Source organism: Pseudomonas sp. FSL W5-0203 (assembly GCF_001896155.1).
In the GTDB taxonomy this organism is placed as follows: Bacteria; Pseudomonadota; Gammaproteobacteria; order Pseudomonadales; family Pseudomonadaceae; genus Aquipseudomonas; species Aquipseudomonas paracarnis.
In genome coordinates this window covers 1-113,645 of record NZ_MPOR01000015.1, presented here as the reverse complement: position 1 = coordinate 113,645, position 113,645 = coordinate 1, and the positions used below count along the sequence as shown (strand labels likewise).

Below are 113,645 nucleotides of genomic sequence, written 5' to 3'. Positions count from 1 at the left end.
GCCAATGAGATCAGTGCGGAGAAGGTGGATCGGTTGAGTGATTTGATGGCTGAACTGGAGGGGTTCTAAGGCGCAAAGGGCGCTGTCCATTGGTCGGGCAGCGCGGTTTTTTCAGCGCGAACTGTCAATTCTGACAGTAGGAAAAAAGGCGTTTTTTCGATGTGATAGCGCGGTGTCGATCAGGACTTACACCTGTACCTCGGCATTTCCTGCCAATTGAAAAAGGACCTCTCCCCATGCCCAAATTATTGCTGGATCTGCCCGAGCCAACGCTAGTTGAGGCTGAAAATGGCCGTGTCGATTCACTCACTCTGATAGACGGAGGCAATGTCAGCGCCTGCTACGACGACATGCAGGCAACTGACCGTATCACGCTGAATTGGCCACTGGCTGGCAGCGCTTATCCGCCGATACCACCCCAGAATGGCAGCGACGCAGGCTGTATCAACATTTATATCCCTGCCGAATACATAGCACTATGGTTGGACAATTACGTGTTGTTCACTTACACCGTTACCCGAAACGGGGATGATCAAACGTCCTTACAAGGTCAAGTATGGATCAGCCTGCCCTCGAACCTGCCTCAGGTGCAAATTCTCAAAGCAACCGATGGCAAACTGGATCTTTCTTTGTTGTGCTGTAAAGATCCGATTCTTTACCTTCCACCCTGGGTATTTGCCGACACAATCCAGACGGTCGAGTGCTATATAGGCGGTATCTATCCCGATGGGTCCAAGGCCAGACTCTACCCATTCAAGGATGAACCGGTTACCGACGAAGACATACGCCTGGGCTGGCGTCGAGCAATCCCTCGGGAGTTGTTCCAACAACTTAAACATGACAGCGAACTGTTTATTTTGGCCTCCGTGCGCTTCAGCCGGGCTACTCCCTATAGATCGTTCCCCTCTCTACTGTTGACATTGCTCACCGAACCTCACCTGGAACTGTCGCCACCTGACCTCAAGGAAGCAGTACACACCGAGTTCGACGGTTGGGTGATCAATCCCATAAACACGGTTGACGGTGCGCATATCACTGTGGGGTATGAGGGCATGTGCAGCGGTGACACGGTATGCCCGAAGTTTTTCGGGACGCCGGGGCCTGGAACGCCGGTGCTGGAGTGCCGCCAACCGGATGAAGGTGAAACCAGCCTGGTATTTGCGGTACCGCCTTCTGCGATTCGCGCCAACTTTAAGCAAACCATTACCTTGATGTACGACGTCACGCGCTGCGATGGCAGCCAATGGCCGTCACCCGAACGCAGGGTAAAAGTGCTGGGTATAACGGGGTTGCCGAAGTCGGATATTGAACAGTCCACGGGTAATAGGCTGGACCTCAATACTTTTCGCGGCGACGCAACGGGCGTGGTGCCCATTTGGAGTTATGCCATTGAGCAGGACTGCTGCTGGATGTGGGTGACCGGTACGCTTGAGGATGGTAGCGACTATTGTTTTTATGTGTTGGAAGGCGTGCCGCTTGAAGCCGCCTGGTTACACGATGGGGTCGATACACCGATCTCCCGGGCCAAGTTGCAAAAGCTGGAGGATTGTAAAGAGTTTGAACTGCATTTTGCGGTGAACTTCGACGGTCAGTGTGCGTGGGAGACTGCCGTCGAGTTCCCAGTTCGGACTTTCAGCATCGAGCAAGAGGCTTTGACACTACCCCCTCCAAGGGTGTGCCAAGCGGTGGATGATCAACTGACCATCTGGAATGGGCGGAACGGTGTGACGGTGCGGGTGGAGTATGAGCGGATTAGCTCCCTTCATACGATCGGGGTGAAGTGGGTCAAACCGGACGGTACGAGCCTGCCGTTGGAATCAAAACCGGGCAACAGCGATCCGGGCTATGTGGATTTCGCGATCCCGCGTGAAGCGGTGATCCAGGGTGCAGGTAAAACCATCCTGATCCATTACATAGTGACCAGTACTTGTAAGCTGGCGCCGTCGAAGACGCTTGCGTTGAAGATCAGTGTGCCGACCCGGTTGCCGACACCCGTTGTGCCAGAGGCTACGTCACCTGCTGCCCAAGGTGGGGTCCTGGATCTACGGACGTTCCCCGCAGATGCACATATAGCCGTCAATGACGAAAACTTCGATAGGGCTTGGTGGTTCGCGCTGGAAGGACAGAAAGGCTGGTTGGAATGTACCGGCACTAAGGAGGACGGTTCTTCACACACCGTTCACGTGATGACGGATGAGTTGATTACGCTGTCTGATGTGAACAACGGCCTGAAGCGTGTGTTAGCGCGTTCCGATCTGGAAGGGTTTCGCGATAAGACACCTTTGACCATTGTCTTCAAGGTGAACACTGATGGCAGTACCAGTGTGTCTGATGCGATCGAGTTTCCGGCACTGCTATTGACGCTACGCAAACGATTCAGCGATATAACTGATTTTGACCCTAGTAAAAAAGGCTGGAATGGATGGCAAAAAGGAGCGGGTGCCGCAGACCCCAGGGACATGGTTCCAAAACAAGTGGGCGGTCAACATTATTTGTTTGATTGGGGTTATACCAACACTCGAGACTTGGCTACTCAGAGAGAGAAGTTGTTCAAAGTATTCAGCGACCTGGAGATTGGCCGTACCTACACGTTCAGTGTCGACGTTCGTGATAACAGTGGCGCGCGTCCGTTGCCGATAATTGCTCTAGTCGCTTCGGGAAAAGAAATTGTCACCCCGACGCTATTGGATACACGGATCTGGAGAACGTTAAAAGGTGTGTTTACTCCGTCATCGTCTGTAGTAAGGCTCAGTATTGATAATGTGCAATTGGGGATGGGGGGTAATGATTTTGATGTGACATTGCTGGTTGTTGAGGAAGTTTAATCGGGGCCATGACGAGAATGCCTGCGTTAACACAGGCATTCTTGTTCACGAACTTAGGGCTGATTACTTCGGCCCAAGAATCTTCACCAACTTCTCCGGCGACGGCGCCCCTTGCTGCTGCTGCAACCCCCCCTTGTCATCCAGATAGAAAATCGCCGGCGTCGCCGACAACTCCAGTTCATCCATCAGCTTCATATTGGCATCAAGCTTGGCCTCAACCTCGGCCGGGATCTTTTCCAGCGCCTTGAGCTTGCTGCCCTTGCCGGCGGCTTCGTGTTCTTGCAGGGCTTTTTGCGGGTCTTTGGCGGCGAGCAGGGCGGCGGATTTGCCTGGGCTGTCTTCGCGGATGATGCCGACCATGATGTGGCGCAACTGCACCTTGCCGGCCTTCACCCACGGGCGGGCCTGTTCCCAGAACATGTTGCAGTACGGGCAGTTGGGGTCGCTGAACAGGTAGACGGTGCGCGGGGCGTTTTTATCGCCGTCCTGGATCCAGCTGCTGTTTTCCATCTTGGCCCAGACTTCCTTTGCCATCGGCGCGTACACCAGTTTTTCCAGGGGCGCGGTGCTCAGGTCATTGCCTTGGGCGTCGTACAGGTTGCCGGCGATCACATGCTTGCCGTCGGCGGTCAGGTACAGGGCCATGCCACGGTTCTGGTACTGGGCGGCGTAGCCGGTGAGGCCACTGGGCGCATCGAATTTGCCGATGATCTTGGCACCCTTGGCTTCGATCTGTTTGATCGGGGCCGGCAGGTCTTCGGCCTGGGCCAGCGTAGCGGCTAGCGTCAAAGGCAGCAGGGTCAGCAGGTGGCGGAGGCGAGGCATGTCGGTTTCCTTGTCGTGGTGTTGTCGAAGGGTTCCATGGCACGAGCCAGGCTGGCTTCGGAGAGTTCGCCCAGGTGGCTGTTGATCAGGCGCCCATCGGCTTGGTAGAACAGCGTAGTCGGCAAGGCCATGGAACCCACGGCCTGGCCGAGGCGGCCGCTGGCGTCGAACAGCACGTTGTCCAGGGTCAGGCCCTGGGTGGCCAGGTAGGTGCTGACGCTTTGCATGCTTTCGGCCTGGTTGACGAACAGGAAGGTCACGTCGGGGCGCATGCGCTGGGCGTTTTCCAGTACGGGCATTTCGCGCCGGCACGGCGGGCACCAGGTGGCCCAGAGGTTGATCACCAACGGGCCGCCTTGATAATCCGCCAGTTGCACCACCTCGCCATTGGCATTGCGCAGGGTGATATCCGGCAGGCGTGTGCCTTTTTCGTACAGGCTCAGGGACAGGCTGGTCATGCCCCAGAACAACAGGCCGGTGATCACCCCGGCGCTGAGCGGCTTGCGAAGGGTCGGGCGACGCCAGCCGTACGCCAGCGCGCCGAGGATCAGCGCGATGATCCCGGGCCAGGCGAGAAAGCCGCCGTCACGCAGGTCGACCATTTTCACCCAGTCGTTGCTGTAATAACTCCAGTACATCAGCACAAAGCTGACCCGGGCGGCGAGCAGGCCCAGCAGAAACAGGCTGAACAGCACCGACTCCGGGTTTTCGCCGCCGCGCTTGGCCACGCGCCAGCCCACCAGGGTGGCGAGAATCAGCGCGCTGATCAGCAGCAGGTGATTCAGGGCGATGGCGAAGGTGCCGATGGTAAGGGTCAGCATCAGAGAGCGTCCCGCGTCTGGGTCCAGCGTTGCAGGAAGGCGGCGGCGTCTACTTCCCCGGTGATGCGTTGGGCGCGGCGTTCTTCACCGTCCGGGCCGATCCACACGAAGCTCGGTGGCCCTGGCACTTTGTAGCGGCCCAGCAGCTCGCGGCTGGCGGCGTTGTCGGCGGTGACGTCCAGGCGTAACAGGCGCACGTCTCTGAGCGCGTCCATCACCTCGGGTTTGCCGAACACCTGTTTCTCCATGATCTTGCACGACACGCACCAGTCGGCGTAGTAGTCCAGCAGCACCCATTGGCCCTGGGCCTTGGCGCTGTCGAGCTGGCTTTGCAGCACGGCCGGGTCGTTGATCGTGGTGAAGGCATCGTGGGCGCTCGGTGCACCGGCGACCTTTGAGCCGCTGTAGACCTTCAAGGGTTGCCACAGCTCATCGCTGCCACCGGCCGCCCCCACCACCAGCACCGCGCCCCACAGACCCAGCACCAGGGAACCAGCTCCGAATACCTTGGCCGCCAGGCCGGACTCACGGGCCAGCGCCCAGCCACAGTACGCCATCACCAGCGCCAAGGCGCCCCACAGGCCGATCCACAGGCTGTCGCCGACCACCGGGCGAATCATCAGCACCGCGGTGCCCAGGAACAGGAAGCCGAAGATGCCCTTGAGCACGTTCATCCAGGTGCCCGGCTTGGGCAGGAAGCGGTTGCCCACAGTGACCAACAGCAACAACGGAATGCCGATACCGATGCCCATGGCGAACAGGATCAGGCCGCCGTGCAGCGCATTGCCGCTTTGAGCGATATACAACAGGGCGCCGGCCAGGGGCGCGGTCATGCACGGCCCCACCAGCAGGCCGGACAATGCGCCGAGCACACCGGCACCCACCAGGCTGCCACCGCTTTGCTGGCGGCTGACGTTATCGAGGCGGTCGCGCAGGAAGGCGGGCAGTTGCAGTTCAAAGAAGCCGAACATCGGCAGGGCGAGCAGCACGAACAACGCGGCAAAGCTGCCAAGGATCCACGGGGTTTGCAGCAACGCCGCCAGGTTGGCGCCGAGCAACGCGGCCATCACCCCCAGGGCGGCATACACCAGCGCCATGCACACCACGTAACTGCCGGCCAGGGCAAAGCCACGGCGCGGGCTGGCGCCACTGCCCACCACCAGGCCGGCGAGGATCGGCAGCATCGGCAACGAGCAGGGCGCAAACGCCAACAGCAGGCCCAGGCCGAAGAACACCAGCAGGCTCCACCCCAGGCTGCGCTGTTGCAGGCCGCTGGCCAGGCTTTGGTCCTGGGCTTGCGCGGTCGCGGCGACGGCCGGGTTGCCGCCCAGGTCCACGGTGATCGACTGCGGCGGATAGCACAGACCCGCATCGGCGCAGCCCTGCCAGCCGAGCTTGACCTGGCCGGTGGTGCCGGCGGGGATCTTCACTTCCAGGCCCTGGCGATAGACTTGCTGCTCGCCAAAGAACTCGTCGCTATGGGCTTCACCCTCGGGCAGCACGGGTTTTTCGGCCAGGCCGTCGAACTTCATGCGTTGCTGGTAAAGGTAATAACCGTCGGCAATCTGCCAAAACAGCTGGGTTTCGCCGCTCTCAAGACGTTCGGAGGTAAAGGCGAAGGCTTTGCCCACCGGGAGGAAGTCGGGTTTGGTTTCGAAGGGGCTGCCCGGCGCTGCCTGGGCGAATCCCGCGAACAACACCAGCAGAAAGGTAAACAGATGCCGCATGGTCAAGCCTTAGTTCGATGCAAGTGAGGCACACAATGTGTGGCGTTGATTAACCGATGATTAACCGCCGCTATTCTAGAGCGTAGGGATTATCCGGTGTTGCGAACTTTAGCGGCATAATGCGCGCTTAATCCGTGGCTTTTCTAATCGCGCCATCTTTTATGAAGGGTTAACCATGCACGTACTGGTCTGTGAAGACGACGAACTGATCGCCAGTGGCATCGTGGCCGGCCTGACCGCCCAGGGCTTTACCGTGGAGCGCGTGGCCACGGCCTCGGCGGCGCGGGCGATGCTCAAGGCCGCGGCCTTCGACATTATGGTGCTCGACCTTGGCCTGCCCGACGAAGACGGCCTCAAGCTGCTGCAACAACAGCGCAGCCAGGGGTTGGACATTCCGGTGCTGATCCTCACCGCGCGGGACTCGGTGACCAACCGCGTCGACGGCCTGCAAGCCGGCGCCGACGACTACCTGCTCAAGCCCTTCGACCTGCGTGAACTCGCTGCTCGCCTGCAAACCCTGCTGCGCCGTGTGGCGGGACGCAGCGTCAATCTGATCGAACATGGCCGCCTGGCCTACGACCCCAGCAGCCGCGAGACCTTCCTCGGCGGCCAGCCGGTAGATTTGTCCCGGCGTGAACAGGCGTTGTTGCAGGCGCTTTTGCACAACAAGGGCCGCGTACTGTCCAGTGAACAGCTCAAGGACAGCGTCTACGGCTTCAGCGACGAACTGGAAAGCAACGCCCTCAACGTGCATATCCACCACCTGCGGCGCAAGTTGGGCAATGGCATCGTCGAAACTGTCAGGGGGCTGGGCTATCGCCTGGGCACCGCTGATGGGGGAGAAAACACGCCGTGATGAGCTTGCGCCTGCGCCTGACGTTCAAGCTGGGCGCCGCTTTTGTACTGATCTGGGTGCTGGCGGCCGCCTGGATGCTCAACGATTTGCGCAACCAGATGATGTTTTCCCTCGACCAGCGCCTGGTGGCTTCGGCGCGCATGGTAGCCGGGCTCACCGAGCAGATGCCGGGCCTGGCCAGCGTCAGCGGTGGCGCGCATTTGCGTACCGAACAACTGAATGTGCCGGGCGGCATGGCCTGCCAGGTCAGTTCGTTGCGCGGCGAGATCCTGGCGCGCAGCCATACCACGCCGGAGGAAGGGCTGGAGTCGCGCCGCAGCGGTTTTCGCGACCAGATCATCGACGGCGTGGGCTGGCGCAGCTTTACCCTGTCCCGTGGCGACTTGCTGATCACCACCGCCGACCGCCAGGTGGAGCGTGAAGCCCTCAACCTGTCGATCCTGCTGGCGGCGTCGGTGCCGGTCGGTGTGGCATTGCTGGGCTGCCTGTGCCTGCTATGGCTGGGCATCGGCCAAAGCCTGGTGCCGCTCAACCGTATGCGGGATGCCTTGATGCGGCGCAGTGCCGATTCCCTGGAACCCTTGCAGATTCACCCGCTGCCCAGTGAACTCAAGCCGTTGCTCGACACCCAGAACCAACTGCTGCAGCGCATCGCCAAGACCATCGAGCGCGAACGTCGCCTGACCGGCGACGCCGCCCATGAGCTGCGCAGCCCGTTGACCGCGATCAAGACCCACCTGCAAGTCGCGCGCATGACCGAGGGCGCGGCCCGCGACCAGTCCCTGGCGCACGCCGAGGAGGGCGCCGACCGCTTGCATCGCACTCTGGAGCAACTGTTGTTGCTGGCGCGGGTGGAGGGCAGCCTGTCGTTTGACGATGGCCTGCAATCCAGTGCCGAGGAAGTCGCCCGGTTGGCGATCCAGGATGCCAACGCCGGCGACAATTCACGCATTGATCTGATCCTGGCGCCGGATCTTTCCCCTGTTCCAGTGGCAATGCCCGTTGGCCTTGCCGTCGCGGCCTTGCGTAACCTGCTGGACAACGCCTTGCGCCATACCCCCGCCGATACCCGCGTGGAACTGCAGGTGTTTTCTACCCCGGATAACGTGGTGTTCCGCGTGCGTGACCATGGCCAGCAGATCTCCAGCGAAGACCTGCAATACCTCACCCAACGCTTTTGGCGCAATGGCAGCAGCGAAGGTTGTGGCCTGGGCTTGGCGATTGTCCAGGCGATCGTGCAGCGTTGCTCCTGCTCGCTGCACTTCGACAGCCAGCCCGATGGTATGCGGGTCGACCTGGGCATGCCGTTGCGGCGCTGAGCTGCCCTTTTCACGTGGCAAATAATTACCGCCCGCCTGAGGCTCAAGTCTTCAGGATGGCGGTAATTTTTTTGTGCTTGAACGGGCCGAATGAGTCGGCCTGAATTGAAAAGGACTGTTCTTATGTTGGTGATCGACACCAGTTTCCCTGCCAGGGATTTCAACGACCGCCGCGGCGAATCCGTGCAGCAGGTGATTGTGCACTACACCGCAGCGCCCTTTGCTTCATCGCTACGCACCCTCACTCAAGATGGCGTCAGCGCCCACTACCTGCTGCCCGACCCCGATGAGCCCAGCTACTGTGCTGCCGGTTATGAAGAGCTGCGCGTGTTTCGCCTGGTGGACGAGGGCCAGCGCGCCTGGCACGCCGGCGTGAGTTATTGGGCGGGGAAGGCGGATCTCAACAGCCGCTCGGTGGGCATTGAAATCGTCAACCTGGCGCGGGATGACGCGGGCGTCTTTACCTTTACGCAATACGCACCCGCGCAGATTGACCTACTGATTGCATTGCTTCGCGACCTGCTGGAGCGCTATCCGCAGGTCGGCCCTACTGACTGGCTCGGGCATTCGGACGTGGCCTACTGGCGCAAGAGCGATCCGGGGCCTCGGCTGCCCTGGCGTCTGCTGCATGAAGCCGGCATTGGGGCTTGGTTTGATGAGCAGACGCGGGCGATGTACCAGCGCCGCTTTTGTGTCGGCTTGCCGCCGGAGGTCGAGGTGGAGAGGGCGTTTCAGCGTTATGGGTATAAGCCGGCGCAGAATCGCCGGGCCTTTGAGCAGCGCACCCGGGCGTTCCAGATGCACTTTCGGCCACGGGATTATTGTGGATTCCTGGATGCAGAGACGTGCGCGATTCTTTATGCGCTGAATGAAAAATACCGCGGGCTTCGGAGCTGAGCGCTGTTCAAATGTGGGAGCTGGCTTGCCTGCGAAAGCGGTAGTGCAGTAACCGATGCAGCGACTGACACACTGCCTTCGCGAGCAAGCCCGCTCCCACATTTTAATCTCCCCACAATCGGTAAATATCCGACCAACTTCCTAAATCCCCGTGCACCTGAAGCGTCTCCACAACAGGAAATCCGTGCGCATGCCCTTGGGCCAGACGCCAACGGATCGGCAGTTTGGTCACGATCAACAGCGTATTGAGGGATCCAGAGATGTCAGTCGCTACCAGCCGTATCGAAGACGCCCCGGTGCAGGCCGCGGAAACGCTCTATCAGTTTGACGAAAGTCCGCTGCTGGCCCGCCAGCGCCAGCAGGAATCCAACGCCCGCAGCTACCCTCGGCGCATCCCCTTGGCGCTCAAGCGCGCCAAGGGCATCTACGTGGAGGACGTCGAGGGGCGTCGGTTCATCGATTGCCTGGCCGGCGCCGGAACCCTGGCGCTGGGGCATAACCACCCGGTGGTGATCCAGGCCATCCAGCAAGTGCTGAGCGACGAACTGCCCCTGCATACTCTGGACCTGACTACGCCGGTCAAGGATCAATTCGTGCAGGACCTGTTCGGTTTGCTCCCATCGGAACTGGCGCGAGAAGCGAAAATCCAGTTCTGCGGTCCCACCGGCACCGATGCGGTGGAAGCCGCGTTGAAGCTGGTGCGCACTGCCACCGGGCGCAGCACCGTGCTGTCGTTCCAGGGCGGCTATCACGGCATGAGCCAGGGCGCGCTGAGTTTGATGGGCAGCCTGGGGCCGAAGAAACCCTTGGGCGCCTTGCTCGGCAATGGCGTGCAATTCCTGCCATTCCCGTATGACTACCGTTGCCCGTTTGGGTTGGGTGGCGCCGAAGGTGTGCGGGTCAACCTGCATTATCTGGAAAATCTGCTCAACGATCCGGAAGCCGGCGTGTTGCTGCCAGCGGCGGTGATTGTCGAAGTGGTCCAGGGCGAGGGTGGCGTGATCCCGGCGGACCTCGACTGGCTGCGTGGCCTGCGCCGTATCACCGCGCAAGCGGGGGTGGCGCTGATCGTCGATGAAATCCAGAGTGGTTTTGGGCGTACCGGCAAAATGTTTGCCTTCGAACACGCCGGCATCATCCCGGACGTGGTGGTCATGTCCAAGGCGATTGGCGGCAGCCTGCCCCTGGCGGTGGTGGTGTATCGCGACTGGCTCGACACCTGGCTGCCGGGCGCCCATGCCGGGACCTTCCGCGGCAACCAGATGGCGATGGCGGCGGGCTCGGCGGTGATGCGCTACCTCAAGGATCACGACCTGGCGGGCCATGCGGCGGCCATGGGCGAGCGCCTGGGCGAACACCTGCGCATCCTGCAGCGCGACTTCCCGCATCTGGGGGATATCCGTGGGCGTGGGCTGATGCTGGGGGTGGAGCTGGTAGACCCGACTGGCACGCCGGATAGTCAGGGCCACCCACCGGTGCATCGCCAGTTGGCGCCGCTGGTGCAGCGCGAATGCCTCAAGCGCGGGCTGATCCTGGAACTGGGCGGGCGCCATGGCAGTGTGGTGCGTTTTCTGCCACCGCTGGTGATCACCGCTGGCGAAGTCGACCAGGTGGCCGAGATTTTCGGGCGCGCCTTGGCGGCGGCCGTGGCCAGCGTCTAATTTTCCAGGCCCTTGGTACGTTTCTACAGATATCAGTGCTGCGCGTGGTGCGCAGCCAGCCTTTGAGCGACGGAGAACAGCAATGACCTCAGTATTTGACCGCGACGACATCCTCTTTCAGGTAGTGGTCAACCATGAAGAACAGTATTCGATCTGGCCCGACTACAAGGCCGTGCCGGAAGGCTGGCGCACCGTGGGCAAGAGCGGCATGAAGAAAGAATGCCTGGCCTACATCGAGGAAGTGTGGACCGATATGCGCCCGCTGAGCCTGCGCCAGAAAATGGACGGCGCGGCCCTCGCCAACTGATTCACCTGGGTTCAAATGTGGGAGGGGGCAAGCCCCCTCCCACATCAAGCATTACAGTGATGTGTGGGTGTAGAGGTAATCCGTCGCCAACGACGCCAGCGTCCTCACGCCCACCACCAACGCCGACTCATCCACAAAGAACCCTGGGTTGTGATTTGGCGCCGCCTTGCTCATGTCCTGATCCCTTGGGGTCACCCCCAGGAAGACAAACAGCCCCGGCGCCTCCTTGGCATAGAACGAGAAGTCTTCGGCGCCACCCACCAACGGGCCTTGCACCACATCATCCTGAGCCGCCCAGCGCAGGCTCGGCAGCATTTTCTCGGTCAGCGCCGGATTGTTGATGGTGGGGTCGTACTTCTCGATGATCGTCACTTCGGCCTTGGCGCCACCGCTTTCGGCGATTTTCTCTACGGTCTGGCGCACATCCCCATGCAGCTTCTGGCGAATGCCGTAGTCGTAGGAGCGAATGGTGCCGCTCATGTCCACCGACTCGGGGATGATGTTATAGCGGGTGCCACCGTTGATGGTGCCGATGCTCACCACAGAGGGGAATGACGAAATATCGGTACGGCGGCTGACTACGGTCTGCAAGCCGACAATGGTTTGCGCGCCGACGGTGATCGGGTCGATACCGTCCCAGGGGCGGCCGGCGTGGGTCTGTTTGCCGAGGATCCTGATGCGCAGGTCATCGGAGCTGGCCAGGGTCGGGCCCGGGCGATAGGCGATTTGCCCGGCAGGCACACCGGCCCATACGTGCAGGCCAAACACCGCGTCAGGCTTGGGCGCTTTCATTACGCCTTCCTGCACCATCATCTTCGCACCCCAGGTGTTCTTGCCGTCGGGGATAAAGTCGCTGGGGCCTTCTTCGGCCGGTTGGAAATAAAACACCACGGTGCCGGGCAGGCGCTCGCGCATCCCGGTAAGAATCTTCGCAGTGCTCAGCAGGATAGCGGTATGGGCGTCGTGGCCGCAGGCGTGCATCACGTCGACTTCTTTGCCCAGGTAGGTGCCCTTGGCTTTGGAGGCGAAGGGCAGGTCGGCGACTTCCTTGACCGGCAGCGCATCCATGTCGGCGCGCAGGGCCACGGTCGGGCCGGGCAGGGCACCTTTCAAGATGGCGACGACGCCAGTGCGGGCCACCCCGGTCTTTACTTCAAGGCCGAGTTCGCGCAACTGTTTGGCGACCAACTCGGCGGTGCGGGTTTCGGTATTGCCCAGTTCGGGATGGGCGTGGATATCGCGGCGGGTTTCCAACAGGCTGGGTTCGAGGATTTTTGCCTGGGCGGCAATGGTTTCCCGGGCACTGTCCTGGCCGCTGCTGGCGGCGATCACTGCACTGCTCGCGACCGCGCCGAGCAGACCCAAAACCCATTGGTGTGTCAGACCGTTCATTCGCATACCAACCTCTCCTTGCCTATTGTTGTGGATCTTTCTCCTGCACGCTGCCGGCAGTCTGCACCTGCACGCTCAAGCGCGGTGTCGCCAGGTCAAGCCCGGCTTCATCCAGGTGCCGCTTGAGCGACAGGTTGAATGCCCGCGACACTTCCCACTGCTTGATCGGCGCGGTCTTGAAGCGTGCGCGCAGGATCGCGCTGCCGGACTCGAAGCTTTCCACGCCCTGGATCTCCAGCGGCGACCAGATATTGCGGCGTTGCAGCGGGTCGTTGCGCATGGCATGGCCGACCTCGCGCATCAGTTTGATCGCGTCGTCGATTTCCATGTTGTAAGGGATCGCCACCCGGAAGATGGCGTAGCCGAACTCGCGGGAGTAGTTCTTGATGCTCTTGATTTCGCTGAACGGGATGGTGTGCACGATGCCGTCGATATCGCGCAGGCGCACGGTACGGATGGTCAGGCCCTCTACGGTACCGAGGTGGCCGCCGACGTCCACGTAGTCGTCGATGGCCAGGGAGTCTTCGATGATGATGAACAACCCGGTGATCAAGTCGGCTACCAGCGATTGCGCACCAAAACCGATGGCGATACCGATCACGCCCGCACCGGCCAGCAGTGGCGTAACGTTCATGCCCATGTTCGCCAGCGCCACGATGGCGGCGATGATGAAGATGGTCACGAACAGCACGTTGCGGATCAGCGGCATCATGGTTTGCGCGCGGGCGTTGGCCAGGCCTTTGCGCGAGCGGGTCAGGGCGTGGTGAATCGCGGTGTCGCTGAGGATCCAGATCAGCCAGGCAAACAGCAACGTGCCCCCGAGGCCGAACAGCTTCACGGCTATTTCATGGCCTTCACCTTCGGTAAAGCGAATCATCGACAGGCCCCAGACCCGCAGCCCCAGTTCGATAAATACCAGCCACACCACCAGGTGCACCAGGGTGTAGACAAAGCCTTTGAGGCGTTCGGAGTACAGCGCATGGCGCTTGTGCCCGCGGTGCGGCTTGAGGGCGTGGCGGCGCACCAGGCCGTTGATCACCATGCACAACACCAGCAACACCGTGCACAGCAGCGACTGGCGCAGGGCGGTGCTGGTGTCGCCGGCCGACAGGAAGGTGGCGAACAGTGAGATGCCCACCAGCAGAAGAGCCGGGATGTACCAGAAGGTGCCGATGATCGACAGGGTATCGGTGAGCGCTCGGCGGTTGAGGCGGCGCGACAGCGGTTGGTTGCGGATCAGGTGCGCAATCGGACGGCGGAACCGCAGGATAAACACCCCGGTGGACAACGCCGCCATGACATTGGCCACGGTCGCGGCAGTGTGGGCCAGATGCTGGCCGAGCGCGGCAACCAGGCGCGGGTCGCTCAAGGCTTCACCGAAGGCGGCAAAGCTGCCGATCCACCACAGCGGGCGGAACGCCTGATGGCGCAGGATATACAGGGCGCGGTGGCGGTGCGGGCCGTCGAGTACGGAGAAGGCAATCACGCAGATGGCCGAGAAACAGGTGCCGACCACCAAGGCATAGGCCAGCACCATGGCCAGGGATTTGCCCAGGGAGGAAGGCAGGGCGTAGCTCAGGTAAACCGTGATCACCAGGGCAATCAACCAGGGGCCCAGCTTGCGCAGGGCAAAGCGCAGCATGTCCCAAGTGCGCGGGTGCTGCGGCAGCTCTTCGGGCAGGCCGAAACGCTCGCGCACCCGATGGCTGAGCCAGATCAGCGCAGCGGCCAGCAGGCTCCACACAGCCAGGATCACAGCAAAACCGAAGATGATCGGCAGCCATTCGCTGGCCGGCAACATCAGGGCGGCGAGTTCATCCTTGGCCAGGTCGACTTCATTGGACCAGCGCCCCAACGGGCTGTCGGCGCCGGAAAACTGCTGCTCAAAGCCCGACAGCGTACTGCCGATCAACCCGAGTACGCCGAGTTCGGCGGCGGGCTGGGCCTTTTGTGTGGCGGCGCGCAGCTTCTTCAGGTCGCTGAGCAACTGGGTGCGTTGCTGATCGTTTTCCAGGGTCTTGATCACTTCGTCCAGCGACTGCCCCAAGGGCACTTCGGCCTGGGGTTGGGTCTTGCTGGAGCCGCCCAGCATCCCGGGCAAGCCCACGGCTTGGGCGGGCATCACTGGCAGCAGCGTGAGCAGGGCGATCAGCAGGTAGCAGGGCAGGGCAAACAGACGGGAAAGCACGAGGCGGTCAACCTTGAAAACGACGAATTGACCGAGTGTACGAGGCCGCTATGCCCAATGCGAGCGCATTTGTCACTGCGCCAGTTTGGCGAGGATCTTGTAGAGCACGGTGCCGAGGATCAACAGCATGCCGATCCACATGCCAAACACGCCCAGAGGCTTGTCGCGAAAGTTGAAGCCGACCGCGAGCATGATCATGCCGATCAGGATGGGGATCAGCATGGCGTGGAATGAGGACATTGAGATCATGGCGAGGGGCGGCCTTGTCGGACTGGAAGTTCTGACAAGTCTAGGCCGGATTGGCAGAAGTGCAGTTGATGTGAGTCAGATAGCCTTATATCTGTTTGGAAACCCATCGCGGGCAAGCCCGCTCCCACACTGAAATGCATTCACAGATCAATGTGGGAGCGGGCTTGCCCGCGATGGGCGCGCCTCGGTCTCAGGGTAAGTCGCGGCTGGCGTAGAACGCCCCCAGCACCTTGACCAGATGCGCCAGGTCATGGCTGCCGCACAGCTCGCGGATCGAGTGCATGGCAAAGGTCGGCAAGCCGATGTCCACCGTGCGCACGCCCAGGTGGCTGGCAGTGATGGGGCCGATGGTCGAACCACAGCCCATGTCGCTGCGCACCACGAAGCTTTGCACCGGCACTTCCTGGGCCATGCACAGGTGGCGGAAGAACCCGGCGGTTTCGCTGTTGGTGGCGTAGCGCTGGTTGCTGTTGACCTTGATCACCGGGCCGGCGTTGAGTTTCGGGCCGTGGTTGGCGTCGTGTTTGTCGGCGTAGTTGGGGTGCACGCCGTGGGCGTTGTCTGCCGACACCAGCAGGGATTTCTGAATGGTGCGTACGAATTCTTCACCTTCGGGCAGCAGGCGACGCAGGGTCTGTTCCAGCATCGGGCCATCGGCACCGCAGGCCGAGCAGGAGCCGACTTCTTCGTGGTCGTTGCACACCAGCACGCAGGTTTCATCGGTGTCGCTGGAGAGCAAGGCTTGCAAGCCGGCGTAGCACGACAGCAGGTTGTCCAGGCGTGCACCGGCAATGAAGTCGCCATTGAGGCCGATCACGGCAGCACTTTGGGTGTCGTAGAAACTCAGCTCGTAGTCGAGCACCACATCGGCATTCAACCCATGCTCGCGAGCCAACTGTTCGGTGAGCACGGCGCGAAAGTCCACGCGTTCGTCACCGGCAAACTGCGCCAGGATCGGCGGCAGCTCGGTCTGGGCATTGATCGCCCAGCCCTGGTTGGCTTCACGGTTGAGGTGAATGGCCAGGTTGGGAATGATAGCGATCGGCAGCTTGAAGTCGATCAGTTGGCTCTCGACCTTGCCATCGCGACGGAAGGTGACACGCCCGGCCAGGGACAGGTCGCGGTCGAACCAGGGCGCCAGCAGCGCGCCGCCGTAGACTTCCACACCCAGTTGCCAGAAGCCGTGGCGTTGCAGCTCCGGCTGGGGCTTGACCCGCAGGCATGGGCTGTCGGTGTGGGCGCCGACCATGCGGATACCGTCCTGCAGCGGCGATTGGCGGCCGAGCTTGAAGGCGATGATCGAGGAATCGTTGCGGGTCACGTAGTAGCGACCGTTGGCCTCGGTGGCCCAGGTGTCGCGCTCGTCGAGACGCTGGTAGCCGGCGGCTTCCAGGCGCTGGGCCAGGGCGGCAGTGGCATGAAAAGGAGTAGGGGAGGCCTTGAGGAAGTCGATCAGGCCTTGATTCAACGCTTCGCGCATAAATAGCTCCAGACAGCAGTGGCGAGAGTTTACCGTATTGGCCAGATATTTGGAGTGAGCGTGCATGGCCGAGAACCACATCAAACCCTGTGGGAGCTGGCTTGCCTGCGATAGCGGTCTTTCTGTGCCAGATGTATTGGCTGGCACGCCGATATCGCAGGCAAGCCAGCTCCCACATTTGATCGCATCAGCCCTTCAAAAAGGCGCAGGGCACTCGAAGCGCAGGCGCTCGCCGCTTTGCGGATGGGTGAAGCTGAGCATGCTTGCATGCAGGCACAGGCGCGGCCAGGCGGCCAGGGCTTGTTCATGGGCGTACAGACCATCGCCCAGCAACGGATGCCCGATGGACAACATATGCACGCGCAACTGGTGCGAGCGCCCGGTGATGGGTGTCAGCTCTACGCGGCACCAGTCGCCGCAACGCTCCAGGACTTTCCAGAAGGTCAGTGCATGTTTGCCGAACTCATGGTCGACCACATGGCGGGGCTTGGTCGGCGGGTCGTAGCGCAGGGGCAGGTCGATGCTGCCGCTGTCCAGTGCCGGTTGGCCCCAGGCCAGGGCGGTGTAGGCCTTTTCGGTCTCGCGGTCGTGAAACTGGCGGGACAGTTCGCGGTGGGTGTCGGCGTCCCGGGCCAGCAGGATGATCCCCGACGTTTCCCAGTCCAGGCGATGGACGATGCGGGCTTCGGGGTAGCCGTTTTCCTGCAGGCGAGTGATCAGGCAGTCCTTGTTGTCGTCGGCGCGGCCAGGCACCGAGAGCAGCAGGGTCGGCTTGTTCACCACCAGGACAGCGTCGTCCTGATGCAGGATGTGGATATTGGACAGCGGCATTAAACAGCCTCGTAACAAACGCCAACGGCGGCTCCACTGACGGCCCCCTCACCCTGTAGGAGCGAGGGGGCCGCCAGTGGAAGCCGCCGTGGCGACCGCCCGTTCGATCAACGATCGGGCAGGGTGATATTGAGTTCCAGAATCGAGCAGCTGCCGTCATTTTCCAGGGCGACATGCACGTCATCGTTGCCGATATTGACGTACTTGCGGATCACCTCGACCAGTTCCTTCTGCAAGGCTGGCAGGTAGTCCGGGGTGCTGCGTTGGCCGCGTTCGTGCGCCACGATGATCTGTAGACGCTCTTTCGCGACCGATGCGGTACTGGGTTTTTTGTTGGCGCGAAAGAAGTCGAGAAATTTCATTGTTTAGTTACCTCCAAAGATACGCTCGAAGAATCCCTTCTTCTTGACATCGAGGAAGCGGTGTTCCACGGTCTTGCCCAGCAAGCGATCGACGGCATCGCTGTACGCCTGGCCGGCGTCGCTCTGGTCGTCGAGAATCACCGGTACGCCCTGGTTGGATGCCTTCAGCACGGCCTGGGATTCCGGAATCACGCCCAGCAGGGTCACGGCGAGGATTTCCTTCACGTCTTCAACACCGAGCATTTCGCCGTTGTTGACGCGCTCCGGGTTGTAGCGGGTGAGCAGCAGGTGCTCCTTGATCGGGTCCTGGCCTTCTTCGGCGCGCTTGGACTTGCTGGCCAACAGGCCGAGCATGCGGTCCGAGTCACGTACCGAGGAGACTTCCGGGTTGGTCACCACGATGGCTTCGTCGGCGAAGTACATCGCCAGGTGAGCACCGGTTTCGATACCGGCCGGGGAATCGCAGACCACGTATTCGAAGGTTTCCTTGAGCTCGGCGAGGACTTTGCCGACGCCTTCTTTGGTCAGCGCGTCTTTGTCACGGGTCTGGCTGGCAGCCAGCACGTACAGGTTCTCAAGGCGCTTGTCCTTGATCAGGGCCTGTTGCAGGTTGGCTTCGCCGTTCACCACGTTGACGAAGTCATACACCACGCGACGCTCGCAGCCCATGATCAGGTCAAGGTTACGCAGACCGACGTCGAAGTCGACGATGACTGTCTTGTGGCCGCGCAGAGCGAGGCCGGTACCGATAGCGGCGCTGGTGGTGGTCTTACCCACACCACCCTTGCCGGATGTAACCACGAGAATCTTGGCCAAGGTGTTTCACCCCTAAGGAAAAAGGACTTTCGGTCCCTGAAAAACATCTCTTGGAACTCGCCGCAGGCGGACAGCCTTTGCAGGAAAAAGACGGGGTTTCCATGGGGAAACACCAACTTCCAAAAAGTCCTACACAAGTCTTGCCGGTTTCGCTTTGCTATCAGAGTCTAGAGATGCTTGGAAAATGCGGCAGTATCCGTTAAAGACGGATGATGTTCAACACATCGCCCGACAGGTTGACCTGTACCGAAGCGCCCCACAGTGGATCGCGGCGCAAATCTTCGGAAACCTTGTACTGACCCGCGATGGAAACCAGCTCAGCGGTCAACTGCTGGCAAAAAATACGGGCCTTGGTATCACCCTTGATGCCGGCCAGGGCGCGTCCGCGCATCGGGCCGTATACATGGATGTTGCCATCGGCAAGAAGTTCCGCCCCCGGGCTGACCGAGGAGACCACCACAAGGTCGCCGCCTTGGGCGTAAATCTGCTGCCCGCCGCGTACCGGCGAAGTGATGATCTTTGTAGGCCTGATCGCAGGCTCCGGTGGTTTTTCCGGTTTTTTCTTTTCTTCGCCGACCAATGGTTCCAGAGGGCGCTCACGGGCGCCCGACGGTGGCAGTACTGGCAGTTCAATGGCGATGGCGGCGGCAATGTCTTCGATCCGGCTGGCGCGAATCGCCAGGGTGCGCAGGCCATGGGAACGGCATACGCGCATCAGGCCGGGCAAATCAATCACGCCCTGGCCGGCCGGCAGCTTGTCCAGCGCCAGCACCAGCGGGGCGTTGTTGAAAAAGTTTGGCGCCAGGGCGACCTTGGCGGCCAGTTGGCGGTCCAGGGCGTCGAGGTCATTGCGGGCCAGTTCCAGCACGGTAATGGCGAGCATGCTGCCTTTTAGCTGGAACACGGGATCTTGGTCTAGCGGTTCGGTTTGGCTCATGGTCGGCGAAAGCGGCTTGTCACGAAAAGTGTCGAGACTTATAACGAGAACACTCACTCGCCGCAAGCCGAGTCGAACCGTTGTAGAATGCGCGGCCCTTGTCTTTACCGGAATCTGTAATGGATCGCCCGCGTTTTCGAGCTGTATTTCTTCACCCGCGTTTTTGGCTGCTATGGCTGGGGCTCGGCCTGCTGTGGCTGGTCACTCAATTGCCGTATCGGGCGCTGTTGAACATTGGTCGCCTGCTGGGCGCGGGCATGTACCGCGTGGCGGGCGATCGTCGCCGTATTGCGGCGCGCAACCTTGAGCTGTGCTTCCCGGAAAAATCCGCCAAGGAACGTAAACGCCTGCTCAAGGAAAACTTCGCTTCCACCGGCATCGCCTTCTTTGAAATGGCCATGAGCTGGTGGTGGCCCAAGCCGCGCCTGGCGCGCCTGGCCCATGTCGAAGGGTTGGAGCACCTCACGCAGGCGCAGTTGGACGGCAAGGGCGTGATCCTCATGGCGCTGCACTTCACCACCCTGGAAATCGGCGCGGCGCTGCTGGGGCAGAAGCACACCATTGACGGCATGTACCGCGAACACGGCAACCCGCTGTTCGACTTTATCCAGCGCCGTGGTCGTGAACGCCACAACCTCGATTCCCTGGCCGTGGAGCGTGACGACGTGCGCGGCATGCTCAAGCTGCTGCGCGCCGGCCGGGCCATCTGGTACGCGCCAGACCAGGACTACGGCGCCAAGCAAAGCATCTTCGTGCCGTTGTTTGGCATCCAGGCTGCTACCGTCACCGCCACCAGCAAGTTCGCACGCCTGGGCAAGGCGCTGGTGGTGCCGTTTACCCAGGAGCGCCTGGCTGACGGTAGCGGGTACCGCCTGGTGATCCATGCGCCGCTGACCGACTTCCCGGGTGAAACCGACGAAATCGACTGCCTGCGCATCAACCAGTGGGTCGAAGCCTCGGTACGCGCATGCCCCGAGCAATACCTGTGGACCCACCGCCGCTTCAAGAGCCGACCGCCGGGTGAGCCCAAGTTGTACGAAAAGCGCCGTCGATAAGCCCAACCCTTTCTCACATGGAGTGACGCAATGCGCCCAGCTGAACCGGTCACAGGCTTGATTCTTTCCGGCGGCGGGGCGCGAGCGGCGTATCAGGTGGGGGTGCTGGCGGCGGTTGCCGAATTGCTGCCTGCGGGGGCAGCGAATCCTTTTCCGGTGATCGTCGGCACCTCGGCTGGTGCGATCAATGCGGTGAGCCTGGCCAGCGGCGCCAGTGATTTTTCGGCAGCCATCCAACGGCTGACGGCCTTCTGGCAGGGCTTTCGCAGCCATCAGGTGCTGCGCAGTGACTGGCCGGGGGTGATGCGCCAGGCCAGTCGTTTCCTGATCCATAGCCTGTTGGGCCTGGGTAGCCAGGTGCCGGTGGCGTTGCTCAACAGTTCGCCACTGCGCGACTTGTTACAAGAGCGCTTGAACCTGGACGGCATCGACGAGGCTATCCGCCGCAAGCACTTGCAGGCTGTGGCGGTGACGGCCTTTGGCTATGAGTCCGGGCAAGCGGTGACCTTCTATCAGGGCGGCGGCACCATCGATGCCTGGTTGCGTCATCGGCGCATTGGGGTACCGACCCAACTGACGGTAGAGCACCTGTTGGCAAGCTCCGCAATTCCGCTGTTGTTCGCTCCGATCAAACTTGACGAAGAGTACTTCGGCGATGGCGCAGTGCGGCAGTCCGCGCCCATCAGCCCGGCCTTGCACCTGGGGGCCAGCCGCGTATTGGTCGTCGGTGTGAGCGGCAACCCAAGGGGCAATGAAGCCTCGACGCAACGCACCTACACCGGCCAGCAACCGACCCTGGCGCAAATCGGCGGGCACATGCTCAACAGCACCTTCATTGACAGCCTGGAAAGCGATATCGAACTGCTGGAGCGCTTGAACCAGTTCAGCCGCGTCGTGCCTGCGGATGCGGCGGTGCAGGGCCTGGCGCCGGTAGAGGTGCTGGTGATTGCCCCCAGCCAGCCCATCGATGAGATCGCCGCACGACATCGCCAGGAGTTGCCGGCGGCGTTGCGTGTGTTTTTGCGCGGGCCGGGGGCGACCAAGACCAGCGGGGCAGGAGTGTTGAGCTATCTGTTGTTCGAGGCGGGGTATTGCAGTGAGTTGATCGAACTGGGGCGCAAGGATGCGCTGGCCAAGCGCGAAGAAATCACTCGTTTCCTCGGCCTGACGTCAAACTGAATGTGGGAGCTGGCTTGCCTGCGATAGCGGTATGCCAGCCAACACTGCTGGCACAGACACATCGCGATCGCAGGCAAGCCAGCTCCCACAGGGAACCGCGGTCAACCTTTAGAAGTGGTATTTGACCAGGAAGCTTGCTGTGTCCTGGGTTGTCTTGAAGGCGCCGCTGTCTTCAATCCCGTACTTGTTCTTCCAGTAGTCGTATTCAAAACCCACATACAACTGCTTGTCGCCCCAATGCAGCGCCTTGCCCAAGTCGTATTTGACCTGCGGGTTGAAGTGCAGGTTGGCGTGATAAGTGCCGCGGGCGTTCTTGTCGTTATCCACCACCCAGTCCATGAAACCGTCGATCAGCACGTCGGAATTACCCACGGGAATGGTGTACGACCAGACCGGAGTGATCTGCCACACGCCGTCACCCGGGCGATTGCCCTCGGTCTGGCGCTGGTAGAAGTTCAACTGGAAGTAGTCGAAACCGGGGATGTTCAAGTCGAATGCCGGACCCAGCAGGTAGGACTCGTTATCGCCCTCGCCGAACTCATAGGTGAAGGCCAGCAGCACGTCCTTGATCGGGCCGAACGACAGGTCCTTGTCCAGGATCTTGCCGAACGACAAACGCGGGCTGAACTCGCCGTAGTAAGTATTCGGGCCGACATTGCCGTCTTCCTTGCCGTTGTAAAAGATACGGTCGAGGAAGAAGAAGTTGTCGCCGTACTTCCATGCGTCGGCATGTTCGAAGGTGACGGTTTGCTGGATCTGCGGGTTGACGGTAAAGCTCTTGCCCCACAGATAAGTCAGGCTGTTGTTTTGCCATTGCAACAAGTCACCGGCTACGGCCTGGCCACCGGCCAACAGTGATCCAGCCAGCATCAGGCCTTTGAACATAGGTTTCATTCGGTTGCTCCCGAGTTAAAATTTTATGGTTTTTCTTCTACGCAGGCGCTCTGGTGTGGCGCCTTTTGGTTCGCTGCAAAAATCGTCTGTTCGGTCAGCTTTGATGCTTTTAGCAAGAGCTGCGCCAAGGTGTTGAAAAAGCCAAAAAATCCCCGTCGGCTGCAGCGGATGCAGTCGAATTCAGGGGACTTTTGTGCACTTTGGCAGCAAACATCAGGCCGGGATAAGTTGGCCTTGAGGTCAGCTTTTACATTCGCTGTTTTTTTTTGAGTCGATTCGAGCGGGCGCGGAGAATACTGGCTCCCAGGCCTGGGCTCAAGTGCGCTGTAACAGAGCGCGAGGGGCAAGAATGGGGCGCGGCGTGTGGCCGGCCCCATGTCAAGGTTGTGCATGTGGGGGTTCCCTGTTTGTTGTTATTTTTGTACTAACAAAGGAATCAATGCGTATGTGCGACTTCGGGGCGCTCAGCGCCGCCGAGAATGTTGAACAGGATGTTCAGCGACAGCGCGCTGAGGGTGGCCATGGCGATGCCGCTGTGGGTAATCGGGCTCATCCACAACGGCAGTTGTGCGAAGAACTCCGGGCGTACCACGGGGATCAGGCCCATGCCGATACTCACCGCCACCAGCAACTGGTTACGGCGGTCGGCGATGTCGGCTTCCTGCAGAATCTTGATCCCGGTTGCCGCCACCATCCCGAACATCGCAATCGCCGCGCCGCCGAGTACCGCAGGTGGAATCGATGCCACCAGATAGGCCGCCTTGGGTAACAGGCTGAGCACGATCAAGAACGCGCCGGCCATGAGCGTGACCGAGCGGCAGCGCACGCCGGTCATCTGCACCAGGCCGATATTCTGCGCGAAGGAGGAGTGGGTAAAGGTGTTGAAGAAGCCGGCAAAGAACGACGCGCCGGCATCACACAACAGGCCGCGTCGCAGCATCTTCGGCGTGACCTCCTGGCCGGTGATCTTGCCCAGGGCGAGGAACATGCCGGTGGACTCGACAAAAATGATCACCACCACCAGGCACATCGACAGGATCGGTGCCAACTCGAACTTGGGCATGCCAAAGTGCAACGGCGTCACCACCTGCACCCACGGCGCCTGGGCCAGGCCACTGAGGTCGACCATGCCGATCACACCACACAGGGCGTAACCCAGGCCCATGCCGATCAGCACCGAGATGTTCACCCAGAAGCCGCGCATGAAGCGGTTGATCAGCAAGATAGTGCCCAGCACCAGGGCGGCAATCGCCAGGTAGACCGGCGAGCCAAACGTGGCGGCGGCGCTGCCCCCGCCGGCCCAGTTCACCGCCACGGGAAACAGCGAAAGGCCGATGGCGGTGATCACCGTGCCGGTCACCAGCGGCGGGAAAAAGCGCACTACCTTGGACATGAACGGTGCGATAAGCATGCCGAAGAACCCGGCGGCGATGGTCGCGCCGAAGATGCCCTGCAAACCGATGCCGGGCATGCCGGCCATGGCGACCATGCTGCCCACGGCGGCGAAACTGGCGCCCATCATCACCGGCATGCGGATGCCCATGGGGCCGATGCCGAACGACTGCACCATGGTGGCGATACCAGCCACCAGCAGGTCGGCGTTGATCAGAAAGGCGATTTCTTCACGGCTCAAGCCGGCGGCCTGGCCAATGATCAGGGGCACGGCGACGGCACCGCCGTACATCAGCAAGACGTGTTGCAGGCCTACCAGGATCAATTGCAAGAGGGGCAGCCGCACCATGGCGGGCGCGGCAGGAGTCTGCGTTTCTAACTGGGACATGCAACACCTCGAATCTTTTTATTTTTGTGTTGTTTGGCATTCAATTGCCGGATGAAACTTAATCTTCAAACCATCACTGATCTCCCTTGTGGGAGCTGGCTTGCCTGCGATGGCGGTGTGTCAGTCACCGAAAATGTTGGTGATCTGCCGCTATCGCAGGCAAGCCAGCTCCCACATTGGTCCTGTGTGAAACAGTCAGTTGGTGCGGGCCCCCTGATTGATCCAGGTGCCAATCAAATCCCTTTCCTGCTGGGTCATCTGGGTAATGTTGCCCAGCGGCATGATCTGGCTGGCCACGGCCTGCGCTTGAATGCGCGCCGCCTGCTGCTGGATCTGTGCCGATGTGTCGAACATCACCCCAGCCGGTGCGGTGCTGAACAGCGGGCTGGTGGGCTTGGCCGAGTGGCACACGGTGCAGCGTTGCTCGATCACGTGGTGCACCTGACCGAAGTCCGTGGTGGCCTGGGCTGGTGCCGGTTCAGCGGCGGGTGCGGCAGGCGCGGCGGGTTTCAAGCCACCGCCCAAGGCGGTTTCCGGCAGCGGCTGATACTCAATCGCCGCCGGTGCCTTGGCAATCGGTTCAGCCGGCTTGGGCCCGGTCACGTAGGCCAGACTGATCATTGCCAACGCGCCCACCGGCAAGGTCCACGCATACTTCTGGCTGTCATGCCGGGTGTTGAAGTAATGGCGCACCAACACTGCTGCCACCGCGATCCCGGCCAGGATCAGCCAGTTGTATTGGCTGCCATAGGTGCTCGGGAAGTGGTTGCTGATCATGATGAACAGCACCGGCAAGGTGAAGTAGTTGTTATGCCGTGAGCGCAGCAAACCCTTGGCCGGCAGCGCCGGGTCCGGTGTGCGGTTCTCGGCGATGGCCGCCACCAGCGCACGCTGGGCGGGCATGATGATGCGGAACACGTTACCGACCATGATCGTGCCGATCACCGCGCCCACATGCAGGTAGGCGCCACGGCCGCTGAACACCTTGCTGAAGCCGTAGGCCGCCGCAATCAACAGCACAAACAGGATCAAGCCGAGCAGGGCAGGGCGTTTGCCCAGGGCCGAATCGCACAGGAAGGAGTAGATAAACCAGCCGGCGAACAGTGAACCGATGCCCAGCAATACGCCTTCGGTGCCGCTGAGGCTGCTGCCGGGGGCGAGCAAGTACAGCGTCGGGTTGAGGTAGAACACCACGCACAGCAGCGCGACGCCTGACATCCAGGTGAAATAGGCTTCCCATTTGAACCAGTGCAGGTTGTCCGGCATGGTCGGCGGGGCCAGTTTGTATTTTTCCAGGTGGTAGATACCGCCACCGTGGATCGCCCACAAGTCACCGGCCAGGCCGTTCTTGGGGTTGACGCGATTAAGGTTGTTTTCCAGCCAGACGAAGTAGAAAGAAGCGCCGATCCAGGCGACGCCAGTGATCATGTGAACCCAGCGCACGCTCAGGTTCAGCCATTCCAACAGATGTGCTTCCACAGTCTTTACCTCTCGCCTGTCACCCTTGTTGTCGGGTGATCAGACCTTCTCTTATTGGTGGGGGGCGAGGATCAAACGCTCATCCTCTTTGAAAAAATGCTCATCGCAGTTATTGCCTGTGCCACTGCGATCAACCACCAGGAAGTCATCCCGCTTTTCGATCGTCAGCACCGGGTGGTGCCAGACGCCGCGATGGTAATTAATGCCCTGCCTGCCGTTGGTGACGAAGGCGCGGACCAAGCCCGATACAGGTTCATCGCCAAGTGGCGCGACCACGATCAGAAAGGGGTTGCCGAGCAGCGGAATGAAAGCCTGGCTGCCCAGCGGGTGTCTCTCCAGCATGCACACGGTCAGCGGCATGTCCTGCGCGTCGGCGCGGAAGATGCTGATGATGGCGTGGTCTTCCGGCTTCGCGGTTTCGACCGTGGCCAGTTTGTGAAAGCGCATGGTCGACCCGTTGTTGATCATGAAGTGATCGCTGCCATCGGTTTCGATAACGTCTCCGAAAGGGGCGAAGGCTTCTTTGGTCAGGGGTTCGATCATCAGTGTGCGCATGGCTGTCTTCTTATCTTGTCTATAGATCGTTCCCACGCTCTGCGTGGGAACGCTGCCCTGGACGCTCTGCGTCCGCTGTGTGACGCGGAGCGTCACGGGATGCGTCCCCACGCAGAGCGTGGGGACGATCGGGTGTTATTTCGAGACTTTGCCCAGGACACGCAGGCGACTCACACCACCATCCGGGAACACATTCAGGCGGATGTGGGTAATCGGCCCCAGCGCCTTGATCTGCTCGGCGAAGGTGTGTTCGGCGTGCATTTCCAGCTTCTGCGCCGGCAGCAGTTCGCGCCAGAACAGCGACTGGGTTTCGATCTGGCTGTCGGTGCCGCCTTTCACGAAAGCGCCCTGGATCGAGCAGGTATCCGGGTAGTTGCCCTTGAAGTGCAGGGTGTCGACCACGATTTTCTCGATCTCGCCCGGGTGGCCCAAGGCGACGATCACCCAGTCATTGCCCGGTGTACGACGACGCGCGGTTTCCCAGCCATCGCCCATGTTGATGCCACGGCCCGGGTTGAGGATGTTGCTCATGCGGCCGAAGTGTTCATCGGAGCAGGCCAGGGCACGGCCGCCATTGAGCGCGGCAGCCAGGTCGACCTGTTCGTTGTCGCCCACCGAAGACCAGTCACGGAACGGCACGCCGTACACACGCAGACGGGCCACGCCGCCATCCGGGTAGATGTTGAAGCGCAGGTGGCTGAACGCCTGGTCGTTGTTGATCTCGTGGTAGTGGTGGCTGTTGCCTTGCAGCTCGACGGCTGACAGCACTTCCACCCACTGAGTGTTGGCATCCGGCTCGCCCGAGGCCAGGAAGCAGGCTTCCAGAGAGGCCGATGGCGGGAAGTTGCCGGTGAAGAATGAAGTGTCGATGTCCACGCCTTTGATCGAACCCGGCACGCCCAGGCGGATCACCGCACTGTCGTAGCCTTCGAAGCGCTTGCGGCGTGACTCCCAGCCGTCCATCCACTTGCCGTTGTCATCGAAAACGCCCTCCTTCCACACGGCCGGGGTCGGCTGGAACAGGCGGTTGGCGTCAGCGAACCAGTCATCGGTCACCGAGATGATCTTGGTGCCCAGGCGGGCGTCGGCCAGGTTGACGAACTTTTCGAAAGGTACGGCGTAAGCTTTCATTCTTCTTGTCTGCCTTAGATAGAGTGGCTGGGGATGGACTGCTAGAGGGTCAGTAAACGGAACAACGCGATCTTGTTGATCTCGTCCAGCGCGCACTTGAACTCGGTGTCTGCCGAATTGTGGATGCGCGTTTCGAACGCGGCGAGGATCTGATGCCGGTTGCTGCCTTTTACCGCCATGATGAAGGGAAACTTGAACTTGGCTTTGTAGGCCTCATTCAGCTCGGTGAAGCGAGAAAACTCTTCGGCCGTGCATTGGTGAATACCCGCGCCCGCTTGTTCATCGGTGCTGGCTTGGGTCAGTTGGCCCTGGACGGCAGCTTTTCCGGCCAGGTCCGGGTGAGCATTGATCAGCGCCAGTTGCGAGGCGTGATCAGCACTCAACAGGATATCGCTCATGCGCTGGTGCAGGGTTTCGATCTGGTCGATCGACGCGTCCTGGCCCAGGTCGAAGGCCTTTTCGGCCACCCATGGCGAGTGTTCGTAGATATCGGCAAAGGCCTGGACGAAGGCGTCGCGGCTCAAGGTCGAAGGTTTCAGGGTCTGGAACGCAGTCATTTCGCCGCTCCCGGGAAAGGGTGGGTTTGGTGCCAGTGACGGGCGATGTCCACGCGGCGGGTGAACCACACCTGGTCATGGCCTTTGACGTATTCAATGAAGCGCTTGAGCGAGGCCAGGCGTGCCGGGCGGCCGATCAGGCGGCAATGCAGGCCGATGGACAGCATCTTTGGCGCTTCGGCACCTTCGGCATACAGCACGTCGAAGGCGTCCTTGAGGTATTCGAAAAAGTCGTCGCCCTTGTTGAAGCCCTGCACCTGGGTGAAGCGCATGTCGTTGGTGTCCAGGGTATAGGGGATCACCAGGTGCGGCTTGCCGTTGGGGGTGTTGGGTTCCCAGTAGGGCAGATCGTCGTCGTAGGTGTCGCAGTCGTACAGAAAGCCACCTTCCTCCATCACCAGCCGACGGGTGTTGGGGCCGGTGCGGCCGGTGTACCAGCCCAGTGGGCGTTCACCGGTGAGTTCGGTGAGGATGCGGATGGCTTCGAGCATGTGCTCGCGCTCCTGAGCCTCGTCCATGTACTGGTAGTCGATCCAGCGGTAGCCGTGGCTGCAAATCTCGTGGCCGGCGGCGACCATGGCGCGGATCACGTCCGGATGCCGCTGGGCGGCCATGGCCACGGCGAAGATGGTCAGCGGGATGTCGAACTCTTTGAACAACTTGAGGATGCGCCACACACCGGCACGGCTGCCGTACTCATACAGCGACTCCATGCTCATGTTGCGCTCGCCTTGCAGCGGTTGGGCCGAGACCATTTCCGAAAGGAAGGCTTCGGACTCTTTGTCGCCATGCAGGATATTGCGCTCGCCGCCTTCTTCGTAGTTGAGTACGAACGACAGCGCAATGCGTGCCTTGCCCGGCCAGTGGGGGTGAGGAGGGTTACTGCCGTAACCGATCAGGTCGCGTGGGTAGTCAGCGCTCACTGCAGTCTTCCTTCTTGTTCGTGGTAGCAGGTGTGTGTGGCGTCCGGGCAGTGGAATGACTGAGTGGCGTCACAGCGATGAGTGATTGTATACAACTTATCGCGAACTTTGTAAGCCTGCATTTCTGCATTTTTTCTGAACGGGCTCTCTACGGGTCTCTGCAAGAAACTTGCCTGAATGGTCAGATTAAAATGAAAAAGCCCACTGTAGGAGCGAGCTTGCTCGCGAAAAACCCGAGCGCGCCACTTTTCATCCTGGAAGCCCGCGTCATCGTTGACGTTTTTCGCGAGCAAGCTCGCTCCTACAGGGGATTGGAAGGCTGTGGAATTTATTGTGTACAATTTTTATAAAAAGTGTCTTAATCAGTCATCGCCGGCTTTTTCAACGCTCTGAAAAGGTGCGGGTTTCTCAATCACTGACTTCCGGAGGCGCATAGAAGCCATGGGACGTTTGACCACACACGTTTTGGACGCTGCACACGGCTGCCCTGGCAGCGCAATCAAGGTTGAGCTCTACCGTGTCGAAGGCACGCAGCTTGAGCTCGTCGCTACCGCCACTACCAACGGAGACGGTCGTTGCGACGCGCCGCTGCTGCAAGGCGACGACTACCGCAGCGGCGTGTACCAACTGCAGTTCAGCGCCGGTGATTACTACCGTGCCCGCGGTGTGCAATTGCCTGAACCTGCCTTCCTCGACGTGGTGGTGTTGCGCTTTGGTATCAGTGCCGAGCAAGACCACTACCACGTGCCTCTGCTGATTTCGCCTTACAGCTACTCCACTTATCGCGGTAGCTGAGTCGTCACCTCGCTTCACACCCCCAAATGCTCTTCGTTGGTTTCGCCCGCGCACACTGCGGGCTTTTTTTCGCTCAACTATCTAGCCCCTCTTGCTCATTGATGGGCCCTAGGCTGGTTTTTCCTCAGTGCATAGAGAAGAAAACACCATGACCTTGCCCCCTGATCAGCTCGGCGTTACAGCGCCCTCCAGTGACCCTGACGACACCCTTGAGGAGGACGCGCCGCCCTTTTTCGTCGATGCCGATTTACAGGCCCTACGCACTCCGTTGCGAGAACGGATCAACGCCTATCCCCATCCCAGCCGCCTGATCAATCAGATCGGGCTGGCCGACGCGAGATGCCGCGAGTCGACACGGGCGCTCACACGCCTGATAGGGCGCTCACCCAGGATCTTGAAGGTGATCCGCGCCCAGTTGCAGAAGGCGTTCGAGATTGACCCGGACAGTCTGCTCTTCACCGAACCCATGCCTCCGCGTTTACCGCAGAAAGTCGACACCTTGACTGATCGTGCGTTGTTGCTGCTGGTCCGCCCTTCGGTGCCTTTCAATATCAATCAATACACCCTCCTCAGCGTCAAGGGCGCGCCTGACCGTCGGTTGCCCTATACACCGCTGGAAGCGTTGCGGCGGGTTATCGCGTTGGGGCTGTTTGAGCGGTTGGGTCGCGCAGCCAATCAATATTGGGACGCGCTGGAGTACGGCTCCTGGCTCACACGCCGGGAGCGTTGGATCGAGCTGCACCAGGCGCTTTTTGCTGACCGGGCCTTTATTGCCAGGCAACTGAACGAGCTATCACGGGCTGGATTGGCCATGGTTCAGGCCGTGATCGATGCACCAACCGCTGAAGCACGCCTGCGTGCGGGCGGACAGTGGGCCGATGTGCGAGTAGGCCCGTTGATGTGGCCGGGTAACCCTGCGGTGGCTATTGCGGGCGCGTTGCATTTCTATCGTGAGGGCGATCCCGATGATGTGCCTCATGTTGTCTATTTACCGGGTGTGGCTCGCAATTTTTACGAGTACCCGTCTTTCGTCGCCCTGGCGTGCGGCGTGCAGGCGCTGGGCAGGACTCGTCTACACGAGCTATGGCAATGTTTGCCATTAAGTCGTCGCTCTGTGTTGCTTCCACCTGCAACGTTCTCCTCGGTATCCACTGTCTCTCGAGGCGTGGAGCTTATGGAGGATGCGCTGGCGTCAAGCGCGCAGGCGTTGTTGGAAGGGCAATGGGCCAATGAATTGGCGTGTACGGTAAAAAGCAACCACGCCCATGTGTTTGCCGCCGGAACGTCACAGCCTCTGAAGTCAGCAGTTGTTCTCGCACGAGTGGAGCGTAACCGGCAGCAGTTGATTGGCGGGGCCCGACTTGGCCCGCTTCGAGAGCAGTTGCTCAAATGGGACCAGCAACGACGACACGCCGAAATAATCTTTGGCAGCACTGCGCCAGGCTTGGCCGAATACACCGTAGAACACCGGATCAAACGCTACGAAAAAGGGCTGGTTGCGTTGCTCGATCCCGATGATTTGAGTAACGATACGCCCGCATACCAGGCATTTGTATCGCTGGTATCCCAGCTCAATGCCCATGCCCAAACGATGGACAGGTGGGTGCAGGATGCCCAGCAACGGCTGTTCGAGGTGGCATTTTGGGCTGAGCGCCCTGGTGGAAAGGGTACGCTCAGGCGCGGCACGTTGTTTCTTGACGCCCAGACTGAGGCGCTACGCTGTGAGGTGCAATTGCAGCATCGACTCAAGTTGATAAGCACCGCGCATCGGGACCTGATCATCGAAGTGCTCGATCAGCCTTTGCCGTCAAAACGTCCAGACAGTCAAACCCGAGTGCTGTCAATTGCGATTGGCAATGACCCTGATGCCTTCTATCCGCTCCATAACATGTGGGTGGTGACTACGGCGGCGGCGGTACGGGTGCCGCGGCGCCAGCATGCGGTAGTCCTGTGCGGTTTCGGAGCGGAAGGTGGGGTGCAGGGGTTTTCCGGACTGGACGCCCTGACCCGAAGTATCAAAGCCAGCCTTGATAGTTGGGATCGCAGCGCGCTGTGGGACTATGTCGAGCACGACAAGCGTAACGACTTGCGCTCACACGCGGCGCGTGGAACGCTGGCTGTGCGCTACGTACCGATTAATGGCAAGCCCGCACTGGCTGCGATCAAGACATTGCTTGGGTGTTATCAGCGCCTGCACAACAGCACAGAAGACATCACGCGCATATTCAACGGCGTGAAAGATGCGCAAATAAGTCGCGCCTTGCTGCTGGCAGAACTGCAAGAGCAGCTCAAGGCACCTGTCAGTGACGCCCAGAGCCGCGCCCAGGCCAATGTCGAGTTGTTGCGCAAAACCGCACTGCAAGCGAAGAAACTGCCAGCTTGGCTGGAGCACGCATCCCGTTACCAGCGTAAGAAGTTCAGGCGATCGCAGCGCTTTTACCTGAGCAGTACTTTTGCATTCAAGACAAGGCTTGAAGACCAGTTGCCCGGTCTGGAAACCTTCGCTCGCCGTGCCCTGATCGATCGCTTGCGGTTGGACGGCATACCTGCGCAGTTTGATATCGACCAGCCCTTCATTGATATGCCCGATGATGTTCAAGGCAGTTATTGTGGATGGACAAGCGGTTGTGCCATTGGCGACCGCGCCATAAAACTTACCCCGACCCTGAAGCGCACCACCTACAGCCTGTTACAACTGGCGCAGCATAACCTGGACCCACTGGCGCCCTGGACGCAGTGGCGACTCAATCGCGCCCGCTATTTGCAACCTGAATGGAAAAATCAACTGAATGCCGCTTACTTGATCCGTACGATTTCCTCGCTGGATGTCGGCGGTCAGTACGACGCGTTGATCAACCAGGTTTTTTACCCGCCTGGCGATACCCTCCACACGCTCAGCAAAGGGCGCATTCCCGAGTTACTGAACCGGACGTTGCTTGCCGGCACTGAGCAACATCTGTTGTTGGCCACGCAACAAGGCTTGACGGCAACCGCGCAAAGTATCTTCACCACGGCGATGGCCGCACGAACGCCGCAAGACTTGTTGAAAAACCAACATGAGCTGCAACTGCATGTGCTTCATTTAGTGGGCCACACGATGCAGCATGACCGCTATATCGCGGGCCTGGTGATCGTGCGAGACCTGCGGTCGGGGCATTGCGTGATCTATTGGCCGAATGCTTCGCCCGCGTTGGTTCTCACCGAGTACTGCAGTTTGCAACAAGCCCAGGATGCATTGAACCGCCTTGGCGCACGGCCTGAAAACACCCAGATGCTGGCGAGGCAGATCGCACCCGGCTGGGCATTTCAGGCAATTACCCATCACCCGGTCAGGGTCGATAGGCTCGGTGCTGCCGTCAGTTACCTGGACGCTATACCTGCGTTTGCCATGGTCAAAGGGATATGGCAAGCGGTTGAGTTTGTTCGCTCCTTCGGTATCAAGCACTTGGAGCCGACGGTGCTGCCGGATGAGGTTGAGCAGGTAATCCTTGAGCAGATTGCCAGTGAACCTGAGGCTTGGCTGGCAATTGTCCCCACGTCCCACAGTGATGCCCAGGCATTGCTTTACGACGCCCCGGTGCTGGAGTTGAAACGTCAGACCCAGGCAGCCAGCCATTCCGGCAAAGCGCTGGATGAGTATCGCACCCGTCGGCTGGGCGAGCAGGGCGAGACACGCAGGCGCCGGTTGATCGCTTTTTTCTCTCCGTTATTCGGGATGTTCAATGATGCCTACGAGTTGCTGCTTGTGGCGCGGCGCTTTCATCGCTATGGGGACCCTCATGATGCCGTTGACGTGGGTTTTATGAGTGCGTTTATGGCGGCTGACCTGCTGACAAACTTTATACCGGGGCCCAAGGGGCGCGGCAGTGCTGTGGCCAAGGTGACGCGTCCTGCGCCGAGGGCTTTACTGGCACGCATACACCGCATGCGCATGGCCGTGCGCGATAGCCTTTCGCGCGTGAAGGTGCCCGTTGTAACTCAGCTCAAGGTGTTCGACCGGTTCAAAATCAAGGCGATTGCTGACGACGCCGTGGCGCTGAAAGGCCCGGGCAAAAAGGGGATCCATGTCAAAAAGGGTGAGCTGTTTCTGACAGACGATACGCACCATTACCCGATTTACCAGCGCGAAAACGAACAGGTATTTCGACTCAAAAATACCCGGCAGCCGGGCCAAGACGAGTTGATCTTGCACATCGATCAGCCCGGTGAACGCTTGTTGGGCTCGGGCGACCCTCAACCGGGGCCCAGCTCGGGGGGGCTCAACCCCTGGCGCGTAGAAGTAGAGGCGCTACGGGATTGGTTCCCACCGACTGTGCGTTCTGCTACACAAAGCACCATTGTCCAGTCCTCAACGGTCGCCACCCACTGGTTCGATTGGCGTATCCGAGCCCAGGCCATTGAGCTGTCGGACTCATCGATACCTGGCGTTTTACGTGTGCAATCGACTCCTCAAGGAGCCTTCTACAATGCCATCTATATCGGCGCGAGGTATGACACACCGAGCGCTGGATCGGGAATCGGATATTACAGGCTACTGGACACGGGGGATCAGGCGCCATTGACCGACATTGCGTTTATTACCAGGGATACGCAGCAGGTTTCATTGGCTCGCACTGATATTGAGCGCTGGACAAGTACGGCAATCAACGATCAGCCCATTCCGGTATCACGCACTTCGGCGGGCGAGTGGCAGCTGCATGCGCCGCTGTTCGACAGGCCACTGGAGCGCTATGTGGGCAGTGCTTTTCCCACCCTCACAAATACAAGCCAAGCGCTGGCAGTCGCCAGGCTGATTGAGTTATCGGGGCCGCCACAACTGGCAACGGCCAGTCATTTACTGAATATTCGCGCCACGCTCGACAAGTGGTTGCTTGCTGTAAATGGCCGTGTTGGCCAGACGGATGATTTGCTACAGATGTTGCGGCCCAATGAGCGGCGCAAAGAAATGGTGTACATCGGTTACGATGGCAAGGCGCCAGGCTTCACGCGTGTTGACTTCACGCCGCCTCACCCGTTGGATCCGCGCCTTCAATTTGGTGTCACACCGGTCAGGACGCAGCGGCTCGAGGCAGAGCGCTCTGCCGTCAGAACCGTGCTGGAGCAGCAGGGCTTCGCCGTCCAGGATTTGTCTTTGCGGCGGCAGGGGACAACCGCTGGAGAATTCAGCCACGAATCAGTTGTGACGCATCGCCATTCGAACAAAATTTACTATGTCGCCTATCAATGGCTTGAGACGGGGCGAATGACATTGAGAACCAAGCTGACGGACAAGTGGATTCGGTTCGCAATTAAATTACACCCCGACTCTCTTCTATTGAAAGCGGTCGACAGCGCGCTGCAAGAACAGCGCTTGGTGCGGATCGTGGCGGGTATCCAATGGGCGACGAAGGGCAATCTGAACCCCAGCGTCTACTTCGTCAAATTGGCCCCCTAGCGTTGACGAGTGCCGCTGCTGCGGCGCCACCAAACAGTGCGGCACTGATCCGATTGAACCAGCTCTGGCCCGAGCCGCTGCGCAAATAGCGCGCAGCGCCATGGGCGCCCAAGCCGTAAGCCAACTTGCACAGCAGATCAAGCAGCGTCCAGGTGACGATCATGACCAGCAACTGCGGCAGGAACGGTTGCTGGCTGCTGAGAAATTGTGGCAGGAAGGCAGCGAAAAACAGGATGTCCTTGGGGTTGCTGGCGCCCAGTACAAAAGCCCGGCCAAACAATGCACGAAAGCGTGGTACTGGCGCAGCGTGCGGAACTTCAGCGCCAGCATTGGGCAGGCGCGATTGCTGCCAGCTCTGCCACGCCAGGTAGAACAGGTAGAGTGCGCCGACAATTTTGAGCGCGCTGAACAGTTGTTCGGACGCCAGTAACAGCGCGCCCAGGCCCAGGGCCGAGGCGCTCAACAGGCAGATCGAGGCAAACACACCACCGAGAAACGCCGGGTACGAGCGGCGCAGGCCATAGTTAAGGCTGTTGCTGATCATCAGCAATGAGAGCGGGCCGGGGATCAGGATCACCACCAGCGCAGCGCCGCTGAACAGCAGCCAGGTTTCCAAGGTCATTTACATTCCTCCCTTTCATGCAAAAGCCCCACCCGAAGGTGAGGCGGTTTTTCAGCCCTTCCCGAACTACAGAAAGATGAACTTGGCGATAAAGATCGCGCACAGCACCCAAAGGCTGATGGAAATCTCACGGTACTTGCCGGTGCCGGCTTTCAACGCCACGTAAGTGATAAAACCCAGGGCGATTCCGTCGGCGACCGAAAACGTCAACGGCATCATGATCGCGGTGACGATTGCCGGAATGCTGTCGGTGGCTTCATCCCAGTTGATATGGGCCATGCTCGCCATCATCAGCATCGCAACGTAAATCAACGCGCCCGCGGTGGCGTAGGCGGGAATCATGCCGGCCAGCGGCGCAAAAAACATCGCCGCCACGAACAATATGCCCACGGTCACCGCGGTCAAACCCGTACGGCCGCCAGCAGCCACACCGGCGGCACTTTCTACATAGCTGGTCACCGGCGGTACACCGACCATGGCGCCGAACACGCTGGACGCACTGTCAGCCTTCAAGGCGCGAGACAGGTTGTCGATCTTGCCATCGGCATTCACAAGTCCTGCGCGTTGCGCAACGCCCATCAGTGTACCGGCAGTGTCGAACATGTGTACAAAAAGAAAGGCAAATACCACGCTGATCATGCTCACATTGAACACACCCATCACGTCCATTGCCATCCAGGTCGGTGCCAGGCTCGGTGGGGTGGCGAGAATGCCGTTGTAGTGCACCAGGCCCAGGCCCCAGCCGGCCAGGGTCACGGCGATGATGCTGATGAGAATTGCGCCGAATACGCGGTGATAACTGAGGATAGCAATCAGCAGGAAGCACACCGCCGCCAGCAACGGCGCGGGCTCATGCAGGGAGCCGAGCTTGATCAGCGTAGCCGGGCTGTCGACAATGATGCCGGCGGTTTTCAGGCCGATCACCCCCAGGAACAAACCCACGCCGGCGCCCATGGCATGGCGCAGGCTAACCGGAATACTGTTGAGCAGCCATTCGCGGATGCGCGACAGCGTCAGGATCATGAACAGCACGCCGGAAATAAACACCGCGCCGAGGGCGGTTTCCCAGGTGTAACCCATGGTGCCGACCACGGTGTAGGTGAAAAACGCGTTCAAGCCCATGCCCGGCGCCAGGCCCACTGGCCAGTTGGCGTACAGGCCCATCAGCAGGCAACCCAGCGCCGCGGCGATGCAGGTGGCGACGAAAGCCGCGCCGTGATCGATACCGGCATCGGCCATGATGTTGGGGTTGACGAAGATGATGTAGGCCATGGTGATAAAGGTGGTGAGGCCGGCGATCAGCTCGGTCTTCACTGTGGTGCCATGCAAGCGCAGTTTGAACAGGCGTTCCAGCCAACCGCCTCGGGGCGCGGCCAGGTCCAACGTAGGGGCTTCGGTTTTGCGGCTATCCACAGCGAGTACTCCTCAATCGTTTTATTGTTATGTCCAGCGCCGGTCACATGAGTGGGCGACAGCGCTTTGAGGTACCGGCGGGTTTGTTGACCAAAAGGTCAGGAACTCGCACGAAGCGAATTATGCTTTTGTATACAAATAAAGCAAATAATGTTTTCGATTATCTCGGCGAAAAGGGATGAAAGGCCCAGGCCAAGGGATTTATTCTGCGCAACGTTTTGAAACAAGCCTTCGATACCCGCACCTTGTGGGCGCAAGCATTCGGTCAGCGCGGCGAAAAGGGGAGCCCCATGTACAAGGTTTATGGCGATTACAAGTCGGGCAATTGCTACAAGGTCAAATTGATGCTCAATCTGTTGGGCATCCCGTATGAATGGATCGATATCGATATCCTCAAAGGCGATACCCAGACCCCTGAGTTCCTGGCCAAGAACCCCAATGGCAAGGTCCCGGTATTGGAGCTTGAAGACGGCACCTGCCTGTGGGAGTCCAATGCGATTCTCAACTTCCTCGCCGATGGCAGTGAATTCCTGCCGACCGAACCGCGCCTGCGTACCCAGGTATTGCAGTGGCAGTTTTTCGAGCAGTACAGCCATGAGCCTTACATTGCGGTGGCGCGGTTTATTCAGTTCTACCTGAACATGCCCGAGGATCGGCTGGAAGAATACAAGACCACCCACAAAGGCGGTTACAAGGCCTTGAGAGTGATGGAGCGTCAGCTTCAAGCCACGCCTTATTTAGTGGGCGAGCAGTTTTCCATTGCCGATATTGCGTTGTATGCCTACACCCATGTGGCCCATGAAGGCGGCTTTGACCTGGCGCCGTATCCGGCGGTGCAGGCGTGGTTGCAGCGCGTGGCCAGTCATCCCAAGTACGTGGCGATGCTCGACTGACTCCCTCGGTCCAATGTGGGAGCTGGCTTGCCTGCGAGAGCGTCACCCTGGCGCCCCGGCTAAACCGAGGTGTCTGCATCGCATGCAAGCCAGCTCCCACATTTAGCGCGGCGGCGTGTCAGGCAGTGCTTTGTTGAGCAGTTCAAAGCAGCGCTGCGCCGCCGGGCTCAAGCCCATCCCGCTACGGCTGATCAACCCGATCTCTCGATTCACCCCGGGATGATCGATGCTGATCCGCTTCAAACCTTCCAGGCTATCGGCCGCTGACTCCGGCAACACACTGATGCCCAGGCCCTGGCGCACCAAGGCCAATACGGTCGACATGTAGTTGGCCTCCATGCCGGCGTTCAGCGTCAGCCGTGTCTCATCGAACAGCGTGTCCACTTGCTCGCGCACACTGCTGTCGCGGCCGGTCAGGATGATCGGCTGGTCCGCCAATTGTTCCAGAGTCAGTTGGCGATGGCGGGCGAGCGCATGGCCCGATGGCACAAATGCGCACAGCCGATCATTGAGCACCGGCACGAAGTCCAGCCCGTGGCTCAGGCGGGCGCGCACGCCGATGCCGAAATCCACTTCGCCGTTGCGAACCTTTGCATGAATGCGCTGGGCCACCAGGTCATGCAGGCGCACTTCGATGCCGGCGAAGCGTTGGCGAAACAGGCGCAAGGCCGGGGGCAGAGCGCCTGCGCAGACTGAGGGCAGGGCGGCAATGGTCACCACGCCGCGGCGCAAGGCGGCGAGGTCGCGGGAGCCGGTGACGATGTTGTCCAGGTCCAGCAGCAGTTTTTCCATGGGCCCGCGCGCCTCCTGGCCCGCAGCGGTAATGCTCACGTGGCGCGGGCTGCGGTCGAGCAGGGCGACGCCGAGCCAGTCTTCCAGTTGTTGCACCTGCACGGTGAGGGCCGACGGCGACAGATGCAGTTCGTTGGCCGCCTTGGTGAAGCTGCCTGTGCGGGCAACCGCAAGGAAAGCTTGAATATGCTGGATGCTGTTTTTCATGCGCGTCGCTTCATTTTGTTTTTCCGAACGCTGGTGGCTGAATATTGCAATTTACAAAGCCTAGCGCGATTCCAATACTCCAGGGAAAACAATAACCGGCCAACCAGGCCGCCCTGGAGTAACCCATGCTCGCAACCCTGGGTGTCATCACCATCCTGTGCCTGCTCGCTGCCGTCATGAGCAAACGTCTCTCGCCGCTGGTGGCCTTGATCGCCTTGCCGATCATTGCCGCGCTGATCGGTGGATTCGGCCTGCAAACCAGCGCCTTCATCATTACCGGTATCAAGAACGTCGCCCCTGTGGTGGGCATGTTTGTGTTCGCGATCCTGTTTTTCGGGATCATGACTGACGCGGGCATGCTCGATCCCATCATTGATCGCATCCTGCGCACGGTCGGGACGCGTCCTACACGAATTGTGGTGGGTACTGCGACCCTGGCGTTGCTGGTGCACCTGGACGGCTCTGGCGCGGTGACCTTTCTAGTGACGGTGCCGGCGATGCTGCCGTTGTATACGCGGCTGGGCATTGATAAACGCATCCTCGCCTGCGTGTGTGCGATGGCCGCAGGCGTCAACTTCCTGCCCTGGACCGGCCCGGTGCTGCGTTCGTCGGCGGCCTTGCATGTGCCGGTGGCCGACCTGTTCCAACCATTGATCCCGGTTCAGATCGTCGGGCTGATCTTTGTCTTCGCCTGCGCCTGGTGGCTGGGCCATCGCGAAGAAAAGCGCCTCGGCCTGGGCGCCGGTTCCAGCGTGGAGGCGGTGCCGCAACGAGTGCTCAGCGATGACGACATCACGCTGCGTCGTCCACGGTTGTTCTGGGTCAACCTGATGCTGACCGTGCTGGTGATGGTGGTGATGATCGCCGGCTGGGTGGACCCGGTGGTAATGTTCATGCTCGGCACCGTGGTTGCGTTGTGCATCAACTATCCCAACGTGGACGCCCAGCGTGCGCGCATCGACGCCCATGCGAAAACCGCCCTGACCATGGCCAGTATCCTGCTCGCCGCCGGGGTATTTACCGGCATCATGCAAGGCACCGGCATGCTCAAGGCCATCGCCGAAGTGGCGGTGGCGCAGATTCCGGCGGGCCACGGCAAATTGATCCCGGCCGTCGTGGGCTTCTTGTCCATGCCCCTGAGCATGTTGTTTGACCCCGATTCCTACTATTTCGGCGTGATGCCGGTGATCGCCGAAGTCGGCAAGGCTCTGGGCGTCGACCCGCTTCAGGTGGCCCAGGCTTCGCTGCTGGGCGTGCACACCACCGGCTTCCCGGTCAGCCCGCTGACGCCTGCGACCTTCCTGCTGGTGGGCCTGTGCAAGATCGAACTGGCCGATCACCAGCGCTTCACCATTCCTTTCCTGTTTGCCGCCTCGGTGTTGATGACCCTGACGGCGTTGCTCCTGGGAGTGATTTGAGATGAACACCTTGCGCATCGGCTCCGGCGCCGGCTACTCCGGCGACCGTATAGAACCTGCCGTCGAACTGGCCGAACACGGCGACCTGGATTACCTGGTCTTCGAATGCCTGGCCGAACGCACCATCGCCCTGGCGCAACAGGCGCGCATCAGCGACCCGCAGGGCGGTTATGACCCGCTGCTCGCTGAGCGCATGCGCCGTGTCTTGCCCTTTGTAGGGCAGGGGGCGGGGCGTCGTCGCCTGCGGGTGATCACCAACATGGGGGCGGCAAACCCGTTGGCGGCGGCCGGGGAAGTGCGGCGCATTGCCGGCGAGCTGGGCCTGGGCCTCAAGGTTGTGGCGGTGGTCGGGGATGACGTGCTGCATACCTTGTCTGCCGAGCAGTTGCTGGATAATGGCCAGACCGTAGGCGCATTGGGCGAGCGGCTGATTTCCGCGAATGCCTACTTGGGTGTGGAGGGCATTCTTAACGCGTTACACGCCGACGCCGATGTGGTGATCACCGGGCGCGTGGCCGACCCTTCGCTGTTCCTGGCGCCGCAGATGTTCGAGTTCGGCTGGGCCTTCGATGATTGGCCGCGACTGGGCCGGGGCACGTTGGTGGGGCATTTGCTCGAGTGCGCGGGGCAGGTCAGTGGCGGTTATTTCGTCGATCCAGGCTTCAAGGATGTGGAGGATCTGGCGCGCCTGGGCTTTCCCCTGGCCGAGGTCGACGCCGACGGCAATGCAGTGATCACCAAGGTGGCAGGCTCCGGTGGGCGGGTCAGCCGCGCGACCTGCGCCGAACAACTGATTTATGAAGTTCACGACCCGGCAGCCTACTTGACCCCGGATGTGACGGCCGACTTTTCCCAGGTCGGGTTTGTCGAGGAGGGCGTGGACCGGGTGCGTGCCCAAGGAGCCAGCGGGCGTGCCCGGCCTGAACAGCTGAAGGTCAGCGTCGGTTATCTGGACGGTTGGATTGGTGAAGGGCAGATGTCTTACGGCGGTCCCGGTGCTGTCGCACGGGCTGAGTTGGCGCGGGAAGTGGTGCTCAAACGTCTGGCGTTGATCGGCGTCAACATGCAGGACCTGCGCGCCGAGTTGATCGGCATGGACTCATTGCACGGCCTGCGCAGCAGCGTCGAGCCTTGGGAAGTGCGCCTGCGGGTCGCTGCCCGGTGTGACGAGCGCAGCGACGCCGTGCGGATCGGCAATGAAGTGGAGACCCTCTACACCAACGGCCCGGCCGGCGGCGGTGGGGCGAGCAAGAGCGTGCGTCAGGTGGTGGCGGTGGCGTCGTTGCTGTTGCCCCGTGAATCGGTCAAACCGAGGATTGAAGAATGAAACTGCACAGGCTGGCCCATTCCCGCACCGGGGATAAGGGCGACACGTCGAACATCTCGATCATTGCCTATCGCGCCGAGGATTATCCGTTGCTGTGTGAACAGCTGACGGCTGAGCGCGTGGCCGAGTTCTTTGCCGATTTACGCGATCCCGATGCGGCACCGGTTCAGCGTCATGAGTTGCCGAACGTGCAGGCGCTGAACTTCGTCCTGCCGGGAATCCTGCGCGGCGGCGTAACCCGGTCGCTGGCCCTGGACGCCCACGGCAAGTGCCTGGGTTCGGCACTGTTGAATCTCGACCTGACAATACCGAATTAAGAACACAGCAGAGCAAATGTGGGAGCTGGCTTGCCTGCGATTGCATCACCTCGGTACATCTGCTGCACCGCGGTGCCCGCATCGCAGGCAAGCCCCACATTGACCGCAGTGGGCTTCAGAGCGCAGCGAAGCGCTTGTCCAGGTAGTCAATGATGACCTTGGAGTCATACATCCAGGTGGTCTGGCCGTTCTCTTCGATGCGCAGGCACGGCACTTTGATCTTGCCGCCTTGCTCCAGCAGGGTCTGACGGTCCTGCTCGTTGTTCTTCGCGTCCTTGAGCGCCACCGGCACATTCAGGCGGTGCAGGGTGCGACGGGTCTTCACGCAGAACGGGCAGGCGTGGAACTGATACAGGGTCAGGTCCTTGGCTGCAGCATTGACCTTGGCCTGTTGCTCCGCCGGGCGTTGTTTTTTACGTGGGCGGGTAAGAAAGTCGCCCGCGATGATGACGTGGCCGAGGCCCACTCGAAGTGCTTTGACGAACATGGCTGAAACCTCTTGCCCATGACTGAGGGGGCGCAGCTTACCTGATTTCTGCAGGCGAAAAAAAACCGGCGATGAACGCCGGTTTTTTCCTGCCTGGCCGGTTACTTGATCAGGCTGAGAAATTCGCTGCGGGTGGCCGCGTTCTCGCGGAACTCACCCAGCATCACCGAGGTGATCATCGACGAATTCTGTTTCTCGACACCGCGCATCATCATGCACATGTGCTTGGCCTCGATCACCACGGCCACGCCCAGGGCGCCTGTGACTTCCAACACGGCGTCGGCGATCTGGCGGCTGAGGTTTTCCTGGATCTGCAGGCGGCGCGCATACATGTCGACAATACGCGCGACCTTCGACAGGCCCAGCACTTTGCCGCTCGGGATATAGGCCACGTGGGCCTTGCCGATAAACGGCAGCAGATGATGCTCGCACAACGAGTACAGCTCGATGTCCTTGACCAGCACCATTTCGCTGTTGTCAGAGCTGAACAAGGCACCGTTGGTGACTTCTTCGAGTGTCTGTTCATAACCGCGGCAGAGGTACTGCATTGCCTTGGCGGCACGCTTTGGCGTGTCGAGCAGGCCCTCGCGGGACACGTCCTCGCCGAGTTGGCCGAGGATCGCGGTGTAATTCTGTTCCAGGGACATGAAACTACCTGTGGGATTTTCGCAAAGCGCAAGGTTACGGTGGCGGACACATCGCTGCAAGCCTGACGATGGCACTTGTTACTCGTCGCGCCCTTCCATCATGGTGCGCTTGAGCATCACATACACCGCGCCGGCGCCGCCGTGACGAGCCTGGCAGGAGGTAAAGCCGAGCACCTGGGCATGCTGGCGCAGCCAGGTATTGACGTGGCTTTTGATCATCGGCCGTTTCCCGTCCAACCGCACCGCCTTGCCGTGGGTGACGCGCACGCAGCGGATTTCGAATTTGGTCGCTTCGGCCAGGAAGGCCCAGAGGGTTTCCCGGGCTTTTTCCACGGTCATGCCGTGCAGGTCGAGGCTGCCTTCGAACGGGATCTGGCCAGCCTTGAGCTTGCGCATCTGGCTTTCCTGCACGCCGTCGCGGGCCCACATCAGTTCATCTTCGGGGCCGACGTCGATCACGAACTGGTCAGACAGGCCATCCACGGTGGTGGCATCGGTGCGCACGGTCGCGGCCTGGCGCAGCTTGGCGATCTGCGCCCGGTCAGTCTTGGGTTTGCCGGTGTCGGCGCGGTCGTGCTTGATCGGCTTGACGCCGCGCAGCTCGTTTTTGAACAGGGAAAAATCGTCGTCTTGCATGTCAGCCTCCGCGAAGGGCGGGCAGTTTACCTAAATCGCGGCGGCCAGGGCGCAGGAAACGCTATCCAAGCGCCATCAGTCGTGCTTTTTCATCAGGTGAGAGGCGATATTCAACGACAGCGGCTGGCGCATTTTCCGACGGCTGCGACGCCATAGCCACACGCCCAACCACAGCACCAGCAAGCCGATCCCCAGCAGAAGTCCCGAGCCGCCCGGGCTGGCATTCAGTTCGCCCAGGGCGGGCGAATGCCCAAACAGGCCGGCGCCACCAGCGCCCGCCAACAACAAGCCTACTATCGCCAGCAACGCGGCCATGCACGCTACCAGGCGCAGACGCCAATTGCTCGGGCCCTTGGGGCGCAAGCGACGAGCATCAAAACCATCGGATATCTTCATTCCGACCTTTCCTCCAGGGTATCGGCCCTTCGACCGGAAGATACACAGGTTGTTCCGGGGGGAGAGGTAAATGCGCCAAATGAAAGGGCTTTGCGGATGAGCGGAGCAATAAACACGCCGCTCACCGCCAGCAGGATCAGATCAAGTCTTTGGCCAGCGCCAGGGTGGCGAAGTTGTCTGCCATGATGGCCATTTCGGTTTGCTGCACATGCTCGGCGCTCAGGATACCGCCCTTGTAGGGCAGGTCGCGGGTGGCGCAGGCGTCTTCCACCAGGGTGCAGCGAAAGCCCAGGTTCTTGGCCGCGCGCACGGTGGTGCTGACGCTGGAGTGGCTCATGAAACCGCAGACGATCAGGTCGAGGGAGCCGAGGTCTTGCAGGTGCTTTTCCAGGCCGGTGCCATGGAAGGCGCTGGGCAGCAGTTTGCCGATGATGGTTTCGTCACCCTCAGGCTCAAGGCCCGGAATGAATTCGCCGCGCTCGCCCTGGGGGTCAAACAGGCCGCCCACGGTACCCAGGTGGCGCACATGCACAATCGGGCGCCCGGCACTGCGCGCTGCGGTCACAAGCTGCTTGATGTTCTCTACCGCCGCGTCCATGCCCGAGAGGGCGAGCGGGCCGCTGAGGTATTCTTTCTGGGCGTCGATGATCACCAGGGTCGCATGATTGAGGTTGGCTGCTGCGTAACCGCGACCGCTGAGTTGAAACATCGTCTTTGGAACGGACATTCTGGGGCTCCTGTGAGTGGGGCTTTTGCGACATTGTCCACTGGCTGAGCGCTTCTGTGAATCGCTACTATCGTAAGGTACGCCGTTGCTGGCGTGCAGCCATGTCAAGAGGCAGGCCTGTTTAACACAATGCGGGCAAATTGGATGAAATCCGACGTACGGCGCCAGGTTTTTCGTACATCGTCGGTACAGGTGAAGGCTGTTAGAATCGCCAGTCGTTTTTTCCAGGAGCTTGCCCCCGTGATCACTTCCCGCCTGCGCACCTTGCGCGACCATATCCGTTGGGCTGTCAGCCGTTTCCATGGGGAAGAGCTGTTTTTTGGCCATGGCACCGACAATGCCTGGGACGAAGCCCGACAGTTGGTGCTGGGCGCCTTGCACCTGCCGTGGGAAATCGCCGACAGCTATTTGGATTGCAACCTGGAAGAAGAGGAAATCTCCCACGTGCAGCGCTTGCTGCATCGCCGTATCCATGAGCGAGTGCCGACGGCCTACCTGTTGAACGAAGCCTGGTTTTGCGGCATGTCGTTTATCGTCGATGAGCGCGTATTGATCCCGCGTTCACCCATAGGCGAGCTGATTGAAGACCGCTTCGAACCCTGGCTGGCCCAGCCGCCGGCACGCATCCTCGACCTGTGCACCGGCTCCGGTTGCATCGGCATTGCCTGTGCCTATGAGTTCCCCGAGGCCGAAGTGGTGCTGGGAGACTTGTCCTTCGAAGCCCTGGAAGTGGCGAACCAGAACATCGAGCGCCATGGCGTCGACGAGCGCGTCTACACCGTGCAGGGCGATGGTTTTGACGGGTTACCCGGCCAGCGTTTCGACCTCATCGTGTCGAACCCGCCCTACGTGGATGCCGAAGATTTCGCCGACATGCCCGATGAATACCAGCACGAACCGGAACTGGGCCTGGCCTGCGGTGAAGACGGCCTGGACCTGGTACGCCGGATGCTGGCCGAAGCGGCGGACCACCTGACCGAGAAGGGCTTGCTGATTGTCGAAGTGGGCAACAGCCAGGTGCATGTCGAGGCGCTGTACCCGGAAGTGGACTTCGCCTGGCTGGACTTCAAGCGCGGTGGGCATGGGGTGTTTATGTTGACGGCTGAGCAGTGCCGCCAACACCAGGCCGTTTTCGCTGCCCGGATATAACTGCAGAAACTCGGTCAATGTGGGAGCTGGCTTGCCTGCGATAGCGGTGGGTCAGCTTGCACTTGTGCTACTGATACATCGCTATCGCAGGCAAGCCAGCTCCCCCATTTTGATTGCATTTCAATCTATCAGCGGTGCGTGGCAATCCAGATCAACAACCCCGCCTGGAACACCGTAAACGCCACCAGACAAGTGATGGTAAAGCGCAGCCCGCTGTCCTCACGCTTGAACTTGGTGACTTTCTCCTCTTCCTTGCGCAGCTTCACTTCCTGCTCCGCCAGGTTCTGCTCGGCCTGTTGCAGCATCTGTGCGGCTTCAAGGATCTCCACGAACTGCACTTTCTCGGTGTTCCAGCTGTCCAGCACCTCGCTGACCTTGCCGGGCTGCACATTGCCTTTGAGGTGCTGCACATCGGCGTAGGCCACATCGAAACCCTGGATACGCAGGAAATGATCGCGGCGCAGGCGCGTGGCTTCGTTGAGGGCGTCCTTGTTGGCCAGGTCCACGCCGTCGACGCGGTAGTGGGACCACTTCTTCTTCGCCCAGGCGGCGCCTTGAGCCACCAGGAAACGCCCGATACCGCGGTTGGCCGGCTCGATTTCCAGACTGTTGCCGGGCCCGAAGTGCACGCGGTGTTTATCGTGATCGACCCAGATATCCAGGTGGTTCTGCTCGCGCCGTACTCGCTGGCCCGGTAACTGGATGACCATGCGCAACAGGCTGTGGTGTTTATCATGGCGCTCGGCATAGCCGAACTGCACAAAGCGCAACGGCCGTGCGCCGGTCGCGCGGTCGGTGGCCAGCGGGGCCAGGCGCAGCATCTTGAAATGTTCGGCGTGAACGTCGGCCCACGGCAGGGCCGCTGCGGCGCCAGCTTCGGTTGCGGCCGGGGTCTCGGCGGTCGATTCGGGTGTTGTTTCGGTGGTTGTCATGCGGCGCGATCCTGTCCAAGCCCTGCGAGCCGACAGTCTTTTTACTGTCGACTCTGGACTTATCGGCCGTTTTTCCCAGGACTGGAGGCCAATTGCCGCTTAACGGGGTTGAAGTCCTTCGATAAAGCTGACGATACGTTGGCCCAGCTCCGCAGCCAGCGGCAGTTTCGGGTCGTTGTAGGAGGCCAGTTGCTGCTTCACGTTATTGGGCACGATGCGCATCACGTGGTTCATGCCTTCGATCACCGTCAACTGCGCGTCGGGCTTGGCCTGCTTCAGTTGCCGGGCATCACCTACGCCAACCTGGATATCGTTGGTGCCTTGGATAATCAGCGCCGGCATGTCCAAGCGCGCAAAGGCGGCCGACGGATCGGCGCGGAACAGGCTGATCAGATACGGCTGCACGCTGGGTCGGAAAATGCCCTCCAATGGGCGCGGCACGTCGGCGTCCACCTGGCCGGCCTTGAGGTGATCGAGTATTTCATTGCTGCGCAGCAGCAGGGCAGGGGGCAAGTGATCGGCCAGTTGCTGACGGATCACCTGGTCCACCGGGCGGGCGCTGCCAGACAAGGAAATGACCCCGGCCGGTTCAAGTTGCGGCGCGGCGAGGGCGGCGACCAGCGCGCCCTCGCTGTGGCCCAGCACAATCAGCGGGCCCATGCGCTTGTCGGCCTTGAGTAACTTGCCCCAGGCCACGGCGTCGGCCACATACGCCGCCAGGGTCAGGTTGCGCTCATCCGGCGTGGCCGCCAGGCTTGCAGCCACGCCGCGCTTGTCGTAGCGCACGCTGGCGATCTTATGCCGGGCCAGTACCCAGGCCAGGCGCTTGAGGCTGTCGTTGCGCGCGCCGTCGGCGCTGTTGCCGTTGCGGTCGGTGGGGCCGGAGCCGGCGATGATCAGCACCACCGGCACCGGTTTATCCGATTGCGGCAACAGCAGCGAGCCAAAGAGTTGGCCGCTGCCGGTGTCCAGGCTGATCGGGCGTTGCAAGACGACAGGGGAGGCGGCCTGGGCCACGGCGGTGAACAGGGTGAGGGTGAACAGCAGAACTCGCAGCATCATAGCGCCATCATTGGAGAGGTGCCGGTTGGACCAACGTCTACCGGTAAGGTTTCGAGGATGAACTAGTCGGTTAGCCTGCGTATACTGGCCGCCTTAAGTTATTACGGTTGACTTGATTCAACTGATTTCACGGAGCGCCCTGCATGTCCGGCAATACCTTCGGCAAGCTGTTCACTGTCACCACCGCGGGCGAAAGCCATGGCCCGGCGTTGGTCGCCATTGTCGACGGCTGCCCGCCAGGCCTGGAGCTGAGCCTGGACGACCTGCAGCGTGATCTCGACCGCCGCAAGCCCGGCACCAGCCGCCACACCACCCAGCGCCAGGAGCCGGACGAAGTCGAAATCCTTTCCGGGGTGTTCGAGGGCCGCACCACCGGCTGCGCCATTGGCCTGTTGATCCGCAACACCGACCAGAAGTCCAAGGACTACTCGGCGATCAAGGACCTGTTCCGCCCGGCCCATGCCGACTACACCTACCACCATAAATACGGCGAGCGCGACTACCGTGGCGGTGGCCGCAGTTCGGCGCGTGAAACCGCCATGCGCGTGGCCGCCGGCGCCATCGCCAAGAAATACCTGGCCACCCAGGGCATCGTCATCCGTGGCTACATGAGCCAGTTGGGGCCGATTGAAATCCCGTTCAAGACCTGGGACAGCGTCGAAGACAACGCCTTCTTCTGCCCCGATCCGGACAAGGTGCCGGAACTGGAAGCCTACATGGACCAGTTGCGCCGCGACCAGGACTCGGTCGGCGCGAAGATCACCGTGGTGGCCGAAGGCGTGAAGCCGGGCCTGGGCGAGCCGATCTTTGATCGCCTCGACGCCGAACTGGCCCATGCGCTGATGAGCATCAACGCGGTGAAAGGTGTGGAAATCGGCGCCGGCTTCGCCTGCGTATCCCAGCGCGGTACCGAGCATCGCGATGAGATGACCCCTGAAGGTTTCCTCAGCAACAACGCGGGCGGCATCCTCGGCGGTATTTCTTCCGGCCAGCCGATCGTGGCGCACCTGGCGCTCAAGGCCACGTCGAGCATTACCACGCCTGGCCGTTCGATCGATGTGCACGGCAACCCGGTGGACGTGATCACCAAGGGCCGCCACGACCCGTGCGTCGGCATCCGCGCCACACCGATTGCCGAAGCCATGATGGCCATCGTGCTGATGGACCACCTGCTGCGCAACCGCGGGCAGAATGCCGATGTGCGCGTGAGTACCCCGGTACTGGGCCAACTGTGATCGCCTGGGGCAATGAGCGCGCTTATTGTGGTGAGCGAGCTTGCTCGCGCTGGGCTGCAAAGCAGCCCTGAATAAAATGAACCCAGCCCTCCCATACTGGCGCCTCTCCAGCTTCTACCTGTTCTATTTCGCCCTGCTGGGGGCGACAGCGCCGTTCCTGGCGCTGTACTTCGATCACCTCGGTTTCTCCAGCGCGCGCATCGGCGAACTGGTGGCCATTCCCATGCTGATGCGCTGCGTGGCCCCCAACCTGTGGGGCTGGATCGGCGACTACACCGGCCGGCGCTTGGCCATTGTGCGATTCGGCGCGGTGTGCACCCTGGCCAGCTTCTGCCTGATTTTTGTCAGCAAGACCTACGCCTGGCTGGCGATGGTCATGGCCATGCACGCTTTCTTCTGGCACGCGGTGCTGCCGCAGTTTGAAGTCATCACCCTGGCCCACCTGCACAAGCAAACCTCGCGCTACAGCCAGATCCGTCTGTGGGGCTCCATTGGTTTTATCCTCACCGTGGTGATCATGGGGCGCCTGTTCGATTGGCTGAGCCTGGATATCTACCCGGTGGCGGTCGTGGTGATCATGGCCGGCATCATCGGCGCCAGCCTTTGGGTACCGAACGCGCAGCCGGCCAGCCACGGCAACCGCATGGCCGGCGATGGCTTTCTCAAACAATTGCTCAGCCCCGGCGTGCTGGCGTTTTATGCCTGCGTGGCGCTGATGCAAATGAGCCATGGCCCGTATTACACCTTCCTGACCCTGCACCTGGAGCATTTGGGCTACAGCCGCGGCGTAATCGGCCTACTGTGGGCGCTGGGGGTGGTGGCGGAAGTGCTGATGTTCCTGGCCATGAGCCGTATTCTTGCGCGCTTTTCGGTGCGCCGGGTGCTGCTCGCCAGTTTCCTGCTGGCCGCGCTGCGCTGGTGGCTGCTGGGTTCATTTGCCGAAGTTTTCTGGCTGCTGCTGGTGGCGCAGTTGATGCACGCCGCCACGTTCGGCAGCTTTCACGCGGCGGCAATTGCCTTTGTGCAACGCAGCTTCGGTGACCGCCAGCAAGGCCAGGGTCAGGCCCTTTATGCCGCGCTGGCCGGCACCGGCGGCGCGCTCGGCGCCCTCTATTCCGGTTACAGCTGGAACCTGCTGGGGCCCACCTTCACGTTCAGTATCGCCAGCTTCGCGGCCCTGGCCGCCGCCATTATCATTGGCCTTCGATTGCAAGAGCCGAACCAAGGAACCGTGCAATGAGCTATGTAGCCGTCTACTCCATCGCCTCCCCGGACACCCCGAACAAAGTGTTGACCCATGCCGACGACATCCAGTCGACCCTGGCCGAGCACGGCGTGCGTTTTGAGCGGTGGCAGCCCAGCCCGATAGAAAAGGGCGCCACTGATGCTGAAATGATTGCCGCCTACCGGGCTCAGATCGAAGCCCTCGGCTACGCCGCTGTGGAAGTGGTCAGCGTGACCCAAGACCATCCGCAGAAGGACGTGGTACGTGCGCAGTTCCTGGGCGAACGTACCTACAGTGAAGACGAGGTGCGTTTCTTCATCGCAGGCCAGGGGCTGTTTACGCTGCACATAGGCGACTATGTGTACAGCTTGCGCTGTGAGAAGAATGACTTGCTGATCATCCCGGCCGGTGTGCCGCACTGGTTCGACATGGGCGAGAACCCGCACTGTGTGACACTGCGTTTGTTCAACACGGCCCAAGGCGTTGTGCCCTCGTTGACCTGTGATGCGATTGCCACTCGCTTTCCAGGACTGGATGACTAAGCGTAGATAACTGAATGTTCAACCCTGGGAAGTTGGAAGTTGCTGTGGGAAGAAACTTAATTATTTGTAGGGTAAAGCTGTTTGTTCTCTGCCGTGCGCTTTGATTCCACTCGTTATGTAACTCTCTGTTCAGCGTAAATGTTTATGCCATCTGTCAATAGGAGGAATCCGAAAGATGGCAGCGCATCAGCAGATATAAGGAGAGAACAATGAGTGGCCCCGAGGAGACGTATCGCCCGTCGGTTATTGTGCCCACGGCTATCAGAAAACGCCGGAGCTTGTCCGGCAAGCCCCTGACTCCCACGGAGCTGGAAATCCTGCGATGGGCCTCCGAGGGCAAGACTGTCTGGGAAATCAGCCAGATTCGCGCCACCTCTGAAGCCACGGTGAAATTTCATCTGCGCAACATCTACGGCAAGTTGGATGTCACCAACCGTGTGCAGGCAAAGAATGAGGCGGTTCGGCAGGGCTTATGTTAATGGCATGAAAAAGGGCCGCGACGCTGAGTAGCGTCGCGGCCCTTTTTCAGAGGTGTAGATTAGGCCGAGTGATAGGTCGGCAGCGCAAAGCGGTTCTGGCTTTGCAACATCGAAATCTGCGGCAGTTCGCTGGCTTGTTCGGCCAGGTCACGGCGAATGGCGCTAATCACCCAAGTCAGTTGGTCGGCAGTGTGCAGCTGCTGATAAGAGATCGAGCGCTTGACCTGCTTACCTTCGCTGTTGCGCAGGGTCAACAGGATACCGCCGTCCGGACGTGGCTGGGTGGTGACGTCGTAGTTGGAGAATACTGAAGCGAATTTATCTTGGATCAGGCTCATGTCTATCAGCTCCATTGGCTCAAGTTGGCAAGCATGGAGTGATAGGTGCAGTGATTGTGCCAGTATTGGATATTCTAAAAAATCGTTATAAATCAGCAAGTTATAAATTTATAGGATTTTCGTTTTCGTGCAATTTGCATGAAGGGCCATCGTGCATCCTGCATTTTGCGCTATCTGCCCGGTGATTTTTCCGGCAGGAAGGGGAGGGCTGTAATGATACTGACCGTCTTTTGCTCGGAAAAATCCCGGTCGGCTGGGAGGTCGTCATCGCAGCGATGCGCCGACCCGACAAGCCAGCTCCTACATTTGAGGGTGGGGTGTCAGGGAGATAGCATCGGCCGGCCGCCACGAGATACAAAACTTTTCAAATCCCGCGTGTACAGCCAAAGAACCGCTGACGTATTTTCCGCTACACCAGTCGATGTACCTGGTCCAGACCAAGAATAAGAAAAGGGACGTCCCTCCATGACTCATCAGCAAGTCGACATGATCACCTGGCGCATGATGCTGCGTAAGGTGCCTGCCATTGTTCGGGCGCTCCCACGGGTGGTGCGCGGCATGCGTGCGGCCAACGTCACCGACCCCAACCAACCCTGCGGCCTGGGCTGGCATTTCGAACAAGCCACCTTGCGTAACCCTGACGGTGCTGCCCTGCTGTATGGGGACAGCGTGATCAGCTACCGCGACGCCAATCAGTGCGCCAATCGCATTGCCCATCACTTGCAGGCCCAGGGCATCCGCAAGGGCGATGTGGTAGCGCTGTTTATCGAGAATCGCCCCGAGTTGCTGCTCAACGTGCTGGCCGTGGCCAAGCTGGGCGGCATCTGCGCCATGCTCAACACGGCGCAAACTCAAGGGGCGCTGGTACACAGCCTGACCCTGGTCAAGCCGGTTGCCATTGTGGTCGGTGCCGAATTGCTGAGCCCTTACGCAGCAGTGCGCGATCAAGTCCAGATCCCGGCCGAGCGCACTTGGTTCGTGGCCGATGAGCCGGGCAGTAGGGTGCCCGACGGCTACATCGACCTGATGGCCGCCAGTGCCGAAAGCCCGGTGGACAACCCGGCGAGTTCCGCGCAGGTGTTCTTCCACGATCCCTGCTTCTATATCTACACCTCCGGCACCACCGGCTTGCCCAAGGCCGGCATCATGAAGCACGGGCGCTGGACCAAAACCGCCGTGAGCTTCGGCAGTATCGCCCTGGACATGGGGCCACAGGACGTCCTCTATTGCACCTTGCCGCTGTACCACGCCACCGGCCTGTGCGTGTGCTGGGGGGGCGGCGATTATCGGTGCGTCCGGCTTTGCCATTCGGCGCAAATTCAGCGCCAGCCAGTTCTGGGACGATGCACGCAAGTTCAAGGCGACCACACTGGGCTATGTCGGTGAGTTGTGCCGCTATCTGCTCGACCAGCCCGCGAGTGCGCAGGACCGTGATAACCAGGTGACCAAGATGGTCGGCAACGGCCTGCGCCCCGGTGTGTGGGCGCAGTTCAAGCAGCGCTATGGTGTGGAGCATATCTGCGAACTGTATGCCGCCAGCGACGGCAATATCGGCTTTACCAACGTGCTGAACTTTGACAACACCATCGGCTTTTGCCTGCAGCATTGGGCGCTGGTGGACTACGCCCATGATACTGGTGAACCGCTGCGCGGCAGCAACGGGTTCATGGTCAAGGTGCCCACCGGCGGGCAGGGCCTGTTATTGGCGCGCATTGATGATAAGTCGCCCTTCGACGGTTACACCGACCCGGAAAAGAACCGCAAGGTGGTACTGACCGACGTATTCGAAAAAGGCGACCGCTATTTCAACACCGGCGACCTGGTGCGCAGCATCGGTTTCGGGCATGCGCAATTTGTCGATCGCCTGGGGGATACCTATCGCTGGAAGGGCGAAAACGTCTCGACCACCGAGGTGGAAAACGTCCTGCTGAAACACCCGCAGATCGCTGAAGTGGTGGCCTATGGCGTCGAGATCGACAACACCAACGGCCGCGCCGGCATGGTCGCCATCACCCCCAGCGAATCCCTGGCCAGCCTGGACATGCGCGAACTGCTGCAATTCGCCCACGGCCAGTTGCCCCCTTATGCGGTGCCGTTGTTTTTGCGGATCAAGGTGAAGATGGAAACCACCGGCACGTTCAAGTACCAGAAAGTGAAGCTCAAGGAGCAAGGGTTCGACCCGGACAAGGCTGGCAATGACCCGGTCTACGCCTGGTTGCCGGGTTCGGACAGCTATGTGCCGGTGACCGGGCAATTGCTGGCGCAGATCCAGGGCGGCCAATTCCGTTATTGATTCTGGCTATGGCGGCTTTTGACAAAAAAGCCATGACACCGGGGAACTCCATCGCGACACTGGGCGCCTTAAACAGTTATGTCCGTCGCCTCAGCAAGGAGCCCCCATGTCAGATCAGCCTAAACAAATGACCGAAGACGAAGCCGCCGAGTTTGCCGAGCAAGTCTTTGACGTCGCCCGACGCGGCGACGCCGCGATGCTTGCCGCATTGTTGGCGAAAGGCCTGCCGGCCAACTTTCGTAATCACAATGGCGACACCCTGTTGATGCTTGCGGCGTACCACGGCCATGCCGAGGCGGTCAAAGTGCTGCTGGAGTTCAAGGCCGACCCATTGATTGCCAACGACAAGAACCAGTTGCCGATTGCCGGGGCGGCGTTCAAAGGCAACCTGCCGGTGGTGCAGGCGTTGATCGAAGGCGGCACGCCGGTTGAGGCGGCCTCCTCGGACGGGCGTACGGCCTTGATGATGGCGGCGATGTTCAACCGCGTTGACATGGTTGATTACCTGCTCGGTAAAGGCGCAAACCCCAAGGCCACCGATGCACAAGGCGCGACGGCACTGGCCGCGGCGCAGACCATGGGCGCGGTGGATACGGCGGCGCAGTTGCAGAAACTGGTGTAGGCTACGCGCCCTTCAAAACTTGCCCGTTACAGGATCGCCCCATGAAAACCGCCCTCGTCGAACTCATCAGCAAAATCAGCGCCGGCGTCATGGGGGAGGATGAAGTAGCGCGTATTGCCGACGAAGCGGCCCAGGCCTACGCGGACCCGGCGGCGTTCCTGGCGGCCAATCCGGATATCAACTACGACGACAGTTTCCCGATTCCGCTGGGAGAGTGGGTGGTGGTCGGTAGCCTGCCAGACACGGTGTTGTTCCAGGCCGATACCTATGGCGACCTGTTTGCCCAGATCGTCGCGTCGTTCGGTCCGGGCGTGGCGTTCAACCTCAAGCCCAAGCAATTGGCCAAGACCGAAGACCTGACCGCGCTCAACCGCATCCAGATCCAGATGAGCGCCCTGAGCCCGGAAGACGGCGGTTATGTGCTGATGAACTTCAGCCAGTTGCTGGACGACGAGATCCAGGCGGTGCTGGTGTTCGGCAACGACCTGGCGCGGGTACTGGAACTGTGTGCCGAAGTCGGCATCAAGGCCGAACCATCATTGGAAGCCTTGAAGATTGCCGTACACGTCTGAAATAAAACGGAACCCGCGCCAAGGCTGACTATCCTACAAGTGCATGCCCTCACTTAGGAGCGACACCATGGGTTCCACGTTTAATAGTCTGATTGGCCTGATCATCCTCGCGCTGGATATCTGGGCGATCATCAACGTGTTCAAAAGCGGCGCCAGCACCGGCGCCAAAGTGCTGTGGATCCTGTTGATCCTGCTGTTGCCAGTGCTGGGCCTGATCATCTGGGCTATCGCCGGGCCGCGCGGTAACGTGCGGATCTGACGACCCACTCGATTTGGAGCGGGCACAGTCAATGTGGGAGCTGGCTTGCCTGCGATAGCGGTGGGTCAGCTTGCATTGTATTGGTTGACACACCGCTATCGCAGGCAAGCCAGCTCCCACAGTGGGGTTTACGGCGTTAATTAAATTTGTGTGTCGAAAGTATTCGCCGCACGAAATTTTCACATCCCATCCAAGACAATTCGCCGGCTTTATCCGGCTGCCAGGGCTCTATCTCCAGTGCCCTTAAAGGCAGGGCCGTGCCTTACGTTCAGTAATTAATAGCCTTGCCGGCCTCGATCGGGCACCATTTGTGCCACCGCGTTAACCGCCTACCCCAGCCAGCCTGGGCGAGGGACGGACGCCACTGCATTATTTCGCAACTTAAACTTCCAATGGGTCCTAAAACGACATGGCAAACCCGGACGCCCTGAATCAGCAGCGAGCTTCAAATCGCCTGCTGCAACCGACCGTCAAATCCCATCTGGCGTACACGCTGCTCTGCGCATTGGTCATGATGGTGATGTTTTCCCTGCTGCGCCTGGCGTTGCTGGTCTACAACCGCGAGATGATCCTCGATACGCCGGCCTCGACGTTCCTTGAAGCGTTCGCCAACGGCTTGCGCCTGGACATTCGCCTGGTGATGTACCTGCTGATTCCGCTGCTGTTGGCGCTGTTCAGCGTGCGGGCCATGGCGGCGCGCGGGTTCTTCCGTTTGTGGCTGACCGTCGCGTCCAGCATCGCCTTGTTCCTGGGCTTGATGGAGATGGACTTCTACCGCGAATTCCACCAGCGCCTCAACGGCCTGGTCTTCCAGTATGTGAAGGAAGACCCGAAAACCGTGATGAGCATGCTCTGGTACGGTTTCCCGGTGGTGCGTTACCTGCTGGCCTGGGCCGTGGGCACGCTGATCCTGAGCATGGCCTTCAAGGGCGCTGACCGCGCAACGCGCCCACGGGGCCCGTTCAGCGGCGGCACTGTCAGCACGCGCCAGGTGGCGCCGTGGTACAGCCGCATCGCAGTGTTCATGGTTTGCCTGCTGGTTGCCGTGGTTGCCATCCGTGGCACCCTGCGCCAAGGGCCACCGCTGCGTTGGGGTGACGTCTACACCACTGACTCGAACTTCGCCAACCAGTTAGGCCTCAATGGCACCTTGTCGCTGATCGCGGCGGCCAAGGCGCGCTTCGGTGAAGACCGCGCCAACATCTGGAAGGCGACGCTGGAACAACCACTGGCCACCCAGACCGTGCGCGACATGCTGGTGCTGCCGCAAGAGAAGCTGGTAGACACCGACACCGCTGCCGTGCGCCGTGACTTCACGCCACCGGCCGAGAAAACCCTGCCGATCAAGAACGTCGTGGTGATCCTGATGGAAAGCTTCGCCGGTCATTCGGTGGGCGCATTGGGACGTCCGGGCAATATCACCCCGTACTTCGACAAGTTGACCCACGAGGGCTTGCTGTTCGACCGCTTCTTCTCCAACGGCACCCACACCCACCAGGGTATGTTCGCCACCATGGCCTGCTTCCCGAACCTGCCGGGTTTCGAATACCTGATGCAGACCCCGGAAGGCAGCCACAAGCTGTCGGGCCTGCCGCAGTTGCTCAGTGCGCGTGATTTCGACGATGTGTATGTCTACAACGGCGATTTCGCCTGGGACAACCAGTCGGGCTTCTTCAGCAACCAGGGCATGACCAACTTCATCGGCCGCAATGACTTCGTCGACCCGGTATTCTCCGACCCGACCTGGGGCGTGTCCGACCAGGACATGTTCAACCGTGGCCTGGAAGAACTGAAGGCGCGCGAAGGCGGCAAGCCGTTCTACGCACTGCTGCAAACCCTGTCCAACCACACGCCGTACGCATTGCCGACCCCATTGCCGGTTGAGAAGGTCACCGACCGTGGCAGCCTCAACGAGCATTTGACGGCCATGCGTTACTCCGACTGGGCCTTGGGCCAGTTCTTTGAAAAGGCCCGCAAAGAGCCGTACTTCAAGGAAACCCTGTTTGTGATCGTCGGTGACCACGGCTTTGGCAATGAGCAGCAGATCACCGAGATGGACCTGGGTCGCTTCAACGTGCCGATGCTGATGATTGCACCGGGCATGCGCGAGAAGTTCGGTGAGCGTGACCACACTGTGGGCACCCAGATCGACATCGTGCCGACCATCATGGGCCGCCTGGGCGGCGATACCTTGCACCAGTGCTGGGGCCGCGACCTGCTGAACCTGCCCGAAGGTGACAAGGGTTTCGGCGTGATCAAGCCATCGGGCAGCGACCAGACCGTGGCCTTGCTCACCGGCGACCGCGTACTGGTATTGCCCAAGGAAATGCCACCCAAGTTGTGGGAATACACACTGGGCGCCGAGCCGACTGGCAAGGTGATTCCGGAGTCGCCGGACGAAGCTGCACTCAAGCAGAAACTCGAGTCGTTCCTGCAGACCGCGACCAAGAGCTTGTTGGATAACACCGCAGGTGTCGTGGACGGTAAGCCGGACTAACTGACCGACAATAAAAAAGAGGCCTTCTAGAAGGCCTCTTTTTTTGCTTCTCAATTGTAGGAGCGCTTGCTCGCTCCGACAAACACCGTAGCGCGGTGTTTATATCTTGCCGAGCAACAACAGCACCAGCAGAACAACCAGTACCACACCCAGGATACCCGACGGTCCATAACCCCAGTTACGCGAGTGCGGGAACACCGGCAGACCACCGACCAGCAGCAGGATCAGGATAATAATCAGAATGAGGCTCATGGTTTTATTCCTTATAGGTTCTTTGCAAAAACCGGCTGTTTAACCGTTGGTTCGTCCATGTACAGTGGGACGCCTTACCCATTCCGACTCTGCCACTTCGTAAAAAATTCATTGTTTTTATAAAACATTTTGATGGGTCGCTTATTTCTTTTAACGCGTGCGCAACTTGAACTAATCAGTTGAAAAAAATTGAACTTAATCTATAGGCACGCCTGCGACCGAGCCCTCGGTTTGCCCGGGGCATTCATCACCCTGATGGTGCGTGGGTGGAGCAAAAACCTTCGCTACACTGCCGGTCACTTCTTTCGTGAACCACAAGGCTACTTCCTATGCAAAACCGCATGATGATCACTGGCGCCGGGTCTGGCCTGGGTCGCGAAATCGCTCTGCGCTGGGCCCGTGAAGGCTGGCAGTTGGCGTTGTCTGATGTCAGCGAGCCCGGTTTGCAGGAAACCCTCAAGCAGGTTCGCGAAGCCGGGGGGGATGGCTTTACCCAGCGCTGCGACGTGCGTGACTACAGCCAGCTAACGGCCTTTGCCCAGGCCTGTGAGGTGAAGCTCGGGGGCATCGATGTGATCGTCAATAACGCCGGCGTGGCCTCGGGCGGGTTCTTCGCTGAACTGTCCCTGGAGGATTGGGACTGGCAGATCGCAATCAACCTGATGGGCGTCGTCAAAGGCTGCAAGGCGTTCCTGCCGCTGTTGGAAAAGAGTAAGGGGCGCATCATCAACATCGCGTCAATGGCAGCGCTGATGCAGGGCCCGGCCATGAGCAACTACAACGTGGCCAAGGCGGGTGTGGTGGCGTTATCCGAGAGCCTGTTGGTGGAACTCAAGCAACAGGAAGTGGGCGTGCATGTGGTGTGCCCGTCGTTTTTCCAGACCAACCTGCTCGACTCATTCCGTGGGCCAACCCCAGCCATGAAGGCTCAAGTGGGCAAGTTGCTTGAGAGTTCGCCCATCTCGGCGGCGGATATTGCCGACTACATTTACCAGCGCGTGGCCGAAGGCGAATTCATGATCCTGCCCCACGAGCAAGGCCGCATGGCTTGGGCGTTGAAGCAAAAAAATCCGCAACTGCTGTATGACGAAATGACCCTGATGGCCGACAAGATGCGCGCCAAGGCGCAGGCTGTTAAGGCCTGATTTGGCTGGGGTCTGTCAGGCAAATTACCTACCTGTGTAGGAGATGCCTGATTTGCCCGCAAGCCATTGTCGGTCCAGCGCGAAGGGGGCATGGTCGAGGTCCTGTTACTGGAAAAGGACTACCGCCATGCTGGTCTTAAGCCGTGCTATAGGCGAAGCCATCGCCATTGGCGATGACATCACCGTGCATATCCTTGAAGTGAACGGTACTCACGTGAAATTCGGCATCGAGGCGCCGGTGGGCGTCAACGTGTACCGTGCCGAGGTGTACCGCAAGATTCTCAAAGGCGAGGGCCAGGCTACCCACCCCGTGCCGGTGCCCAACCCTTAGGCAGGCTTCAGTCGAACAGGTGCTTGGGCACATCGTGCTTGAGCATCAACTGGCATTGCTCGCTCTCGGGATCGAAGACGATCAGCGCCTGGCCTTTGGTCAGCGCCTGGCGCACGCGCAGCACGCGGGTTTCCAGGGGCGTGTCGTCGCCATTGTCGGTGCCGTCGCGGGTGACGAAGTCTTCGATGAGGCGGGTCAGGGTGTCGACTTCAAGTGCATCGTAGGGAATCAGCATACAAGCCTCGGGTGTCAGGTCCCGGCGATGCTACTGCGCCGGGACCTTTGTTGCCAGTATCAACTCACCGCGTCAGGACTTCTGGCCGACCAGGCTGTCCACCGACGGCACGCGGGTGTCGCTCTCCATTTGCGTTTCATGCTCGATCTGATGACTGAACCGATCCAGTGAGCCCTGGGCCGGTTGCGCATCGCTGGCAAACACCGGCGGGCTGAGGATATAGGCGCCCAATAAGCGGCTCAGGGCGGCGAGGCTGTCGATATGGGTACGCTCGTAACCATGGGTGGCGTCACAACCGAAGGCCAGTAATGCAGTGCGAATGTCATGGCCGGCGGTGACCGCCGAGTGCGCATCGCTGAAGTAATAGCGGAACAGATCGCGGCGTACCGGCAGGTCGTTGTCCGACGCCAGGCGCAGCAAGTGGCGGGACAGGTGATAGTCATAGGGCCCGCCGGAGTCCTGCATGGCCACGCTCACCGCATGTTCGCTGGAGTGCTGGCCGGGGGCGACCGGGGCGATATCGATGCCGACAAACTCACTCACATCCCAGGGCAGGGCGGCCGCTGCGCCACTGCCGGTTTCCTCGGTAATGGTGAACAGCGGGTGGCAGTCGATCAGCAAGGGTTCGCCACTGTCGACGATGGCCTTGAGCGCGGCGAGCAGGGCGGCGACGCCGGCCTTGTCGTCCAGGTGGCGAGCGCTGATATGCCCGCTCTCGGTGAACTCGGGCAGTGGGTCGAACGCCACGTAGTCACCCACACTGATGCCCAGGGAGTCGCAGTCGGCACGCGTGGCGCAGTAGGCGTCCAGGCGCAGCTCGACATGGTCCCAGCTCACCGGCATTTCATCCACGGCGGTGTTGAATGCGTGCCCGGAGGCCATCAGCGGTAATACGCTGCCGCGAATCACGCCGTTGTCGGTGAACAGGCTGACCCGGCTACCTTCGGCAAAGCGGCTCGACCAGCAGCCCACCGGCGCCAGGGTCAGGCGCCCGTTGTCCTTGATCGCACGCACGGCGGCGCCGATGGTGTCCAGGTGGGCGGAGACGGCGCGGTCAGGGCTGTTTTTCTGGCCCTTGAGGGTGGCGCGAATGGTGCCGCGTCGGGTCATTTCAAACGGAATGCCGAGCTCTTCCAGGCGTTCGGCGACGTAACGCACGATGGTGTCGGTAAAACCGGTGGGGCTGGGAATGGCGAGCATTTCCAGCAGCACTTTTTGCAGGTACGCGAGATCGGGTTCGGGAATGGTTCGGGTCATGGAAACTCCTGATGAGTTGAGGGCGATCGTTCCCACGCTCTGCGTGGGAACGCCTCAGGGACGCTTTGCGTCCGCTGTGGTGACGCAGAGCGTCACAGGCTGCATTCCCACGCGGAGCGTGGGAACGATCGGTAGTCAGGTAGCCGGCTGACTGTGTGGGAACAACAAATCCACAAACTTCTCAGCCGTGGGTTGCGGTTCATGGTTGGCCAGGCCGGCCCGTTCGTTGGCTTCGATAAACACATACTCTGGCTGGTCGGCCGCAGGTACCATCAGGTCCAGGCCGACCATAGGGATATCCAGGGCACGGGCCGCACGCACGGCTGCATCCACCAGTGTCGGGTGCAGGATCGCCGTGACATCTTCCAGGCAACCCCCGGTGTGCAGGTTGGCGGTGCGTCGCACGGCCAGTTGCACGCCACGGGGCAGGATGCTGTTGTAGTCGTAACCTGCGGCTTTGAGGGTGCGCTCGGTTTCTGCATCCAGCGGGATTTTGCTCTCGCCGTCGGTGGCCGCCTGGCGACGACGGCTTTGCGCCTGGATCAACGCGCGAATCGAATGCTGGCCGTCGCCGATCACTTCGGCAGGGCGACGAATCGCAGCCGCGACCACTTCAAAACCGATCACCAGAATGCGCAGGTCCAGGCCTTCGTGGAAGCTTTCCAGCAACACGCGGCTGTCGAACTGGCGCGCCGCTTCGATCGCCTGCTGCACCTCTTCGATGCTGCGCAGATCCACGGCGACGCCATGGCCTTGCTCGCCATCCAGCGGCTTGACCACGATGCGCTGGTGTTCGTCGAGAAACTCCAGGTTGTCGTCGGCACTGCCCGCCAACTGTTGCACCGGCACCTGCAGGCCCGCCGCCTTGAGCACCTTGTGGGTGAGGCTCTTGTCCTGGCACAGGGTCATGCTGATGGCGCTGGTCAGGTCGCTCAGGGACTCACGGCAACGCACGCGACGCCCGCCGTGGCTAAGGGTGAACAAACCCGCATCGGCGTCGTCAACGTGCACATCAATACCGCGTCGGTGGGCTTCTTCGACAATGATGCGTGCGTAAGGGTTGAACTCCGCCTGAGGCCCCGGGCCCAGAAACAGCGGTTGATTGATGCCGTTCTTGCGCTTGATTGCAAAGGTGGTCAACGCCCGAAAGCCGAGCTTGGCGTAAAGGCTCTTGGCCTGGCGGTTATCGTGCAGCACCGACAAGTCCAGGTAGCTCAAGCCTCGGCTCATGAAGTGCTCCACCAAGTGGCGCACCAACACTTCACCGACGCCAGGGCGGGTGCATTGAGGGTCGACGGCCAAACACCAGAGGCTGCAACCGTTCTCCGGGTCGTGGAAGGCCTTGTGATGGTTGAGGCCCATCACGCTGCCAATCACCGCGCCGCTGTCTTCATCTTCGGCCAGCCAGTACACCGGGCCGCCTTGATGACGTGGGGTGAGGCGTTCCGGGTCGACAGGCAGCATCCCGCGGCCCTGGTACAGGTGGTTGACCGCTTGCCAGTCGGCCTCGCTCTGCACCCGGCGAATACGAAAGCCGCGAAACACCCGGGTGGCCGGGCGGTAGTCGGTGAACCACAGGCGCAGGGTGTCGGACGGGTCGAGGAACAGTTGCTGCGGGTCAATGCCCAGGATTTGCTGGGGCGCTGCCACGTACAGGGCGATATCGCGCTCCCCGGGCTGCTCGTTGAGCAGTTCCTGAGCCAGGCTTGCCGGGTCGGGAAAGGTGTGGCCGATCAACAAACGGCCCCAGCCGCAATGCACGGCAATCGGGTCGGCGGCCAGTGCGCTGCCATCTTCGGCCAGGCGCGCTTGCAGGCGCTCGTAGGTCGGCGCCTGGCCCTTGAGTAAGCGTTGGCTGTAAGCCGCGGCATTCGGTTTCATGGATCAGATTCCTTGTTCGCTCAGCCACAGGTTCAGCGCCGCCAGCTGCCACAGCTTGGAGCCGCGCAGCGGGGTCAATTGGCCTTGCGGGTCGGTGAGCAAGCGGTCGAGCATGGCCGGGTTGAACAGCCCGCGGTCCTGGCTCGGGTCCAGCAGCAACTCGCGCACCCAATTCAAGGTATCGCCCTGCAGGTGCTTGAGGCCGGGCACGGGGAAGTAGCCTTTCTTGCGGTCGATGACTTCGCTGGGGATCACCCGACGCGCCGCTTCCTTGAGCACCTGTTTGCCGCCGTCGGGCAGCTTGAACTGGGCCGGCACACGGGCCGACAGTTCTACCAGGCGGTAGTCGAGGAACGGTGTGCGCGCTTCCAGGCCCCAGGCCATGGTCATGTTGTCGACGCGTTTGACCGGGTCGTCCACCAGCATCACCGTGCTGTCCAGACGCAGGGCCTTGTCCACCGCCGCGTCGGCGCCCGGCATCGCGAAATGCTCGCGCACGAAGTCGCCGGCAGCGTCGTTGGCGGTCAGCCATTGGGGCGCGACGGTCGCCGCGTAGTCGTCGTAGCTGCGGTCGAAAAACGCCTCGCGATAGGCCGCGTACGGGTCGCTGGCACCGTCCACTTGCGGGTACCAGTGGTAACCGGCGAACAGTTCATCGGCGCCCTGGCCGCTCTGCACCACTTTGCAATGCTTGGCCACTTCCCGCGACAGCAGGTAGAAGGCGATGCAGTCATGGCTGACCATCGGCTCGCTCATGGCGCGGAAGGCTGCTGGCAGTTGCTCGATGATCTCGCTTTCGGCGATGCGCAGTTGGTGGTGATGGGTGCCGTAGTGTTTGGCGATCAGGTCTGAGTACTGGAACTCATCGCCACGTTCGCCGCCGGCGTCTTCAAAGCCGATGGAGAAGGTCGACAAATCGTCCACGCCCACTTCACGCAGCAGGCCGACGAGCATGCTCGAATCGACGCCGCCTGACAGCAGCACACCCACATCCACCGCCGCACGTTGGCGGATGGCCACGGCTTCGCGGGTGCTGTCGAGCACGCGGTCGGTCCAGTCTTCCAGGGTCAGGTGTTTTTCGTCCTCATGGGGGCCGTAGGGCAGGGTCCACCAGGTTTTCTGTTCAGTCTTGCCGCTGGCGTCGATGCGCATCCAACTGGCGGGCGGCAGCTTTTCGATGCCGGCCAACAGCGTGCGCGGCGCGGGGACCACGGCGTGGAAATTCAGGTAGTGGTTGAGGGCGACCGGATCGAGGATCGGGTTGATATCCCCACCCTTGAGCAACGCTGGCAACGCCGAGGCGAAACGCAGGCGCTGGCCGGTGCGCGACAGGTACAAGGGCTTCACACCGAGACGGTCACGAGCGATGAACAGACGCTGGGCATCACGCTCCCAGATGGCGAAAGCGAACATGCCGTTGAGCTTGGGCAGCAGCGCTTCGCCCCAGGCGTGATAACCCTTGAGCAACACTTCGGTGTCGCCACCGGAATAGAAGGCGTAACCCAGGGCTTCCAGCTCTTGGCGCAGCTCCGGGAAATTATAGATAGCGCCATTGAACGCCAGGGACAGCCCCAGATGGGCGTCGACCATCGGTTGGGCAGAGCCGTCCGACAGGTCCATGATCTTCAGGCGGCGGTGGCCCAGGGCAATCGGCCCTTGGGCATGAAAGCCCCAGGCGTCGGGGCCTCGGGGGGCGAGGTGGTGCGTGATGCGTTCTACGGCTGCCAGGTCGGCAGGTTGATGATCAAAGCGTAACTCGCCAGCTAGTCCACACATAAATTCCTTACCGGTTTTTCCGTTGGGGAGGGGTCAATACTCAATACGCCCAAAAGGGCGCGTACCCAGAAACTGACCCAGTGCTATGCGTGGAGTTTTAGACCGATAAGTTATAAGGCAGATAGCCGCCTTGCCTTTAATCCGGCTTTTTTTGTGCAGCGCCCTGGCCTCGCACCAACGCGCGCAGGGCAAATCGATTGGGGTGGCAAGCCTCGGCTACGCTGGTTGGCACTGGCAGGGGCTCATCACTCAGCCACGCAGCCAATAGTTCGCCGCACAACGGCGCAGTGATCAATCCACGCGAGCCATGGCCGCTATTGAGAAACAGACCTGGCAGCCACGGGCAGGGCGTTTGCGGTACTTGCCGGGCATCTTTGCCCAGTACCGCATAAGCCTGCTCAAACGCCGCATGGTCAGCCAGTGGCCCAACGATGGGCAGGTAGTCAGGGCTAGTACAACGAAACGCGGCACGGCCCTCCAGCTGTTCAGGTGTCAAGCGATCAGCACCCAGGCGTTGCAGCAGGTCGGTAGAAATCTCACCCAGCATCTGCAGGTTGCCATGGTGTTCGGCGGGCGTGGGCGTGAGGTCTTGATTGTTGAAGTCGAAACTCGCGCCCAGGGTGTGTTCGCCAAGCCGGGCCGGCGCGACGTAGCCTTCGGCACAGACCACCGTGGCCAGCGCTTTACTCGCGCAGGTTTGCGCCAGCCGAGTGATCTGCCCACGGATGCGCTTGAGCGGTATGTCTGCACTGAAGGGGAAACGCTTGATCTCCGCAGCCCCGGCGAGCACCACGACACTGGCGCTGGCCAATACGCGGTCACCGGCGCGGGCTTGCCATTGGTCGTCGAGCCGGTGCAGTTCCAGTGCCTCGTGGTGGGAGAGCACTTCAATCAGTGGATGTTTGGCCTGCCACTGGCACAGCGCGGGTGGATGCACCCAACCGCCCTGTGGAAAAAACAACCCGCCGTGGGCCAGTTCGATTCCCGCCTTTTGCTGCGCCTGGTCGCGGTCCAGCAGCTGCAGCAGATCCGGAGCAAAGGCGTTGGCCAATTGAGCCTGACGCTGGGTTTCTTTAGCGTCAAACGCCAGTTGCAACACGCCACAGCCGTCCCAATCGACACCTCGGTGCAAGTGTTCCAGCAGGCGTCGGGTGTGGCCAAAACCGCTGAGGATCAACTGGGACAAAGCCGTGCCATGGGCCGAAAGCTTGAGGTACAACACACCCTGTGGGTTGCCCGAAGCTTCCTGTGCCAGGCCGGCATGGCGCTCCAGAAGGCTGACACGCCAACCCCGGGCGGCCAGGCTGGCGGCGGTCGCGCAACCGGCCAGGCCACCGCCGATGACCAGGGCATGACGTTCTCCCTCGATGGCGGGTGGCCGGGCGAACCAGGGTTTACGTGGGGCCGGCGCGGGTAAGTCGGCGGGCCAACCGACAAACTCCCCACGCAGGATCTCCCACTTATGGCCGATGCCTGGCGTGCGTTTCATCTTGAACCCGGCGGCATTGATCAACCGCCTTACCCAGCCGGTGCTGGTGAAGGTGCTGATGGTCGAGCCCGGTGCCGCCAGGCGCGCCAGTTGGGCGAACAGCTCAGCGGTCCACATGTCGGGGTTTTTCGCCGGGGCGAACCCGTCGAGAAACCACGCATCGACCTGGGCGTCCAGTTGCGGCAATTGTTCCAGCGCATCACCGATCAACAGGGTCAGGGTCACGCGGCCATTGTCCAATACCAGGCGCTGAAAACCCTGGTGGATGGCAATGTATTGCGCCAGCAATTGCTCGGCCAAGGGTTGCAGTTCGGGCCAGAGGGCGAGGGCGCGTTGCAGGTCGGCATGGCTGAGGGGGTATTTTTCCACGCTGACAAAGTGCAGCCGCGCACCGGCGACTGCGTGCTGTTCGAACAACTGCCAGGCGCAGAGGAAGTTCAAACCGGTGCCGAAGCCGGTCTCGCCAATCACCAGGCGCCCACCTGTTGGCAAGGCGGCGAAGCGTTCCTGCAAGCGGTTCTGCTCCAGGAACACGTAGCGGGTTTCTTCCAGGCCCGACTGGTCGGAAAAATACACGTCGTCGAATACCCGCGAATGCGGGCGGCCTTGATCATCCCAGTCGAGCTGGGCGTGGGTGATGGGGTTCATGGCGGCTCATAAAATGAAAGCGGGCAAAGACAAGGCGGCCATTCTAGCCGATCAACAGGTGTTGAATTGATCCATGGCAAGGCTGGGGTGTATTTGCTTGCGCGTGTCTTGGCCCAATCCGCTAGTCTTGAGCCATCTTGAAACGGAGCTGCCCATGTTCGAATCCGCCGAAATCGGTCACGCCATCGACAAAGACACCTACGACGCCGAGGTGCCAGCCCTGCGTGAAGCCTTGCTGGAAGTTCAGTACGAGCTGCAACAGCAGAAGCGCTTCCCGGTGATCATCCTCATCAACGGCATCGAGGGCGCGGGCAAGGGTGAAACCGTCAAGCTGCTCAATGAATGGATGGACCCGCGCCTGATCGAAGTGCGCACCTTCGACCAGCAAACCGACGAAGAACTGGCGCGCCCACCGGCCTGGCGCTACTGGCGGCAACTGCCGGCCAAGGGCCGCATGGGCATTTTCTTCGGCAACTGGTACAGCCAGATGCTCCAAGGCCGCGTGCATGGGCAGATCAAGGATGCGCGGCTGGACCAGGCCATTGCCGGCGCCGAACGCCTGGAAAAGATGCTCTGCGATGAAGGTGCGCTGATCTTCAAGTTCTGGTTCCACCTGTCAAAAAAACAGATGAAGGCGCGCCTCAAGGCTCTGGCCGACGACCCGCTGCACAGCTGGCGCATCAGCCCATTGGACTGGCAGCAGTCCAAGACCTACGACAAGTTCGTGCATTTCGGTGAGCGTGTGCTGCGCCGCACCAGCCGCGATTACGCGCCGTGGCATGTGATCGAAGGCGTCGACCCCCATTACCGTGGGCTGACCGTGGGCAAGATCCTGCTCGATGGGCTGCAAAGTGCCCTGAAGCAGGCCAAGGTCAAGGCCAGCGGCATGAACCCGGCGCCGTTGCTTGCCTCGGTGGACCAAAAGAGCCTGCTCGACAGCCTCGACATGACCCTGCGCCTGGACAAGGATGATTACGAAGAACAACTGATTACCGAGCAGGCGCGCTTCTCTGGGCTGATGCGCGACAAACGCATGCGCAAGCACGCGTTGGTGAGTGTATTCGAGGGCAACGACGCGGCAGGCAAGGGCGGGGCGATCCGCCGTGTGGCGGCAGCACTGGACCCACGCCAGTACCACATCGTGCCGATTGCCGCGCCCAGCGAAGACGAACGGGCCCAGCCTTATCTGTGGCGGTTCTGGCAGAAGATCCCGGCGCGCGGCATGTTCACCGTGTTTGACCGCTCCTGGTACGGTCGCGTGCTGGTGGAGCGCATCGAAGGCTTCTGTACCCCAGCGGACTGGATGCGCGCCTATGGCGAGATCAATGACTTCGAAGAGCAACTGCGCGATGCGGGCGTGATCGTGGTCAAGTTCTGGCTGGCCATCGACAAGGAGACGCAGCTGGAACGCTTCCAGGCCCGTGAAGAAATCCCCTTCAAGCGCTTCAAGATTACTGAAGACGACTGGCGCAATCGCGACAAGTGGGACGACTACCGCGCGGCGGTGGGCGACATGGTTGACCGCACCAGCACCGAGGTGGCGCCTTGGACCCTGGTAGAAGCCAACGACAAACGCTGGGCGCGGGTCAAGGTGCTGCGCACCATCAACCGTGCGCTGGAAGAGGCGTTTGATAAAAGCGACAAGCACGACAAAAAGAAAAAGAAATAGCCCATGCTTTTGCATCCACGCAGTGAATGATCATCGCGGTCGGCCTGGCCCGGCTCTATCCTCGATCAACAACCACAAGATCGAGGTAGCCCATGCGTGAAGTAGTGATCGTCGACAGCGTGCGAACCGGCCTGGCCAAATCCTTTCGCGGCAAGTTCAACCAGACCCGCCCCGATGACATGGCGGCCCATTGTGTCAATGCGCTGCTGGCCCGCAACGGTATCGACCCTGCGACGGTAGAAGACTGCATCGTCGGTGCCGGCTCCAACGAAGGCGCCCAGGGCTATAACATCGGGCGTAACGTGGCGGTGCTCTCGCAACTGGGCACCGGTACGGCGGGCATGACCCTCAACCGTTTCTGTTCGTCGGGCTTGCAGGCGATTGCCATTGCCGCCAACCAGATCGCTTCGGGCTGCAGCGACATCATTGTTGCCGGTGGCGTGGAGTCCATCAGCCTGACCATGAAGAGCGTCAACACCGATAACCTGATCAACCCGCTGCTTAAGGAACAGGTGCCGGGCATTTACTTGCCCATGGGCCAGACCGCCGAAATCGTTGCGCGCCGCTATCACGTCAGCCGCGAAGACCAGGATCTTTACGCGCTGCAAAGCCAGCAGCGCACCGCCCAGGCCCAGGCTGATGGCTTGTTCAACGATGAAATCGTGCCGATGGCGGTCAAGTACAAGGTCGAGGACAAGAACACTGGCGCGGTGCAGATCCTGGATGGCGTGGTCGACCGTGACGACTGCAACCGCCCGGACACCACCCTGGCCAGCCTCAGCGGCCTGAAGCCGGTATTTGCCGAGGATGGCTCGGTAACGGCAGGTAACTCCTCGCAGCTTTCCGACGGTGCGTCGATGACCCTGGTGATGAGCCTGGAAAAAGCTCTGGAACTGGGGCTCAAGCCCAAGGCGTTCTTCCGGGGCTTTACCGTGGCCGGTTGCGAGCCGGATGAAATGGGCATTGGCCCGGTGTTCTCGGTGCCCAAGTTGCTCAAGGCTAAGGGTTTGCAGGTGGCGGACATCGACTTGTGGGAACTCAATGAAGCCTTTGCTTCCCAGTGCCTTTACGCACGCAATCGCTTGGAGATCGATAATGCCAAATACAATGTCAACGGCGGCTCGATTTCCATCGGGCACCCGTTCGGCATGACCGGCTCGCGGCAGGTGGGGCACCTGGTGCGCGAGCTGCAACGGCGCAACCTGCGTTACGGGATTGTCACCATGTGCGTGGGGGGCGGGATGGGCGCCACCGGACTCTTCGAAGCCGTACGCTGAGTCGGGTTGGAATACGGCCAATGTGGGAGCTGGCTTGCCTGCGATAGCGGTGGGCCAGCGACAGATTGGGCACAAATAAACCGCCATCGCAGGCAAGCCAGCTCCCCCATTCAAGACTGTGACGTATCCGAACTCAGTGACTTGCCCCTAGAATGCCTGTTCCACTTCCTCTGGCATCTGGGGCATTCATGCACATTTCTTCCGGCCGCTGGGTCTACGGTTTTTTCCTGACCCTGCTGACCGCGTTTCTGTGGGGCATTCTTCCGATCAAGCTCAAGCAAGTGTTGCAGGTGATGGATCCGATCACTGTGACTTGGTTTCGCCTCATGGTAGCGGGCACGTGCCTGTTCGTTTACCTGGCCGCCACCAAACGCCTGCCCAGCCGCAAAGTGCTTGGCCCCAAGGGTGGGTGGCTGGTGGGCATGGCGGTGTGTGGCCTGGTGGGCAACTACGTGTTGTACCTGGTGGGCCTGAAAATGCTCAGCCCGGGCACGGCGCAGTTGGTGGTGCAGATGGGGCCGATCTTTCTGATGGTAGCCAGTGTGTTTGTGTTCAAGGAGCGCTTCAGCCTGGGGCAGGGAGTGGGGTTGTTGGTGCTGATCGCAGGCTTTGGTTTGTTCTTCAACCAACGTCTGGTGGAATTGCTGACGTCCATGGGCACCTACACCGCCGGTGTGCTGACGATCCTGCTCGCCACCACCATCTGGGTGTTCTATGCACTGGGTCAGAAGCAGTTGCTGACGGTGTGGAATTCGCTGCAGGTGATGATGGTGATCTATCTGTCGTGCGCGCTGTTGCTCACCCCTTGGGCACATCCGCTGGAGGCGTTGCAGTTGAGCCCGCTGCAAGGCTGGCTGCTGCTGGCGTGCTGCATGAATACGCTGGTGGCCTACGGCGCATTTGCCGAAGCCCTGGCGCATTGGGAAGCTTCGCGGGTCAGTGCAACCCTGGCGTTGACGCCCCTGGTGACCTTCGTAGCCGTGGCGGTAGCGGCGTGGCTATGGCCGGACTATGTGCAAGCCGAAGAGATCAATGCCTTGGGGTATGTGGGGGCGCTAGTGGTGGTGACGGGCTCGGCGATGGTGGCGCTGGCGCCTTCGCTGCTCGCCGGGCTCAGGGCCCGGCGGCTGCGGATGTCGGTTTAAGCGCCGAGCATGTTTTCCGGGCGCACCCATTGGTCAAACTCGGCATCGGTGAGGTAGCCCAGCTCCAGTGCAGCCTCACGCAGTGTCAGCCCTTCGGCGTAAGCCTTCTTGGCGATTTCGGCTGACTTGTCGTAGCCGATATGCGGGTTGAGGGCGGTGACCAGCATCAGCCCGCGTTCCAGGTGCTGGGCCATTTGCTCGGCGTCGGGTTCGAGGCCGGCAATGCAATGCTCCTGGAAATTGTTGCAGCCATCGGCCAGCAGGCGGATCGACTCCAGCAGGTTGTGGATGATCACCGGCTTGTACACGTTCAACTGCAAGTGCCCTTGGCTGGCGGCCATGCCGATGGTCACGTCGTTGCCCAGTACCTGGCAGGCCAGCATCGACAGCGCTTCGCACTGGGTCGGATTGACCTTGCCGGGCATGATCGAACTGCCCGGTTCGTTGGCCGGCAACTTGACTTCGGCCAGCCCGGCGCGAGGGCCCGAACCCAGCAGGCGCAGGTCGTTGGCGATTTTCATCAGCGCCACGGCCAGGGTTTTCAGCGCGCCGTGCAGGGTCACCAGCGGCTCATGGCCGGAGAGGGCGGCGAATTTGTTCGGCGCGGTCACAAAGGGCAAACCTGACAACGCGGCCAGTTCGGAAGCAATCGCCTCGCCAAAGCCATGAGGGGCATTGAGGCCGGTGCCGACGGCAGTGCCGCCCTGGGCCAGCTCGCACACCGCGGGCAGGGCGCTGCGGATCGCACGCTCGGCGTAATCGAGCTGGGCGATAAACGCCGAAAGTTCCTGGCCGAAGGTGATCGGCGTGGCATCCATCATGTGGGTACGGCCGGTCTTGACCAGTTTCATATGCCGCGCGGCCAATTCCGCCAGGCCACCGGACAAGGTGGCGATCGCCGGCAGCAGTTGCTTGTTCACCGCTTGCACCGCAGCAATGCTCATGGCAGTAGGGAAGCAGTCGTTGGAACTCTGGGAACGGTTGACGTGATCGTTGGGGTGCACCGGGCTCTTGCCGCCGCGGTTGTTGCCGGCCAGTTCGTTGGCGCGGCCAGCGATCACTTCGTTGGCGTTCATGTTGCTCTGGGTGCCACTGCCGGTCTGCCAGACCACCAGCGGGAACTGGTCGTCGTGCTGGCCGTCCAGAACCTCGTCGGCAGCTTGCTCGATCAGGCGGGCAATATCGGCGGGCAGGTCGCCGTTACGGTCGTTGACCCGTGCCGCAGCCTTCTTGATCAAGGCCAAGGCATGCAATACCGCCAGCGGCATGCGCTGCTCGCCAATCGCGAAATTGACCAGCGAACGTTGGGTTTGCGCACCCCAATAGGCGTCATCAGGGACCTGTACTTCCCCCAGGCTGTCGGTTTCGATACGGCTCATCGGTCACCCTCCTTATCCAGTCGTGATTGGTCAGTTTAGGCCCTGGCGGCCAGCGTGGGTTCCCTAAAAGCGCATTTGTGCCCTCGTGCCCCGTGAAACCAGGGCTTGCCGAGGGGTGGGGTTGAGCCGCGAGGTTTTTTAGGCGCAGAATGGTCGCCCTTGGGGTCTTACCTCGCCTGCTAGAAAAGGAAACTCGATGACTCGTCTTCGTGCCATCTGTACCGCGGTTGCTCTGGTTTGCGCCAGCGGCCAGGTTCTTGCCGATACCGCCAGCCACAACGCCAGTGCCGAAGCCTTCCTTACCCTGGCCCATGCTGACAAGCTGGGGACCCCGGTGTACATGCAAGTGCAGCAAATGTTCGCCCAGCGTTTCGAACAGACCAAGGCGCCTGCCGCCAAGCAGTCCGTACTGGACAGCTACCAGGCCAAGGCCAACGCCGCTCTGGACCAGGCCATCGGCTGGCCGAAGCTCAAGCCCGACATGGTCAAGCTCTACACCACCAACTTCAGCGAATCCGAGCTCAAGGACCTGGTAGCGTTCTACCAGTCGCCACTTGGCAAGAAAGTCCTGGAAAAAATGCCCCAGCTGACCCAGCAATCGGCCCAGATGACCCAGGCCAAGCTGGAAAGCGCCGTACCGGTGGTGAACAAGCTGTTGGAAGACATGACCAACGAGCTGGCGCCAAAAGCCGCCGCACCGGCCAAGAAGAAGTAAGCAGGAATGACCATGCAACAGCGTATCGAAACGGCCCTTGCCGCCCTGGTCCCGGAGCATTTGAGCGTGCTGGATGAAAGCCACATGCACAGTCGTGGGTTGCAGACCCACTTCAAGGCCGTGCTGGTCAGCCAGCAGTTCGAGGGGCTTAACCGCGTCAAGCGCCACCAGAAGGTCTACGCCACCCTGGGTAGCCTGATGAGCGAATTTCATGCGCTGGCGCTGCATACCTATACGCCCGAAGAATGGGCGACAATCGACGCAGCCCCGGCCTCGCCGACCTGCGCCGGCGGACATTGATGGGGTAACCCTGATAGAATCCGCAACGCGCCGCTTAGCCGGCGCGTTTTTTTTGCATCCGGTTCACCCCTTACGAGGGTAGCCACCTGGAGATAACACCCATGACTCAACCGATTGTCGTGGCGGCACTGTACAAGTTCGTCACCCTCGAAGATTACGTCGCCCTGCGCGAGCCCCTGTTGCAGGCGATGGTCGATAACGGCATCAAAGGCACCTTGCTGATCGCCGAAGAAGGCATCAACGGCACCGTTTCCGGCAGCCGCGAAGGCATTGACGGCCTGATGGCCTGGCTCAAGAAAGACCCACGCATGGTCGACATCGACCACAAAGAGTCTTACTGCGACGACCAGCCGTTCTACCGCACCAAGGTCAAACTCAAGAAAGAGATCGTGACCCTGGGTGTCGAAGGCGTGGACCCGAACAAAAAGGTGGGTACTTACGTCGACCCGCAGGATTGGAACGCGCTGATCAGCGACCCGGAAGTATTGTTGATCGACACCCGTAACGACTACGAAGTGTCCATCGGCACCTTTGAAGGCGCAATCGACCCGAAAACCACCAGTTTTCGCGAATTTCCCGACTACATCAAAGCCCACTTCGACCCGGCCAAGCACAAGAAGGTCGCCATGTTCTGCACTGGCGGCATTCGCTGTGAGAAGGCGTCGAGCTACATGCTCAGCGAAGGCTTCGATGAGGTCTACCACCTCAAGGGCGGTATCCTGAAGTACCTCGAAGAGGTGCCCCAGGAAGAAACCAAATGGCAGGGCGACTGCTTTGTGTTCGACAATCGCGTGACCGTGCGCCACGACTTGAGCGAAGGCGACTACGATCAATGTCATGCCTGCCGCACACCGGTGAGCGTAGAAGACCGTGCCTCCGAGCATTATGTGGCTGGCATCAGTTGCCCCCATTGCTGGGATAAGCTGCCGGAGAAGACCCGTCGCAGTGCGATCGACCGCCAGAAGCAGATCGAACTGGCCAAGGCCCGCAACATGCCGCACCCGATTGGTTACAACTACAAGCAAACCCCTTCCGAGGCCTGAGCCATGTCTGCGCGCCTGCTCTATGTAATGGACCCGATGTGTTCCTGGTGCTGGGGCTTTGCCCCGGTGGCACAAGCGCTGGTGGAGCAGGCCCAGGCGGCCGGCGTGGACGTGCACCTGGTGGTGGGCGGCTTGCGCACCGGCAGCGGCGCGGCGCTGGAGCCGACGACCCGGCGCTACATCCTTGAACACTGGCAGGCCGTCACCGACGCCACCGGCCAGCCGTTCAAGCGAGAAGGCGCATTGCCCGACGGGTTTGTCTACGACACCGAGCCTGCGTGCCGCGCTATCGTCACCGCACGCAGCCTGGCGCCGGATTGCGCCTGGACGCTGCTGGGGCTGATCCAGCGCGCGTTCTATGTCGAAGGCCGGGACGTGACGCTCGCCCCTGTGCTGGTGGAGCTGGCCGAACAGGCCGGTATTCCACGTATCGAGTTTGCCGGCGAGTTCGACCGTGCCGATCAGCACGCGGCCACGGCGGCCGATTTCACCTGGGTGCAGGACCTGGGCATTGCCGGGTTTCCGACCCTGCTGGCCGAGCGCAACGGCCAGTTGGCTTTGCTGACCAATGGTTACCAGCCGCTGTCCGAGCTGTCGCCGTTACTCGCTCGATGGTTGGAGCGAGCTGCCTGTGTATGAACAGCCTCCACGCACCGACCGCCTGACCTGGGCGGAAATTCGCCGCCTGGCCCTGCGTCACAAAAAATCCCTGTGGGTCGCCAACGGCGTCGCCGTGCTCGCCACCCTGTGCAGCGTGCCTATCCCACTGTTGTTGCCGTTGCTGGTCGACGAAGTGCTACTGGGCCATGGCGATGCGGCCCTCAAGGTGATGAACCACGCGTTGCCCCTGGGCTGGCAAAAAGCGGCTGGCTATATCGGCCTGATGCTCTTGGTCACCCTGGCCCTGCGTTGCGGCGCGTTGGTGTTCAACGTGGTGCAGGCGCGGCTGTTTGCGCGCTTGGCCAAGGACATCGTGTACCGCATCCGCGTGCGCCTGATCGAGCGTCTCAAGCGCATCTCCCTGGGTGAGTACGAAAGCCTGGGCAGCGGTACGGTCACCACCCACTTGGTGACCGACCTGGACACCCTGGACAAATTCGTCGGCGAAACCCTCAGCCGCTTCCTGGTGGCGATGCTGACCCTGGTCGGCACCTCGGCGATCCTGGTGTGGATGCATTGGCAACTGGCGTTGTTGATCCTGTTGTTCAACCCATTGGTGATCTACGCCACGGTGCAGTTGGGCAAGCGCGTCAAGCACCTCAAGAAGCTGGAAAACGACAGTACTTCACGCTTTACCCAGGCGCTGACCGAAACCCTCGATGCCATACAGGAAGTACGTGCTGGCAACCGCCAGGGCTTTTTCCTCGGGCGGCTGGGCCAGCGTGCCCAGGAAGTGCGTGACTACGCCATTCATTACCAATGGAAAACCGACGCGTCGAGCCGCGCCAGTGGCTTGCTGTTCCAGTTCGGTATCGACATCTTCCGCGCCGCGGCCATGCTCACCGTGCTGTTTTCCGACCTGTCCATCGGCCAGATGCTCGCGGTGTTCAGTTACCTGTGGTTCATGATTGGCCCGGTGGAACAATTGCTGAACCTGCAATACGCCTATTACGCGGCAGGCGGCGCGCTGTCGCGCATCAACGAGCTGCTGGCGCGTGCCGATGAGCCGCAATACCCAGGCGGCGCAGACCCGTTCAGCGGGCGCGAGACGGTCGGCATCGAAGTGCGTGGCCTCGACTTCGGCTACGGCGAAGAGCTGGTACTCAACCAGTTGAACCTGGCCATCGCACCGGGTGAAAAGGTGGCAATTGTCGGCGCCAGCGGCGGCGGTAAAAGCACCCTGGTGCAACTGTTGCTGGGGCTCTACACGCCGCAGGCCGGCAGCATTCGTTTTGGCACTGCCACCCAGCAGGAGATCGGCCTGGAGACCATCCGCGAAAACGTCGCGGTGGTGCTGCAACATCCTGCGCTGTTCAACGATACCGTGCGCGCCAACCTGACCATGGGCCGCACCCGCACCGATCAAGCCTGCTGGCAGGCGCTGGAAATCGCCCAACTGGATGCTACTGTCAAGGCATTGCCCTTGGGCCTGGACAGCGTGGTCGGGCGTTCGGGCGTGCGCTTTTCCGGTGGCCAGCGGCAACGCCTGGCCATTGCCCGCATGGTGCTCGCCGAGCCTAAAGTGGTGATTCTGGACGAGGCCACCTCCGCATTGGACGCGGCGACCGAGTACAACCTGCACCAGGCACTGGCGCGGTTTCTCAGCGGGCGTACTACACTGATCATCGCCCACCGGCTGTCTGCGGTGAAGCAGGCTGACCGAGTGCTGGTGTTCGATGGCGGGCACATCGCCGAGGACGGCGACCATCAGCAGTTGATTGCCGATGGCGGGCTGTACGCCAAACTGTACGGACACTTGCAACAAGTGCGTTGATTTAGCTTAGGCTGTGCTATCGGGAGCGGATTTTCGCGTGCGTATCAAGCTGTGCATGTGTAAGGGACTTCATGAAGCAAAAGCGGACTCTCGGAACGCCACGCCTGCTGGGTATTGTCTGGCCCTTTATCGCCGTCGTGTTGTTCCAGGCATTGTTAGGCTGCGTCAGTCTCTACGTGCTTTCGGCAGTGCGGGGCTATGTGGCGGGCGAAAGTCTGTGGTCCAAGGGCCAGAAGGATGCCATCTACTACCTGACCCTTTACGCCGATAACCGCAACGACGCCACCTACCTCAAATACCAGCAGGCCATTGCCGTGCCCCAGGGTGGGCATGAATTGCGCATTGCCCTGGACCGTCCCACCCCCGATACGGACGCGGCCCGCTTGGGCATTCTCAAGGGCGGTAATCATCCGGACGACGTTTCCAGCCTGATCTGGCTATACCTCAACTTCCGTCATTTCAGCTACCTGGAAAAAGCCATTGAGCTGTGGACGGTGGGCGACGGCTACCTCGTGCAGCTCGATGAGCTGGCTCAGGAGATGCACGGCGCCATTACCTCCGGCTACGTCAGCAGTGACGATGTCCATCATTGGAAGGCGCGCATCACGGCCATCAATGAAGGGGTGACGCCCGCTGCCAAGGCGTTCAGCGATGCCCTGGGCGAAGGTTCGCGGATGATCCTGCGCCTGTTGTTGATCACCAACCTGGCGACTGCCTTGGGCCTGATCGTGTTGGCGCTGCTGCGCACCCACAAGTTGCTGGCCCAGCGTCATGCCTTTGCCGATGCGCTGCAAGCGGAGAAGGAGCGGGCGCAGATCACATTGGAGTCGATTGGCGACGGGGTGATTACCACCGACGTCGACGGGGCCATTGCCTATATGAACCCTGCAGCCGAAGCGTTGACCCACTGGCGCTCGGAGCAAGCCCAGGGCCTGCCGCTGGCGGCGCTGTTCAAGCTTTTGAATGAAAACGCCGAGCCCGACGGTTTCACACTGATTGAACACATCGTCAAAGGCCAGTTCAGCGGCGGCAGCGAGCATTCCAAGCTGATCCAGCGCCTGGACGGCAGCACCGTCTCGGTCACCCTGGTGGGCGCGCCGATCCGCAGTGCCGGCAAGGTCAGCGGTGCGGTCCTGGTGCTGCATGACATGACCCAGGAACGCCAGTACATCGCCAACCTTTCCTGGCAGGCCACCCACGACGCGTTGACTGGCTTGGCTAACCGTCGCGAGTTCGAGTTCCGCCTTGAACAGGTGCTGCAACAGGTCGCGCGCCAGCAAAGTGGGCGACATGCCTTGATGTTCCTCGACCTCGACCAGTTCAAGCTGGTCAATGACACCTGTGGCCATGCCGCGGGCGATGAACTGCTGCGCCACATCTGCGCGTTGCTGCAGTCGGACCTGCGCGAGGGCGACACCCTGGCTCGGTTGGGCGGCGACGAGTTTGGTATCCTGCTGGAGAACTGCCCGGCGCCGGTGGCGGAAAAAATCGCCGAGAGCCTGCGCCACACTGTGCAGAGCTTGCACTTCGTGTGGAAGGGTCGGCCCTTCATGACCACCGTCAGCATCGGCCTGGTGCATATCTCGCAAACCCCGACCACCCTGGAAACCTCCCTGCGTGCCGCCGACATGGCGTGCTACATGGCCAAGGAAAAGGGGCGCAACCGGGTGCAGGTCTACCATGTCGACGACTCGGAGTTGTCTCTGCGGTTTGGCGAGATGGCCTGGGTACAGCGGCTGCATATTGCGCTTGAGGAAGACCGCTTTTGCCTTTACGCCCAGGAAATTGCGCCTTTGGGCCCTACCGACGCCGGCAGTGGGCACATCGAAATTCTCCTGCGCCTGCATGACGAAGCGGGGCGGATCATTTTGCCCAACAGTTTTATTCCGGCGGCCGAACGCTACGGGTTGATGACGTCCCTGGATCGTTGGGTAGTGGAAAACGTATTCAAGATTATCGCCCGTTGCATGCATGAGCGCCCGGGCCGCCCCATGGCCATGTGTGCGATTAATCTGTCAGGCATAACCATTGGCGATGATGACTTTTTAGGTTTTTTGCGTCAGAAATTCGATACTTACAACATTCCACCGGAAATGATTTGTTTTGAAATAACTGAAACCAGCGCTATAGCCAATTTGGGCAGCGCGATTCGGTTTATTAATGAACTCAAAGCGTTAGGGTGCCATTTCTCACTCGATGATTTTTGCGCCGGAATGTCCTCATTCGCATATTTGAAACATTTACCTGTAGACTTCCTGAAGATCGATGGAAGTTTCGTAAAGGATATGCTGGACGACCCGATTAACCGCGCCATGGTCGAAGTGATCAACCACATCGGCCACGTCATGGGTAAGCGCACGATTGCCGAGTTTGTTGAAACACCCCGGATCGAACAGGCTTTACTTGAGATAGGTGTGGATTACGCTCAGGGCTACCTGATTGAACGCCCGCAATTGTTTACCTTTGATAGCTTGCAGTGCCGACCTGAGCGGCCGCAGCCACTGTTATTCAAGGCGCCCGGCACTTTCCGCTGAAACATTTGCTGGTCTGTACAATCACACTTGAAAAGGAGCCCCACAGTGATCGACACATTCAACAGAACCGGCCCGCTTATGGAAGCCTCCAGTTACCCCGCCTGGGCGCAGCAATTGATCCAGGACTGTAGCGAGAGCAAGCGTCGGGTTGTCGAGCACGAACTGTATCAGCGCATGCGTGACAACGCCCTCAGCGCCAAGACCATGCGCCACTACCTGATTGGTGGTTGGCCGGTGGTGGAACAGTTTGCCTTGTACATGGCGCAGAACCTGACCAAGACCAAGTTTGCCCGTCATCCTGGGGAGGATATGGCGCGCCGTTGGCTCATGCGCAATATCCGCGTTGAGCTCAACCATGCCGACTATTGGGTCAATTGGGCGCGGGCTCACGGCGTCAGCCTTGAAGAACTGCAAGCGCAGGAGGTGCCGCCTGAGTTGCACGCCCTGAGTCATTGGTGCTGGCACACCAGCTCGGCGGATGCGTTGATCGTCGCGATTGCCGCCACCAACTACGCGATCGAGGGGGCGACGGGGGAGTGGTCCGCCGTGGTCTGCTCTACCGGTGTGTATGCTGCCGCCTTCCCTGAGGAAGATCGCAAGCGGGCGATGAAGTGGCTGAAGATGCACGCCCAGTACGATGACGCCCACCCTTGGGAAGCCCTGGAAATCATCTGCACGCTGGCCGGGACCAACCCGAGCAAGGCCCTGCAGGAAGAGTTGCGCCAGGCGGTATGCAAGAGCTACGACTACATGCACTTGTTCCTGGAAAGCTGCATGCGTCTAGAGCATACAGAGAAAGACAAGGCGCCAGCCGTTCGCGAGCGCCCTGTGCGCATCGCCAGCGAGGCGTAGCGGTAACTGTGGCGAGGGAGCAATCTCCCTCGCCACAATTGACTTTACCCCGCCATCGCCAAGCGGTTACGACCTTCGCGCTTGGCCACATACAACGCATTGTCGGCCCGACGCAGCAGGCTTTCAGCCGACTCGGCCGCCAGCAGCGTCGAGCAGCCGAGGCTCACGGTCAGTTCTATTCGCGTGCCCTCCACCCAGTAGTCCTGGGCTTGTGCCGCCTGGCGAAGGCGCTCTCCCACCATCCTCGCGGCATCGCGACCGGTGTTGGACAGCAGGATCAAAAACTCCTCCCCGCCAAACCGGAACACCATGTCCACGTTGCGCAGCTGGCGTTTGATCGCTCCGGCCACGGCGCGCAGCACGCTGTCGCCCGCGGCATGCCCATGGGTGTCGTTGATTTTCTTGAAGTGGTCGATGTCCAGCATCAACAACGACAGCGGGTGCAAATGCCGGCGTGCCATGTCGATTTCTCTCTGCAGCGTCTGGTCCATGGCCACACGGTTGCCGGTTTCGGTCAACGGGTCACGCAGGGCGCTGCGGGTGGCGGCGCGGTAGAGCAGGGCGTTGCGCATCGGATAAAGCAAGGTCACCAGCAGGAGTTCGAGCTGGCTCAGTTCTTCTTCAAGCAACCGCTGGTTGCGACGAAAGACCAGTTCCCCCAGATGCTCGCCTTCATGGCTCAGGGTGTAGCTGACGGAGTGATGACCCCGGTGGCCAAACTCCAGGCGCAGGTCGCTGGCGGCGTGACGGTATTGCAACGCGTCCAGCGGCACCAGGCGCTGAACCTCACGAAAGAACAGGCCCAGGATGCGCTCCGGCTCCAGGCTGGTCTGCAACTGCTGGTTCAGTTGCTGGCGAAGTTCGGCAAGGGTGGCGGGGCGACGTGGGCGTAAGGATGGCTGGCCAAATCCCAGGCGTTGCAATTTGGCACTGTCAAAGTCAATTGCGTTGGTCTGGGTGGGGGTTTTCATAAGCGGGTGGCCTCTAAGCACTGGGCTGTCTTACAGGCGGGATGAGAGTGGCGAGTGCCAAGCGTCTTACTGATCCTTCAGTTCCGTAAAACATTGGAAACAGTTTAAACCGCTTTTCTTTGGGTTATAACCCCGGGGCACTGCCGCACGTCTTGTCATCGCCGAACCTGCTTGAACAGTACCGGAGCGAGATTCATGCCAAGTGTATTTGGTTGGTAAAAATCCTTATAAATCAATTAACTAATTTTTAAGTAAGAAAAGTCTGTTAAAGCATGGCGCCAGTTATTTGGCTGATTGGGGCCGGCATTACTGCCGGCCCGGTTAACCTTACTGTTTCGGTGGGGCGAGTTGTTTGTCGCAAATAAACAACGCTTCGGTTATCCGCACACAACGTACACCATCCCTCATCACTACTAGACCAAGGTGGTACGGTCGATCTGCGCGATGGAGGTGACCCCGGTCAGGGTCATGGCCACGCGCATTTCCTTGGCGAAGATGTCCAGCAGGTTCTCTACCCCATGCTGGCCCTCGGCGGCCAGCGCATAGGCGGTGGCACGCCCTAGCAGGCACGCCTTGGCACCCAGGGCTAGCATGCGCACCACGTCGAGCCCGGAGCGAATGCCCGAGTCCACCAGCACGGTCAGGTCATCGCCTACCGCTTCGGCAATCGGCGGCAACGCCTTGGCCGTGGAGAGCACCCCGTCGAGCTGGCGGCCGCCATGGTTGGAGACCACGATGCCGTCGGCCCCGAAACTCACCGCGTCCTTGGCGTCCTGCGGGTCGAGGATGCCCTTGATGATCATCGGGCCTTTCCAGAATTCGCGGATCCATTCCAGGTCTTTCCAACTGATCGACGGGTCGAAGTTGTTGGCCAGCCAGCCAATGTAGTCCTCCAGGTGGGTGGGTTTGCCCAGGTATTTGGAGATATTGCCCAGGTCGTGGGGGCGGCCCATCAAGCCCACATCGAAGGCCCATTGCGGCTTGGTCACTGCCTGCAACATGCGCCGCTGCGCCGCGTAGGGGCCGGACATACCGGAGTGAGCGTCACGGTAGCGTGCGCCCGGTGTCGGCATGTCAACGGTGAACACCAGCGTTGTCACCCCGGCGGCCTGCGCCCGCTCCAGGGCGTTGCGCATGAAGCCGCGATCCTTGAGCACATACAGCTGGAACCAGATCGACTGCGGGCTTTGCGAGGCCACTTCCTCAATCGAACACACCGACACTGTCGACAGGCAAAAAGGGATGTTTTTGTTGGCCGCCGCCTTGGCTGCTTGCACTTCACCGCGTCGCGCATACATGCCGGTCAGCCCGACGGGGCTGAGGATCACCGGCATCGCCAGTTCGGTGCCGAACAGCTGGGTGGTAAGACTCAGGTCGTCGACATTGCGCAGGATGCGTTGACGCAGGCTGATCTCGGCCAGGTCCGAACTGTTGGCGCGCAACGTGTGCTCAGCGTAAGCGCCGCCGTCGATGTAATCGAACAGAAAGCGCGGCAACTTGCGCTTGGCCGCAGCGCGGTAGTCGGAAGCGGACGAGATGATCATCGACGGTGTCTCCACAGGGCAAAGTGCTACACCCTAAGCAAAGTTATGCCATGATGAAAACAACTTTTATCACTGCTATCCAGTCGTTATAGGAATACTGATGAACCTACGAACACTGCGTGCGTTTGTCGAAGTGGTGCGCCAGGGTGGGTTCTCCCAGGCGGCCGAAGTGGTTGCCCTGACCCAGTCCACCGTCAGCAAAGCGGTCAAGACCCTTGAGGACGAATTAGGCATGCCGCTGCTCAATCGCCTTGGCCACAAGAACGAACTCACCGCCGCCGGCGAAATTGCCTACCGCCGCGCCTTGGTAATGCTCGCCGAACGCACCGACCTGATGGCTGAAATCAACGACCTGCGCGGTCTCAAGCGCGGCGTGCTGCGCATCGGTCTGCCGCCGGTAGGGTGCGGCGTGCTGTTCGCGGCCATGTTTGCCACTTACCGCAGCCGCTACCCGGGCATCGACATCGAACTGACCGAATACGGCAGTAAAAGGCTGCGCGAATGCCTGGAAGCGGGGGAGGTTGACCTCGCCGCCTTGCTGCTACCGGTTGATGAAGGCTTCGACTACCAACCGGTGCGCAACGAGCCATTGATCGCCGTGTTGCCCATGGGCCACCCATTGGCCCGGCGCAAGCGCATCGACTTCACCGACCTGGCCGACTCGCCGTTCATCCTGTTCGAAGCCGGCTTTGCCCTCAACGCCAAGATCCTCAGCGCCTGCGAACGTAAAGGCGTGACACCTAAAGTCACCGCTCGCAGTGGGCAAATAGACTTTATCGTCGACCTGGTCACCGCCGGGCTGGGCGTCGCCTTCCTGCCCCGGATGCTGGCGCACAAACACCAACACCCCGGCATCGCCTTGATCCCCCTGGACGAGCCCCACACCGATTGGCACATCGCCCTGGCCTGGCGCGCCAGCGCCCACCTGCCACCGGCAGCGCGGGCCTGGTTGGAACTGGCCAGGGAACCGTCGTATTCAAGCGAACAGGGGGGGAATTTGCGGAAAATTTCTGATGGCGCTTGACTTCTTCTTTTTAATCAGTAACATACGGCGCATTCCGCGATAGCTCAGTTGGTAGAGCAAATGACTGTTAATCATTGGGTCCCTGGTTCGAGTCCAGGTCGTGGAGCCAGATAGAGAAAAGCCTGCAGAGATGCAGGCTTTTTTTTGCCTTGAATTTGACCCGGCAATCCAGACGCTTAGCGCGCTTCGTATGGCGCCATCAGCGGGCATGATCCGCATGCTTATTTGAAGGCCGTGCTCACGCGCCTGCCGTTGCAGCGGGCGAGTGAGATTGAAGCGGCTTGGTCCTACGCGATTTTGATTACTACCTTACCAAAGGCGCCTCTGGCCAGATGTTCGTACGCTTCGCGTGCTTGATCAAATGGATACACGTGGTCGATTACCGGGCGAATCTTGTGCTCGTTCAAGAATTCGTTCATTCGGTCAAATGACGAGCGTGGAGCAACGGCTATGCCGCGAATCGTTGTTTGCCGGAAAATCATAGGCATCAGGTTCAAGGCGGAGGTCTGGCCTGTCAGAAAGCCGATCTGTGCAATACGTCCACCTGCCTTTGTCGCAGCAATCGATTGGTTGATGCCGTCCCCGCCCGCCACATCCAGCAGCAGATCCACTCCCTTGCCGTCAGTGAGCTTCAGAACTTCCTCTGCCCACTCAGGGGTGGTGCGATAATTCACACCCGCAACCGCGCCCAGTTTTTTTACAGCTTCCAGATTGTCATCACGGCTGGAGGTGACGATAACCTTGGCTCCCAAAGCGGTAGCAATTTGTGCTGCAAAAACAGAAACACCTCCAGAGCCCTGAACCAAAACGGTTTGGCCGGCCTCTATCTGGCCATAGTCGACGAGCGCATACCACGCCGTCAGAGCAGCAATTGGAAGGGTCGCTGCTTCCTCATCAGACATATTGTCGGGGGCACGTACCGCGCTGTCTTCATGGATGATCATGTATTGCGCCAGACCACCAGGCAATGGCGAGCCGAAGCAGTAGTTGGGTTCATCTGGCCCAGGCATGCCGTCCAACCAACGGGAGTAGAGGTGTGAGTTGACCCGATCTCCGATAGCAAAGCGGCTGACACCTTCACCTACTGCCACGACAGTTCCCGCCGCATCGCTGACGGGGATCAGCGGCTTGGGCACCATGTGAGGTTCATAGATGCCGTCAACGATGGCCTTGTCCCGGAAATTGAGTGATACAGCGCCTACTTTAACCAGCAGCTCACCCGCTCGGGGCACGGGGGTTTCCGTTTCGCCCTGCACGAGATTATCCAAGCCGAAATCTTTTAGAAGCCACGCTTTCATTTTCTGTCTCCAACAATTTTGAATGTGCAGGGGAGCAAAGCTCCTCCTTTACGCTGAGGACATTGTTAAGGTTTCGCGGCCCTAGATAAATGTGCAGAAACGAACAGGATTGTTATCCTGATCAGCAATAATCATCCCGTTAACACGCTTCCCGAGAAGAGACTTATGGAGCTTCTACAGTCGATGCAAGTATTCGCCAAGCTAGCGGAGTTGGGGAGCTTCACCAAAGTCGCTGAGGCAATGCAGGCCGGGCGACCGCACGTCACACGCACCATTCAGGATCTGGAAGCCTCGCTGGGTGTCCGTCTGTTCCAGCGCACTACGCGTAAAGTAAAACTGACTGCTGAGGGAGAGCGGTTTTACGATCGCGTCAAAGAGATTTTAGCAACCATCGCAGAAACCACTTCCATGTTCGACCGTAGTGGATCGACGTTGCGAGGGCGGCTTCGAATTGACATCCCTACTGCATTTTCCCAGCACAGCTTCATGGAAAGCCTTAGGAGGTTTACCGAGGCATTTCCCGACATCGAGCTTGTGCTAGGCGTGACCGACCGTACGGTAGATCTCGTAGCCGAGGGCATCGACTGTGTATTGCGAATGGGTGAACTTCCGGATTCAAGCATGGTGGCTAGAGAAATTGGCACCGCCACCATGGTGACCTGTGCGTCTGCAGGTTATCTCCAAGCCTGCGGTGCACCCATAACCCTACAAGATCTAGTAGACCACCAATGTGTCAGCTTCCTTTCCGGTCAAAATAACAGACCGCTGCCTTGGCACTTCTCGGTAGACGGCGAAGATCGTCCACATACGCCTCGGCGTGGAATCACCGTGAATGAGTCGAATGCCTACGTTCAATGCGGTGTTGCAGGCTTCGGCATTGTTCAAGCGCCTGGAATTGCCGTTGAGACATTCCTCGCAAGCGGAGAACTGATCGAAGTGCTCAAGGCATTTCGTCCAAAGCCTCGCCTGGTTTCCGTGCTTTATCCAAGCAGAACGCATCTTGCGCCTCAGGTCGAGGCATTTGTGGATTGGCTGAAGGAACATTTTCCTGTGCTACACCCTAGCTGGTTCACTGCGCACTAACCATTGTTTTGTAGTGGGGCTAGTCGTAACTGGCCAATGTTGATTTGGTCCGAGTCTGGCCCCCTAGCTTCCTGAGGGCGGCAAGGCGTCAGTTCTCCATAGGCGTAGGAACACCCATTCACCTGGTGCTAGCGAATGTGGCCGCGGGAATATCAACGGCCTTTAATAATTCACTATTATGAGAACTATGATCAGTGCATAGGTGTAGACGCTAACTCAAAACCACCATTGATAACGAACTGAACGCCCATACAAACCAGTAGAAAACCAACGACTCGGGAAATTGCATCGATTCCTGACTCACCAAGCACTTTCATGATTCGCCCCGAACATCGTAAAGCTATCCAGAAAATAAGCGCAGTAATGATGAATACGGTTGCGGCTGCAAGGTGAATGACGAGTGGCAGGGTCTGGTAGGTCGACTGCAGGGTAGAGGCGGAGCTGATAAGCAACGCTATCGTGCCGGGGCCTGCTGCACCAGGAAGAGCTAAAGGTACAAATGACAGATCGCGGAAATGTGGGGTTGATTTCTCTTTCTCTGAAAGGAAATCTTTCTGAACCTCTGTTTCGTCAGGTGTCGTTGCTGGAAAAAGCATGGCGAAACCGATGTAGGTAACGATCAGGCCTCCGGCTATTCTCAAGCCGGGGACAGATATTCCGAATACCTGCATTACCAGGCTGCCTCCGTAGAAGCTGACAAACATAATCAGAGCTACATATAAGCTTGCCTTCAGGATTTGCCGGTTACGCTCTACTGTAGGCAGCTTTCCTCCAAGGCCTAGTAAAAGGGAGATGCTAGTTAGAGGATTGGCCATAGGAAGCAGGGCCAATAGTCCAATAAGAACATGATGAAAGTAATTGCCCATAGTGTTTTTACTCGGTTATGCAACGAATAGGAGGCTATAAGATTATTAAGGTCGTACGTCATCTGCCCTAACGAACCGATATCAAGTCAGGACTCAATCGGGAAAGTATTTTTTTGCCTCTTCCGTGGTATAGCGCAGAAAGATCTGCACCGCCTGCGGAATCAAGCGTCGTGACAGTAGAAAAGCATACAGCGACATGTTCTGGAGGGTATAGCCAGGTAAAATACGTACCAGTTTTCCGCTCTCAACGGCCTCATTGGCGCTGGGCAAATTGAACTGCGCGATGCCAAGTCCGCGCAGAGTAAGATCCATGCGCGCATCGTTCGGTGTGGCAAGCAGGATGGCTTGCACCGGCATCAGGTGTTTATGTCCTTGGGGGTCGATGAGCTCCCACTCGGGTTCTCCCTGACGCCCAAGGCAGGGCCATTGCAGGAGATCGTCCGGTACACGGGGAGGTTTCCTGCCGGCCAGTAACAGGGGAGAAGCGAATAACCCTTGTGGCATTGAACAGATTGGCCGAGCAACCAGCGACTTGTTAATCACTTCGGCGCGGCGATGACTGAAGTAGACATCCACTGGCTCTTCAATGGGGTTTGGCACGCGTGTGCTGGCCTCCACTTCAAAATGAATTTCGTGCTGTTCTTCCAGCATTCGAGCGATAGCCGGGTTGATAAACCAGTGCACAACCTCGGGCGATCCGACGACCCGGATACGTCCTCTAATTTTTCCATCATCCGACTTGATCGCGCTTTCAACCTCCTGAAGGCCTTCGAACAAGGGCGCGATTTCGCTATAGAGCCGCTCGCCCGGGTCCGTCAATCGCATAGAGGGCATCCGATTGAACAAGCGCAGACCCAGGTGCTCCTCCAGCCGGGTCACGGCGCGACTGATGCTTGAAGTGTTCTGCCCAAGCCGTTCAGCCGCACGGCTGAAGTTCAATGTTTGCGCGGCAACGAGGAAGGTGTGGTATTCGCTCCACATGGCGTTGCTTTTATGCAATGTATAGTTGCTCCATATGGCATGGCTAAAATTAATAGACTAACACTATCATCACCAAGTCTGAGAGCCATTTAGCGTATAGGAGTTCAACTGTGACCTCGATAAATCGTATTTTTGCCAGCCTAGTTGCCTTGATGGGGCTGGGGCTATTGTTAGGTGGAGCTTACCTCTTAACCCTTGGCGGATCGTTTTATTACGTGCTGGCCGGATGGGCTTATCTGAGCACTGGCGTCATGCTTTGGCGTAGGCAAGTTTGTGGAGTATGGCTGCTGGTAGCGGTTGCCGTGCTGAGTGTTCCATGGGCGCTCTGGGAGTCAGGCACGTTCTATTGGGCGCTGTTTCCACGCCTGCTCGTACCGGCAGCGTTGGCGAGCATCGGCTTGCTCCTGTTATCCACTTGGTCGCCTGCGGACTCCCGGCGTCGGATACGCGGCCTGGGTGTACTAGCGCTATTAGGGACGGCTGTGTTCTTTGGGCTTGCCTTTACTCCACATGGTGTCGTCTCGCCTGTCTCGGGCACACCTTTTACTGCAGCAGCCACAAACACCACGCCTTCAAATTGGTCCGCATATGGCCGAACCACTGCGGGTACGCGCTACGCGCCCTTTACGCAGATCAACCGTGACAACGTTCAGGACCTGAAAGTGGCCTGGACGTATCGTACCGGCGCGAAGATCCAGTTGGACAAGGGCGCCGTGGATTCGAACACCCCATTGCAAATTGAAGATACGTTGTTCACTTGCACACCCGATGATCGCATTGCTGCTATCGATGCAGATACGGGGGTAGAACGTTGGAAATTCGATACCCATAGTGCATCTCCTATCTGGAACCGTTGCCGCGGCCTGGGTTACTACAAGCTCAAGGAGGCGCCGGCTGATGGCGTCTGTGCGGAACGAATCGTCAATTCAACCATCGATGCGCGCCTGATCGAACTAGATGCCAAGACCGGCAAGCAGTGCCCAGGTTTTGGCAGCGACGGCGTCGTCGACCTGAAGCAGGGCATGGGCGACGTTAAGCCTGGGTTCTACTTTCAGACTTCCGCGCCGCTGGTGGCGCGCGACTACATTATTATCAGTGGCTGGGTAGTTGATAACTACAGCCGCGGTGAGCCGTCAGGCGTGATCCGCGCCTTTGATGCCCGCACCGGCGCACTGGCATGGGCGTGGGACCTGGGCAACCCGGACATAACCGGCTTGCCACCGGCGGGGCAGACCTACACGCCCGGCACGCCCAACATGTGGACCGCCGCTGCCTATGACGACCAGTTGGGTCTTATCTATGCGCCGCTGGGAAATGCCACGCCGGACTTTTTCGGCATGGAGCGACCACCGCACTCGGATGAATACAACTCTTCCCTTGTCGCCCTCGATATCATGACGGGCCGCCCGAAATGGAAATTCCAGACCGTCCATCACGACATCTGGGACTACGACTTGCCTTCTCAACCCGCGCTGGTCGATTTGCCTGACGGCCAAGGCGGAACCATCCCCGGGGTATTGCAAACCACCAAGCGTGGCCAGCTTTTCCTGTTAAATCGCGCCACCGGAGAGCCGATTGCGGACGTCGTCGAAAAGCCCGTGCCTACGGCCGGTGCGGTACCTGAAGAAAAGCTTTCGCCTACACAGCCTTATTCGGTAGGGATGCCGACTATCGGTGCCGAACACCTCACCGAGAAGAAGATGTGGGGGGCAACCATGTTCGACCAACTCATGTGCCGCATCATGTTCAAGCAACTGCGCTACGAGGGCGACTTCACGCCGATCGGTCTGACCAAGGCGCTGGATCAGCCCGGCAATATCGGAGGATTCAACTGGGGTAGCGTCTCCTACGACCCCGTTAATCATCTGGCTTATATGAACGATATCCGGGTGCCGAACATCTTTTGGCTGATGCCTCGTGATGAATTCAATACTTGGACAAAAACCCACCAGATCGAGGTGAGCGGACATGGGCCGTCACCGCAGTTGAAAACACCTTACGGTCAAGCCATTTATATCTGGATGTCATCCCTAGGGGTTCCGTGCAACCAGCCGCCCTATGGGACCGTCGCGGCGGTCGATCTGAATACGCACAAGGTGGCCTGGCAAGTGCCGGCTGGCACCACAGAGCAATTGGGGCCACTGGGTATCGCATCACACCTGCCCATGCCCATGGGCATGCCAACTTATGCAGGAACGATGACCACGGCAGGCGGCCTAGTATTCTTTGCCGGTTATCAGGACTACTACATCCGGGCATACGACGGGCAAAGTGGCAAACTCGTCTGGGAACATGAATTACCGGTCGGCGCCAGCGCCACGCCGATCTCCTACGTCTCGCCGACGACGGGCAAACAGTACGTTGTCATTTCCGTAGGCGGGGCAGCGCATTCTCCCGACACCGGTGACTATGTAATGGCCTTCAGCCTTCCGACATCCCAACCGTGAAGCATCTGCAGCGACAGCAAAAGAAGGCGTTACCTGTACATGGCCAGCGCTGAATACGTGTTCAAAGCTGACGAGAAACCGGCGATGGCGGGCAGTCCTTATAAGCCCAGGCTGTCGCCGGCCAGGCGTGGCATATATTTTGTCGTAGGCTTATTCCTCGGGACCTGCACGACGCTGTGCAACGGCCTGGTGGCGAGCAATCTAGGCGTAATCTCTGGCTCTATTGGCGAGTACACGGCTCAGGTCTCGTGGTTGGTGGCAGTTTTTTTGGCGATCAATGCCAGCGCCAACCTGACCTTGGTCAAGGCCCGGATGCAGTTCGGAATCCCTTTGGTCACGGCAAGCATTGTCGGTACCTACATCGCTGCCTGTGTGCTGCAGTTACTGTGGCCCACTTTGACAACTGCGGTCATTGCCACGGCGATCAACGGCTTGATGTGCGCGACGTTGATCGCCTTGAGTACCTATTATCTAATGCAGGCCATAGCCCCATCGGCCCAGCCGATGGCCCTGATTATCAGCGTAGGGCTTACCCAGATAGGATCGCCGGTGGCGCGCATGATTCCCGTGGAATTTCTCGCCTCGGAACATTGGCTGGGGCTGCACTTGTTGAATCTAGGCATTGGTATGGCGGTGTTGGGTGTGACGTTGGCGGTGCCTTTGCCACGCAGTGATAGGGCCAGCGTGTTTGCTGCCTCGGACGCAGTGGTGATTGTATTGCTGGTTTCATCCTTCCTGCTGTTTGCCGGTGTGCTTGGCCTCGGCCGGAGCTATTGGTGGACCGACGCGCCCTTTCTCGGCTGGATGCTGGTGGCGGCTATCTCGTTGCTGGTGACGGTGGTGTTCATTGAACGACGTCGGCGTCAGCCGCTGTTGCAATTGGAATGGCTGGGCAGTTTCGACTTGATGCGTTTTGTTGCGATTGCGCTGCTGGTTCGGCTATCGCTGGCCGAGCAGACTTTCGGCTCGGTAGGTTTGCTATCAATGGGCGGGCTTAATAACGATCAGTTGCGTGTCCTGTTTGCGTGCGTACTGGTGTCGATGCTGATAGGGATCGTCGTCGCTTGCCTGACGTTGTCGCCCAAACGTATCCCCTGGCAGGTCATGGTCGCGGCTTTGTTTATCGCAACGGGAGCGTATCTGGACTCGCAATCCACCAGCCTCACGCGTGCGCCGCAACTGTACCTGAGCCAGTGTTTGATTGGGTTCGGTGCGACGCTGTTCATCGGGCCTGCCTTGATCTTTGGCTTTCTCAAACTGTTCGCGAAGGGACCTCAGTACATGATCACGCTCGTGGTCCTGTACGGGGCGAGCCAGAGTATCGGCAGCCTGGCAGGGTCGGCTGTAATGGGCAGCTACGAGTTCATCAGAACCCAGTCCCATATCGCTAGCCTGGCGGACAGTGCGCCGATCACCAATCCCCTTGTCGTAGCGCGCCTCGGCATTGGCGAGGCGTTGCTTTCGAGTCATATAGCCGACCCGGAACAGCGCCAGAAACAGAGCAGCAAGCTGCTAGGACAAGCGTTGCAGCAACAGGCTAGCGTACTGGCATTCAATGACGTCTTTCGCATGGTGTCAGTGCTGGCTTTTGGCACCGCGATGTATGTGTTTTATCTGCAGATGTCGGCTTTTTTCCTCTCGCGCATCCGTCGCGAGCCTGAGAACGTAAATGACTGATTCCATGACTGTTCCATCGGATGTTGAACACACTGCTTTTCATTGGTCGCCCCCGCCCCGGGGCCGTTTGCAAGGCATCATCATGGTGCTGGCTGCGATTGGCGTTATTACGATCGTCCTGTACATCTGGAAGTTGCCGCCTTTTGACGCAGGTCTGCAACAGACAGATAACGCCTATGTGAGGGGGCGAACCACGGTGATTGCCCCTCAGGTCAGCGGCTATATCGTCCAGGTGGCCGGGCAAGATTTCGCGCAGGTCAAGCGAGGCGAGGTCCTTGTGCGTATTGACGATGAGGTCTATCAGGCGCAGGTAGATGAGGCGACGGCCAATCTTGGCGTCGCCAATGCCGACCTCTCCAACAACCAGCAGGCGCACGCTGCTCGCATGGCGGGCATCGAGAGTCATGTTGCAGCTATGGCCGGTGCGCAGGCGCGCTTATTGCGTGCCCGCGCTGACATGCAGCGCGCAAACGCGTTGGTCATGGATGGCGCCATTTCTACGCGCGAGCGCGACCAGGCACGAGCCGATTTCAGTCAAGCCCAGGCCGAGGTACAGCAGGCGGGTGCGCAAGAGTCGATTGCTCGGGAGGAGTTGCGTACCGTGGATGTCGGCCGTGAAGGTCTGGAAGCCCAGGTGCGGGTGGCACAGGCAAAACTGCGTGCGGCTCAGATTGATCTTAATCACACGGTCATCCAGGCGCCGGAGGATGGCGTGCTCGGAGAAGTGGGCGTGCGGTTGGGCCAATTCGTGACCCACGGCACACAATTGATGTCGGTAGTGCCCGCTGATCACTGGATAGTCGCGAACTACAAGGAGGCGCAGACTAAGGCTATTGCGCCCGGCCAGATCGCGACGCTCAGGATTGATGCGTTAGGAGGGGCGACGCTAACGGGGCATGTCGAGCGGCTCTCACCAGCGACGGGCTCGGAATTCGCGGTGCTCAAGCCGGACAATGCAACGGGCAATTTCGTCAAGGTACCGCAGCGTATCGGGGTGCGCATATCTGTTGATCCGGACCAGCCTTTCGAGTCTTCGCTGCGCCCGGGCATGTCGGTTGAGGTCGATGTCGATACGCGTCATCGGTGAGGAGGCGGGTAGTGGACCATCAGCATTCAGTTGCTGTTGAGAGCCCCCTGGAGCGTATGGGCAGGTAGCAAACGACTGTTAATCATTGGGTTCCAGGCCCGGCTTTCCCTTAGGGAACAGGTGCCCCGTAATCGGAGGGTGCTTTACTTTGCCACGACGTTGTCCCGTGTAAAAAATATGCGAGCGTGCCGAGGTTGAAAGCGTTTCAAGATTGGCTATTCGAGGAGGTTCATGCGGCTTAGGGCATGCACTCGAAATCGGCAATCACATCGGTAGCTCAGTTCAGCGTTCGGCGAACGCTGTCTTATGAGGTGTGACTAATTTATGATGCCAGGATGATAAATTTGGATGCAGCATCATGAGTACACGTTCAGACCTTTTGACCAGCGCCGAGGTTCTGCTGCGCACGAAAGGCTATGCGGCCTTCAGCTATGCCGACCTTGCGGACGACATCGGCATTAAAAAGGCGAGTATTCATCATCACTTCCCCACCAAGGAAGGCTTGGCAATTGCCATCGTCGAGAGCTACCTGTTCCGGTTTAAAAAGCAGCTGGACGCTATCAATGATGAACACGTCAGTGTTGTCGACCGGCTGAATGCCTTCGCCTTGATGTTCGCTCACAGCAGCCTGAACGGGATGCTTCCACTCTGTGGAGCCTTGGCCGCAGAGCTTATGGCCCTGCCTGAAAGCCTCAAAGAAATGACAAAGGAATTCTTTGAGATCCATCTCACTTGGCTCCAGGAAAATATTAAGCAGGGTCAAGATCGAGGAGAGCTTAAAGCCGAACTGGATGTAACCCGGGTTTCAAGGTTCATATTGAACACTTTAGAAGGTGCGAGCTTTGTTTCTTGGGCGATGAGCGATGATTACGAGAAATCTTCGGGATTTGATTTGATTTTATCTACCCTTCGTCACTAAAGACGTAGCAAGTACGTTTATAGACTCTACCGCTGCACTCTCTGCCCGGGGGCGTCTTTCATCGCTGTATCTTTGGTACATATTCCAATAGTCTCTCGACTTGATCGCCTGCCAAGAGCAGGCGGCCTTGAGTTATTTGATTCGGGGTCGCGAGCCAATCTACGCTGTTTTAATTAGCGCAGACTAAAACTACCAGATAGATCACTCGGTATTATCTGGTGTGCGGTAGATTTGCATCCAATGACGGGGAGGTTTGCTTGTAGGCGGCGCTTCTTCCTGACCGCGAATTGTACAGTACCGCCCATGTTTAGCGGCGACCGCGCTCTTGGCTGCGTTCAAAGTGACCTCTTGAAACGAAGCTCCATCTCGTCCCAATACGTGGCCTGGGGCATAAACAGCGATAAACCTCCTTGATTTTATATCTATGCGGAGACGGTCTTGTGCCATCAATTCGTACAGTTACATAAAACAAACCTGATGCTTAGAGCTGTGAGATGACCTGTGCTGGCGTCACTCTCGGAGTGATTCTGTCGGTCACGACTCCCACTGTGTTGTCATCAATATTCCCAAATCCTCTATGCAGCCTAGCTTTTCGAAGCTATTGGTATCGTCATCTTCCTTGTAAGCCAACCTACTACTTGGTAGGCTTGTTTCTCTTCCGGTCGAATCGTCCGGCTTATCTGAAGAGGAACGTCCAATGAGCAGCAATCTGAATGGTATCGATGTCGCCGCACTCCAGAATTTCGCCGAAGGCGTTGCTGGTGATGCGACTAAGCGCCACGCAAGCTTCAACGTTAAGACTGCTTGGAAGGGGCAGACCCGTTCTGTAGCCAAAGTCAGCCGTTACAGCTTGGCTGGTGAAACCTATTCCCGCGATTTTGAAATTGCAGCCGATGAGCCGAATGAATTGCTTGGCGAGAACACCGCGCCCAACCCTCAGGAGCTGCTGATGGCTGCTCTCAACGCCTGCATGTCGGTCGGCTATGCCGCCAATGCCGCGATGATGGGCATCAAGATTCACAGCCTGGAGATCGAGACTGACGGCACCCTCGACCTGCGCGGTTTCCTAGGCATCGACGAAAGCGTTAACCCAGGCTACGACGAGGTGAGTGTCGTCATTCGCCTGCAAACCGACGCCTCCCGTGAGCGTGTAGAGGAGCTGCACAACGTAGTGCTCAAGACTTCGGTCAACTACGCAAACTTCTCTAAAGCCATTCGCATGCTCCCTAAGCTCGAAGTCATCGAAGGCTAACCGTTCTGGCCATAGGTCAGCGCGGCACCTTGCCGCTGGCGACCTCTTACGAATCTAATACCGGAGTCTGTAATGAGCGATTTTTTTGCAGGTAAAAAACTGTTGGTTGTTGGCGGCACGAGCGGCATGGGCCTGGAAACAGCGCGCCAGTTTTTAAAGGCAGGTGGCAGCGTGGTTCTCACCGGCAGCAAACAGGATAAAGCCGATGCTGTGCGCGCCGAGCTGAGTCAGTTGGGGACCGTATCAGTGATCGTTGCCAACCTCATGACCGAGGAAGGGATGAATCATGTACGCAACGAAATCAATGCCAACCACAGTGACATCGGCTTCATGGTGAACTCTGCAGGCATATTCATTCCGAAGCCTTTCATCGAGCACGATGAGGCTGACTACGACATGTACCTGGATCTGAACCGCGCCACATTCTTTATCACGCAGGCCGTGGTCAAGAATATGCTTGCTGCCAAGCGCGAAGGCTCCATTGTTAACATCGGTTCGATTGGCGCGCAGGCCGCGCTGGCCGGCTCTCCAGCAACCGCTTATTCGATGGCCAAGGCGGGCCTGCACGCAGTCACCCGAAACCTGGCAATTGAATTGGCTCCCTCAGGTATCCGAGTCAATGCCGTTTCGCCAGGCATCGTTCACACCTCGATCTATGAAGGTTTCATGGATAAGGACGCGATCCCGGATGCGATGAAGTCGCTGAACGACTTCCACCCACTGGGTCGAGTCGGTGTTCCTGAAGACGTCGCCAACACCATCCTCTTCTTACTCTCCGATAAAACCTCCTGGGTGACTGGTGCTATCTGGGACGTCGATGCAGGGGTGATGGCGGTGCGTGCCTAAACACCGAGGCAAGCTCTGCGTGTAGCGCCTCTCATTGGGGCGCTCTGCAGCACGCCGCTCCGGTGACAAGGGTGCTGGTTGTAGGAGTTTCAAGTGTCCATCAAAAGCCGCGCTGCTGAGCTACGCGGAAACCGCTTACAGGCTTTTTCCCGACTTTTTGTGATCAGCGCGAATGAGGGGCTGCTGCCGTTATGCGGCGCCTTGGCGGCGCAAATCGCTGCGTTGCCTTTGTCGCTCCAAGGGCTCACAAGGGAATTCTTCAATTCGCAGCTCACTTGGCTCCAAAGCACCCTCAATGACGCCGTCCGGCAGCACAGCTGATCGCTGGGAACATCTGTTGAGCACTTCGCTTTCATGCTTCTGAGCATGTTGGAGGGAGCAAGCCTCATTGATTGGACATTGGGTCGCTCAGCCGACCCGTTGGCTGGCTTTAACCATTTGCTTGAAATGGCCGCAATGCAATCTTCACTTCTCCGTGCAGGATAAAATATGCAAACCCCTTCGAAAAAATATGTAGTCGATATCTGGTCTGATTATGTGTGTCCCTGGTGCTGGATTGCCAAGCGTCGTTTTGAAAAAGCACTCGAAAACTTACCGCAGAAGGACGATGTACAGGTCAACATTCGGGCCTATCGACTGGCTGCAAATCACGCCCCTGAACCGATGATCGCGGCACTGAAACGTAAACTCGGCAACCCAGACTCCGCAGCGGCGATGATGAGTACGGTCAGTAAATATGGCCAGGCTGACGGGCTGGATTATCGCTTCGACACCATGATGTTTGGTGACACAGCGGATGCTCATATCCTGGTGAAAGCAGTTGAAGACACGACAGTGAAAAAGCGCCTTGTTGAGGCGCTGTACGAGCAAAGTACCAGTCACGGCAAGTCGCTTTTTGATCGCGTCAATTTGGAGGCGATTGCGAAGGAGGCAGGTGTGCCCGGTGAATCAATTCAGTTGGCGCGGTCATCCGTGGAGCTGCGTGTTGAGATGCTAGAGGACGAGCATTTCGCAGCCCAACTGGGTTCCGGCGTGCCACTTTTTGTCTTCAACAACGCGTTCTCGGTGTCAGGTGCTCAGCCAGAAGCGATCTTTCTTGAAGCGCTGGATCAAATGGTTGCTAAAGCGAGAACCGGGGATAGCTCATTGATGGGTCAAGTCTGCGGCATTGATGGCTGCGAAATTTGATGGACAACGGAACGGGGGTACTCAGAAGGTGCCCCCTTTTCCTTAACACAACATGTGAGATCCCAATGAGCCGTATCGTTGAATTGAGCGCTCCCCAATTTGCCCGCTTCGTAGCCAAAGGAAGCAGTGTCGTAATGTTCTCAGCCTCTTGGTGCAAACCCTGTAAAGAAATGAAGCCAATCTTCATTGAGCTGGAGGAAAAGCTCCACTCTCTAGCAGTTTTTGGGAAGATCGATATCGCGGCGTCTCCGACAATCGCGCAGATGTACGGCATCCGCTCTGTGCCGTCGTTGGCGGTGTTTCATGAAGGCCGACTGTTGAAAGTCTTCGCTGGGTCTAAATCGGTCTCGGCCTTGAAAAAAGCAATCATCACTGAGCTGGAAGATGCTAGCTAACCAAGCATCCCTCCGCGACCTATAAGCCAAATCAGCTACCTGTCTCCCTATGCGCAAGGCTCACTTTTCCTGGGCCAGCATCACTTGGATGAGCGCGGTCTTCATTGAATATTTCCGTTAGTAAAGCGTTGGCTCGTTTGTAAGCGTCATACTTGAATTCGGTATCGTCCTGGGCCTGAGCGGCCATCTCCTCTAGCATCTCCAAACTCAGGCGGCGGAATCGATCCGCACGCTCACGAGCTTCGTAGCGTCCTATCCCGAGTTGCTCCAAAACCCCGGCGCCCGAGGGGCAATGCGCTTTCAAATGTTTCTCGCTCGACTTCTTCCACACCCATCTGACGTAGGGTAATGATGTGCCCCATAGCTATACCAGTACAGCGGGTGTTGCAGAGCGAGGAGATCCGCCTGTTCCACCGCTCTCTGCTCAGCTTGAACGTCGATATTGAAACCGGGGTAGAGGTCGTACAGCGAACGGATTGCGACAGCGGGATTGCTGGCTGCCAGATTGAGCATCAACATGTTGACGTTGGATTTGTCAGGGTAAGGATGGGCGTAAATGATCAGAATCACGGAGTAGTCCCCACAAACCTGGCGTTCTCCAAGAACGGAAAAGCTCCCTGTTCGTTGAGCATGGCCGCACTCAAATAACAGGAAGCTAATGATCTGAAGGTGAAGCCTTACTCGCCGGCTTGCAGCTTCAATACTTCTTGGGTGGTCACAGGTTTGCCACCAATACCCCAGTCTCCACTTTTTACCTCTTCGAAGATGACCCACGTGAGAGCGCGCATGTTTTCGCCTTCAACCGACACCATAGCGTCAGTCACTTTGCGAATCACCTCAGCTTTTTGCTCGTCGGAAAAAACGCCTTCAATCCCTTTGATAGTTACGAGTGGCATGGTGTTCTCCTAGATGTTTGTGAAGGAATATCAGGCTTTGGCCGCTGCGTATTCCGGATAGTCGGTGTAGCCCTTATCAATCGAACCGCTTACGCCGTAGTAGGTCGCGCGATCACCCTCGGCCAATGGCCAATTGTTCTGCATGCGCTCTACCAGATCAGGGTTGGCAATGTAGGCGGTGCCAAAGGCAATCAGATCTAGCTCGCCTTTGGCCAACTCAGACTCTGCAATCTCTTTGGTGAAGCCGCCCGCAGCCATCAAGGTGCCCTTGTACGCTTCACGGAATGCAGCGCCGAAACCTGGTGGCGTTTGCGCGGCGAGGATGGTCGGTTGGTAGTTCAGGTGAACAAATGCCAGCTCTCTTTCGTTGAGGGCAGCCGCCATACTCATCCAGGTTTCTTCTTCGCCTTCGTACACCCCGAAGTCATACAGTCGACCAAACGGAGAGAAGCGAACGCCAATCTTCGATCCGCCGATTTCAGCAGCAATCGCATCAATGGTCTCCAGCAGGAAGCGTTGACGGTTCGCAATAGAGCCTCCGTACTGATCAGTACGAGTGTTCAGGGCGCTGCTCAGGAATTGGTCGAACAGGAAGCCGTTGGCTGCCATGATTTCGATACCGTCAAAGCCGGCGTCCATGGCCATCCGTGCGGACTTCACGAAGTCAGCGATGACGCGTTTCACTTCTTCAGTTTCCAGCGCACGTGGAGAGCTGGGCTGTACAGGGCCAGATTTACCGGGCTCGATCCAGGCATACACCGTGGTATCTACCGCAGGCACCGTGCCCGAGGAGACTGGCACCATGCCGTGTACCGATGTGTGGGACATACGGCCTACGTGCCAGAGCTGCGCGAAAATCTTCCCGCCTTTGGCGTGCACCGCGTCAGTCACTTTGCGCCAGCCTGGTAAGTGCACATCTTCGTAAATGCCAGGGGTGTACAGATAGCCGCGAGCCTCATCGGAAATAGGCAGGCCTTCGGTGATCAGCAAGCCGGCGGAAGCTCGTTGCGCGTAGTAAAGCGCGTTGGATTCATTCGGAATGTTGTTCAAGGTTCGGGTGCGAGTCATGGGGGCCATGACAATACGGTTTTTCAGCGGAGTACCGGCCAGATCGTAAGGTGTGAACAGCTTATTCATAATTAATCTCGACGTCGTTGAAAGGGAAGAACATCGGCGTTTGAATTAGGACTTATCAAACGCGTCGAGTACGTGGGTGCTGTAGACCAGCGCGGCACCGGCATTCATGTTGATAGCTACACCCAGTGCTTCGGCGACCTCTTCACTGGTCACACCGAGCTTCTTTGCTTCAGCGGCGTGAAATGCAATGCAGCCATCGCAGCGAGTCGTCACGGCCACTGCGAGTGAGATGAGTTCGCGAGTCTTGGCGTCTAGATGATGGGTTTTGCTTCCGGCGGCACCGAGAGCAGCCATACCCTTCATGGTTTCAGGTGACAAGCCATTCAGCTCTATCAAACGAGTGTTGATGTCTTTCCGGGTTTGCTTCCAGTCTTGCATGGGATTCTCACAGGGATGTCGTTGGTTGCAGATATTTAAGATCTGAAACAAAGCTACCATCCAGTTGGTAGGGTTTCAACGAGTCTGGGGTGATTTTTAATATCAATGCAATTTAATAGGCGGCTTTACGCTGTTTTTTGGAAGGAAATTTCGAGTGAAAAATATCGCTTAGCTAGCTGGAGGCTTATCTGGCGGGTTGTTTAGCAACTCAACCATTTCATACCACTACGTCTTTTGGTGACACCAGTGTCACTGATGCGACCGAGCAATTGGGGGCTTTCAAAGGGCATCAGATCTTCATAGCTGACCACTACATAGCTGCGGCGGACAGAGTGGTGAATGGGCGTGGAGCGACCCAAAACACTGCAACGCAGAAAGAGCCAAATGGTTTCTTTCTAATGATGCGACGCAGCGTCTGCTCGAGATACTGGATCAGGGAAAAACCAAGCTTTCGAAATTAGGTTGGCTGCAAAAAACGGAAGATTGGCTAAGCTCGCAATAGGTGATGCGTCAGGTTGGTCAGGAAGACACCCGTTGTAATACGTGCCGAATGAGAGCAATGGATATGCGCAAGAAGTCCCGGTCATGGTTTGTCCCGCTCCTGCTTGTTTTTGCCGTCCTGTGGGCAGTGGGGAAGAAGGACACGCCTTCAGCCCCCGCACAGTCAGGCGTTCTGAGCGCGCCGAGTACGTTTGAGTCGACTTCTCCAGCCTCACCCTCAACGCCGGCCCCTGTCTCTGCGACTGAGCACTTTGTAAGCGCTGATAATCTCAATGTCCGGAATCAACCAAGCGGTAAGGTCGTCTCAAAGCTGAAGCGCGGGGAAAAGGTTCAGGTTTTCGAGACGCGCAACGATTGGGCACGCATCAGTATTGATGGTCAATCACCGAAGTGGCTTTCGTCAAAAAGCTTGTGCAGCGGGTCGGGCTGCTACTTCGTTTCGAAACCCAAACCAGTGACGCAGCCAGTACAGCCTGCTCGCCAACAGACTCCAGCTTACGGCTCCTCGTGCCCCTGTTCCTCTGGAAACGTGTGTATAGGGCCTAGGGGTGGTCGATACTGCATTACCTCTGGCGGTAACAAGCGGTATGGCGTATGAGCGATTACCGTCTCCTTTTCCTACAGCCCAATGAGTTACCCTGCTTTGACAAGCTAATCCAACGCGACTAACTTTCATGGCGTGATGCGTTCATGCGCTCGCGCTACACAGCGTTTCTATGTCTCCACCACGTTTTTCGTGGCACCGGTTTGACTAACAGGTAGCAAATGACTGTTAATCATTGGGTCCCTGGTTCGAGTCCAGGTCGTGGAGCCAGATAGAGAAAAGCCTGTAGAGATACAGGCTTTTTTTTCTTGGGATTTGACCCAGCAACCCAGCGCGCTTCCCATGACGCCATCAACGGGCATGATCCGTATGCTTATTTGAAGGGCGTGCTCACGCGCCTGCCTTCGCAGCGGGCGAGTGAGATTGAAGTGGCTGGGTCCTAAGCAATTTTGATTACTACCTTACCAAAGGCGCCTCTGGCCAAATGTTCGTACGCTTCGCGTGCTTGATCGACTGGATACACGTGGTCGATTACCGGGCGAATCTTGTGCTCGTTCAAGAATTCGTTCATTCGGTCAAATGCCGAGCGTGGAGCAACGGCTATGCCGCGAATCGTTGTTTGCCGGAAAATCATAGGCATCAGGTTCAAGGTAGAGGTCTGGCCTGTCAGAAAGCCGATCTGTGCGATACGTCCACCTGCCTTTGTTGCAGCAATCGATTGATTGATGCCGTCACCGCCTGCCACATCCAGCAGGAGATCCACTCCCTTGCCGTCAGTGAGCTTCAGAACTTCCTCTGCCCACTCAGGGGTAGTGCGATAATTTATACCCGCAACAGCGCCCAGTTTTTTACAGCCTCCAGATTGTCATCACGGCTGGAGGTGACGATAACCTTGGCTCCCAAAGCTGTAGCAATTTGTGCTGCAAAAACAGAAACACCTCCAGATCCCTGAACCAAGACGGTTTGCCTGCGCACCAAGACGGGCGAGTGCAAGATGTGTTCGGCAGACGCTTACGGTGAGTGGGCCGGACGGTTACCTTACAGTTTCAAAGCGAACAAGGATTAACCAGGTTTACGATAGAGGTCATCGTCATCCCCGCTCTCCCTCGCCCCGTGTCCCTTACATAATCCTTTTCAGTGCCCACCAAGGTTCGTTTTCCTGGTTGGAGCAGGGTTTCCACAATGAGCTTTTTCTTCGCGATATCCGGTTTAAAACTCGGCTCTACTGGCCAAATCTGCACGGCATAGTCTTGGGCGAACAAAAGCAGATTGGGAGCGGTATCTACCGGCGTTTGTAGGTGCGCGCACATGACGTCGCTGGCTCGTACTTCAACAACTGTTTTGTAGTGGGGCTTGTCGTAACTGGCCAATATCAATTTTGTCCGAGTCTGAACCCCCAGCGCTTCCTGAGGGTGGCAAGGCGTCACTTCTCCATAGGCGTAGGCGCACCAATTCACCTGGGTCATTGTGACAATTTCCTCAGGCTTTAATAACAAGTCTTTCTGGATGTTCAACTGGTCTTGCGGTTTTTCGTAGGGGATTGTCGTGCAGCCAGTGAGCAATGCGAGTGCGAACAGAGTGACGAACTTGAAGTACATGGCTTTCATTTCCTATGAATTACATCGACCTGATAGAAACGACTTCCACAAAACGGAATTTTTTCCTAGCCGCCTTGGTAGCGTCTTACTCAGATAGGATACCTGGGAGAGACTCTTGCTCGGGAGGCGGGCTGCAGAGATGCAGGCTTTTTTTGCCTAGGATTTGGCCTGCATGGCGCGATTCGCAAGAAGCCAACTCTAGCGCTTCGATTTAGACAGGTTTGCTTTTTGATTTGGCAGGCAGCGGATTAACAAGCATTCGATTCAATTCTCCAGCGAGCGCTATCAACTGCTGTTCCAACGCTTCGACCTCTGACACGCTGATGCCATTGTTGAGAACTTGCAAGGTTTTGGCTTATTTCTTCGAGGCTGGCGCTAGGTTATAGGTGTCCTGGGACACCAATGCCTGCCGCAGTAGATTGTTGATTACGGTCTGATAGCCGGTGCCTGCACTCTGCGCACGTTCACGGGCGGCTTCGATCACAGCATCGTCCAGCATGATCGTGATACGGGTTTTGCCTTTGTTGCTTGCGATGACGCCGCGCTTGGCGTTACTGAAGTCGTATTCGTCTTTCATGGCTCAAACCTCCAGGTACTGGCGCCGTTCATTTTTGGATGCATGAAAAGCGATGAAATGGACGATCGGCTGTGACGATCTATATCGTGGACACGCCATTTTCCCTCCGATCAGTTGGAGCTTGATCTTGCAGAGATTGCCTGCGGATTTCCGTGCGCAACGGGCGTCTGTTTACGTAGCCATGTTCTGTATGCTTTGTCGGAAGGCATGCATAGACATGACCGAATGCCATATCGAAGCGTTTGAGTGGTAGGCGGGCTGCGTTTGAGCCCAGGTCGCGGAGCCTCAGTTAGCAGCGTTCTCACGAGCATCAAGCCCCCGACGCGGCAACTGCCCATTAAGCACGACGTACGCCGCCAACCCAATCAGCAGCCCCCAAAACGCCCCGCCAATCCCGAACAACGTGATATTGGCGGCCGCTGCCAGAAAGGTAATCAGCGAAGCCTCACGGGAGCTGGCATCGGCCATGGCGCCGGCCAGGCTGCCGCCGATAGTGCCGAGCAGGGCGAGCCCGGCCAGGGTGGTGATGAAGGTGGCCGGAAAGGCCATGAACAGCGCGGCGAGGGTCACGCCGAAAACCCCGACGAGGATGTAAAAGACGCCCGCGGCAATCCCGGCGATCCAGCGCTTGGAGGGCTCTTCGTGGGCTTGCTTGCCGGTGCAGATGGCGGCGGTGATCGCCGCGATATTGAACGCGTGCGAACCAAATGGCGCCATAAGCAAGGAGCCCAGCCCGGTAATACTCACGATGGGGTTGGCACTGGTGTTGAACCCATCGTTGCGCAGCACCAGCATGCCGGGCATGTACTGGCCGGTCAGGGTGATCAGAAACAGCGGCAGCGCGACGCTGAGCAAGGCGTTGAGCGAAAACTCAGGCCGGGTGAATATGGGCGCTGCCAGTTGCAGTTCCAGGCCCGACAAGTCGACCCGTCCCTGAGCCATCAAGAAGGCCAGTCCCAACGCCAGAATACCCACAACCGCGTAGCGTGCGGTCAGGCGTTTGAGCACGAGGTAGGCAACAATCAGCAAGCCGACCAGCATCGGGTCAAGGCTCATGCCGCCGAAAGCACCGATGCCGAACTGCAACAGAATACCGGCGAGCAACCCGGCGGCCACGCCTGGCGGGATCAGCCGGATGACTTTTTCGAAATAGCCGGATAAGCCCAGCAGCACGAAGGCCGCGGCCGAGATCATGTACGCGCCCACCGCCTCGGCATAGGGCGTGGTGGACAGGGCCACAACCAGAAAGGCAGCAGCCGGTGTGGACCAGGCGGTGATGATAGGTGTGCGGGAAACCCAGCTGAGAAACAGCCCGGTGACCCCCACGCCGATGGACACCGACCACACCCAGGACGCCGTCAACTCAGGGCTCAGCCCAGCGACCTTGGCGGCCTGGAACACCAGAATGAAGGTGCCGCCATAATTGACGATGACCGAGATCAGGCCGGCGACAATCGGCGGGATGAGGTCGCTGAGGCGAACCGATGCGTTGGGTGTTGACGAAGGCATGGCGTTACGTTGCTCCTTGCAAATGGCGAAGCGCAGAGTCTACGGATAAACTGGCCTGCTTCTTCCTGCCAATTTATTCATATAGAGCAGACCGCATGGCGCAAACCTTCGAGCTCGAAACACTGAAAATCCGGCTCAACGATGCCGAGTTTCAGCGGCTGGATCTGCACCTGCGAATCCAGCGCGCCTTGCGGGCATTGATTCTTGAGGGGGCCCTTGATGCGGGCCTCAAGCTGCCGGCAACCCGAGTTCTGGCCAAAACGCTAGGCGTTGCCCGCGACACGGTTGAGAACGCCTATGTGCATTTGCACCGGGACGGCTTCATTGTGCGGCGCGAGGGCTCGGGCAGCTATGTATCGGAGGCAGTGGGCACCGAGTTACGCGGGGCTGCGCGCCAGCGCATCAACATGCAAGACACCCAGCGCAGTGATGCAGTGCCAGGGGCGGGCTTGAGCCGGCGCGGCCGGATGATGTTCGATACGGGTGGCGTGACTGATCAACAGGCGGTGAAGGCCTTCGCCACCGGGCTGCCGGAAACCCGTACCTTTCCTGTCGATATATGGGAGCGCCTGCAACGCCAGGCCATGAAGGACTACCGGGGTAACGTCCTGTTGCATGGCGACCCGCAAGGCGCCGAGCCTTTGCGCAAGGCGATCGCCACCTACTTGAACCTCGAGCGCGGCGCCAAATGCTCACCCAGCCAGGTTCTGGTACTGAGCAGCACTCGCCAGGCCCTGTACCTGTGTGCCCAATTATTAGTGGATGCCGGCAAGCCCATCCTCCTGGAAAACCCCGGTTACTACGGTGCCAAGAAGGCTTTTGAAGCGGCCGAGACCCAGGTGGTGCCTATTGAAGTTGATGCACTGGGGATCCGCACCGACCTGCTGCGGGCAGACCGCAGCGGCGCCAATTGCGTCTATGTGACGCCTTCGCACCAATACCCCACCGGCGCCACGTTAGCGCTGGAGCGCCGGTTGGAGCTGATCAACTGGGCGGCCGAGCAGGGCAAGTGGATCCTCGAGGACGACTATGACAGCGAGTTCCACTACGACGGGCCGCCGATTGCCTGCGTCCAGGGCCTGGACCCGTACCAGCGCACGATCTACCTCGGCACCTTCAGCAAAACGCTCTATCCCGGATTGCGGATGGGCTACATGGTGCTGCCTGCCGAACTGGTCAGCGCATTCACCTATGCGCGAAGCATCATGGACGGTCACACGCCACAGATCCTCCAACTGACCCTGGCGCGCTTCATGGAGGACGGCCACTACCACGCCCATGTCCGGGCCATGCGCAAACTGTACGCTGCGCGCCGGGCCGTCATGCTCACCGCCATCGGCAAACACCTGAAGGGGATTGCCACAGCCTTGTGCCCCCATGGCGGGCTGCAGATGCCCTGCCTTTTGGCCGATGGCTGGTCGGAGGAAAACACCATCCGTCAAGCTGCCAGCGCAGGCGTGCAGTTGCCCGGACTCAGTCGGTTGTACGCCGGCGAGGAGAAGAAACAAGGTTGGCTGTTGGGGTATTCATCCTTGACTGCCCATGAAATCGAAACAGCCATGGGGCGGCTGGCTGCTGCGCTGCGCAAGCAATAGGCCCGTGCCGTTCAGTGCGCGAGGTATCTAGTGCCTGCTCGGGGTTTGAACCGCAGGCAGGATGGAGTCGAACCATTGCGCCAGGTTCGAGCCTGATAGCCGCTGCACCTGATCGACATCCATCGATTCATCCTCACCGGCGGTGTAGCACTGATCACCACTGCGCCTGTCATCGGGATAGACCATAAAACCACCACGGCCGTCAGGGCAGTCGGGCAGATACACCGAGGACAGGTCGCGTTGCTCATCAAGGTGCGCGTTCAAGCGCGCGATATAGATACCCATCGAAACCGCCACGCCAATAACCAGCACCACACAGGCGACCAACTGGCCGGTATAGCTGGCGCCAATCTCATCACGACGCACGGGCGACATGACACGACCCTGTCTGCTCAACATTCTGGCCAATCAGAAACCAGCCACTGCCTCCCATGCGTACCAGCTGAGTTTGCTGTGGAAGGATGCCCACCATCAGCGCGAGGAAAATCACGGCTAACAGCACCCCTTTGATCATCGAATACAGGTTCATGACGGTGACGAGCTCTGGATAAGAAGAGCCTTAGCCTAAGCAGCACGGGGTTAACGTCAGGTAAACATCACGGGAAACAGCCCGACTTCCGCTATCCTTCACACCGCTGCGCACTGCCTGCCCGAGGGGTTTTTTCCGTGCATATTCATCTGCTGCTGGTCGAGGATAACCTGGACCTGGCTACCACCGTCATCGAGTACCTGGAGATCAGCGGCATCGTCTGCGATCACGTCAGTAATGGTCAGACCGGACTTAACCTGGCCCTCAATCAGCATTACGACGTTATTCTCCTAGATATCATGCTGCCGCGACTGGATGGCCAGCAGGTATGCGATCGGTTGCGCCAGCAAGGCATCCAGACGCCGATCCTGATGCTGACCTCGCTGGACGCGTTATCCGACAAGCTCGCCAGTTTTGCCGCTGGCGCCGACGACTACCTGGTCAAGCCGTTCGAACTGGCCGAACTGGTCGCCAGGATTCGTGCCCTGAGCCTGCGTCGCAGCGGCCAGACCAGTCGGCTGCAAGTGGACGACCTGGTGATGGAACTGACCACGCGTAAAGTCAGCCGGGCAGGGCAGGAGCTGCATTTGTCGCCCATCTGTTGGACCTTGTTGGAAAACCTGATGCGCGCAAGTCCTCAACCGGTCTCTCGGGAGCGCCTGGAGGCGAAGATCTGGGGCGATGAGCCGCCCGACAGTAATTCGCTCAAAGTACATATGCATCGGCTGCGCAAGACGGTAGACAAACCCTTTGGCCGGCCGTTGATTCATACCCTGGCGGGTGTCGGCATTCAGGTAAAACCCCATGCGTAACGGCCTGAGTCTGAAGTGGGTAATCAGCGGCAGTTTCCTGTGTCTGATTGCGGTGGTGCTGGTGATCTACAGCAAGCTGCTGCCTGAATTCACCGTGCGCGGCCTGTTCTACACGGCCAGCGCGATGATGGAGGAGGAAGCTCAGTATTTTCTCCGGCATTACAAACAGGACCCGACCACGCCGACGCCGCACAATTACTTCTACACCAGCGTCATCGGCAAGGAGGCGTTGCCGCAGGACGTGCGCGAGTTGCTCACTACATCGCCGAGCCTGTCCTTCGGCGCGGTGAATATCTTTGGCGATCTCTATTCCGATGACGACGACGAGCCCTTCCAGATCATCCTCGAACAGCCCCTGGGTGACGGCAAAATCCTCTACATGTACGACATCGATCACGATAAGGAAGCAGGGGGAGAGGTCGAGACGCCGTTGTCTGACGCCTATTTCGATCAGGTCATAGAGAGTGTCAAGTTCATCAGCCTGGCGGTCTTCGTGCCGGCGCTGATCATCATCGCCTTGCTGGTCTGGTGGCTGGTTCGGCCGCTGGGGCGCCTGGTGCAATGGTCCGGCACACTCAAAGACCCTGAGGCACTGACCGGCACACGGCCGGGTTTCAGTTTCAAGGAGTTCAACATGCTGGCTGATGCCCTGGCCAAAAGTGTTGAGCAGGTGCAGGCCGCCAGCCAGCGCGAAGGCCGCCTGTTGCGCTACACCAGCCATGAACTGCGCACGCCCCTGGCGGTGCTCAAGGCCACTATCGAATTGTTGGCCCTGCAATCGGGCGGTGTGCTGCCACCCTCATTGCAGCGCATAGAACGCTCGGTGCTGAATATGCAACTGATCGCCGAGACATTGCTGTGGATGAGTCGCGAGCGTCCAGAGCCGCTGCCGGAAGAAGACGTTGACCTGAGCGAGCTGGTGGGCGGCCTGATTGAAAAACACCGCTACCTGATCGGTCACCGGGATATTGAGCTGAGCATCGACATCCACAACGAACCTTGCCGACTGCCCCCTACGGCGTGTCGTATCGTGATCGGCAACTTCCTGCGCAATGCGCTGCAATACGCGGAAGAGGGCACGGTGGATATCAGTTTCAAATACCCCCGGCTGGTGATTGCCAATTACATCAACGAGGCCAAGCCGCGGCAGGAATCTGACGACTATGGATATGGTCTTGGGTTGCAGTTGATGCGGCAATTGTGCGCAAAGCTGGGCTGGCAGATTGAGGTGATCCGTGAGCAACAGAGGTTTACAGTCATTCTTGATTTTACGAGCGGGCGGGCTGTCGAGTCAGAACGTTAAGGCTGATAGCGCCTCATAGAAGCGCCAACCGGGTTAGGAACGGTTTTATAGCTGCGCCTCAGCATGCAGTCCCCGCTTCCCGCGCGCCAGTGCATAACCACTGACACGCAAGAAGGGCCAGGGCGTTACAACGTCTGCACAATGACCTGGCTTTTCAAATCGTTGACCATGCCTTCAATCGCCGGCTGCATGGCCGCAAAATCCTCCGGCGTGCAGAGAATCTCTGGCTTGCTAAACACATATTGGCGCGTGATCAGCACCGTATTGGCCTTCTTCACATAGGTCGAGCGGTAGTCGAAGCCCGCCTGTTTCACCGACACCGCCTTGGGCACCGCGAGGATCTTCACCTTGGCGGGGAACTCCAGGCGCGCTACTTCTGATATCTCACTCGAAAGGCAGGAGAAGTTCTGAGTGCGTTCCTTTTCAGCCATCAAGGAAAACACGCTCTGGCCAATACCGCCGGCCAGGCTGGATAGGGTAGGCACCCCAGTCGGGCCCGGCAGGTTCACCAGGTTGCTGGTGTGGCCATTGATCGCGAACTTGAAGGTATTGGCAGTACTGTCCAAAGCGTCAGTTTCGATCACTCCGCTACCGGATTGCCCAAACATGCTCAGGACCTGTTGCACCAACTGATTACGGTCGGCTGGCTGCATGGCCTTGAGCATGAAGCGGTTAAGCTCCGCGCCCCAACCGTCGATGGTGGAGTCGTTGGTAAAGTCTGCAGCGCCTTTGGTGTTGACCTTGAACACCATGGTTGTGTCCACTTTGCCAGGCTGGCGGGACGGTGTCTGCTTACGTTCACCGGTCTGTGTCAGCAATACCGGTTTGCCGAGTTCGGGCAGAGGCAGGTAGCCAGCGGAGATGGGTGTCGCGGTGGAGTCCAGGTACAGATCGAGGCTGGGTACATAAGTGATTACATGGTTGAGCACGCCCAGGGTCGGCACCTGGGGCAGTACGTAGGCGTTGTCGGCGTTGATCAGTGCGGGCGAGCTTTCAATGGCGACGGCTTTGAGCAGCGCTTCAAGCAGGGCTACATGGTCTTTGCAGTCGCCATAACGGTTATCCAGCACCGCCTGCGCTGAATGCGGCACCACGCCACCGGCACCGACGTACACGGCCACATAGCGAATGTTCTTGCGTACCCAGTCACTCAGCACCAAGGCCTTGCTGCGTGGGTTGTCGAGGTTGGCGGTGAGTTCCTTGGCCAGTTGGGTTATGGCCGGGGTCACTTCTACCTGTGCGCGTGCGGCGTAGGCCTGGGCAAACTGTTTGTAGTCGGTGAACGTCGATACGGCCAGCAGTTGCCCGTAGTCGGTGTAGGCAACGGAGCCATCTTCCACGCGATTTTTCTTGGTTTGTTCCACGTCCCAGCGGTACACCGTTCGCCCGTTGGCGTTGGCTGGCGTGGACGCTTTGAAACCCCGTGAGTCGGCGTACAGCTTCATTTCGGCGGGCATGTCGTAGCTCAGGCGCACCTGCTCATTCTGGTAGAAATCCGGCGAGAAAAGGTCTTCGAACTGCCCCGCAAACAACGGCGTATTGCGATGGCGCTGGTACCGCAGAACCATGCGATCACCCACTTGCAGCTCCGGGAAGATCACCACTTTGACCCGCGAGTCCTGAAACATCGGCGCCTGGGCAGACTCCAGTTCCTGCTGCTCCTTGATCCGGTCTGGTGTTACCACGACTTTGCGGCCATCGGATTTGAGAGTGTAGGCCTCGACAATATCCAGAGTTTCCAGGGTGCGATTGTAGGTCACAGAGCGCTGGGCGTTGGAGGTGATCGCGCGCTCTTCATTGATCCGCATAACCCGTTCGACATCCAGCACAAAGCTACCGTCGGGGTTCACGACGTAGGACTGGATGTTTTTTTCGTGGGTCAGGGAAAGGTCGGTGTAATCGGCACGGGCTGGCGTCGTCAACAGCGCGCAGACCGTGACTGCCAGCACACCGAACAGGCGTAACGAAGAGAGCGGGAGGCTTTGCATAGAGATCCTTCTGAGCTAGGGGGCGCCATTTCACCGGCCGTGTGTTCCTGAATAAGCCGATGGATAGGACTCGCAAGTGCTTCGCCTACTCAATTGGCTGACGTTCAGGGGTTATGAAGATTTTTAGGTTTCTCTCGCACGCTATGTGTGCCGAGACTTCCCATTGAGTAAGACGTTTTCGAAGGATTTTATTTAGCGCTGGTTAATCAGAAAGTTAAAAGCTTTGATCCGTGTCTCCTGGGAGAAGAGGTATTTTTTTGACGGCCGATGATCTTTCCCGTCCTCTTATTTGATATGCCGATAAGGCGTTCGCCATTGATACCTCCGCCCTGGAAAAGACCGGTTCAGCTCGCCGTTGGCGGTATTGCCGATGCGCAATTGATGCCGCACGTCGCCGGCGATACCACCACGGCAATCCGCACCGCTTCGCAGTGCATCGTCGACCGCACCAGGCGTCCAGTCACGCATTGCAGATGCTGCGTAGCTGATACTGCCTGGGCCGGCCGATTACCTAAGCGAGCTTCACATTCATGGTGATGTGGGCGGTGAAGACCCTGACGCCACCCGCATCGAAAATCTCGACCGGCACGATCTTGTCCCCCGCAGTCTGCCAATCGATAGCGCTGCCATCGGCAACAGCGCGGATATCGGTTTTCGCCTTGGCCAGGTATTCCACAGTCATGCCTTTGGGAATCCAGCGTGCGCCTGCGGGGATCGACGCGTCGGTCATCATGCCGCCGGCCAGTTCGGCGGCGTTGCACAGTGCGATGGCATGCACCGAGGCCAGGTGGTTGGTGATTTCCTTGCGAAACGGCACGGTGACCACCGCATGGTTGGGTTTGAGCTCCGCGATCTCGGGAGTGATGGTGCTGAAGTAGGGCGCCATTTGGCACGCCAGGTTGCTGAATGCGGCGGGGCCTACGCTATTGAACATGCTCAGGGCTTGGCTCATCGGAATATCCTCAAGGGGTAGTTGCAGAATAATATTCTGTAACAGAACAATATTCTGTAGATTCCATGGCTGTCAACCTGAGCTTTCTCTGCTGGGCGCTCAGCCTATAAACTATTTCGATTTGGCGTTCTCCCATGCACTCCATCGATCTCATTGAGCGCACCTTCCCCGGCAGGCGCAGCGACCTCAAACGCACCATCCTGCGTGAGGCGCTGGCCTGTTTTAACGAGGCAGGCATCGAGGCGACCAACATCGAGACCATTCGTGCGCGCTGCGACACCAGTGTGGGGGCTATCTATCACCACTTCGGCAACAAGGAAGGGCTGGTCGCCGCGCTGTTCTTCGCTGCGCTGGAAGACCAGGCCGCCCTGCGTGACCACTACCTGCAAGCGGCGGATACGGCCCATGCCGGTGTGGTCGGCCTGGTGTACAGCTACGTTGAGTGGGTCACCGCCCAGCCGGACTGGGCGCGGTTTGTTTTCCAGAGCCGTTTCGCCGTGTCCAGCGGGCCGTTCAAGGACGAGTTGATTGCCCGCAACAAGCAGCGCAACCAGCAGTTGAAGGAGTGGATGGGCGGGGAAGGGCGCAAGGAGCACTTCAGTCATTTGCCCGCAGAACTTATCCCTTCGCTGATCATTGGCGCGGCCGAAAGCTACTCGCGTGCGTGGCTGTCGGCGAAGGTCAAAAAAAGCCCCTTTGAGTACCGCGAACTGCTGGCTGAAGCCGCGTGGAAGTCGATCAGTATTCCACATACACCGCCGATCTCCTGTGGGAGCTGTCGAGCTTCAGCGAGGCTGCGAAAGCGGTGGTTCAGGCGATGAAGAGGTTGCCTGTGCCGCCGCCATCGCAGCCTCGCTGGGGCTCGACAGCTCCCACATTTGGGCGGTGTTGCTGTCGAGAGTTGTGTTTGGCGCGATGGCCCTGCAAAGCGGTATTCCACATACACCGCCGATCCCCTGTGGGAGCTGTCGAGCTTTAGCGAGGCTGCGAAAGCGGTGGTTCAGGCGATGAAGATTTTGCCTGT

Annotated in this window: 102 protein-coding genes, 1 tRNA gene and 8 pseudogenes (1 of these 111 running past the window's edge); 56 read left to right on the top strand and 55 right to left on the bottom strand. The window is 59.4% G+C overall.

What is annotated here, in order from left to right; translation table 11 throughout:
• Together BOP96_RS15665 and BOP96_RS15660 are read left to right on the top strand one after the other, a co-directional pair.
• A protein-coding gene (locus tag BOP96_RS15665; protein WP_073453253.1) for a non-ribosomal peptide synthetase crosses the window boundary here: on the top strand, positions 1-69 show its end. The gene continues 12,828 nt to the left of window position 1, outside the view; only the last 69 of its 12,897 coding nucleotides appear in the window; the start codon falls outside the window, past its left edge; the stop codon is at positions 67-69.
• Between the two features lie 167 nt (positions 70-236).
• On the top strand, positions 237-2,825 hold the full coding sequence (locus BOP96_RS15660) for a hypothetical protein (protein ID WP_073453251.1): 2,589 nt from the start codon (positions 237-239) through the stop codon (positions 2,823-2,825).
• 63 nt (positions 2,826-2,888) lie between these two features.
• On the opposite strand, the gene dsbG is transcribed toward BOP96_RS15660, so the two are convergent.
• From dsbG to dsbD, 3 genes are read right to left on the bottom strand one after another with little or no spacing between them, the layout of a single operon-like run.
• Positions 2,889-3,650: a thiol:disulfide interchange protein DsbG gene (gene dsbG, locus BOP96_RS15655; RefSeq protein WP_014719310.1), complete on the bottom strand. Its 762-nt coding sequence runs from the start codon at positions 3,648-3,650 to the stop codon at positions 2,889-2,891.
• Positions 3,626-4,471, bottom strand: a complete 846-nt coding sequence (locus BOP96_RS15650) for a TlpA family protein disulfide reductase (RefSeq protein ID WP_073453250.1) — start codon at positions 4,469-4,471, stop codon at positions 3,626-3,628. Before BOP96_RS15650 ends, dsbG begins: the two co-directional genes overlap by 25 nt.
• A complete protein-coding gene (dsbD, locus tag BOP96_RS15645) occupies positions 4,471-6,198 on the bottom strand; it encodes a protein-disulfide reductase DsbD (protein WP_073453248.1) in 1,728 nt (575 codons plus the stop codon). The genes BOP96_RS15650 and dsbD overlap by 1 nt, the downstream gene beginning before the upstream one ends.
• A 175-nt stretch (positions 6,199-6,373) precedes the next feature.
• On the opposite strand from dsbD, the gene BOP96_RS15640 reads away from it, so the two are divergent.
• The 5 genes from BOP96_RS15640 (at position 6,374) to BOP96_RS15620 (ending at position 11,238) form a co-directional block, all read left to right on the top strand.
• Entirely contained in the window at positions 6,374-7,054 is a 681-nt protein-coding gene (locus BOP96_RS15640; RefSeq protein WP_014719307.1) for a response regulator, read from the top strand.
• Entirely contained in the window at positions 7,054-8,373 is a 1,320-nt protein-coding gene (locus BOP96_RS15635) for an ATP-binding protein (RefSeq protein WP_014719306.1), read from the top strand. The genes BOP96_RS15640 and BOP96_RS15635 overlap by 1 nt, the downstream gene beginning before the upstream one ends.
• Before the next feature lie 123 nt (positions 8,374-8,496).
• A complete protein-coding gene (locus BOP96_RS15630; RefSeq protein ID WP_073453246.1) occupies positions 8,497-9,270 on the top strand; it encodes an N-acetylmuramoyl-L-alanine amidase in 774 nt (257 codons plus the stop codon).
• Positions 9,271-9,530: 260 nt separating this feature from the next.
• Complete coding sequence (locus BOP96_RS15625) at positions 9,531-10,931, top strand: aspartate aminotransferase family protein (protein WP_003192849.1); 1,401 nt, start codon at positions 9,531-9,533, stop codon at positions 10,929-10,931.
• Positions 10,932-11,013: 82 nt separating this feature from the next.
• Positions 11,014-11,238: an MbtH family protein gene (locus BOP96_RS15620; RefSeq protein ID WP_003192847.1), complete on the top strand. Its 225-nt coding sequence runs from the start codon at positions 11,014-11,016 to the stop codon at positions 11,236-11,238.
• 51 nt (positions 11,239-11,289) lie between these two features.
• Here BOP96_RS15620 and BOP96_RS15615 read toward each other — a convergent pair whose 3' ends face one another.
• The 8 genes from BOP96_RS15615 to minC all read right to left on the bottom strand — a co-directional run bounded on the left by BOP96_RS15615 (position 11,290) and on the right by minC (position 19,493).
• On the bottom strand, positions 11,290-12,636 hold the full coding sequence (locus tag BOP96_RS15615) for an amidohydrolase (protein ID WP_014719303.1): 1,347 nt from the start codon (positions 12,634-12,636) through the stop codon (positions 11,290-11,292).
• Between the two features lie 16 nt (positions 12,637-12,652).
• Positions 12,653-14,818, bottom strand: a complete 2,166-nt coding sequence (locus BOP96_RS15610) for a mechanosensitive ion channel family protein (RefSeq protein WP_019818612.1) — start codon at positions 14,816-14,818, stop codon at positions 12,653-12,655.
• A 72-nt stretch (positions 14,819-14,890) separates the two neighbouring features.
• Positions 14,891-15,067: a hypothetical protein gene (locus BOP96_RS30085; protein ID WP_164545339.1), complete on the bottom strand. Its 177-nt coding sequence runs from the start codon at positions 15,065-15,067 to the stop codon at positions 14,891-14,893.
• A gap of 190 nt (positions 15,068-15,257) precedes the next feature.
• Complete coding sequence (locus BOP96_RS15605) at positions 15,258-16,547, bottom strand: M18 family aminopeptidase (RefSeq protein WP_014719300.1); 1,290 nt, start codon at positions 16,545-16,547, stop codon at positions 15,258-15,260.
• 195 nt (positions 16,548-16,742) lie between these two features.
• Positions 16,743-17,378, bottom strand: a complete 636-nt coding sequence (locus BOP96_RS15600) for an RluA family pseudouridine synthase (RefSeq protein ID WP_003192838.1) — start codon at positions 17,376-17,378, stop codon at positions 16,743-16,745.
• 107 nt (positions 17,379-17,485) lie between these two features.
• Positions 17,486-17,740, bottom strand: a complete 255-nt coding sequence (minE, locus tag BOP96_RS15595) for a cell division topological specificity factor MinE (RefSeq protein ID WP_003175252.1) — start codon at positions 17,738-17,740, stop codon at positions 17,486-17,488.
• A 3-nt stretch (positions 17,741-17,743) separates the two neighbouring features.
• Positions 17,744-18,556, bottom strand: coding sequence for a septum site-determining protein MinD (gene minD, locus BOP96_RS15590; RefSeq protein ID WP_003192835.1), 813 nt, complete (start codon positions 18,554-18,556; stop codon positions 17,744-17,746).
• Positions 18,557-18,755: 199 nt separating this feature from the next.
• Positions 18,756-19,493 carry a septum site-determining protein MinC gene (gene minC / locus BOP96_RS15585; RefSeq protein ID WP_014719299.1) on the bottom strand — a complete coding sequence of 246 codons (738 nt, stop codon included), beginning with the start codon at positions 19,491-19,493 and terminating at the stop codon, positions 18,756-18,758.
• Positions 19,494-19,612: 119 nt separating this feature from the next.
• Between minC and BOP96_RS15580 the strand changes: the two genes are divergently transcribed.
• Both BOP96_RS15580 and BOP96_RS15575 read left to right on the top strand, forming a co-directional pair.
• A complete protein-coding gene (locus BOP96_RS15580; protein WP_019818602.1) occupies positions 19,613-20,548 on the top strand; it encodes a lipid A biosynthesis lauroyl acyltransferase in 936 nt (311 codons plus the stop codon).
• A gap of 30 nt (positions 20,549-20,578) precedes the next feature.
• Complete coding sequence (locus BOP96_RS15575) at positions 20,579-21,727, top strand: patatin-like phospholipase family protein (protein ID WP_060767620.1); 1,149 nt, start codon at positions 20,579-20,581, stop codon at positions 21,725-21,727.
• 108 nt (positions 21,728-21,835) lie between these two features.
• On the opposite strand, the gene BOP96_RS15570 is transcribed toward BOP96_RS15575, so the two are convergent.
• From BOP96_RS15570 to puuE, 8 genes are all read right to left on the bottom strand, one after another.
• Positions 21,836-22,621, bottom strand: coding sequence for an outer membrane protein OmpK (locus tag BOP96_RS15570; protein WP_003192827.1), 786 nt, complete (start codon positions 22,619-22,621; stop codon positions 21,836-21,838).
• Positions 22,622-22,644: 23 nt separating this feature from the next.
• Positions 22,645-23,013, bottom strand: coding sequence for a hypothetical protein (locus BOP96_RS29675; RefSeq protein ID WP_130175205.1), 369 nt, complete (start codon positions 23,011-23,013; stop codon positions 22,645-22,647).
• A gap of 44 nt (positions 23,014-23,057) precedes the next feature.
• Complete coding sequence (locus BOP96_RS15565) at positions 23,058-24,401, bottom strand: nucleobase:cation symporter-2 family protein (RefSeq protein WP_003192826.1); 1,344 nt, start codon at positions 24,399-24,401, stop codon at positions 23,058-23,060.
• Positions 24,402-24,596: 195 nt separating this feature from the next.
• Entirely contained in the window at positions 24,597-25,880 is a 1,284-nt protein-coding gene (locus tag BOP96_RS15560) for a urate hydroxylase PuuD (protein ID WP_073453244.1), read from the bottom strand.
• A 51-nt stretch (positions 25,881-25,931) separates the two neighbouring features.
• Positions 25,932-26,435 (bottom strand): ureidoglycolate lyase, encoded by a 504-nt coding sequence (locus BOP96_RS15555; protein ID WP_003192823.1) that lies wholly within the window; start codon positions 26,433-26,435, stop codon positions 25,932-25,934.
• Between the two features lie 135 nt (positions 26,436-26,570).
• The gene (alc, locus tag BOP96_RS15550; protein ID WP_014719294.1) at positions 26,571-27,566 is read right to left on the bottom strand and encodes an allantoicase; all 996 of its coding nucleotides are present in this window, start codon (positions 27,564-27,566) and stop codon (positions 26,571-26,573) included.
• Between the two features lie 41 nt (positions 27,567-27,607).
• A complete protein-coding gene (uraD, locus tag BOP96_RS15545) occupies positions 27,608-28,123 on the bottom strand; it encodes a 2-oxo-4-hydroxy-4-carboxy-5-ureidoimidazoline decarboxylase (RefSeq protein WP_014719293.1) in 516 nt (171 codons plus the stop codon).
• The gene (gene puuE, locus BOP96_RS15540) at positions 28,120-29,046 is read right to left on the bottom strand and encodes an allantoinase PuuE (RefSeq protein ID WP_014719292.1); all 927 of its coding nucleotides are present in this window, start codon (positions 29,044-29,046) and stop codon (positions 28,120-28,122) included. The genes uraD and puuE overlap by 4 nt, the downstream gene beginning before the upstream one ends.
• 441 nt (positions 29,047-29,487) lie before the next feature.
• Here puuE and uraH point away from each other — a divergent pair, with 441 nt between their 5' ends.
• Both uraH and BOP96_RS15520 read left to right on the top strand, forming a co-directional pair.
• A complete protein-coding gene (gene uraH, locus BOP96_RS15530) occupies positions 29,488-29,841 on the top strand; it encodes a hydroxyisourate hydrolase (RefSeq protein WP_014719291.1) in 354 nt (117 codons plus the stop codon).
• A 148-nt stretch (positions 29,842-29,989) separates the two neighbouring features.
• Positions 29,990-35,275, top strand: coding sequence for a dermonecrotic toxin domain-containing protein (locus BOP96_RS15520; protein ID WP_238346844.1), 5,286 nt, complete (start codon positions 29,990-29,992; stop codon positions 35,273-35,275).
• On the opposite strand, the gene BOP96_RS15515 is transcribed toward BOP96_RS15520, so the two are convergent.
• Together BOP96_RS15515 and BOP96_RS15510 are read right to left on the bottom strand one after the other, a co-directional pair.
• Complete coding sequence (locus BOP96_RS15515; protein WP_014719289.1) at positions 35,259-35,897, bottom strand: LysE family translocator; 639 nt, start codon at positions 35,895-35,897, stop codon at positions 35,259-35,261. The two genes, BOP96_RS15520 and BOP96_RS15515, sit on opposite strands and share 17 nt — an antisense overlap.
• A 66-nt stretch (positions 35,898-35,963) precedes the next feature.
• Positions 35,964-37,310 carry an NCS2 family permease gene (locus BOP96_RS15510; protein WP_014719288.1) on the bottom strand — a complete coding sequence of 449 codons (1,347 nt, stop codon included), beginning with the start codon at positions 37,308-37,310 and terminating at the stop codon, positions 35,964-35,966.
• 290 nt (positions 37,311-37,600) lie between these two features.
• Between BOP96_RS15510 and BOP96_RS15505 the strand changes: the two genes are divergently transcribed.
• On the top strand, positions 37,601-38,203 hold the full coding sequence (locus BOP96_RS15505; protein ID WP_014719287.1) for a glutathione S-transferase family protein: 603 nt from the start codon (positions 37,601-37,603) through the stop codon (positions 38,201-38,203).
• A 102-nt stretch (positions 38,204-38,305) separates the two neighbouring features.
• Here BOP96_RS15505 and BOP96_RS15500 read toward each other — a convergent pair whose 3' ends face one another.
• Positions 38,306-39,202 carry a LysR family transcriptional regulator gene (locus tag BOP96_RS15500; RefSeq protein ID WP_014719286.1) on the bottom strand — a complete coding sequence of 299 codons (897 nt, stop codon included), beginning with the start codon at positions 39,200-39,202 and terminating at the stop codon, positions 38,306-38,308.
• 125 nt (positions 39,203-39,327) lie between these two features.
• Between BOP96_RS15500 and BOP96_RS15495 the strand changes: the two genes are divergently transcribed.
• The 3 genes from BOP96_RS15495 to BOP96_RS15485 are packed head-to-tail and all read left to right on the top strand — an operon-like array spanning position 39,328 to position 42,264.
• Positions 39,328-40,620, top strand: a complete 1,293-nt coding sequence (locus BOP96_RS15495) for a CitMHS family transporter (protein ID WP_003192804.1) — start codon at positions 39,328-39,330, stop codon at positions 40,618-40,620.
• A 1-nt stretch (position 40,621) separates the two neighbouring features.
• Entirely contained in the window at positions 40,622-41,947 is a 1,326-nt protein-coding gene (locus tag BOP96_RS15490; protein WP_073453238.1) for an acyclic terpene utilization AtuA family protein, read from the top strand.
• Complete coding sequence (locus BOP96_RS15485) at positions 41,944-42,264, top strand: AtuA-related protein (RefSeq protein ID WP_014719284.1); 321 nt, start codon at positions 41,944-41,946, stop codon at positions 42,262-42,264. The genes BOP96_RS15490 and BOP96_RS15485 overlap by 4 nt, the downstream gene beginning before the upstream one ends.
• A 115-nt stretch (positions 42,265-42,379) precedes the next feature.
• On the opposite strand, the gene BOP96_RS15480 is transcribed toward BOP96_RS15485, so the two are convergent.
• From BOP96_RS15480 to BOP96_RS15460, 5 genes are all read right to left on the bottom strand, one after another.
• Positions 42,380-42,751 carry a glutathione S-transferase N-terminal domain-containing protein gene (locus BOP96_RS15480; RefSeq protein WP_014719283.1) on the bottom strand — a complete coding sequence of 124 codons (372 nt, stop codon included), beginning with the start codon at positions 42,749-42,751 and terminating at the stop codon, positions 42,380-42,382.
• Between the two features lie 101 nt (positions 42,752-42,852).
• Positions 42,853-43,398, bottom strand: a complete 546-nt coding sequence (gene folE, locus BOP96_RS15475; protein WP_014719282.1) for a GTP cyclohydrolase I FolE — start codon at positions 43,396-43,398, stop codon at positions 42,853-42,855.
• Positions 43,399-43,476: 78 nt separating this feature from the next.
• Positions 43,477-44,034, bottom strand: a complete 558-nt coding sequence (locus BOP96_RS15470; RefSeq protein ID WP_003192796.1) for a Smr/MutS family protein — start codon at positions 44,032-44,034, stop codon at positions 43,477-43,479.
• A gap of 75 nt (positions 44,035-44,109) precedes the next feature.
• On the bottom strand, positions 44,110-44,430 hold the full coding sequence (locus BOP96_RS15465) for a hypothetical protein (protein ID WP_073453236.1): 321 nt from the start codon (positions 44,428-44,430) through the stop codon (positions 44,110-44,112).
• A 136-nt stretch (positions 44,431-44,566) separates the two neighbouring features.
• The gene (locus tag BOP96_RS15460; protein ID WP_014719280.1) at positions 44,567-45,157 is read right to left on the bottom strand and encodes a cysteine hydrolase family protein; all 591 of its coding nucleotides are present in this window, start codon (positions 45,155-45,157) and stop codon (positions 44,567-44,569) included.
• Between the two features lie 240 nt (positions 45,158-45,397).
• On the opposite strand from BOP96_RS15460, the gene prmB reads away from it, so the two are divergent.
• Positions 45,398-46,306 (top strand): 50S ribosomal protein L3 N(5)-glutamine methyltransferase, encoded by a 909-nt coding sequence (prmB, locus tag BOP96_RS15455; RefSeq protein WP_073453234.1) that lies wholly within the window; start codon positions 45,398-45,400, stop codon positions 46,304-46,306.
• Positions 46,307-46,434: 128 nt separating this feature from the next.
• On the opposite strand, the gene BOP96_RS15450 is transcribed toward prmB, so the two are convergent.
• On the bottom strand, positions 46,435-47,238 hold the full coding sequence (locus BOP96_RS15450) for a hypothetical protein (RefSeq protein WP_019818578.1): 804 nt from the start codon (positions 47,236-47,238) through the stop codon (positions 46,435-46,437).
• Between the two features lie 99 nt (positions 47,239-47,337).
• Positions 47,338-48,300: an alpha/beta hydrolase gene (locus BOP96_RS15445; protein WP_038450997.1), complete on the bottom strand. Its 963-nt coding sequence runs from the start codon at positions 48,298-48,300 to the stop codon at positions 47,338-47,340.
• Positions 48,301-48,443: 143 nt separating this feature from the next.
• On the opposite strand from BOP96_RS15445, the gene aroC reads away from it, so the two are divergent.
• From aroC to BOP96_RS15425, 4 genes are all read left to right on the top strand, one after another.
• Complete coding sequence (gene aroC / locus BOP96_RS15440) at positions 48,444-49,535, top strand: chorismate synthase (protein ID WP_014719276.1); 1,092 nt, start codon at positions 48,444-48,446, stop codon at positions 49,533-49,535.
• A gap of 76 nt (positions 49,536-49,611) precedes the next feature.
• A complete protein-coding gene (locus tag BOP96_RS15435; RefSeq protein WP_073453263.1) occupies positions 49,612-50,775 on the top strand; it encodes an MFS transporter in 1,164 nt (387 codons plus the stop codon).
• Positions 50,772-51,302, top strand: coding sequence for a 1,2-dihydroxy-3-keto-5-methylthiopentene dioxygenase (locus BOP96_RS15430; RefSeq protein ID WP_073453232.1), 531 nt, complete (start codon positions 50,772-50,774; stop codon positions 51,300-51,302). The genes BOP96_RS15435 and BOP96_RS15430 overlap by 4 nt, the downstream gene beginning before the upstream one ends.
• A gap of 209 nt (positions 51,303-51,511) precedes the next feature.
• Positions 51,512-51,781 carry a response regulator transcription factor gene (locus tag BOP96_RS15425; RefSeq protein ID WP_014719273.1) on the top strand — a complete coding sequence of 90 codons (270 nt, stop codon included), beginning with the start codon at positions 51,512-51,514 and terminating at the stop codon, positions 51,779-51,781.
• A gap of 59 nt (positions 51,782-51,840) precedes the next feature.
• On the opposite strand, the gene BOP96_RS15420 is transcribed toward BOP96_RS15425, so the two are convergent.
• A complete protein-coding gene (locus BOP96_RS15420) occupies positions 51,841-52,119 on the bottom strand; it encodes a DUF3509 domain-containing protein (RefSeq protein WP_003172952.1) in 279 nt (92 codons plus the stop codon).
• A 465-nt stretch (positions 52,120-52,584) separates the two neighbouring features.
• Here BOP96_RS15420 and BOP96_RS15415 point away from each other — a divergent pair.
• From BOP96_RS15415 to BOP96_RS15395, 5 genes and pseudogenes are all read left to right on the top strand, one after another.
• Positions 52,585-54,412 (top strand): annotated as a pseudogene (locus BOP96_RS15415) (long-chain-acyl-CoA synthetase).
• Positions 54,413-54,518: 106 nt separating this feature from the next.
• Positions 54,519-55,034 carry an ankyrin repeat domain-containing protein gene (locus tag BOP96_RS15410; protein ID WP_060767627.1) on the top strand — a complete coding sequence of 172 codons (516 nt, stop codon included), beginning with the start codon at positions 54,519-54,521 and terminating at the stop codon, positions 55,032-55,034.
• Positions 55,035-55,075: 41 nt separating this feature from the next.
• Positions 55,076-55,606, top strand: a complete 531-nt coding sequence (locus tag BOP96_RS15405; RefSeq protein WP_032903736.1) for a hypothetical protein — start codon at positions 55,076-55,078, stop codon at positions 55,604-55,606.
• Positions 55,607-55,673: 67 nt separating this feature from the next.
• Positions 55,674-55,865, top strand: a complete 192-nt coding sequence (locus tag BOP96_RS15400) for a PLDc N-terminal domain-containing protein (RefSeq protein WP_003192770.1) — start codon at positions 55,674-55,676, stop codon at positions 55,863-55,865.
• Between the two features lie 409 nt (positions 55,866-56,274).
• Positions 56,275-58,362, top strand: a complete 2,088-nt coding sequence (locus BOP96_RS15395) for an LTA synthase family protein (protein ID WP_014719269.1) — start codon at positions 56,275-56,277, stop codon at positions 58,360-58,362.
• A gap of 99 nt (positions 58,363-58,461) precedes the next feature.
• On the opposite strand, the gene BOP96_RS15390 is transcribed toward BOP96_RS15395, so the two are convergent.
• A complete protein-coding gene (locus BOP96_RS15390; protein WP_003192767.1) occupies positions 58,462-58,614 on the bottom strand; it encodes a DUF3309 family protein in 153 nt (50 codons plus the stop codon).
• A 329-nt stretch (positions 58,615-58,943) separates the two neighbouring features.
• On the opposite strand from BOP96_RS15390, the gene BOP96_RS15385 reads away from it, so the two are divergent.
• The gene (locus tag BOP96_RS15385; RefSeq protein ID WP_014719268.1) at positions 58,944-59,759 is read left to right on the top strand and encodes an SDR family oxidoreductase; all 816 of its coding nucleotides are present in this window, start codon (positions 58,944-58,946) and stop codon (positions 59,757-59,759) included.
• 127 nt (positions 59,760-59,886) lie between these two features.
• Entirely contained in the window at positions 59,887-60,090 is a 204-nt protein-coding gene (csrA, locus tag BOP96_RS15380; protein ID WP_014719267.1) for a carbon storage regulator CsrA, read from the top strand.
• 7 nt (positions 60,091-60,097) lie between these two features.
• Here the strand turns inward: csrA and BOP96_RS15375 are convergent, their stop codons facing one another.
• The 5 genes from BOP96_RS15375 to mnmC all read right to left on the bottom strand — a co-directional run bounded on the left by BOP96_RS15375 (position 60,098) and on the right by mnmC (position 67,376).
• Positions 60,098-60,325: a YheU family protein gene (locus tag BOP96_RS15375; protein WP_003192759.1), complete on the bottom strand. Its 228-nt coding sequence runs from the start codon at positions 60,323-60,325 to the stop codon at positions 60,098-60,100.
• A gap of 72 nt (positions 60,326-60,397) precedes the next feature.
• Positions 60,398-61,582, bottom strand: coding sequence for an osmoprotectant NAGGN system M42 family peptidase (locus tag BOP96_RS15370; RefSeq protein WP_014719266.1), 1,185 nt, complete (start codon positions 61,580-61,582; stop codon positions 60,398-60,400).
• A 135-nt stretch (positions 61,583-61,717) separates the two neighbouring features.
• Entirely contained in the window at positions 61,718-63,463 is a 1,746-nt protein-coding gene (gene ngg, locus BOP96_RS15365; RefSeq protein ID WP_019818559.1) for an N-acetylglutaminylglutamine synthetase, read from the bottom strand.
• 3 nt (positions 63,464-63,466) lie between these two features.
• Positions 63,467-65,239, bottom strand: coding sequence for an N-acetylglutaminylglutamine amidotransferase (locus BOP96_RS15360; protein WP_073453230.1), 1,773 nt, complete (start codon positions 65,237-65,239; stop codon positions 63,467-63,469).
• A gap of 136 nt (positions 65,240-65,375) precedes the next feature.
• Positions 65,376-67,376 carry a bifunctional tRNA (5-methylaminomethyl-2-thiouridine)(34)-methyltransferase MnmD/FAD-dependent 5-carboxymethylaminomethyl-2-thiouridine(34) oxidoreductase MnmC gene (gene mnmC, locus BOP96_RS15355; RefSeq protein WP_073453228.1) on the bottom strand — a complete coding sequence of 667 codons (2,001 nt, stop codon included), beginning with the start codon at positions 67,374-67,376 and terminating at the stop codon, positions 65,376-65,378.
• Between the two features lie 154 nt (positions 67,377-67,530).
• Between mnmC and pap the strand changes: the two genes are divergently transcribed.
• The 3 genes from pap (at position 67,531) to BOP96_RS15340 (ending at position 71,467) form a co-directional block, all read left to right on the top strand.
• On the top strand, positions 67,531-69,045 hold the full coding sequence (gene pap / locus BOP96_RS15350) for a polyphosphate:AMP phosphotransferase (RefSeq protein ID WP_014719262.1): 1,515 nt from the start codon (positions 67,531-67,533) through the stop codon (positions 69,043-69,045).
• Positions 69,046-69,137: 92 nt separating this feature from the next.
• Positions 69,138-70,322, top strand: a complete 1,185-nt coding sequence (locus tag BOP96_RS15345; RefSeq protein WP_073453227.1) for a thiolase family protein — start codon at positions 69,138-69,140, stop codon at positions 70,320-70,322.
• A 188-nt stretch (positions 70,323-70,510) separates the two neighbouring features.
• The gene (locus BOP96_RS15340) at positions 70,511-71,467 is read left to right on the top strand and encodes a DMT family transporter (protein WP_014719260.1); all 957 of its coding nucleotides are present in this window, start codon (positions 70,511-70,513) and stop codon (positions 71,465-71,467) included.
• On the opposite strand, the gene BOP96_RS15335 is transcribed toward BOP96_RS15340, so the two are convergent.
• Complete coding sequence (locus BOP96_RS15335; RefSeq protein WP_014719259.1) at positions 71,464-72,846, bottom strand: class II fumarate hydratase; 1,383 nt, start codon at positions 72,844-72,846, stop codon at positions 71,464-71,466. The two genes, BOP96_RS15340 and BOP96_RS15335, sit on opposite strands and share 4 nt — an antisense overlap.
• 196 nt (positions 72,847-73,042) lie before the next feature.
• Between BOP96_RS15335 and BOP96_RS15330 the strand changes: the two genes are divergently transcribed.
• The 7 genes from BOP96_RS15330 to BOP96_RS15300 all read left to right on the top strand — a co-directional run bounded on the left by BOP96_RS15330 (position 73,043) and on the right by BOP96_RS15300 (position 80,724).
• Positions 73,043-73,561, top strand: coding sequence for a DUF2059 domain-containing protein (locus BOP96_RS15330; RefSeq protein ID WP_014719258.1), 519 nt, complete (start codon positions 73,043-73,045; stop codon positions 73,559-73,561).
• 6 nt (positions 73,562-73,567) lie between these two features.
• On the top strand, positions 73,568-73,861 hold the full coding sequence (locus BOP96_RS15325; RefSeq protein WP_020302252.1) for a BolA family protein: 294 nt from the start codon (positions 73,568-73,570) through the stop codon (positions 73,859-73,861).
• 101 nt (positions 73,862-73,962) lie between these two features.
• Positions 73,963-74,904, top strand: coding sequence for an oxygen-dependent tRNA uridine(34) hydroxylase TrhO (gene trhO / locus BOP96_RS15320; protein WP_019817587.1), 942 nt, complete (start codon positions 73,963-73,965; stop codon positions 74,902-74,904).
• Positions 74,905-74,907: 3 nt separating this feature from the next.
• A complete protein-coding gene (locus BOP96_RS15315; protein WP_014719255.1) occupies positions 74,908-75,543 on the top strand; it encodes a DsbA family protein in 636 nt (211 codons plus the stop codon).
• The gene (locus tag BOP96_RS15310; protein WP_073453225.1) at positions 75,536-77,338 is read left to right on the top strand and encodes an ABC transporter ATP-binding protein; all 1,803 of its coding nucleotides are present in this window, start codon (positions 75,536-75,538) and stop codon (positions 77,336-77,338) included. The genes BOP96_RS15315 and BOP96_RS15310 overlap by 8 nt, the downstream gene beginning before the upstream one ends.
• A gap of 71 nt (positions 77,339-77,409) precedes the next feature.
• The gene (locus BOP96_RS15305; protein ID WP_073453223.1) at positions 77,410-79,872 is read left to right on the top strand and encodes an EAL domain-containing protein; all 2,463 of its coding nucleotides are present in this window, start codon (positions 77,410-77,412) and stop codon (positions 79,870-79,872) included.
• 78 nt (positions 79,873-79,950) lie between these two features.
• Positions 79,951-80,724: a TenA family transcriptional regulator gene (locus BOP96_RS15300; protein WP_178122936.1), complete on the top strand. Its 774-nt coding sequence runs from the start codon at positions 79,951-79,953 to the stop codon at positions 80,722-80,724.
• Positions 80,725-80,768: 44 nt separating this feature from the next.
• Here the strand turns inward: BOP96_RS15300 and BOP96_RS15295 are convergent, their stop codons facing one another.
• Together BOP96_RS15295 and lldD are read right to left on the bottom strand one after the other, a co-directional pair.
• Positions 80,769-81,695, bottom strand: a complete 927-nt coding sequence (locus BOP96_RS15295; RefSeq protein ID WP_014719251.1) for a GGDEF domain-containing protein — start codon at positions 81,693-81,695, stop codon at positions 80,769-80,771.
• A gap of 413 nt (positions 81,696-82,108) precedes the next feature.
• A complete protein-coding gene (gene lldD, locus BOP96_RS15290; RefSeq protein ID WP_034126164.1) occupies positions 82,109-83,239 on the bottom strand; it encodes an FMN-dependent L-lactate dehydrogenase LldD in 1,131 nt (376 codons plus the stop codon).
• Positions 83,240-83,339: 100 nt separating this feature from the next.
• Here lldD and BOP96_RS15285 point away from each other — a divergent pair, with 100 nt between their 5' ends.
• The 3 genes and pseudogenes from BOP96_RS15285 to BOP96_RS30885 all read left to right on the top strand — a co-directional run.
• Positions 83,340-84,263: a LysR family transcriptional regulator gene (locus BOP96_RS15285; protein ID WP_020302254.1), complete on the top strand. Its 924-nt coding sequence runs from the start codon at positions 83,340-83,342 to the stop codon at positions 84,261-84,263.
• A 33-nt stretch (positions 84,264-84,296) separates the two neighbouring features.
• Positions 84,297-84,372, top strand: a tRNA-Asn gene (locus BOP96_RS15280).
• Between the two features lie 89 nt (positions 84,373-84,461).
• Positions 84,462-84,620: pseudogene (locus BOP96_RS30885) on the top strand (transposase domain-containing protein); the annotation flags it as partial.
• On the opposite strand, the gene BOP96_RS15275 reads toward BOP96_RS30885, so the two are convergent.
• On the bottom strand, positions 84,551-85,561 hold the full coding sequence (locus BOP96_RS15275) for a zinc-dependent alcohol dehydrogenase family protein (RefSeq protein WP_014719248.1): 1,011 nt from the start codon (positions 85,559-85,561) through the stop codon (positions 84,551-84,553). The pseudogene BOP96_RS30885 and the gene BOP96_RS15275 sit on opposite strands and share 70 nt — an antisense overlap.
• 183 nt (positions 85,562-85,744) lie before the next feature.
• Here BOP96_RS15275 and BOP96_RS15270 point away from each other — a divergent pair, with 183 nt between their 5' ends.
• Positions 85,745-86,644 carry a LysR family transcriptional regulator gene (locus tag BOP96_RS15270; protein ID WP_073453261.1) on the top strand — a complete coding sequence of 300 codons (900 nt, stop codon included), beginning with the start codon at positions 85,745-85,747 and terminating at the stop codon, positions 86,642-86,644.
• A gap of 191 nt (positions 86,645-86,835) precedes the next feature.
• Here the strand turns inward: BOP96_RS15270 and BOP96_RS15265 are convergent, their stop codons facing one another.
• Entirely contained in the window at positions 86,836-87,510 is a 675-nt protein-coding gene (locus BOP96_RS15265) for a MarC family NAAT transporter (protein ID WP_014719246.1), read from the bottom strand.
• Positions 87,511-87,603: 93 nt separating this feature from the next.
• Positions 87,604-88,509, bottom strand: coding sequence for a LysR family transcriptional regulator (locus BOP96_RS15260; RefSeq protein ID WP_014719245.1), 906 nt, complete (start codon positions 88,507-88,509; stop codon positions 87,604-87,606).
• A gap of 92 nt (positions 88,510-88,601) precedes the next feature.
• Here BOP96_RS15260 and BOP96_RS15255 point away from each other — a divergent pair, with 92 nt between their 5' ends.
• The 9 genes and pseudogenes from BOP96_RS15255 to BOP96_RS15210 all read left to right on the top strand — a co-directional run bounded on the left by BOP96_RS15255 (position 88,602) and on the right by BOP96_RS15210 (position 98,302).
• Positions 88,602-90,938, top strand: coding sequence for a membrane-bound PQQ-dependent dehydrogenase, glucose/quinate/shikimate family (locus BOP96_RS15255; protein ID WP_073453221.1), 2,337 nt, complete (start codon positions 88,602-88,604; stop codon positions 90,936-90,938).
• Positions 90,939-90,977: 39 nt separating this feature from the next.
• Entirely contained in the window at positions 90,978-92,615 is a 1,638-nt protein-coding gene (locus tag BOP96_RS15250) for an MFS transporter (protein WP_073453219.1), read from the top strand.
• Positions 92,608-93,702 (top strand): HlyD family secretion protein, encoded by a 1,095-nt coding sequence (locus BOP96_RS15245; protein WP_038450971.1) that lies wholly within the window; start codon positions 92,608-92,610, stop codon positions 93,700-93,702. The genes BOP96_RS15250 and BOP96_RS15245 overlap by 8 nt, the downstream gene beginning before the upstream one ends.
• Before the next feature lie 358 nt (positions 93,703-94,060).
• Entirely contained in the window at positions 94,061-94,621 is a 561-nt protein-coding gene (locus BOP96_RS15240; RefSeq protein ID WP_038450970.1) for a TetR/AcrR family transcriptional regulator, read from the top strand.
• A gap of 697 nt (positions 94,622-95,318) precedes the next feature.
• Complete coding sequence (locus BOP96_RS15230; RefSeq protein ID WP_014719240.1) at positions 95,319-95,873, top strand: OsmC family protein; 555 nt, start codon at positions 95,319-95,321, stop codon at positions 95,871-95,873.
• A 72-nt stretch (positions 95,874-95,945) separates the two neighbouring features.
• Positions 95,946-96,719 carry an SDR family NAD(P)-dependent oxidoreductase gene (locus BOP96_RS15225; RefSeq protein ID WP_073453217.1) on the top strand — a complete coding sequence of 258 codons (774 nt, stop codon included), beginning with the start codon at positions 95,946-95,948 and terminating at the stop codon, positions 96,717-96,719.
• Between the two features lie 132 nt (positions 96,720-96,851).
• A pseudogene (locus BOP96_RS30880) lies at positions 96,852-97,205 on the top strand (TetR/AcrR family transcriptional regulator); the annotation flags it as partial.
• Positions 97,206-97,208: 3 nt separating this feature from the next.
• On the top strand, positions 97,209-97,907 hold the full coding sequence (locus BOP96_RS15215; protein ID WP_073453215.1) for a DsbA family oxidoreductase: 699 nt from the start codon (positions 97,209-97,211) through the stop codon (positions 97,905-97,907).
• 65 nt (positions 97,908-97,972) lie between these two features.
• Positions 97,973-98,302 (top strand): thioredoxin family protein, encoded by a 330-nt coding sequence (locus tag BOP96_RS15210; RefSeq protein ID WP_038450968.1) that lies wholly within the window; start codon positions 97,973-97,975, stop codon positions 98,300-98,302.
• A 31-nt stretch (positions 98,303-98,333) separates the two neighbouring features.
• Here the strand turns inward: BOP96_RS15210 and BOP96_RS30535 are convergent.
• From BOP96_RS30535 to BOP96_RS15185, 5 genes and pseudogenes are all read right to left on the bottom strand, one after another.
• Positions 98,334-98,664, bottom strand: a pseudogene (locus tag BOP96_RS30535) (glutathione-regulated potassium-efflux system protein KefC); the annotation flags it as partial.
• A 1-nt stretch (position 98,665) separates the two neighbouring features.
• Positions 98,666-98,872: pseudogene (locus BOP96_RS15200) on the bottom strand (NAD(P)H-dependent oxidoreductase); the annotation flags it as partial.
• Between the two features lie 107 nt (positions 98,873-98,979).
• A complete protein-coding gene (locus BOP96_RS15195) occupies positions 98,980-99,198 on the bottom strand; it encodes a tautomerase family protein (protein ID WP_014719236.1) in 219 nt (72 codons plus the stop codon).
• 30 nt (positions 99,199-99,228) lie between these two features.
• Positions 99,229-100,335 (bottom strand): alkene reductase, encoded by a 1,107-nt coding sequence (locus BOP96_RS15190; protein WP_073453213.1) that lies wholly within the window; start codon positions 100,333-100,335, stop codon positions 99,229-99,231.
• Positions 100,336-100,380: 45 nt separating this feature from the next.
• Entirely contained in the window at positions 100,381-100,713 is a 333-nt protein-coding gene (locus BOP96_RS15185; protein ID WP_014719234.1) for a carboxymuconolactone decarboxylase family protein, read from the bottom strand.
• A 505-nt stretch (positions 100,714-101,218) separates the two neighbouring features.
• Here BOP96_RS15185 and BOP96_RS15180 point away from each other — a divergent pair.
• Complete coding sequence (locus BOP96_RS15180) at positions 101,219-101,812, top strand: SH3 domain-containing protein (protein ID WP_306372330.1); 594 nt, start codon at positions 101,219-101,221, stop codon at positions 101,810-101,812.
• A 296-nt stretch (positions 101,813-102,108) separates the two neighbouring features.
• Positions 102,109-102,201, top strand: a pseudogene (locus tag BOP96_RS29660) (transposase domain-containing protein); the annotation flags it as partial.
• Here the strand turns inward: BOP96_RS29660 and BOP96_RS15165 are convergent.
• The 4 genes and pseudogenes from BOP96_RS15165 to BOP96_RS15145 all read right to left on the bottom strand — a co-directional run.
• A pseudogene (locus BOP96_RS15165) lies at positions 102,198-102,724 on the bottom strand (zinc-dependent alcohol dehydrogenase family protein); the annotation flags it as partial. The pseudogenes BOP96_RS29660 and BOP96_RS15165 overlap by 4 nt on opposite strands.
• A gap of 80 nt (positions 102,725-102,804) precedes the next feature.
• Positions 102,805-103,356, bottom strand: coding sequence for a hypothetical protein (locus tag BOP96_RS15160; protein WP_073453211.1), 552 nt, complete (start codon positions 103,354-103,356; stop codon positions 102,805-102,807).
• Between the two features lie 211 nt (positions 103,357-103,567).
• Positions 103,568-103,933 (bottom strand): annotated as a pseudogene (locus tag BOP96_RS30530) (BrnA antitoxin family protein).
• A gap of 285 nt (positions 103,934-104,218) precedes the next feature.
• Positions 104,219-105,442 carry a benzoate/H(+) symporter BenE family transporter gene (locus tag BOP96_RS15145; RefSeq protein WP_060767634.1) on the bottom strand — a complete coding sequence of 408 codons (1,224 nt, stop codon included), beginning with the start codon at positions 105,440-105,442 and terminating at the stop codon, positions 104,219-104,221.
• A 95-nt stretch (positions 105,443-105,537) separates the two neighbouring features.
• Between BOP96_RS15145 and pdxR the strand changes: the two genes are divergently transcribed.
• On the top strand, positions 105,538-107,037 hold the full coding sequence (gene pdxR, locus BOP96_RS15140) for a MocR-like pyridoxine biosynthesis transcription factor PdxR (protein ID WP_058410780.1): 1,500 nt from the start codon (positions 105,538-105,540) through the stop codon (positions 107,035-107,037).
• Between the two features lie 27 nt (positions 107,038-107,064).
• Here the strand turns inward: pdxR and BOP96_RS15135 are convergent, their stop codons facing one another.
• Together BOP96_RS15135 and BOP96_RS30080 are read right to left on the bottom strand one after the other, a co-directional pair.
• Positions 107,065-107,412 (bottom strand): hypothetical protein, encoded by a 348-nt coding sequence (locus BOP96_RS15135; RefSeq protein WP_019817533.1) that lies wholly within the window; start codon positions 107,410-107,412, stop codon positions 107,065-107,067.
• Positions 107,393-107,566 (bottom strand): hypothetical protein, encoded by a 174-nt coding sequence (locus BOP96_RS30080; protein WP_014719228.1) that lies wholly within the window; start codon positions 107,564-107,566, stop codon positions 107,393-107,395. Before BOP96_RS30080 ends, BOP96_RS15135 begins: the two co-directional genes overlap by 20 nt.
• A gap of 137 nt (positions 107,567-107,703) precedes the next feature.
• Here BOP96_RS30080 and BOP96_RS15130 point away from each other — a divergent pair, with 137 nt between their 5' ends.
• Together BOP96_RS15130 and BOP96_RS15125 are read left to right on the top strand one after the other, a co-directional pair.
• Positions 107,704-108,378, top strand: a complete 675-nt coding sequence (locus tag BOP96_RS15130) for a response regulator transcription factor (protein WP_019817535.1) — start codon at positions 107,704-107,706, stop codon at positions 108,376-108,378.
• On the top strand, positions 108,371-109,681 hold the full coding sequence (locus BOP96_RS15125; RefSeq protein ID WP_073453207.1) for a sensor histidine kinase: 1,311 nt from the start codon (positions 108,371-108,373) through the stop codon (positions 109,679-109,681). Before BOP96_RS15130 ends, BOP96_RS15125 begins: the two co-directional genes overlap by 8 nt.
• Before the next feature lie 125 nt (positions 109,682-109,806).
• On the opposite strand, the gene BOP96_RS15120 is transcribed toward BOP96_RS15125, so the two are convergent.
• Positions 109,807-111,669 (bottom strand): DUF3857 domain-containing transglutaminase family protein, encoded by a 1,863-nt coding sequence (locus BOP96_RS15120; protein ID WP_073453204.1) that lies wholly within the window; start codon positions 111,667-111,669, stop codon positions 109,807-109,809.
• A 511-nt stretch (positions 111,670-112,180) separates the two neighbouring features.
• Positions 112,181-112,621, bottom strand: a complete 441-nt coding sequence (locus BOP96_RS15115; protein WP_014719223.1) for a hotdog fold domain-containing protein — start codon at positions 112,619-112,621, stop codon at positions 112,181-112,183.
• Between the two features lie 134 nt (positions 112,622-112,755).
• Here BOP96_RS15115 and BOP96_RS15110 point away from each other — a divergent pair, with 134 nt between their 5' ends.
• Positions 112,756-113,442, top strand: coding sequence for a TetR/AcrR family transcriptional regulator (locus BOP96_RS15110; protein ID WP_073453202.1), 687 nt, complete (start codon positions 112,756-112,758; stop codon positions 113,440-113,442).
• The last annotated feature ends 203 nt before the right edge of the window (positions 113,443-113,645 follow it).

Bases quoted from the DNA above. Each gene is read 5' to 3' on its own strand.
- BOP96_RS15115 (WP_014719223.1), bottom strand. From the start codon at position 112,621: ATGAGCCAAGCCCTGAGCATGTTCAATAGCGTAGGCCCCGCCGCATTC.
- BOP96_RS15345 (WP_073453227.1), top strand. From the start codon at position 69,138: ATGCGTGAAGTAGTGATCGTCGACAGCGTGCGAACCGGCCTGGCCAAA.
- BOP96_RS15185 (WP_014719234.1), bottom strand. From the start codon at position 100,713: ATGCAAGACTGGAAGCAAACCCGGAAAGACATCAACACTCGTTTGATA.
- BOP96_RS15110 (WP_073453202.1), top strand. From the start codon at position 112,756: ATGCACTCCATCGATCTCATTGAGCGCACCTTCCCCGGCAGGCGCAGC.
- minE (WP_003175252.1), bottom strand. From the start codon at position 17,740: ATGAAATTTCTCGACTTCTTTCGCGCCAACAAAAAACCCAGTACCGCA.
- BOP96_RS15305 (WP_073453223.1), top strand. From the start codon at position 77,410: ATGAAGCAAAAGCGGACTCTCGGAACGCCACGCCTGCTGGGTATTGTC.
- BOP96_RS15495 (WP_003192804.1), top strand. From the start codon at position 39,328: ATGCTCGCAACCCTGGGTGTCATCACCATCCTGTGCCTGCTCGCTGCC.
- BOP96_RS15225 (WP_073453217.1), top strand. From the start codon at position 95,946: ATGAGCGATTTTTTTGCAGGTAAAAAACTGTTGGTTGTTGGCGGCACG.
- BOP96_RS15505 (WP_014719287.1), top strand. From the start codon at position 37,601: ATGTACAAGGTTTATGGCGATTACAAGTCGGGCAATTGCTACAAGGTC.
- minC (WP_014719299.1), bottom strand. From the start codon at position 19,493: ATGAGCCAAACCGAACCGCTAGACCAAGATCCCGTGTTCCAGCTAAAA.
- BOP96_RS15375 (WP_003192759.1), bottom strand. From the start codon at position 60,325: ATGCTGATTCCCTACGATGCACTTGAAGTCGACACCCTGACCCGCCTC.
- BOP96_RS15580 (WP_019818602.1), top strand. From the start codon at position 19,613: ATGGATCGCCCGCGTTTTCGAGCTGTATTTCTTCACCCGCGTTTTTGG.
- pdxR (WP_058410780.1), top strand. From the start codon at position 105,538: ATGGCGCAAACCTTCGAGCTCGAAACACTGAAAATCCGGCTCAACGAT.
- BOP96_RS15325 (WP_020302252.1), top strand. From the start codon at position 73,568: ATGACCATGCAACAGCGTATCGAAACGGCCCTTGCCGCCCTGGTCCCG.
- BOP96_RS15400 (WP_003192770.1), top strand. From the start codon at position 55,674: ATGGGTTCCACGTTTAATAGTCTGATTGGCCTGATCATCCTCGCGCTG.
- BOP96_RS30080 (WP_014719228.1), bottom strand. From the start codon at position 107,566: ATGAACCTGTATTCGATGATCAAAGGGGTGCTGTTAGCCGTGATTTTC.
- csrA (WP_014719267.1), top strand. From the start codon at position 59,887: ATGCTGGTCTTAAGCCGTGCTATAGGCGAAGCCATCGCCATTGGCGAT.
- BOP96_RS15230 (WP_014719240.1), top strand. From the start codon at position 95,319: ATGAGCAGCAATCTGAATGGTATCGATGTCGCCGCACTCCAGAATTTC.
- dsbD (WP_073453248.1), bottom strand. From the start codon at position 6,198: ATGCGGCATCTGTTTACCTTTCTGCTGGTGTTGTTCGCGGGATTCGCC.
- uraD (WP_014719293.1), bottom strand. From the start codon at position 28,123: ATGACTGCGTTCCAGACCCTGAAACCTTCGACCTTGAGCCGCGACGCC.
- BOP96_RS15515 (WP_014719289.1), bottom strand. From the start codon at position 35,897: ATGACCTTGGAAACCTGGCTGCTGTTCAGCGGCGCTGCGCTGGTGGTG.
- BOP96_RS15480 (WP_014719283.1), bottom strand. From the start codon at position 42,751: ATGTTCGTCAAAGCACTTCGAGTGGGCCTCGGCCACGTCATCATCGCG.
- BOP96_RS15295 (WP_014719251.1), bottom strand. From the start codon at position 81,695: ATGAAAACCCCCACCCAGACCAACGCAATTGACTTTGACAGTGCCAAA.
- lldD (WP_034126164.1), bottom strand. From the start codon at position 83,239: ATGATCATCTCGTCCGCTTCCGACTACCGCGCTGCGGCCAAGCGCAAG.
- BOP96_RS15465 (WP_073453236.1), bottom strand. From the start codon at position 44,430: ATGAAGATATCCGATGGTTTTGATGCTCGTCGCTTGCGCCCCAAGGGC.
- BOP96_RS15180 (WP_306372330.1), top strand. From the start codon at position 101,219: ATGCGTCAGGTTGGTCAGGAAGACACCCGTTGTAATACGTGCCGAATG.
- BOP96_RS15370 (WP_014719266.1), bottom strand. From the start codon at position 61,582: ATGACCCGAACCATTCCCGAACCCGATCTCGCGTACCTGCAAAAAGTG.
- BOP96_RS15360 (WP_073453230.1), bottom strand. From the start codon at position 65,239: ATGTGTGGACTAGCTGGCGAGTTACGCTTTGATCATCAACCTGCCGAC.
- BOP96_RS15245 (WP_038450971.1), top strand. From the start codon at position 92,608: ATGACTGATTCCATGACTGTTCCATCGGATGTTGAACACACTGCTTTT.
- mnmC (WP_073453228.1), bottom strand. From the start codon at position 67,376: ATGAACCCCATCACCCACGCCCAGCTCGACTGGGATGATCAAGGCCGC.
- BOP96_RS15240 (WP_038450970.1), top strand. From the start codon at position 94,061: ATGAGTACACGTTCAGACCTTTTGACCAGCGCCGAGGTTCTGCTGCGC.
- BOP96_RS15615 (WP_014719303.1), bottom strand. From the start codon at position 12,636: ATGCGAATGAACGGTCTGACACACCAATGGGTTTTGGGTCTGCTCGGC.
- BOP96_RS15285 (WP_020302254.1), top strand. From the start codon at position 83,340: ATGAACCTACGAACACTGCGTGCGTTTGTCGAAGTGGTGCGCCAGGGT.
- BOP96_RS15210 (WP_038450968.1), top strand. From the start codon at position 97,973: ATGAGCCGTATCGTTGAATTGAGCGCTCCCCAATTTGCCCGCTTCGTA.
- BOP96_RS15565 (WP_003192826.1), bottom strand. From the start codon at position 24,401: ATGTCCCAGTTAGAAACGCAGACTCCTGCCGCGCCCGCCATGGTGCGG.
- BOP96_RS15265 (WP_014719246.1), bottom strand. From the start codon at position 87,510: ATGGGCAATTACTTTCATCATGTTCTTATTGGACTATTGGCCCTGCTT.
- BOP96_RS15430 (WP_073453232.1), top strand. From the start codon at position 50,772: ATGAGCTATGTAGCCGTCTACTCCATCGCCTCCCCGGACACCCCGAAC.
- BOP96_RS15330 (WP_014719258.1), top strand. From the start codon at position 73,043: ATGACTCGTCTTCGTGCCATCTGTACCGCGGTTGCTCTGGTTTGCGCC.
- BOP96_RS15425 (WP_014719273.1), top strand. From the start codon at position 51,512: ATGAGTGGCCCCGAGGAGACGTATCGCCCGTCGGTTATTGTGCCCACG.
- BOP96_RS15135 (WP_019817533.1), bottom strand. From the start codon at position 107,412: ATGTCGCCCGTGCGTCGTGATGAGATTGGCGCCAGCTATACCGGCCAG.
- BOP96_RS15405 (WP_032903736.1), top strand. From the start codon at position 55,076: ATGAAAACCGCCCTCGTCGAACTCATCAGCAAAATCAGCGCCGGCGTC.
- BOP96_RS15315 (WP_014719255.1), top strand. From the start codon at position 74,908: ATGTCTGCGCGCCTGCTCTATGTAATGGACCCGATGTGTTCCTGGTGC.
- BOP96_RS15435 (WP_073453263.1), top strand. From the start codon at position 49,612: ATGAACCCAGCCCTCCCATACTGGCGCCTCTCCAGCTTCTACCTGTTC.
- BOP96_RS15445 (WP_038450997.1), bottom strand. From the start codon at position 48,300: ATGATGCTGCGAGTTCTGCTGTTCACCCTCACCCTGTTCACCGCCGTG.
- BOP96_RS15570 (WP_003192827.1), bottom strand. From the start codon at position 22,621: ATGAAACCTATGTTCAAAGGCCTGATGCTGGCTGGATCACTGTTGGCC.
- BOP96_RS15660 (WP_073453251.1), top strand. From the start codon at position 237: ATGCCCAAATTATTGCTGGATCTGCCCGAGCCAACGCTAGTTGAGGCT.
- BOP96_RS15390 (WP_003192767.1), bottom strand. From the start codon at position 58,614: ATGAGCCTCATTCTGATTATTATCCTGATCCTGCTGCTGGTCGGTGGT.
- BOP96_RS15335 (WP_014719259.1), bottom strand. From the start codon at position 72,846: ATGAGCCGTATCGAAACCGACAGCCTGGGGGAAGTACAGGTCCCTGAT.
- BOP96_RS15145 (WP_060767634.1), bottom strand. From the start codon at position 105,442: ATGCCTTCGTCAACACCCAACGCATCGGTTCGCCTCAGCGACCTCATC.
- BOP96_RS15160 (WP_073453211.1), bottom strand. From the start codon at position 103,356: ATGTACTTCAAGTTCGTCACTCTGTTCGCACTCGCATTGCTCACTGGC.
- BOP96_RS15600 (WP_003192838.1), bottom strand. From the start codon at position 17,378: ATGCCGCTGTCCAATATCCACATCCTGCATCAGGACGACGCTGTCCTG.
- alc (WP_014719294.1), bottom strand. From the start codon at position 27,566: ATGAAAGCTTACGCCGTACCTTTCGAAAAGTTCGTCAACCTGGCCGAC.
- ngg (WP_019818559.1), bottom strand. From the start codon at position 63,463: ATGAAACCGAATGCCGCGGCTTACAGCCAACGCTTACTCAAGGGCCAG.
- dsbG (WP_014719310.1), bottom strand. From the start codon at position 3,650: ATGCCTCGCCTCCGCCACCTGCTGACCCTGCTGCCTTTGACGCTAGCC.
- folE (WP_014719282.1), bottom strand. From the start codon at position 43,398: ATGTCCCTGGAACAGAATTACACCGCGATCCTCGGCCAACTCGGCGAG.
- BOP96_RS29675 (WP_130175205.1), bottom strand. From the start codon at position 23,013: ATGCACAACCTTGACATGGGGCCGGCCACACGCCGCGCCCCATTCTTG.
- BOP96_RS15120 (WP_073453204.1), bottom strand. From the start codon at position 111,669: ATGCAAAGCCTCCCGCTCTCTTCGTTACGCCTGTTCGGTGTGCTGGCA.
- BOP96_RS30085 (WP_164545339.1), bottom strand. From the start codon at position 15,067: ATGATCTCAATGTCCTCATTCCACGCCATGCTGATCCCCATCCTGATC.
- BOP96_RS15195 (WP_014719236.1), bottom strand. From the start codon at position 99,198: ATGCCACTCGTAACTATCAAAGGGATTGAAGGCGTTTTTTCCGACGAG.
- BOP96_RS15470 (WP_003192796.1), bottom strand. From the start codon at position 44,034: ATGCAAGACGACGATTTTTCCCTGTTCAAAAACGAGCTGCGCGGCGTC.
- BOP96_RS15300 (WP_178122936.1), top strand. From the start codon at position 79,951: ATGGAAGCCTCCAGTTACCCCGCCTGGGCGCAGCAATTGATCCAGGAC.
- pap (WP_014719262.1), top strand. From the start codon at position 67,531: ATGTTCGAATCCGCCGAAATCGGTCACGCCATCGACAAAGACACCTAC.
- BOP96_RS15650 (WP_073453250.1), bottom strand. From the start codon at position 4,471: ATGCTGACCCTTACCATCGGCACCTTCGCCATCGCCCTGAATCACCTG.
- BOP96_RS15410 (WP_060767627.1), top strand. From the start codon at position 54,519: ATGTCAGATCAGCCTAAACAAATGACCGAAGACGAAGCCGCCGAGTTT.
- BOP96_RS15605 (WP_014719300.1), bottom strand. From the start codon at position 16,547: ATGCGCGAAGCGTTGAATCAAGGCCTGATCGACTTCCTCAAGGCCTCC.
- BOP96_RS15125 (WP_073453207.1), top strand. From the start codon at position 108,371: ATGCGTAACGGCCTGAGTCTGAAGTGGGTAATCAGCGGCAGTTTCCTG.
- BOP96_RS15420 (WP_003172952.1), bottom strand. From the start codon at position 52,119: ATGAGCCTGATCCAAGATAAATTCGCTTCAGTATTCTCCAACTACGAC.
- BOP96_RS15275 (WP_014719248.1), bottom strand. From the start codon at position 85,561: ATGAAAGCGTGGCTTCTAAAAGATTTCGGCTTGGATAATCTCGTGCAG.
- trhO (WP_019817587.1), top strand. From the start codon at position 73,963: ATGACTCAACCGATTGTCGTGGCGGCACTGTACAAGTTCGTCACCCTC.
- aroC (WP_014719276.1), top strand. From the start codon at position 48,444: ATGTCCGGCAATACCTTCGGCAAGCTGTTCACTGTCACCACCGCGGGC.
- BOP96_RS15385 (WP_014719268.1), top strand. From the start codon at position 58,944: ATGCAAAACCGCATGATGATCACTGGCGCCGGGTCTGGCCTGGGTCGC.
- BOP96_RS15450 (WP_019818578.1), bottom strand. From the start codon at position 47,238: ATGACAACCACCGAAACAACACCCGAATCGACCGCCGAGACCCCGGCC.
- BOP96_RS15520 (WP_238346844.1), top strand. From the start codon at position 29,990: ATGACCTTGCCCCCTGATCAGCTCGGCGTTACAGCGCCCTCCAGTGAC.
- BOP96_RS15270 (WP_073453261.1), top strand. From the start codon at position 85,745: ATGCAAGTATTCGCCAAGCTAGCGGAGTTGGGGAGCTTCACCAAAGTC.
- BOP96_RS15500 (WP_014719286.1), bottom strand. From the start codon at position 39,202: ATGAAAAACAGCATCCAGCATATTCAAGCTTTCCTTGCGGTTGCCCGC.
- BOP96_RS15635 (WP_014719306.1), top strand. From the start codon at position 7,054: ATGAGCTTGCGCCTGCGCCTGACGTTCAAGCTGGGCGCCGCTTTTGTA.
- BOP96_RS15555 (WP_003192823.1), bottom strand. From the start codon at position 26,435: ATGCGCACACTGATGATCGAACCCCTGACCAAAGAAGCCTTCGCCCCT.
- BOP96_RS15190 (WP_073453213.1), bottom strand. From the start codon at position 100,335: ATGAATAAGCTGTTCACACCTTACGATCTGGCCGGTACTCCGCTGAAA.
- uraH (WP_014719291.1), top strand. From the start codon at position 29,488: ATGGGACGTTTGACCACACACGTTTTGGACGCTGCACACGGCTGCCCT.
- BOP96_RS15250 (WP_073453219.1), top strand. From the start codon at position 90,978: ATGGCCAGCGCTGAATACGTGTTCAAAGCTGACGAGAAACCGGCGATG.
- BOP96_RS15460 (WP_014719280.1), bottom strand. From the start codon at position 45,157: ATGTCCGTTCCAAAGACGATGTTTCAACTCAGCGGTCGCGGTTACGCA.
- BOP96_RS15340 (WP_014719260.1), top strand. From the start codon at position 70,511: ATGCACATTTCTTCCGGCCGCTGGGTCTACGGTTTTTTCCTGACCCTG.
- BOP96_RS15640 (WP_014719307.1), top strand. From the start codon at position 6,374: ATGCACGTACTGGTCTGTGAAGACGACGAACTGATCGCCAGTGGCATC.
- BOP96_RS15215 (WP_073453215.1), top strand. From the start codon at position 97,209: ATGCAAACCCCTTCGAAAAAATATGTAGTCGATATCTGGTCTGATTAT.
- BOP96_RS15485 (WP_014719284.1), top strand. From the start codon at position 41,944: ATGAAACTGCACAGGCTGGCCCATTCCCGCACCGGGGATAAGGGCGAC.
- BOP96_RS15395 (WP_014719269.1), top strand. From the start codon at position 56,275: ATGGCAAACCCGGACGCCCTGAATCAGCAGCGAGCTTCAAATCGCCTG.
- BOP96_RS15490 (WP_073453238.1), top strand. From the start codon at position 40,622: ATGAACACCTTGCGCATCGGCTCCGGCGCCGGCTACTCCGGCGACCGT.
- BOP96_RS15575 (WP_060767620.1), top strand. From the start codon at position 20,579: ATGCGCCCAGCTGAACCGGTCACAGGCTTGATTCTTTCCGGCGGCGGG.
- BOP96_RS15630 (WP_073453246.1), top strand. From the start codon at position 8,497: ATGTTGGTGATCGACACCAGTTTCCCTGCCAGGGATTTCAACGACCGC.
- BOP96_RS15625 (WP_003192849.1), top strand. From the start codon at position 9,531: ATGTCAGTCGCTACCAGCCGTATCGAAGACGCCCCGGTGCAGGCCGCG.
- BOP96_RS15620 (WP_003192847.1), top strand. From the start codon at position 11,014: ATGACCTCAGTATTTGACCGCGACGACATCCTCTTTCAGGTAGTGGTC.